We start from the raw sequence: 115,343 nt of genomic DNA, 5'->3' as shown, positions 1-115,343 counted from the left end.
TGACAAAACACCTCTCAATCCATTCCTCAGAAAATTAACGCAGTGACTGTAAACTTCTCAAATAGAAGATCTTGTCATAAACTTTGCTCTTAAGCACTTTCTAACTTGAGCTATTAAGGCTCATAAATGACCTTAAAGTGGTAAAACAAGGGATACAACTTCATTTACTTTGCTCTAAACATATTTATAAAATAACACTCATCATGAAAACACTTACTTATCTTATCATTAGCAGCTTGATCATAGTAACAGCTATATCGTGCGGCACCAAACCTAATAAAGAAACGAAAACTAACACCAAGACTGCTGCAGGTCCTGAGCGTCCATCAGATGCGGACTTAATGGCCTTTAAAGTCTATCACCACATGCACTATATGGTGACGACTGCCGAACAAGCAGGTGGAACAAACAAATTGCTTCATACAAAACAGTTACCGACCGAGGGCACTGATCCGGTGGTAACTCCGGCTTTGGATCATATCTATTCGAAGGTTGTTGTCGACTTAAGCGAAGGTCCTGTTACTGTTGAATATCCTGAAATTGAAGAAGGACGTTATTATTCCATACATATTACAGACCAGGAGCATTATACCATCTTCGATGAAATTCACCCGAAAGGAAAATACACCATCGTAAGAAAAGGACAAAACATGGATGTACCCATAGGTGCCACCGTCATTGAAAGCCCTGGTGATTACCCGCACCTATTCATCCGTGTTCAGGTACAAACAGCAGAAGACCTTACAAATGCCCATGCTATTCAGGAAAAAATAAAGCTTAGCAGTGCCGGCAGCAAAACACTTGTCATTGACAATTACATCAAGCACACCATTGAAACCCATGATGTATATCCACAAAACAAAGAAACCCTGGCCTCCAAGGTGAATTTCACAAATGAGGATTATTTACGAGTAAGCCAATACATTGGTGTTGTTGCACCAAAATTTGGTAAAACAGGGAACATAGGCATGTTTGGCGCCATCGACAGCGATGAACCCAATAGCAACAATGCCGAATACCGGGCAGCTGCCATCGTAGGACATTTAGGTTTTCCCTTACACCATGCTTTTTACCGTCCGTTTTTTGCCAATTGTAATGGAGAAGTACTTAATGGAGATAAAACAGAGGCATATACGATCCCATACAAACCTGAAGGGTGTGGGTTATTCTGGTCGATTACCCGATATAGTGCTTTGACAAGAAACACCTTGCCAGGAAAAAATGACCTGTTTAACGCTTATAATACCAAGCCTGATGAAAATGGAAATATCACCATCACATTTAGTGTGGAAGATCCTAACGATGGCACCTATTGGATGCCTGTTAACGCCGGCGAACCTTATTACTTTGTGGCCAGATATTATAAACCTGATGTCAATAACTTGCCTAAAGAACCCTGCAAGCAATAAACACTTCGATAAAAAATCTGTTTGTATAGTTAACTGAAGTTATTTCAATAGAAATGGAATTTTTAGAAACAAATAATTAATTAATCACCAATATGAGAAAATTAACATTATTACTTGCTGCCCTATTGATTGGCAGCGCAGTGCATGCACAAAGCTTTTCAGAAGAAGTAGATTTATTCCAGGCTGCCTTTGGCATGGAGAAAAAAGCCATTGTTGAATATTTCGTTAATCCGGCCGATGCCAACAAGGAAGCTTTTTGGGAGGTGTATGATGAGTACGAAGCCAAACGTAAAGAACTAGGCAAGCAACGCCTGGATGTATTAATGAAGTACGCTAATACCTGGGAGACCATGAGTGATGACCAGGCGGATGCCTTTATGAAAGACCTCTTTAAGTTAAAAGCATCAACGGATAAGTTGATTAAATCGTACTACAAAAAGATGAGAAAAGCTACAACGCCAAGCGTGGGTGCCCAGTTTTTTCAGGTTGAATCTTACATCTTAACAGTGGTGCGTTTCCACCTGCAAGAAAGTATTCCTTTTATTGCGCAGGATAAGTAAGAATTATAAAAACCGCTAATGATAAGCTCACCCATGGTGGGCTTTTTTGTTTAAGGGCTAACTAAGGGCTGAAGTCATTCATCACAAATATTATCGATTTAGTTAAATAAAACTAACTGTTCGTCAATAATAGCTTTTACAAATCAACTATTGTCGTAATTTCGATTCCGAATTAATCAAACCTCCTGACAGTAACCACACAACAGTGTCAGGTGGTAATTAAAAACCTTTTAATCTATAGATTATGGCAATCGAATTTGCTTTATTTAAAAATCATCTGACACAAACAGAAGATGATTGTTTCGCCATTGTGCAAAACCGCCAGGTTATTTACCGTGAAGGACTTATTAACCGCATGACAGGCCGTGGGCTAGCATTGCTTGATACAGAAGTTGACCGGGTACTGAAAGAAGAGGCTTATGCCATTAAAGACTTGTTACTGCAAGGCATGACAGTTGAAACTCCACTGGTAACTATTACACCGGTAGTGAAAGGGGCCTTTGAAAACGAAGATGATGTATTCGACCCGGAGCGTCACAGTATTGAGTTTAATGTAAAGTTAGGTGACAACTTAAAGATTGATACGTCGTTGATTGATGTCACAAAAGTGAAACCAAGTCAAAAGTCACCATTGATATTAAACGTGGAAGATCGCTTTAGTGACACAGCCAATATGCAATTAACACCCAATGGTACTTTGGTTGTACAGGGCATTGATTTAAAAGTAATCACAGAAAATGACGATGAAGGCCTTTACTTTAAAATCAATAGCAATGAGGTAAAAGCAGATAAATATTTTAACAATACCGATTCAAAGTTGGAAGTAAAAGTACCGCTCAGTCTGGAAGCTGGTAGCACTTGTCAACTGGAAGTACGCAAACGCTATAAAGGCAATAAGAAACTGTATATTTTTAAATACAATGTTGATTTTACGGTAGCAGGAAGTTAGGTTTGACTCATATTTAGTTGTAATAAGAGCCAGTGATTTTTTAAGTCATCGGCTCTTTTTTTTGTGTTCAATGCCAGCCCAAGCCTTGGGCTCGACAAGGTCAGAGCATTGGACCTTATAGGTTCAAGCCTTTGGGCTAGCCTAGTCAGAGCATTGGAACCTGTAGGTTCAGAGTCTTGGGCTCGCTTGGTCAGAAGGTTGAAACTAAGTTATTCTAGTTTTGCTGATAAAAAAACCCGCCAGCTTTTAACTGACGGGTCATATTCATTTATAAAATACTACGGATTACTATTTCTTCGCCACCTTAAAGCGAATGGTTTTATTTCCGCTATTGTTCAGCTTGTCTATCGCTTCAACATTAACTTCATAAACCTGCTCTTTTTTAAATAGTTCGCTATCGGCTGGCGACCCCGCACTGATGTAGTTCTTTTTAGCTGAGCCATTTACGCTGTAAAGAATTTTGTCGGTACCACAATGACGATCAGTAGCGCCAATATACATCTTCACAAATGGTGGATATACCTTTACCTCTTCCCCATCAATCATTTCGGAACCTATGGCTTTAATACTAAAGTTAACATACACTTCGGGCCCCACATTATCCACATACACATCGGAGCTCAAGGCTTGCTCCTGGTTATTCACATTATCCGTTGAGTAAAATTGGATGGTGTGCAGACCATGCTCATTCAGCTTTAGCTCATTTCCCTCTTTAAATGCTAAGTCATCCACCTTATAAAAAGTACCTTTAACACCTGCATCAGCGTCTTCGGCAAATAATTTAATGCTGGTGTTTTTGTTGATGAATAAGGTATCGCGGGTAAAAAACTGATCGCCCTCGTAGCTGATGCCCGTCATTGGATTTTCATTATCCATGTAAACGGCAATCTTTTTCTTTTCCGATTTATTATTCACAAAATCGTGCGATTGGTAGTATAATACCTGGTAACCCTTTGTATTCTCAAATGAAAAAGGATCGTTGTAGGTTTGATCAAGCTCTAACTTATTTTTACCGAAAGTGATTTTATCCAAAACCATGTCGCCATCTTTGGCATCTAACTGACATAAGCTACGCTCAGATACGTAGGTGTATTTACCAACATACTGATCGTGCAATATTTGTGAATAGACTTCGGGTGCCACATTGTCCAACACAAAAGAAAAAACACTGGCACCACCATCCATTGCACTGTTATCTTCCGAACGGTTTTGTACAAAATCGCTTGCCCAAAACTTAAACTCATAACTTCCACCCTCTATGTTTGAAAGGCTAATGGGTTTAGTGTACAAACGAGGAGCCTCATTATTAATTTGGTATTCAATGCTTTTAACACCACTTAAAGCATCGGCCGCCAGCAACTCAATTGACGAACGGGCTGATACACGCTTGCCCGATACATCGCCCAACAATCGCCAACTTACCGATGGAGCGGTTTGATCCACCGTATAATGCTTTTCACTGATAGCTTCAACATTACCCACGTTATCAACGGCATAAAAAGTAAGCGTATAATCGCCCTCTTGATGGTTACCAACAGCATTGTTATAAACCATATAATCTTCGCCGTTAATGCTATAAAATAACTTGTCAACGCCCGATGTTTTATCCTTCGACTTCAACTCAACAAGCACTTGCCCATTGTAATAGGTTCTACCCTCTTTTTGGTAGGGTGTTGATTCTTTAAAAATAGCTTGAGAACTTGGTGCTAAACCATCGGCAAATACATCGAAAACAACATCTTGCACAGGTAATACTAACTGCTTGGTATTGGGGTCAACTTTCGATGGAGTACGAATGGTATTTTTTCCTTCGGTATCAAAATAAAAGGCTTTCGCACCACCCTCATCTAAAGCTTCGCTTGACCCATTGCCTGCTTTATCGTTGGATAGAAACAAATACATGGGTTGGTTTTTATTGGCATACAACTGCCCCTCGCTATTGCGGTACATTTTTGCTTTGTGCTCTGGTTGGTTTTGACTTGTAGCAGCACACACCATGGTCAGTAGCGTGATTGCCAACACATTCAATCTTTTCATAAATTCGGATAATTTTGTGTGTAGATCCCCCAATTAAATATAACACTAACAATACGGCGCTAAAGAAGTAAGGTTGCTTTTAAAGTGCAGTAATTTCGTGTCAATATTTTAATATCTATTCATCCATTAATTAAATTATCCTTTTCGTATAAAGAGTATAATTATTCCTGCTTTCTCCAATTAAATGATATGATTAAGGTTGGTCTGGGAATGAAATAGAAACACATGTTCCTTTTCCTGGCTCTGAATTCATGTGTATCTGACCTTTATGCACATCAACAAAGCCTTTAATAATCTTTAAACCAATTCCTGTACCTTGTTCTCCCTCCGTTCCCATTTCCGATTGCATGTAAGCATCAGTAAAAAGCTGACTGGCTTTTTCGGGTTTAATCCCAATGCCTGTATCACACACGCTAATTAGGGTATTATCTTGTTGCTGAGTTAAGTCCATTACTATTTCTCCACCTTCGGGTGTATACTTAATGGCGTTATTCACCAAATTACGAATCACGGCATCTATCATAAACCGATCGGCCCACACAGTGCTTTGATCTAGGCCTTTATAAGAAAATAGTAAACGCTTTTGCTCAAGTTGTATTTTGTAAAGCTTATTTGTACTATCGAATAATTCACTCACTAAAACCAACTCGGGGTTAAAACGAATTTTACCTGATGAGCTTTTACCCCAAATAACCAAATTGGTGAGCAAGCCGTGAGCTGAAAGGGCATTGTCAAAAACCTGCTTTGTAAACATTACTCGTTGACTTTCGCTGCAATCAATTTGACTTAACAGATTAACAATTTGCACACTACCCCCAATGGCATTGTTTAAGTCATGCCCTAATATCGAAATGAAAGTATCTTTATCCTTGTTAGCCTTACGCAAGCTCTTTTGATTTTTCAATAAGGACTCATGCGCCAGTTTTTTATTAGTAATATCCGTAATCACTGAAATAATACCATCTGATTCATCAACGCTATTGTAATATGTCGACATGAGCATGACATAAACTAAGCCTCCATCCTTCTTCACCAAAGTGATTTCCAACCTGGCATAACCCTGTATCTCAATCTGCTGAAGACCGCTTTCTCTAAGAAGTAGGAGACTATTTGATTGATCCAAAATCCCTGACACCCCAATTGTCATAATTTCTTTGTCATCATAGCCCAATAGCTCAGCAAAATATTTATTCACAAACATAAAATCACCTTGCTTGGCCAAGCAAATCCCAACCTGAGCAACTGTAAATATTTGCTTTAATCGTTTCTCATTACTTTTTACAGAATCTTCGGCTTTCTTCCGTTTTGATATATCATTAATGCTAACCAGAATTTGCTTCCCATGCCTGTTTTCAATAAACACTGTGGATATTAAAACGTAAACATGTACATTTTCTTGCTGCGCTTTCACCCGCATAAAACCCTCTACCTGATTTTGTCCTTCTCCTGTTTGTTGAGTCTTTAAAATAGTATTACGTAAGATACATTGCGAGCAATATTTTGCATGTCCACACGGTACAAGCTTGTCCTGATTAACGCAAGAAATAAGCTGTCCTATTTGCAAGGATTCACCCACCTGAATATCTATTTTATAATCAAATACTTGTGAATGATTTACCTTAAGTACCTTCAACTGATTATCGACTAGAAACTGCGTTATAGGGGTATTTTCAAAGATAACGTCTAACTCCCTCTTTGAATCAGCTAATTGCCAATTAACCTTCTCTCGCTGCAAAGCAGTTGAAATAATATTTGCCACTGTACGAATTAAGTTCAAGGTATAACTCGTCCAGTGATGATCATCTCCACTATAGTTAACCCCTATATACCCCAAATGCTCATCATTGGCAACAAGCGAACTGGCATAAATAGCCTTTACTCCCTGCGGTTCAAACAGGGAAGAAATATCATTGGGTAGTTCACTAATATCCGAAGAAACAATTTCGTCATGCTGTTGTATTAAAGTCTTCCACGATGGAATTATATCAAAATCAACATGCTGCAGATAATCTTTGTATGGCTCTGCATCGGGTGCACACCATTCGTAAGTATTATTAAAAAACTGTCCAGAGGAGATGCTTTCGTATATATAAACACGACTAACATCTAAATAATTACCAAGTAACTCAAGCGCATTTTTTATATTCGCTTCAAAACCTTTGTTCGAGAGAAGGCTTTTTGAAATAGAACTAATTAGTGTTTGTTCTAATTCATAGCGCTTATCATCCGTGACATCGGCAAGGATAATAACAATTTTGCTATACGAAATCAGATAGCTCTTTAAACGAAACCACCTTTTAAATTTAGCATTATAGCGCTCGGCATTTAAGGGTTTGGTATCAACCAATAATTGATTCAACTCATCAATTGTTAAAATACCATTAAGGTAATCTAATTCAGTTAAACCCGTTCCAACAGCATCTTCATACTCCAGATTAGCATCGTTTAAAAAGGCCGGGTTAGCATCTGTAACAAGCGCATTCATCAGCTTACCGCTATGATCATATAAAGGCTCCAATACACAAGCACAACTGTTCATTTGCTTAAACAAAGCATTATGCTCTTCTACTTTCTTATACCTGTTTATAATAGATTTGATACGTAACGCAAATATCTCGCGATTTAGAGGTTTATTGATAAAGTCCTCAGCTCCTAACTGTAACCCAAGAGCAATATCATGATCGTTATTAATTGATGTTAGAAAAATAACAGGTATAGATTTAGTATGGATATTACGTTTGAGCTTATTACAAACTTCAAATCCACTGCCTTTATCCAACACTACATCAAGAACAATCAGACTAATTTTATAATCGTACAAATATCGATTAAACTCCTTTTCGGTGCTTGCCAAAAGAGGTATATAGCCAGCCTCTATTATAATGGTTTTTATAAGCTGTAACTCCGCCTTAGCGTCGTCATAAACTAATATTGTTGGTTTATCAATTGTCATAGTAAACTTAACTTTTAAGCATATAGTGCTAGGATATGTATAAGTACTATGCCGGAAACGCGCGCAAAGGTAAACTCTAGAAGTCTAAATAATAGTTAAAAAATTAGTAAAAACCCTACTTTTTGTCGCTTTTGCCCCACTATAGGGCTGTTTCAACCCATAAGCACAAAAAAGAAAACCCATCAAGCTTCAATACGTGATGGGTGAAATTATTTTGTTACAAAAGTTTTGTTTACTCAGTGTGCCTTACAACAAGCCTCGCAATGCTTTTTCGATACCTTCTTTATCAAAACCGCATACACCATACAATTCGGTCTGCGTTCCATGCTCAATGTATTCATCGGGTATGCCCAAACGTTTTACTTTTGCTGTGTACTCATTATCGGCCATAAACTCAATTACCGCACTTCCCATACCACCAATTATGGTTCCATCTTCTATGGTAATTACTTTGCTATGCTTTTTAAATACGTCGTGCAATAAATTATTATCCAAAGGCTTTACAAAGCGTAAGTCGTAATGAGCGATGGACGCACCATCTTTTTCAAGCTTATTAATTACCTGTCCTGCTTTTATACCGATTGGCCCAATTGTGATTACTGCCAGATCATTACCTTCTTTTAAACATCGTCCTGTTCCAACTTCAATTTCCTGCATTGGTCGCTGCCAATCAATTAAAGAACCATTGCCTCGTGGATAACGAATAGTAAAGGGGCCTTTATTGGGTAATTGAGCAGTATACATCAGGTTACGCATTTCCTCTTCGTCCATTGGCGACGAAACTACCATGTTGGGAATACCACGCATATAGGATAAGTCGTAGGCTCCATGGTGTGTTGCTCCATCGGCTCCTACTAAACCACCTCTATCTAAACAAAAGACAACGTTCAAATTTTGCAAAGCCACATCGTGTATAACCTGATCATAGGCCCTTTGCATAAACGATGAGTAAATATTACAGAAAGGCACATACCCCTCAATGGCCATACCGGCAGAAAAGGTAACGGCGTGTTGCTCAGCAATACCCACATCAAAAGCACGATCAGGCATCTTTTCCATCATTATATTTAGGCTACAACCCGATGGCATAGCTGGCGTAACACCAACAATTTTTTCATTTTGTTCGGCTAGCTCAACAATGGTGTTTCCAAAGACATCCTGAAACTTGGGAGGCTTAGGAACACTCGATTTATTGACTAGGCTTTGCCCAGTTATCTTGTCAAATTTATCCCCCACAGCATGCCATGCCGTCTGATTTTCTTCGGCCAGTTTAAAACCCTTGCCTTTTTTGGTAATAACATGCAGAACCTTGGGTCCTGGTATATCTTTCAAATCACTTAACACCTTTCTTAAGTGATCCACATCATGTCCGTCAACAGGTCCGAAATAACGAATATTTAGTCCCTCAAAAATGTTGGTTTGCTTCGTTAACAAGTTCTTGAGAGAATTATTCAGCTTGGTGATCATCTCTTTGGAGCGAGGACCAGTCAGCTTCATCTTCTCCAATAGATTGAAAGCTTCGGAACGTATTTTATTATAGGTTTGCGAGGTAGCAATATCAACCAAATACTCGCTAAACCCTCCTACAGCAGGGTCAATCGCCATATTGTTATCATTCAAGATAACCAACATATTTGCTTTGAGAGTTGACATGTTATTGAGACCTTCGAAAGCCATACCCGCCGTCATTGATCCATCTCCGATAACCGCCACAACATGCTTATCAGGATCATTATCCATGGCAGCAGCTTGTGCCATACCTAAACCAGCCGAAATAGAGGTAGAAGAATGACCAACACCAAAGGCATCGTACTCACTTTCAAAAATATTAGGAAATCCACTTATCCCTTTAAATTTACGGTTGGTATGAAACACATCACGACGACCAGTGAGTATTTTATGGCCATAAGCCTGATGTCCCACATCCCAAATTATTTTATCATCGGGGGTGTTAAAAACATATTGCAGAGCCACCGACAACTCAACAACACCTAAACTTGCTCCAAAATGCCCCGGATTGCAAGACAGTGCATCAATAATAAAATCCCTTAATTCGTCACATACTTGTGGTAGGTTTTCTTCGCCTACCTGCTTTAGGTCGTGCGGCGAATTAATCGTATCCAACAAGCGGCTTGAGCCTTCTTTCATGTGTCTATAATTTGTTTTAATTTACCACATGGAACTCGCCATTTTTGTCAAACTCCTGTGTGTTCAGAGCATTCTCATGGCTCGTTTCATACTCTTAACTCTGTGAGCTGATTAAACTTGTGTGTTCCAATGTGATTTTAACCTCGCAAAGATAATAAGAATGGTATTATGTGCGTGCTGTTCGGCTAATTTACATTGGATGTGAATAAGAATTTTAGCAAAAAGCAAGCTCATGCCTATTGGAGATCACAAGCACTATTTTCGAAGATTCAGTTTTTTTTTGTCATCTTTGATGATGTAAACAACCATATTAAACATGAAACGACCATGTAAATTTGATTCTCCAAATTTTCATACAGGAGGATGATAAAATTTACTTGAGAGTTCCATATGACAAATGAAAGCAAATTATAACCATATGAAATATTTCTTGAATATAATTTTGATTTTACTACTCGCATCAGCGTGTGTGCCATTAAAGCAATTTGATGAAATAAAAGATGAAAATGAATTATTAAGCGACGAAGCAGAGGAAGCTACCCAAGAAAATGACGCTTTAAAAGTTCAGAATAGAGAGTTAGAATCAGATCTTAACCGTTACAAGAATAAAGTTGAGCTACTCGCTCGTGATACAGCACGATTGGGTCGACAAAACAGACGTTTACAAAGACGCTACGATGACTTAAACGCCAACTATGCAGATGTATTAGGCGGTCTTAAAGCGACTTCTACTAAAGATGTTGACAATAAAAAGCTATTATCGTTCTTACAACAACTGCAAGAAGACCTGCAAAAACGAGAAGATGATTTAATGAATGCAGAACAAGCTCTTATTGACAAAAAAAGAAACCTGAGAGAAGCACAGCAGGAGTTAGAAACGGCACAGAATGAGTTAAGTGAAAAAAATCAGCGCTTGGCTGAGTTAGAAGCATTGCTCAACAAAAAGGATGATGCCATGCATGCCCTAAAAAGCTCCATCAGCAATGCCTTAACGGGCTTCTCAAGTGATGAGCTGCAAGTGTATATGAAAAATGGCAAAGTGTACGTTTCTTTGGAAGAAAAACTACTGTTCCCATCGGGCCGCTACGATGTTAACGAAGAGGGACAAAGAGCCTTAAAAAAGATTGGCCGTGTACTTGAAAACAACAACGACATTAACATTGTGGTTGAAGGACATACCGATAACATACCTTACCGCGGAAAAGCTGAGCTTCAAGACAACTGGGACTTAAGTGTTAAACGTGCCACATCGGTGGTAAGAATACTTATTAGCAACAGCAAGTTACCTCCATCACGTATTACAGCAGCCGGAAGAGGTGAACACATTCCTTTGGTTAATGGCAAGGATACTGCATCGCTTCAACGCAACAGGCGAACCGAAATAATTCTAACACCGCGTTGGTCTGAAGTATTGGATTTATTGGATATGAACGACCAGTAATATCAATCGACCATGTAAATTCAATCAATAAAATGGCACACAGGGCAATGATCGCAGGGAAATTGCTTTTAAAACTAATTACACCACCCCGCCTGTCGGCACCCCTCCTAAAATTCAGGAGGGGACGATTTTTCACCCCTCTCATCCTTGCCAAGGAGGAGTACCACGAAGTGGGGAGGTGGTTAAAATGCTTAAAAGCGAATTCCCTGGCAATGATCGAATTTATTTGGGAGTTCCACATGACCACTAAAAAATAATTTAAATGATGCAAATCAGAAGCACTTTATTACATGCTTGGGCTATTCTAAAAACAATGAGCCTGCGACGCATATGTAATGCAGTGCGCTTAGTTAGTTCATACCTACTTAGCTATTATGGTGCTCAGTTTAAGTTAAGCGGACAACCAATGGCCTTTGCCATTGAACCAACCAGCATGTGCAACCTGAAGTGCCCCGAATGTCCTACGGGAGCCAATCTTTTAAAACGCCCGCGTGGCTTTATGGATATCCAACACTATGGAAAACTATTAAAACAGCTATCGCCTGAACTAATGTATTTAAACCTTTATGTTCAGGGAGAACCATTAATGCACCCACAGTTTGCCAACATGGTGGTGCAAGCATCAAAACTGAAACTATTTACCTCAACTTCTACCAACGGCCATTACATGACACCAACCTTGGCCCAACAATTAGTAGAGGGTGGCTTAACACGACTTATATTCTCTGTGGATGGCACTAGTCAGGAAAGTTATGGACTGTATCGGGTTGGCGGTAGCTTTCATAAAGTTAAGCAAGCCATGATTGATATTGCCAGAGCTAAACAACGCGCACGCTCAGCTTACCCTATTGTGGTCATGCAATTTATTGTATTCCAGCATAACGAACATGAACTACCTTATGTACAAAAACTGGCCAACTCTTTAAAGGTTGACAAGCTGGAAATTAAAACGGCGCAATTAAATGCTTTTGGCAAAATGCGACCTCCATTAAATGTCAAATACAGCCGTTATTCCGATGAATTGGGTAAGGTATTAAAATCAACACCAAATAACCGTTGTTGGCGACAGTGGCATTCAGCAACCGCCACCTGGGATGGCCGCTTTTCGCCTTGCTGTTACGACAAAGATGCACTTCATAGTTTTGGCAATACCAATGAACAAACAGTGCCTCAAATTTGGCATGGTAGCAAAAGCATCAATTTCAAAAAACAAATCTTTAAAAACAGTGCTGAGCATGAAATGTGCAGAAATTGCACTGATGGTCAAAAACTGTTTAATTAAAAGCTTCTCAACACAACTAAACCGGGCCCTTTACTAGTTTTTTACCATTAATTATTTAACGTTAGTAAAACTGCTGCTAAAATTTCGAAAAAATAAATAGATTAAGTGTTATAAATATTTAACTTTAGCAAGTATTCGATAAAAACCATTGATATTTCACACATATTAATGCCTTAAACGAACGATGGGAAGAGTTACCAGTGCAAGGCTATATAGAAAACTAGATATATTTATACGAAGGAGGTTAGGACCAACCTCTTTACGTTCGGGTGATGGGCTGCTTTATTGGCGAGAGCGAATTTTTCATTACTTCTCTATTGGCGCCTTATTTATAGGTTTAATTGTTTATTTATACTTAGGCTTAACTTTTATAAAAGAAGAGCAATATACCTATGCCATTTTTGCATCATTCATTTTCTTATCAGCATTATTTGCAACAATGGTGCGCACACTTCCCCTTAAATTTAGGGTTTCATGGCTCTTATTTCTGATTTACCTCATTGGCGTTTATTCATTACTGGAAAAGACCAACTCACCATTAGCTTATACATTTTTTATTTCTTACGCATTATTATCAGGCATACTAGTGGGACAAAAAAGAGCCTGGTTATCCGTTCTGGTAATTACTTTGACAATTACGGGCATTGGTTTAATCTTGTACAACCCAATATTTGTTGTTCCCTTTGAAGCAAGTGTAACTCTAAATGAATTTATCAAATCGTCATTAATATTTTTAGTAATAGCGCTCATTACACTATTGCCCTTAGTGAGCTTACTTAACGGACTTATTTTCAACCTTGAGAAAGAAACACGTTTTAGACGATTATTACGTCGCGAGCACGAAGACTTGGCTTTAGCTAAAAGTAAGGCTGAGGAAAGTGATCATTTAAAAACTGCTTTCTTATCCAACATGTCGCATGAAATTCGTACTCCTATGAATGCGATCCTTGGTTTTTCTAACCTACTTTCTCATCCGGATATTAGTGGAATTGAAAAGGAAGAATTTATTAATCTAATCCGTATTAATGGTAAAAACCTGCTTACTTTAGTTGAAGATATCATTGATATTTCCAAGATAGATAGTGGCCAGTTGCAGGTCAAGAATGCTCCGTGTAGGTTACACGATACAATGATGAAAGTTTACGAGTCGTTTATTGATGACATCAAACGGCGAGGCTTATTTAACCTAAAGCTTTATTTAAAAGAAGGTGTTAGCGATCAAAACATACGCATACTAACAGATGAACATCGCTTGCAACAAATACTGGTTAACCTGGTTGGAAATGCCGTTAAGTTTACCGAAAGAGGTTTTGTTGAATTTGGTTACACTCAAGAGAACGACCAATTCTTGCGCTTCTATGTAAAGGATACTGGCATTGGGCTTCCAAAAGGCAAAGAAAACGAAATTTTTGAACGCTTCTCAAAATTCAACAGTGACAAGGAGCGTTTATATGGCGGCACCGGAATTGGATTATCCATTGCCAAGCACCTAGTATCCATAATGGGTGGAGAGATATGGGTTGAATCGGAACCATTGGTTGGCACTACTTTCTATTTTACACTACCTTATCATCGCTTGACAGTACCTGCAAATACAGTTATTGAAACTCAAGAAACCGTTCGTGAATTTAATTGGGAGGGCAAAACATTCTTGGTAGCCGAAGATGAAGAAGATAACTTTAGGTACATAGAGGTTGCTCTGGCTCTTTCTAATGCAAGCTTAATTTGGGCACGCGACGGACAAGAAGCCGTAGATGTATTTAAACGAGTAAAAGACATTGACCTCATTTTAATGGATATAAAAATGCCATTAATGGATGGCTACAGTGCCACCCGCGAAATAAAAAACATCAGCCAAAACATACCCGTAATCGCCCAAACGGCCTATGCCATGTCTGAGGAAAAAGAAAAATCTCGCGAAGCGGGGTGCGATGACTACATTGCCAAACCAATTGGTTACGACGACTTGCTGACGACCATCAATCGCTTTGTTCCCAGCAACAGCTAAGCAATCTCCAAACAAAATATTTAGCCCCATTTCATCAAGTCTGACAACTATTCATACGTGTAAGCACAGGTATAACTGTCATACAATACAACAGTGAGAATGTTATCAGGGCCCTTTACATTCGCTGTAACTTGACAAACCAATAAACCACAAGTTATGAAAGCGAAATACATATTAATACTGATAGCCATACTATCAACTAGTTGCTCAAAATCTGTTTTGAGTGATGTAGAAATAACAGACGCACACCTTTTGAAGGTAAAAGTCAAGATCGAACAAAATATTAACGACGAAAGAGAGGTTCAGGTTTTTATTCGTGACAAAAACAATAAACCCATTGATCTTTTAAGTGGGCGTGTAATTATAAATGAACACATAGTAGCCTTTGACAGGGCTGAGGTAAATGCCGCAGGAGCACGTGGTTATATTTATAGGCCTTACGGTAATGAGCAGATTTTTAAAATAAGCATCTACTGGAATTCATACGAGTCGCATTCATTTATTTTAAGCCCACAAAACGGATGGCCTGGTTTTAGGTACTCAAACTGTTCATGCAGTTATCACAACCATGAACCCGATTATCTCTATGATAGCTATTCCTTAAAACCTGCACCCTTTCACAACGGAGAAATTGATATCGTTTATAACATCATGAATTGGTAGCGGTGTTATAACGATTTCCATAATAGCGAGAGAAGGTCCCAACGGGGGCCTTTTTTATTGCAGTTGATACAAGTCAGACAATATCGGCTAAATATCATTCACCTTTGCAAAAAAGAGAATGATGAATAGTAGGTACCAGCTTCCAACTCCATTGAGCGGACGAATTGATAGTACAAGTGATCAGGAAGCATTTCGCTGGCATCAAATCATTAAGCCAATAAATTTAAATGAACCGATTCAATTTGAGAAAACAGCAATAAACATATGCTTTCTTGGCTTTTGCAGTGATGAAGGTGTGAAACGCAATATGGGACGCGTGGGGGCTGCCAAAGGACCAGCCAGCATTCGCAAGGAAATGGCTAACTGGCCAGCTAACTGCCTCCCACATGTGCAGTTATTTGATGCAGGTGATATCACATGTGATGATGGTAATCTGGAAGAAGCACAAGAACAATTAGCTGTTGCAGTTAATAAAATTCATCAGGCTGGTTTATTTACTATTTTACTGGGCGGTGGCCACGAGATAGCTCTGGGCCATTTTAATGGCATAAGGGAATCGCTTGATGAAGCACCTGCCATCATCAATTTTGATGCGCATTTAGATTTGCGTCCTGTTATCGACAAGGGGTCTTCTGGCACCATGTTCAATCAAATTCATCGGATATGTGAAGATAAAAAAGAAGATTTCAATTATTTATGTATTGGGGCACAAACATACGCCAATACACAAAGCTTGTTCAATAAAGCCAATGAAATTGGTGCTCAATATATCTTAGCCAAAGACATTAGCACATCATCATACAATAAAATAGAAGAGCAAATAAGCAACTACATTAAGGATAAGAACCAGATTTACCTAACCATATGCTCTGATGTTTTATCAGCGGCACATGCTCCAGGGGTTTCAGCGGTTCAACCATTTGGCTTAGATCCTGATATGGTGCTTCAACTAATAAAAAGTATTATTCACTCAGGGAAACTTTGCAGCCTTGACATTGCGGAGGTATCTCCACGATTTGATGCAGATAACAGAACAGCCAAACTGGTGGCTGTATATATTTATGCTGTTATTAATTCCATGATTGAACAGAAACTTAACCAATCGTACTAATTTCAAGTAATTTATCCGGATTGAGAATTTCAATCTCGTTACAATGCACAGCAATTAGCCCCTCGTCTTTAAACTTTGTTAGAATGCGGGTTGTACTTTCAATTGACATACTAGCCAGTTCTGATAAATCCTTACGGGTTAATTGAAGCGGAAATTTATCCGTCTTATAAATACGATTAGATAAACAAAGTAATACATCGGCCAAACGACCGTAGGTTTGTTTTTTAGTCAGACAAAAGAAACGACCATTAATAATAACAGAGTTTTCGGCCAACATACTAATCACCTGACCAGCAAACTTAGTATTACTCTCAATTAATTTTCTAAAAGCACCTATTTCAATCAGTCTAACTGTTGAATCCATGTAAGTTTGTGCACTGTATGGGAAGGTATTATTTCCATCAAAAAGAGCAGTTAAACCTATGATATTAACCGCAGGCAATATCTTTAAAATCAGCGAATCATTCCCGTTTTCAAGATAAATTTTTGCCAAGCCCTCTTTCATTACCATAATATGTGAAGCAAAAGCCCCTTGCTTACAAATGATTTCCCCGCGCTTGTATTCTACTTCCACACTGTTCTCCTCAACATAAACCATCTCCTCATCTGTTAAGTCATCAAAACAACAAAGAGGGTTCTCACCTACTGAACATCCGTTATAAACAATTGATTTTGGCATAGCACCTACTTTAAAGAGTTACACAAATATAGCTATTGAATTTATAAAAACCACTCATCCCAAGCATGACATTACTCATTTTAAACATCTATTAATCAAGGTTAAACCAAGCTGTCTCGATCCAATACACTAATTTACTTGTAATGTTACATCAATAATACCGAACAGTTACAGCTCTACACCCGTAATGCGTCAATAAATTCCTTGATCTCTGTCAAAGCTTATTCTTTTTAGTTACAGATATTAGTGCGTTTTGTTGCAAGGTAAAATATATAGAGAAAAAATTCTTCAAAGCTATTTTTGCTACATATCCTTTTGGTTAAAAACATCCTAATTAAACAACAGGGGAAAACGGGATGACCTAAGGGTTAATGGAAAATCTAAAATCAGCAAATGAAAAATCAGTTCTCAAAATCGGTAATGGCTCTATTGGTAAGTTTACTGCTCCCGCTTGCCGTTTTGCTAATAACCCTAAAGGTGGCTGCTTATAAAGGCACACCCGAGGTGGTTAATGTTAAATTAAAATCGGAATACATCTCATCGGTAGATCACTCACAATTTGAAATTCTTCAGCAAGAATTTGAACATCCGCGTGATGTAACGGCAGCCTGTTTATCATGTCATACAGGACGAGATGAAGAGGTAATGGCAACAGCCCATTGGAAATGGGAGCGCGAAGAGGAAATACCTGGTCGTGGTGTTGTATCTGTTGGTAAGAAAAACCTACTTAACAACTTTTGTACAGGAGCCAATGGTAACAATGGTTCGTGCATGCGTTGCCATATTGGACTAGGATGGAAAGATAAAAGCTTCGACTTTGCAGACAATCTGAACATTGATTGTTTAGTTTGTCATGATCAGACTGACACATACTTTAAACAAAAAGGACAAGGGGGAATGCCAGCAACACCTGAAACAGCTAACGCTGCTTACCAGGTACCAGATTACCAATACGTATCGCAAAACGTTGGCTTACCTAAAAAGAACAACTGCGGTATTTGTCACTTCTATGGTGGCGGTGGTAACAACGTGAAACATGGCGACTTGGAAGAAGCCCTTTTATCATGTTCTAAGGATGTTGATGTACATATGGCTGCCGACGGTCCGGATATGGCATGTATAGATTGTCACACAACCGAACGCCATAATATACAAGGTAAACTTTACTCGGTATCATCGGCTAACCATAATCGCATTGATTGCGACCAGTGCCACACAACAACTCCTCACAACGATGCCATATTAGATAATCACTTTGAAAAGGTAGCTTGTCAAACCTGCCACATTCCCGAATACGCTAAGGCGAATGCCACCAAGCTTTATTGGGATTGGTCATCGGCAGGATTAACAGATGATCATGGCAATGGTTATTCAGAAGATGACGCAGATGGCAACCACAACTACTTATCGATCAAAGGTAATTTTGTCTGGGACGACCATGTAAAACCAGAGTATTACTGGTTTAATGGTACAGCCGACCACTATTTAGCAGAAGATACAGTTACCACTATTCCGGTTAAGATCAACACGCTTTTTGGCGAGTATCGCGATTCAACTGCAAAAATATGGCCTGTTAAAGTCCACAGAGGAAAACAAATTTACGACACAGGCAACAAAACATTGATCAGCCTGAAACTATGGGCAGCTCAAAAGGGAGAAGGTGCATTCTGGAAAGATTTTGACTGGGAAGAAGCTGCTCGATTGGGTATGGAGTATAACGATCGTCCATACACTGGCAATTACGATTTTGTTGAGTCGGAAGTGTATTGGCCAATTAACCACATGGTATCTCCAAAAGAACAAACCTTAACATGTGTTGAGTGCCACCAACGCGATGGCCGTTTAGCAGGTTTAAATGACTTTTACTTGCCTGGTCGTGATTATAACAAGTCGGTTGACTACGCAGGTTTTGGTCTCATCTTTTTAACACTCATTGGTATTGTAGCTCACTTCTTAGGACGTATTGTAGCTTTCTTTAAAAACAGATAATTATGAATAAAGTAAAAATATACAGTCGATTTGAACGCTTTTGGCATTGGTCGCAAATGGTTCTCATCTTGCTTTTAATGATAACTGGTTTTGAAATCCATAGCACATTTGAAGCATTCGGATTTGAAACAGCAGTACGACTGCACTCGGTAGCTGGCTGGGGCTTCCTTATCCTTACCATATTTGCCATCTTTTGGATGCTGGTAACGGGTCAAAGTAAGCAGTTTGTGCCCGTTCGTAACAATGTGAAACAACAAGCCATGTATTACCTCGTGGGTATTTTTAAAAAAGCTCCACATCCGGTAAAGAAAACAGTAGATAGTAAACTTAATCCTTTACAGCGCATCATCTACTTTGGTTTGATCATTTTGGTATTTCCAGTTCAGTTAATCACTGGTTTTGCCTACCTATTTTTCCATTATCCAGATAATCCATTTACGCTGGAAGGGCTTGAAGCTGTTGCTGTACTCCACACATTGGGGGCATTTCTATTGGTTGCCTTTGTAATGGCACACTTGTACTTAATAACAACCGGACACACTGTTACATCCAATTTACAAGCCATGATAACCGGTTACGAAGAATTAGAAACTGAACACGAAACTGAAATATCTAAAAACTAATAACCATGAAGAAACTAATAATATATACCGCATGCCTATTTGGGCTTTTAAGTTGTCAAACTCAGCCAAGTAATTTAACCGTTGATTTAATGGTTGAAAATGCATCAAAAATCATTACAACTGTTTCCCCTACCGATCTAATGAAGATTATGGAATCGGAGGAAATATTTAATGTCATAGATGTACGTCAGAATACCGAGCATTACTACGGATTTATCCCAGGTGCTGTAAATATTCCACGTGGAAGCATTGAATTTAACATTGCTACAGAAAACTTTTGGGAAACAGAAGGATTGTACATGCCAACAAAAGAAGAAACTTTAATTCTGTATTGTAAAAAAGGAAAACGCTCGGCTTTAGCCGCTCAAACCCTTATGCAAATGGGCTTTAAAAAAGTGCTGGTACTAGACGGTGGTTGGAAAAACTGGGAACTTTCATTCCCTGACTTTTGCGACAAAAACCTGGAGATGTTAGCTGGCGGTCCTGCCAAACACGATGATGGTGGAGGTTGCTAAAATATAAACTCAAATTTAAATCCAATTAATAATTATTAAATCTATTTTATTATGAAAAATCTATTTCGTTATTCATTTTTAATGCTTGCCATAAGTGCAATGCTTTTCACTGGTTGTAAGGATGATGGTGATGATGGAACACCTGCTATTAATCCAGCAGAGGTTTTAATGGATCATTTGGTGGACATTGACATGGATCTTAACCATGTAATTAAAAACTCTGCCGGCCAAAAGTTTGTTATGGGTCCTCCTAGTGATGGTGTAATTACTGGAAAGCACATAATTGATATCAGAAGTGCAGAGAAGTTTGGTGCAAGCCACATTCAGGGGGCTGTTAACGTTGATTTTAAAAACATTTTAACAGAAGCTGCTAACGCAACAGATCCAATATTAGTAGTTTGTTACACTGGTCAAACAGCTTGTTACGCCACTTCTTTATTACGTTTATATGGTTATCACGATGCTCAGGCTCTTAAATGGGGTATGAGTAGTTGGAGTGGAACAACTGATAGTTGGACTCCGCAAATTGACGACTTAGCTGATGGACATAATAACTGGTCGTATGGTTCAGAACCAGAACGTAAAGTTTATGATCTACCTACATTTACATCGACAGCCACAACTGGTGCAGATATACTAAAAGAACGTGTTGAGTATGTTATCTCACAAGGTTTTAAAACCGCAGGTGCTGGGGATGTATTAGCAACTCCAACTAATTATTTCATCAATAACTACTTTAACACTACTGATTATGGTGCTTTTGGACATATTGATGGGGCTAAAAGATTATTACCTCTATTAATTGATCCAATAGAACCAGCTGATGCTTCAATGACTAATTTAGATCCAAGTAAAGACATTGTAACATACTGCTACACTGGTCAAACTTCTGCTGTGATTTCAGCCTATCTTAATGTAATCGGTTATGATGCGTACAGTTTAACTTTTGGAATGAATAAATTATTCAATTCAAATAGCAACTGGACTACAAACCAATGGGGTGGCGATTCTAATTCGAAAGATTTTTCATTCTGTACGGACTCTCATTAAGCCATTAAAAAAACTTATTAAAGTTATCTACCTCATGGTAGATAGCTTTAATTTCTAATCTAACACAACTGATATGATCAATAAAGTCCTATTATTATTAATCTCTATGACCATGGCAGTCTCAACAACATCATTTGCACAAGGATGTGAAGGTGGAGCAGCTGACGATGAGGCCCTAAGAGTTTTTGGATTCTTACAAACTGAATATAGCAGCACATATGGGGAAGAAACGTCGAGTACATTCGGTTTTCGTCGTGCCCGACTAGGTGCTACAGGAAATATACCTTACGACTTCTCTTATTACGTAGTAATGGAAATGAGTCCGATGCTTAGCAGCAATGGAAGTGCCTACCTACTTGATGCATTTATTACTTATGGACGCTACGAATGGGCTAAAGTATCGATGGGTTCGTTCAAAAACCCTTTTAGTATGGATTTAGGCGGAACTGCTTGTAGTGGCTTACATACAATTTTTCGCTCTAGAGCAGCCGATCAATTAGTAGTACCACAACGCGACATGGGTATCATGTTATTGGGAGGCGATCGTAGCACTTTTATGCAATATCGTTTGGCATACATGAATGGTGCCGGACTTAAAAAAGACAATAACAATTCAAAAGATGTGATCGGCCGTGTTGTATTTCATCCATTAGATTTCTTATATGTTGGTGGTAGTTATCGTTATGGATACCCTACCAATGATGATGACGAACGTACATCATACGCCCTAGAGGCAGAAGTAAATCTTGGAAGTTTCAGAGCAATGGGAGAATACATTGTTGATCAAGGTGAATATGACCGCTCACTTGGTGGTGGCTGCGGTGGCGAACTAATTGCATTAGGCGATGAGCGCAGTGGTGCATACATGCAAGCAATGTACATGACCAAATGGAATATTGAGCCTGTTTTTAAGTATGAATTCTTTGACGCTGGCCTAAATGATTATAAAGAGGATATTATGACATTTGGTGTTAACTACTTCTTTAACGATTGGACACGCCTGCAAGTGAACTACTTGTACAGAGCAGAAGCTCCAACTGAAGTGAAGAATGATGGATTATACGTTCAAATGCAAGTAAGATTTTAATCGATAAAACAAACAATATGAAGAGATTAAGTATAATAGCAGCCCTTGTTATTTATACATTGGGAGCAGCTGCACAGGGCGATTTCATTTCGGTTAAAGAGCTGGCTGGTAAAATTAACAACAAAGAAGTGCTTATTATTGACGCCCGTAAATCAACAGAATATAAAAAGGTACACATTCGCAATTCAATTAATTTTCCAGTTGAGGAATTATCAAGTAAAACACCTATTGAAGGCATGCTTAAAAACGATGCTGAGCTATGCAAAGTAATGGGTGCACATGGTGTTGATTTTAACAAAGAGATTGTATTGTATTGTAATAAAGGTAGCAATGCTGGTCGTATGTACTGGATTATGAAAATGATGGGTGCATCTAATGTTCGTTTATTAGATGGTAATCTGGACGCATGGAAAGCAGCACGTAAACCAGTGACTCGCACACCTAAAATGCCTAAGAAAACAACTGTTACAGCCAAGTTAAATCGTTCATCGTATTTAACCATGAATGATGTAAAGACAAAAAAAAGCAATGGCAATGTGGTGTTGGTTGATGCACGTGCCGATAACTACTTTAACGGAACAGATCCGAAAAGTAAAGGTCACATTGAAGGAGCCATTAGTATCAATTCTGATTTAATGCGCGATGACAAAGGTTTAATCAAAACCGCCGACGATTTAAATAAATTATTCGCTTCAAAAGGAGTTACTAAAGACAAAGAAGTTATCTTGTACTGTCAAACAAGTACACGTGCTGGTTTACTTTATACGATAATGACAACAAAACTAGGATACACCAATGTAAAAGTATACGATGGTGCTTATAACGAATGGGTAACAGCCAATAAGGTTGTTTCTTAAAAACATCCCTTAATCAGTTAATTTTGATTTTGAACAGTCTGCTTCTTACCCTTTAGCAGCCTGTTCTTTTTTTGCAGTAAAGGATCGTAAATCGATAAGTAATATGCCAATCAAGTTACGATCCTTATCTTTTATCTGATAAACACCAATACGGCAATTAACACCCAAAATATCCACTGAAACATCTTAAAAAGCCCACCTTTAACCGATGATGTAAGTGCAATAACAATTTGAACAAGTGCAAAAAATCCGTAGTTAATACCTATAAAATTAAGCACCATTGTTGGATCGTGCATACAGTTTTCAAAATTAATACCCACCATCACAAGTATCAACGACGAAAAAATTTGATACACCGACACATAATGAAAAACTGAAAGAATCACATTCTTAGGTACAGGATCTAAATCACAAGCCAAAAAGGGTTTTAAATAAAGCTTTGTTCCGGCAGTAAAATGTCCAAGTGTTGCTAAACCAGCCACAATACCAGCTAATAATACCATTGTATTCATACATTTATGTTTTTAGGTTATTAATGTAATTCTTTACGATTATACGTGCTTCATACTCATCCTTAGCCAAAACAATAACCTTTGCTCCCTCCGATTGTATGGGATCATACATCGAATGATTCAAAATCGTATTCTTCATGAAATTGGGTATTTGAGCCGTTTCAATAAGAGAACGCACCATTTCTGCTTCCCATAATGTTCCGGAGTATACTTCAACAGTGGTTTCCTTATCTCGATTATTCATGAAAGCAACTTACAAATAGAAAGCGATTAAAGCAATAAAAAGTGCACCGTGAATAGTACCCAATGTAGATTGGCACAAATAAACGCCGATGTCATCGCTCAGAGCGATGACATCGGTGCTTGCAAGTTCAGATGCAACTTTGCCTATTCCTTCAGCTTAGTCTTAAAGAATCGTTCAGGATTATCTTTTGCAATGGTCATAAAATCTTTTTCACCCAAAAAAGCACGCAAGTCAATACTAAAACGTCGTTCAGTAGCTTCGGTCTCTACCATATAATAATCCGACCCAAACAATACCTTAGGTCGTATGACCTTATCTTGCAAAAGCACTTTTAGCAAAGGAAAAAACTCTTGTTCATTCAGCGTAAAAGAGATGTCGGAATATAAATTTGGGTACTTCTCCAGCATCTCCTTAATAACCAAAAACCAATTATCAGATTTTCCCGGATTATCAAGAAACTGTTTCCAATAATGCGATGAACCAAAGTGTCCCAAACACAATTTTAAATCCGGAAAATCGGCCATCACATACTCCCAATTCAAAGGATTGGTAAATTGAGAGCACATTACCTTACGACTCATTCCTTTGGTATCAATTTGATCTTTTGATTTTTGAAGAAGAGCGCGTAGTTCTTTCTTTTTACCCTTGAAGTGAACAGGGTTAAACGGACTGCAATGGGTAATCACAGGTAATGAATGCTTTTGACAGTATTCATATACAGGATACATTCGTTCGTCGTAAGGAAAGTAACCCAAAGGCGGATACACTTTCACACCTCTATAGCCCCACTCTTCAACACATAGTTTCAATAGTTCCAGATACCCCTCTCGACGCGGATCAATATGAACAAATGGAATTACTTCGGGACATTTTTGTTTGAGTTCACCCAATTCCTGCAGCTGATCTTTATAGCTACGCGGCACTTTCCCCGCTCCCATATAGGCCATATCCATAGCCAGAACACCAAATCGACTATCACGTGGATAAAACCGCTTACACTCTTTAAAGATGGCCTCTTGTGAACCTAGGCGACCAATTTCAACAAACTTAACGTAGCGATCAAAAGCATCGTTATCAGAAAACGGATTGATGTTATTCAAGATTTTTGAAATAATACGTGCTCCACGTTTAGTCGATAAAATACGTACCAACCCCAAAGGTAAAAAAGCTCGAGGTATATCAGTATCCTTAAACGTATGGATGTGACTGTTGTAAATCATAGTATGGTATTAGGTTAAAAACGGCAACAATTATAGTAAAAAAGTACGGAGGAATACTTATTTATTTTGGCTCCTAAACTACTACGTTTATTTTCTTCTAGGAGTAATCGGAACTAGCCTTAAATCATTTTGCCTCGAACCTGTACGGTAATGTTCCCAGTCAAGTATTTACAATCTTCAAACAAGGTATACGTTTGAATTATTTACATGAACTTGCCACATAGAGTATCATTGACAAAAATTCTTACTTTAAATCGTATCTTTGCCGAAAATAGTAAGAGATGAAGTTTGCAGAATTTGGCTTAAACAGTAAAATTTTAAAAAGCATTGAAGCCCTAGGATTTAAGCGTCCAACGGATATTCAGTTTAAAGCAATACCAGCAATTCTTGAAAGAGAAGATGTATTGGCCATTGCTCAAACAGGTACTGGTAAGTCAGCTGCTTTTGTTATTCCCATCCTTCAGCTCTTATTAAAAAAACAAAAGAACCCCGATAACGGTGTTCGGTGCATTGTAATGGTTCCAACACACGAATTAGCAAAACAGATTGCCGATGTATTTAAGCAAATTGGTAAAAACACCTCTTTAAAGTTCGCGGCTATCTATGGTGGTGTTGATCAAGATGATCAAATTGAACGATTACAAAAAGGCATCGACGTTTTGATAGCCACACCAGGCCGCCTGTTCGACTTCATTAACCAAGGAGTTGTAAAAGTGTACAATGCCGAAATGTTGGTACTGGATGAGGCCGATCATATGCTTGACTTAGGCTTTTATAAAGACATTGAGGACTTAATCAAATATTTGCCAAAGCAACGTCAGACATTGTTCTTTTCGGCAACCATTGATGCTAAAATTAAGAAATTAGCCTACTCTCTTGTTCGAAAACCTATTCGCATACAGATATCACCCAAAAACCCAGTTGCCAAAAATATCGATCACTCGGTAGCTTTTATCAACATGGATGATAAGCGTTTCTTTCTGGAGCGAATAGTAAATGCCAATCCCGATAAAAAAATATTGGTTTTTGTACGTACAAAAGTACGATGTGAGCGAGTGCTTAAAGCCATGGAACGAGTTAACATTACTGCTGTATCTATTCATAGTGATAAAACACAGAATCAGCGCGATGAAGTAATGAAAGCATTTAAAACGGGCGAAGTTAAACTACTTATCGCTACCGATGTGAGTGCACGTGGTGTCGATATCCCGAATGTTGACTATGTGGTGAATTATGATTTACCCGAAAAGCACCCAGAAAACTATGTGCACCGTGTTGGACGAACAGGCCGTGGTAAGCAAAAAGGATTTGCTATTGCTTTTTGCAGTGAAGAGGAAAAAGAACTACTTACCAACATTGAAGAGTACACTGGTTATCCTATTAATGTTACCGACATTGATCATGAAGAGTATGCCGATACACTTGACTTCTCAGCTGAAACTCACGCCGATTGGAAAACCCTAATGAGAGAAGCAGCAGCCGAAGAAGATGAGTATTTGGCAAAGAAGAAAAAAAAGAAGAAGAAATAGAGTTCTAAAGCGAATTATAATATTCAACCAGCTTCTTTACACTCTCACTTTTTTTAAATTTCACCTTGTTTTTCTTAATAAAAGAAGCTAGTTCTTCTTGGTACTTGGGTGCTAATTCTAAAAAATCATTCTTACTTTTAATATAATGCAATACCCCATCATCAAACTCAACAAACAACTTTGGCGGGTTCGATTTAAATTCAGGTTTTTTCGCTTCAATATATCCTTTTGACTCTTGAGCTTCTATCAGAAATATATTGTATTGCATATATAAACTGGCGGTCTGTCCATTTAATAAGGTTTCGAAATAGCCTGTTTTTTTCTTGCCAGACGACTCATAAACTTTTAAACAAAAAAGATGCTCCTCTAGAGAAATATTGGCAAATATCTTCTCTTGGGGCAATTGATAATACTGTTCACCTTTAGCAATTTCCATTACATCTTTGTAAACATTATATCGCATCGTTAAACCCTCTATTTTCTGATTATCCTCAAGAGCAATTGATGCCGTATTGGTATCAAATAGATAGGGCGAGCCCGAGTAATCACTATTTTGATAGCCTGCAACCATTTGTTTGTTTTCGACATCTTGCATCAGTTGCCTAAATGCGGGATGAAGTAAATCCTGAGACATCACCAAAACCGGTGCTAAAAGAAGTACTAGTACTAAAATGTAGTTTTTCATGAGGATGGTATTTGATTATAAATATAGAAAACTAATCACATACCACAAGATAAAAACTACTTCACCTCCTCAAAGTCAACATATTCTCCTTCGTTATCATCGACTACCTGAGATGTTTTTTTAGCTTTCTCTTTTTTAATGGTAACATTGCCCTCCTGCTGTTGGGCTTGTTGACGATATTGGTTGGCAGCATTCTGTTGCTGCTGTTGCATACGTTCAACACCTTTTTTCATTAGAATAGGTAATAGCAGGCGCCCAATAAACTTAAACAAATAATAGGATACCACTAAGAAAGCTATAGTATTTACAAGTCCAACAAGCATATCAAAAAAATTTAGTCAAATATACCCAAATAGCTTATCAATTATCGTGCAAAAGATAAAACTGTTTCACTCACCTGTCAAGCCGTCGTGTTTATTAATTGTGAATAGCCAAAATGACACGTTTATAGAGGACAATCGATGAACTGTTTTTGACAAAATAGGATTTCCTTTTAAACCTAGATTTACTCATAATTAAAGAGGCCAGTCTGGCAATCCGAAAAAAACGAATAACCTTAATCGTACAATAGTTAAAAAGCACGAAGAAAAAATCCCTCGTGCTTTTTAACTATTTCTTTAAGACTGAAAGACACTAACTCTCTGTTTTGAGTGCCTCTTCAACAGCTTCTTTAAATACTTCATCAACCTGATGCAACATCGGATAAAAACCCTCATTATCAATCAAGTTGCGGGCAATGTAAGCCTTTAATTCTATTTCAATTAGTTCTTTAGATAAGTTGTAATCCTTTTGATTAAAAGATACCCCTTTATCTTTGGCAAAGTTTAAAAATCCTGCCAAAATATTTTCCTTATCAAGATACGCACCAATGGATTCAGCGCTAGTAAACTGTTCCATAGATGCTCTGTTATTGTCGGTATATTGTAAAGCATAGCGATAAATAATACCATTAACCCGAAGCTTATAGAAATAGTCGGTCATCATACTTGTATCGCGTGCCACAAACACATCAGGCATAATACCACCTCCACCATAAACAGTACGACCATTTTTGGTAGTGTACTTTAAGCTATCGTTAAATTCAATACTATCCTGGTTAAAAAACTCGCCTTGTGCATAGCGGTTGTAGATATCTTCGTAATAATCACTCGATCCATTTTCGTATGATTTTTGGATGCATCTGCCACTTGGCGTGTGATAACGAGCGATCGTAAGGCGCAATGCTGAACCATCGGACAAAGGAATTTGCTGCTGAACCAGTCCTTTACCAAATGAACGGCGACCGATAACAACGCCACGATCGTTGTCCTGAATAGCTCCAGCAAATATTTCACTGGCCGATGCTGAAAATTCATCGATCAGCACAATTACTTTGGTATCCTGACAGGTACCAGCCCCATTAGCATGTACATTTTGTCTTTTGTGCGCTTTGCCCTCGGTATATACAATCAAATCTTTAGCAGGTAAAAATTCGTTACATAAACGGATAGCAACATCGAGTAAGCCTCCTGAGTTACCACGGAAATCGATGATTAGTTCTTGACAATTGTTAGCTTTCAACTTTGCCAAAGCTGTTAAAAACTCCTGATAGGTATTTTGAGCAAACTTATCAACCTTAATGTAACCGGTTGTTTCGTTGACCATATAGCTTACTTCAACACTATAAATAGGAATGTTGCCACGGGTAATATTAAAATCTATCAGGTCTTTATTAGGGCGACGTAACACACCCACTTTAACGTCGGTGCCCATTTCGCCGCGCAATTGCTTCATTACATCGGTAGTGGCAATGCTTTTGCCTGCAATAATAGAATCGTTTACTGCAACAATTCTATCGCCAGGTAAAATGCCTACTTTCTCAGACGGACCACCCTGAATAACCTGAATGACCATTACGGTATCATTTTGCATGCTAAACTGAACGCCGATACCTCCAAAATTACCTTGCAGCTCCTCGTTAACTTTGTTTAAATCCTTAGCAGGAATATAAACCGAATGAGGATCTAAGTCTTTCAATATTTCGGGAATAATGCGCTCTTCTATACTTTGACGATTGACGGTATCAACATATTCATCCTCTATCAAGGTCATAATACCATCGAGCTTATTACTTGCCTGCGGGTAAATCATTAAAGGATTATTGCCTCCACCGCTTGGTCCAGCCATAAAATTACGACCTATAAAAACCCCAAGAGCCACCAATAGGGCGAAAATAAAGGGCATAAAGATTTGCTTGCGCGTATTTGATTGCATATATGCTATATTTCTTAAGTGAGTTATTATTCTAAACCTGAGTCTCCCCCAATATTAAACCATCTTTAACGGTAATCAGTTCATTTTCGATGTGAACAACTTCAATATGTGCTCTTGTTAACAGGTCAAGCCCATCGGTATTGTGGTACTTCTCGGCAAACACAACACGCTTAATACCTGCTTGAATAATTAATTTAGAACATTCGATACAAGGAGAAGCTGTGACATACAAAGTTGATTCATCGGAACTATTATTGGATCGAGCCACTTTAGTTATGGCATTAGCTTCGGCGTGCAACACATACGATTTTGTTTTATTATCACAATCTTCGCACTCATTTTCGAAACCCGATGGTGTACCATTATACCCGTCGCTTATAATCATTTTGTTTTTAACAATGATGGCTCCAACCTGTCGCCTGTTGCAATAGGAGTTTTGCGCCCATATACGAGCCATTGCTAAATACCGTTGATCCAGTAAAAACTGCTTTGTTATTTGCTTTTCTGCGTCTGTCTGCATGTTTTTCAATTGATTATTACAAAAGTAACAAAATATGCTACCGACAAAAGCAGGTGGAAAAGAATAGCGAGGAGAATGATGCTTTAGAATAGCAGGTATAATCCTATCTATAGGGCTATCCGCCCAAACCGGACTTACTTTTTGTTCTTGATCACAAAAACTAAGGAAAAAAGATCAAGGCTACTTTTTAAATAACTTTCTTATTTATCTCAAACTTAAGTGCGGCCGGGGGATCTTCGAACAAGTTCTCAGCTTCCCGGTCTCTCTAAAGCTTTTGATAAAACGTAAGTTATTTACAGAAGAGGCCACAAATGCATGACGCTTAAAAGAACACAACCTTAGAAGAACTACATACAACAACTAAATTTTATTCAATTCCATTTGTATTAAGAAAATCATTTAGGACGCTATTGATTAATAAACACTAGATAATTACAATAGTTGGTTGTCAATTGCAAAAGCAACCAGCTCTGCCGTATTGCACAAGTGAGATTTTGCCAACATTTTTCTACGGTGTGTATCAACCGTGTGCCGACTAATAAATAATTTCTCTCCAATTTCTTCACTGTTTCTACCACTTGCTAATAAGGAAAGTATTTGACATTCTCTTGTCGTAAAGTAATTGGCAAGATTATACAACTCTTCATCCGGGAATTTAAATTTATCTAAGGTGTAGTTAGTCCTTAAATCAAAATTAATCTTTCCTGAGTTATTGATGTAACTGATATCGGTATATAAACACAATACTTTACACAATGGCGATCCTTCGTGCCGACAAATAAGGCTGTTTTGGTTGAGTAGTTTAATGTAACCATTGCCCTTTCTCACACGAAAACCCAAACTAGCAACTAGCTCTCCCGCTGGAATATTCTCATGCTCGCCATATAGGAATTCAATTAATTTTTTAGATGCCAAAACCACAATAGGAAGGTCATCGGGATGAATCAAGGAATAAAGTGTTTTCACTTTCATTCGCTCAGGACGAATTCCCAGCACTTTATAAATACTTGAAGAAACATAGTCGATTACAAAGTCTGGTAGTCTGATGATGGTAAAAAATTGTGTCTGCAAACAAATCGGAAAATTCTTATAACTATCTTCACGTTGTAGTGAATCGGAGGAAGACGCTGCTTGATGATCACAAGCAATCTTCTGAATGTAATTCACCAGATCCCGATAAACAGACTCAGTCATATCCAAAAAAAAATGCTAAGGGCAAGTTACGCCCTTAGCTAATGATTCGTCAATACAATTAAGCTTATTTAATAGCTCTAATAAACGCCATTTCTACCTCTGTTGTTTCTTCAGGATTTAAGAGCCTCATATACTCATCCAATTTCATTTTTGAGGCTGTCATGTCGCCAAGTTGCTCGTAGGCTTTTGCTTGCCAAAGAACAATTGGCAGTTCTTCAGGTGCATACTTACTTGCTTCCTTTAGTTCATTTAAGCTGCGCTCAAAAAACTTGGTGCGTTTGCGTTGTTCTTGTCGTGTAAATGACAGGTAATTGCTTTCAACATCCATTCCTTTAGAGTAGGATTTTAAGGCTGCTTTATACATCATCAAGGCATTGTCTTTATGACTAGGATTACCAGCCATATCAAAGTTAATGTAAACTTTTTTTACACTAGCGATAGGCCTGCCATCTTGCATGGCTGGTTGCCACATACCCATTGTCTTTTCAAGACAGCATAAAACAGCTTCATCTAAATTCTCACAAACGGAATTGGTAATTTTCATATCCTCAACACTTCCTTTTTCGGTAATGGTAAATTGCACAACAACAATCCCTTCCTCACCAATAAAGCAGCTTCGTTCGGGGTATTCCAGGTTCTCTTCAGCGAAACAGCAAAAAACACTTTTGTTGGCCTCTGCCTTTTCTTCAACATTTAATGTTGCAGGTACATAATTTTGGTTTTGAGCGATTAAACCCAAAGCCATGAAACACAACAACAAAATCATCCATAATTTTTTCATGACAGTTGGTTTTGAATTTATTATCTAACAAAATTAACCCTAAACAAAGCCCCTGTCGATACTCATATCTGAGTATACTACATGAAAAAAGGGCACTTTATCAGCGCCCTCAAATACTATTTCATCTAATCAAAAACTAATACCAAGATTCAAATATCAGGATCCAAGACTGATTTACAGAAAATATACAAAGTTTCTGTAATCATAGCCCTACGTATTTTAAGCTTAATCATGATTGATCTTGATTCGTTTAATTAGCAAACTATTTATTCTTCTTCCATGCCAAAAATGAAGCTAAACCTATCAATAATAAAATAATGATAGAACTAATAGTTGCCAACATTTGCCCCGTAATAAATGAGCGAGGTTCAAAACGAAACTCAATGGCATGCTCTCCCGCCATAATCATTAAACCTCGTAACAAATAGTTGACTCTTAGGATATTTACTTCTTCACCATCAACATAGGCTTTCCAACCCTTTTCGTAGTAGACATCGCTAAAAACTGCCAACTGAGGCTGCGTGCTTTTCGACTCAAAAATCAAATAATCAGGCAAATACTGTGTTAAAGCAATTTGTCCATTTATTGAATCACAGCTGTAGCCCTTTACATCATCGACAAAGTGTTGATCAATAACAGCGGTTGTTTTTAAATTGACTTTACCCAATGCGGCAATTTCTTCATCAGCATTGGCCACTTGATGCACACCTTTTACAAACCATGCATTGCCCATGTAGCTTGGGTTAAAAATAGGTTTTGCCTGAGGGTTAAAAATAATGTACTTGGTATTCATCATATTAAGAACCGGCATTTGCTCCATGGCCTCTTCCAACTCGCCCGGACTCTTTGCTGTTTGCAGTACCTTCATTAACTCTTGCCAGTCGTTCATAAGGTAATGGTCGGCCAGGTCTTGATAACGCCTTATTTTTGCACCATGGAAACCTCCAACCGACTTATGCCAATAGGGTGTGAATCCATCTTTAAACGGATCGCGATAAATTGGAAATACGCGATAGTAATCATCTCTATCCTTAAGTATTTCAGCATCGGCTGTTGATTGTGCCAGTTCCTGACGCGCTTTGGATTGACTAACAAAGTCACCATCGTTTAAGTAGCGTTTGGATACGCCCCACACATCAACCAATATTAAAATAGCCAAGCCCCACATTAAATAACGCTTGTTCAGTTTATTTTGAATGAAAAACCAAATGGATGCTGAGCCCAATAATATAAACACAAACGATCGCCATGCATCAGCAGTAAATAGCACTTGACGGGCAGCGATTAAATTAGCTTCCAACAATTGATACATTTGAGCATTTTCTCCTCCTTGCATAATTTGAGCACCAATTTGCTGTGCCTCCATTGGCGATAAAAAGCTGTAGAAAGCTGTTGGAAATAAAGCCAATACCATACTCAATCCACCAGTTAATGCGAAAGCTATTACAAACCATTTGCTGTCCTTTTTAACTGTTTCAGGATTTGAAAGAATGGTTTTTAAGCCAAGGAAACCTAATACCGGCATGGCCATAGATGCCAATACCAATGCCATTTCTACGGTGCGGAATTTATTATACAGTGGAAAATTATAAAACATGAAGTAATTAAACCATTGTAAGTTTTTACCCCAGGCCAGCATAATGGAGAAAATGGTAATACCAATTAACCACCATCGTTCTTTCCCTTTATAATAAAAGGCACCAATAAAAAATAAGAAACAAATTAAAGCACCGGCATAAACAGGTCCGCTTGTGAAGATACGTCCTCCCCAATATTGGCTCGATTGACCAACATATTCTTTTAAGCGCGAATCAACTTGTTTCATCGCCTCTTCGGAATTAGCCAAACCTTCTGAAGCACCACCCACCACATTAGGTATCATCAGTGTTAGTGTTTCATGTATACCGTAGCTCCAACCAAAAGCATAATCCACATCCAAACCCGAGTGTTCTTTTTCGCCTTGTTTTGGTGTTAGCTCTGAGGCTCCTCGTATGGAGTATTTTCCATACTCGTAGGTTGTCCATAGATTAGTAATATTTGGCAATACAGCTAACATTGCAGCAATAACCAATATGCCTGTTGTTTGAGCAAAAGGTTTAATGGCCTTTTCTTTTAAAGCATACACCAAGCGCGACAAAACAATAAATGCAACCATAAATGCCAGATAATAGGTTATCTGAACATGGTTGTAGGCAATTTCCATACCCAGCGCAACTGCCGTTATTACCCCACCAATAAATCGATTGCGATTATAAGCATACAACACACCGGCTATAACAGGTGCCATAAGGGCTATGGCGTATGTTTTGGTAATGTGTCCGGCAATAATTATTATAAGGTTGTAGGATCCAAAGGCAAAGGCAATAGCGCCTATCACACATAACCAATGATCAATTTTCATACTTAACAACAGCAGGTAAAAGCCCAAGAGGTATAAAAACACGATGGCCACTGTTTCGTATGGTAAGTTAATACGTGAATAGCGGTTTAGGTAACTAAATATATTCTTCGATGAGTCACCTTTTATAAGGTAGGCTGGCATACCGCCAAACATGGAGTTGGTCCATAGTGCCTTTTCACCAGTTTTTTGCTCATGATCCACCAGCTCTTGCGACATGGCTTTGGCATGCGTATTATCGAGCTGTGGTAATTTTTTTCCCTCTAAAACTGGGGCGAAATAAGCGAAACTTAAAACTACAAATAGCAGTAAAGCTGCTACATAAGGCAAATAGCCCTTAATCTTGTCGAACATGGTATTGCAATTATATTTGAACCGTGAAAATACGCAATGTTATTGGAATAGAAAAAGTGACTATTAGTGAGTTTCTTATCCTTACACGTGATTCGATTGGTATATTTTTACCCCCATCCCCACCTAACGGTGGTACTTCCCCCTGAAAAGCAGAAGAGAATTGGCAAGATGTAACTCAATCCCATCCTTTATAAGGAGGGATGCCAAAGGCGGGGTGGTTATGGACTTGAACCTGCAACATTTGTAAAGAGAGTAAATTAAGATATAAGGCATTGTACGGGGCCTATAAGAAAAACAATTGCTATAAAGTTTTAAAGTACATTTGCACAAAACAACAGCAATGCTCGAAATTATCTATCAAGATCAATACATGGTGGCCATTAACAAACCTCATGGACTTCTCGTTCATCGCAGTCCCATTGCGGCCGATGCCGAAGAGTTTGCCATGCAATTGTTGCGAGACCAGATTGGACAAAAGGTATTTCCTATTCACCGTTTGGATAGAAAAACATCTGGCATCTTAGTTTTTGCATTGAGCAGCAGTGTGGCGGCCCAGATACAAAGCATCTTTGAAGATTCTGAGACTCAAAAAATATACATTGCCATTGTACGTGGTTTCTTTCCTGATGAAATAGAAGTAGATTACCCACTCACCAACGACCGCGGCAAAACACAGGAAGCACTCACCCATTTCAAAACATTAAAGCGTAGCGAGCTGCCCATTCCTTTCGGTAAGTTTGAAACATCGCGTTACTCACTCATTGAAGCTCAACCCAAAACAGGTCGGATGCACCAGATTCGCAAACACCTTAATCACCTCCGTCATCCCATCATTGGCGATCGACCACATGGATGCAACAAACAAAACAAACTGTTTAAAGAGCGTTGGAACATGACAACCATGATGCTACACGCTAAACAACTCAAAATGATTCATCCCATCTCTAAAGAAGCTCTTTTACTGGAGGCAGATACCTATCAACCATTCAAGTATATGATTGAGGAGTTGGGGTTTCAATAGTTTTATAGATAGCGAGCTATTTCTAAGGCTAGCGAAGAAATTCATTCGTGTAGCGAATAATTTCCATGGCCTAGCGAACGATTTCTATTTGGGAAATTGCTCGCTATAGGTGGTAAATGATCTACTTGATGATGGAAATTACTCGCTAGGTGTTGAAATTATTCGCTGGGAACCGTAAAAAGCTCGCTATACGTCGGAAAAACCTCGCCAGGCAGTTGAAATCTCTCGCTACACGAATGAATTTCTCGCTATGCTCAGGAAATAAGCTATCCCTACAGAAAATCTTGTGTAATAATTTCCCCCATCCCCACCTATCGGTGGTACTTCCCCCTAAAAAGGGGAAGAAGGTTTAGCAAGGTGGTAAATCATCCCATCCTTTATAAGGAGTGTACAAAGCGTGGTGGTTATTATTGGTTATATTAAACCACCTCCCCACTTCGTGGTACTCACCCTTAAAAAAGGAGGAGAGTGATTGACATAGCATAAGAAGTATATTATGAGCCATTACAAAAGCTTGTGTTATTACTTAAGACAGGATTCGGGTATAATGCGTAAGGCGTTAAAAACTGTTCCAGGCTGATCGCCCTTCCCCTCCTTTATAAGGAGGGGTGCCAAAGGCGGGGTGGTTATTAACTTTATCAGAATACTGACACCTCTTGTAACACACACTTTGAACGGGATTTAATAATCTTTTTTACTTTTTGCAAAAGCAACAACATCCATCAAGATGGTATCCAAATGTTCAAACACCATTCTATTTTCATATCGTAGAATTGTAATCCCATTCTGTTTTAATACACCTTCTCTTATGCTATCATATTTTTCAGACATCGCATGATATTCCCCATCCAATTCGATTCCAAGTTTTAGCTGAGGACAGTAAAAATCTAATATGTAATTATCAATAGAATGCTGTCTTCTAAACTTAAAGTTAGCGACCTGCTTTCCTTTTAAATGCCGCCAAAGTTCTATTTCTGCAGAGGTAGAGTTATTTCGCAGGTGTCTTCTGAAAGTTTTTAACTCAGGTTTGTTGGTTTTCATCGATAAAATTTAGTCTTACCTCTAATATATTAATAATTGTTTTACCCCCATCCCCACCTATCGGTGGTACTTCCCCCTAAAAAAGGGAAGAAGGTTTAGCAAGGTTGTAAATCATCCCATCCTTTATAAGGAGGGGTGCCGTAGGCGGGGTGGTTTGAGCTTTTTTATATTAAACCTCCTTCCAGCTTCGTGGTACTCCTCATTAAAAAAGGAGGAGAGTAATTCACTTGATGTAAGGAGAAGTTATAAGGCATTACAAAAGCTTGTTTATACAAGTACAGTATGAAATTAAAATGGTTTAATAAGTCAGCAAGACCCGGCTTAGCATTCGTCATTCAACATATTAAGTCAATGTTTGTTAGTTGAGTAGACTAAATAAACCAGTATGCTTACAAAAGTTAGATATACCCTCAAGGAAATGATACTATGGACACGTGGCGAAACACTGCTATTTGTGTTATATGCTTTACTCATCACTTTTTTATACAAAGTTCTAGGCTTCATATTTATTGATATGCCGTGGACACCCGTTGCCTTAATTGGTACCGCAGTGGCATTTATAGTTGGTTTTCAAAATAATGCTGCTTATGGTCGTATTTGGGAGGCACGAAAAATATGGGGTGGTATCGTTAATAATTCGCGTAGCTGGGGCATGATGATTCAATCGATGCTGAGCAATGAATATACCGATAAAGCGATGGATGATAAGGAGCTTAAAAAACACAAACAACAGTTAGTTTATCGCCACATAGCTTGGATGACAGCTTTGCGCCACGCCATGCGCCAAAGTAAAAAATGGGAGGTATTTGAAAAACACAGAACCAACCGTGAGTGGTCGCGCATTGCCTATATACCCGAACGTGTAACATCGTTAAGTGATGACTTGCTTGAATACCTGACTCCCGAGGAACATGCTTATGTATTAAGCAAAGACAACAAACAAGCGGCTGTTCTTTACCTGCAATCGGCCCACCTTAAAGATTTAAAAGAGCGAAAGATTATATGGGAGTTTTCATTTCTGGAGCTTCAGTCAATGCTAAAGGAACAGTTTGAGCTACAAGGAAAATCAGAGCGCATAAAAAATTTCCCCTACCCCCGACAATATGCAACCCTATCGCACCAGTTTGTATGGATGTTCTTAATTCTCTTACCCATGAGTTTAGTATCTGAATTTGCCAATATTGCTGATAAAGTAAAAATGGTATTTCCTCTTATTGCTGAGCATTTTATTTGGCTGGCCGTGCCATTTTGCGGTGTAGTTTCGTGGATATTCCATACCATGATGCGCATTGGTACGGTTGGAGAGAATCCTTTTGAGGGCTCAGCCAATGATGTACCTATTTCAACCATTGCCCGTGGCATTGAACGGGACCTACGTCAGTTAATGGATGAGGAAGAGGAACAGATACCATCACAGTTCCCTGAGAAGTTTCATGTGCAGATGTAATACCCCCAATCCTCACCTAGCGCTGGTAGCTCATTCCTCTACTTGATAAGAAGTGTGCAAGACGGGGTGGTTATCAACTTGGTAATAATAAACCACCTCCCCACTTCGTGGTACTCCTCCTTAAAAAAGGAGGAGAATGATTGACATAGCGTAAGAAGAATGTTATGAGCCATTACAAAAGCTTGTGTTATTACTTAAGACAGAATTCGGGAATAATGCGTAAGGCCTTAAAAACTGTTCCAGACTGATCGCCCTTCCCCTCCTTTGTAAGGAGGGGTGCCAAAGGCGGGGTGGTTACCATCCAAAAAACAAAAAGCCCGATTGAATGAACAACCGGACTTTGTATCTAGTAGAGTAACTCTCTATAAATTCTTGAATGCTTCGCGCATGCTTACTTTTTTGCCAATGATACCTTGCAAATCAGCTATTTTAACACGCTCCTGCTCCATGGTATCACGATGACGGATAGTAACCGTATCGTCTTCTAATGACTGGTGGTCAACCGTTACACAGAAAGGTGTACCAATTGCATCCTGACGACGGTAACGCTTACCAATACTGTCTTTCTCGTCGTACTGACAGTTGAAGTCAAACTTCAAATCATCAATAATAGCACGGGCTTTTTCTGGCAGACCATCTTTTTTAACCAATGGCATAACAGCTAACTTAATTGGCGCTAATACTGGTGGCAGATTCAATACAACACGAGTTTCTTTTTTACCACCTTTACCTTCAACCTCCTCTTCGTTATAAGCACCAGCCATAATACTTAAGAACATGCGATCAACACCAATTGATGTTTCTACCACATAAGGCACATAGCTCTTATTCAACTCTGGGTCGAAGTATTGAATTTTCTTACCTGAGAACTCCTGGTGCTGCGACAAGTCAAAGTCGGTACGAGAATGAATACCCTCCACCTCTTTAAATCCAAATGGCATCTTAAACTCAATATCGGTAGCTGCATTGGCGTAGTGAGCCAACTTCTCATGGTCGTGGAAACGGTATTTCTCCTCACCCATGCCCAATGATTTGTGCCATCTAACACGTGCATCCTTCCAATATTCAAACCACTTCATCTCTTCTCCAGGGCGAACAAAGAATTGCATTTCCATCTGTTCGAACTCACGCATGCGGAAGATGAACTGACGGGCCACAATCTCGTTACGGAATGCTTTACCAATTTGGGCAATACCAAAAGGCAATTTCATACGACCTGTTTTTTGCACGTTTAGGTAATTCACAAAAATACCTTGTGCCGTTTCAGGACGTAAATATATTTTTTGAGCACCATCAGCTGTTGAACCCATCTCGGTTGAGAACATCAGGTTGAACTGACGTACATCGGTCCACTCTTTAGTACCAGATATAGGACAAGCAATTTCATAATCAATAATAATCTGGCGCAAATCCTCCAGGTCATTATCGTTTAAAGCTTTGGCAAAGCGTGTGTGCACCTCATCAATTTTCTTTTGATTGGCCAATACACGTGGATTCGTTTCCAAAAACTGAGCTTTATCAAAGCTTTCACCAAAACGTTTCTCAGCTTTCTTTACTTCTTTGTTAATCTTCTCTTCGAACTTTTGAATCAAGTCCTCAATTAACACATCGGCACGGTAACGTTTCTTACTGTCTTTATTATCAATCAAAGGATCGTTAAAAGCATCTACGTGTCCCGAAGCTTTCCAAATGGTTGGGTGCATAAAAATTGATGAGTCGATACCAACTACATTCTCGTGCAACAACACCATGGCATCCCACCAGTATTTTTTAATGTTGTTCTTCAGTTCAACACCATTTTGCGCATAATCGTAAACAGCACCTAAGCCATCGTATATTTCGCTTGATTGAAAAACAAAACCATACTCCTTACAGTGAGCTACCAGCTTTTTAAAAACGTCCTCTTGTGCCATATCTATTTTTTATGATTTTTATCAGTTTTTGTTCCGATTAAACGGAAATGCAAAAATAGTTGAATTTTAAAAAGTAGCGAAGCTTTTTAGTAAAGGATGCATCTTTATTTACATGAGACTGACAAAGATCGCACTTTAAACCAACATAAAAAGCCACCCCGTAATGAGGTGGCTTTCAAATTTAAGATGTAGATTCCTGTATAGACAGGATATAATTCTCGTTAGAATTTAAAGTTTAAACCACCAAGTACCATGCCTGGAATTTCATCCATGTAAGCAAATTCGCGCTCGTTCATGTTTAAGATATTGCGACCATTGACGAATAGCGTCAAGTTTCTACTGGCTTTGTACGATACCTTTGCATTTAATAAGAACTTACCTGCAATTTCTTCGGTGCTATACTGACTTTCAAACGATTGATCGCCGTAGAAATAGGCCTGTGGGAATATCTCTATCTTTTTACAAGGACGATAGCTCAAAGAGAATCCTCCAAAATATGATGGTGTTGACTTGTGCTCGTAATCACTTTTCTCACCCTCGGGCATATCGCTAATGGTTGTTGCCACAGCGTATGTTTGAACAGTAGGATCAATTTCTCCTGTTGCAACACCAGTACCATAATCCACTAGGGCTTGCTGAATTTTAGCTGGTAAATCAGGATCGTTTTGAGCAAGATAAGCCTGGTAACCAACTACCTCATTACGATTAACGGGTAAGTAATTATCCAGTTTTGTTTGTTGCAAAGTAAAATGCCCTGTACCAACCAATTTCTCAGAGATAACCCAGTCGATTGAAGCCGATAAGCCCATTTGTTTCGACACTAGATCTAGGTTTTGATATTTGATATTAACAATACCATTAATGTCTGGCTGTTCGATTTGACCGATAACCGCCAACGGGTTAAACACGGCCAATGAAGTTGTTTCTGGCATTAATGCACCAAAACCCTCTGACACATTGTAAAAAGCCTCGATATCAACTAATAAATTTTTAGCAGGACGTGTACGATAACCAATCTCAATCATATCCATGGTTTTTAAATCATGGTTAGGGTCACCATCGAATTGCATAATACGAGGAAACTCCATGTTCACCACATTCCAAGTGTAATTAGAATAGGTATTGACTAAGAATGATGATTGATTAGCTCTTGAATATACTGCTCTGAACAGGTTATTATCGTTGATTTTATAAGAACCAACAAACTGCCACGATGCATATATATCATCAGGATAGTTATATTGCTCGGCACGCAAAGCTGCTACTAAGCGCAATTTATCGCTTGGGCGATAATCCACGCGAGCACTACCAGCTAAAATATTAATGGTACGCTTTTCATTTAAATAACCATTACCAATTTCTGCAATATGCTCCGTATCGTCGTACGACATAGATTGATAGCTAACACCCGGGCGAATGCTAACTTTACCAAGGTTCCAGTCATACTCGGCCTGAATGTTATACTGCTCATTATCTAATTCAAAGCCCTCGTTACCGGCCATGTAATCAATTGTTCCGCCATTGTAATTGGCCTGAAAACTTAAACCTTTGTAGGTAGCACGTAAATCAGCATATGAGGTAGAAGCTATTTTTGTAGTGTACGGTGTTGGCACATCACCCATGCTCGACGTTAATGCTTGTGAGTTTTGATGGCCAGCCATTAAATTGAATGTCACCTCTTCATTTGGCATAAAATCAACATAGCCATTTACTCCCATGCGTTCTTTCGATTTTTCAGGATCTGGAAATGACTTGTAGATATCGTAGGTTTCACCGTTAACCTGATATGGAGGCCATAGAGGCAAATCGCCATTTTGCATTCGGTTAATTTCACTTAGCGAAAAATAACCTGGGTCAACAGGGACTCCATCTAAAGAATACTCTGCACCACCTCTATCGTATATTAATACTTCATCGGTATTACGATCTCTACTTTCAAAGTTACCAGTTATACCGAAACTCCATTTGTCATTTATTTTATCTCGGAATGCAATATCACCCACTAGTGTATTTAAACTACCAGCTTGCACATTACCTGATAAAAGGGCTGAATCATCGCTGATGGTTTGTGTGATAATGTTAATCACTCCCGACAAAGCATTTGGTCCGTAAAGGGCACTGGCCGGACCACGAACTACTTCAATACGGTCAATATCTTCAAATCCTACTGGAAGTGTTTCCCACAATGTTCCACCGTGAGAGTAATTAAATACCGGGCGACCATTAATCATTACCAAAGTATTCATGTTCTCGGAATACAACAACATGTTTTTTCCTGGTAAGTTATCGTTACCACGTATATGCACATCGAAATTACCGTTTGATTTTTCGCGAACAATAAGACCTGGAACCATGCGCAAAGCCTCTTCAATAGATGTAGCTCCCGAGGAAATAATTTGATCGTGCGACAATACGGTAGTTGACAAAGGTGAGTCAAACAAACTTTCTTCAGACTTAGATGCCGAAGTCACATCTTTGTTCAGTAACAACTCATACAACTCTTCAAGCGATGACACTCCCACAATGTCAATGGCTGCCATCAAATCTTCTAGTGCTAATCCACTCAACTCTTCAGTTGACATGGATAATATTTTCTCTTTCGTAAGAGAAGAGCTTTCACTTTCCTGAGCCAATAAAGCATTGCTCAAAACCAATGAAAACATCAAAATTATAAGGTATTTAAATCTAATCATTTCTTAAACTTTAGTGTTGGTTATTGAACTTTAATACCCAAACTGATTATTTTTTGAGTGACTTTTAAGTTATGTGCCTCTATGGTTTGTGGGCTAATTTGATACCTCAACTTGCCACCTACCGTTAAAAATGAAATGGCAGCTCCTTGCTTACACAAACCATCCTTATCAGCTACTAACAAAACCGGATTGTTTTGATGAGCATAACTTAAACTTTTCATTAATGAGCTTTTTGAAGAACCCAAAAACACAATGTGCGAGTCACCAACATCTTTCACACTGCGGGCTGATACAACTTTAATGCTTTTGTTTCCTGCCTTTTTAACCTTAGCAATCTTCTCAAGTTCAGTACTAATTTCATCATCACCCAAAATGGTAATAACCAAATCGCTTCCATTGCTTCCACTTGGCCATTCAATGTTCTTGGTAAAGTTGTACAGGAAAAGTGCTTTAAAAGTGGCGGTTTGCCCTTTCATTTCTTGTAACGCGGCGCCCAAGCACAAGACGCATAATAACAGAATCGTTTTTTTCATATGTTTTGATCATTTTTCAATTATGTTGCTTATTTGGATTATTTACAACTTTGAAAAAACAATCGACCAGGTAATACCACGCAGAAAAACGACATAACAATCTCATTAGCAACTATGCTACAGCTACCAGTTAATGGCCACCAACAAGTGGTGTTTGTTACACGTTAATCCCAATGAGTAGTCCGTCCAAAGCCAATTATCTCCCCAAACAATTTACTTTTTCATCTTCGCAGGCGAAAGTACTTTTATCATTGCTAAAGCCAAAAAAAATATGACAAAAGGACTCAATAATATGACGAATGAATTAGGCAATGGAGTACTTTATCTATGGCAGGTCGCCACTATATTCACAACTTTTGTATCTTGCTAAAACAACAAGTACAATATCCCGTTCTACAGCTGCATTTTACAAACTAAGTATTCAGAAAAAAAGAAATTTGTATGTCAAATAAAAATATATCCTTAGTTCTTGGAAGCGGTGGTGCAAGAGGTTTGGCTCATATTGGTGTTATTCAATGGCTTCAGGAAAACAATTACACCATCACATCTATTTCTGGCTGCTCAATAGGATCTGTTATTGGAGGTATTTATGCCTCGGGCCAGTTAAAAAAGTTTGAAGAATGGGTTAAAACACTATCGGTAGTTGATGTTGCTTCATTTATGGACATATCGTGGGGCAATAGTGGACTTATTAAAGGTGACAAATTAATGAAAACCTTGCGCGATATGCTAGGGAATATTCAGATTGAAGATCTCCCAATTAGCTTTACAGCAGTGGCTGCGGATGTTAAAAACGAAAGAGAAGTATGGATAAGCAACGGTGATTTGTATGATGCTATTCGCGCTTCTATTTCCTTACCCTTGTTTCTAACCCCTTTTGTAAAAGATGGCTTGGAATTAATTGATGGCGGTGTATTAAACCCAATACCAATTGCCCCTGTTTTTAGCGACAACTCGGACCTAATTATTGCCGTTAATTTGGGTGCAAAACCAAAAGTATCAAAAACAGTTGATAGCGTAACAGAAACACCATCATCATTCATTCAGGATACAATTAACAACATACGCGGCAAGGAAACGGGCAAGCCAAAGGGACAATCGGGCATGTACAAAATTGCTGATCAAGCCTTTGATGCCATGCAAAACACCATAGCCCGTCAAAAACTAGCAGCCTACCCGCCTGATTATTTAATTGAAATACCTCGTGATGCTTGTGGCACGCTTGATTTTCACAAAGCAGATGAAATGATTAAAATGGGCTACAATGCTACTAAAGAACTTCTATCATCTACCTAAAACAAAAAATTACTCCAACAACTAACTTTTTACCTCAAGCTGGCTATAACCAGAAGCATCTTTAAGCAATTCAATTTGCGTTGTTACCCGCTCTTTTAAAGCTGGCACATGACTAATTATACCAATGGTACGATTGGTTTCACTTTGCAGTTTCTCCAAAGCCGAAAGAGCCACATCCAGGGTGTTTTGATCCAAGGTGCCAAAGCCCTCATCAATAAACAAGCTACCGATAACAGTATTTTGGCCTGCTAAGTCGGATAAGCCAAGTGCCAACGACAAACTCACCAAGAAACTTTCTCCGCCCGATAAAGTTTTAACAGAGCGCTCGGCATTACCATGGTAGGTATCCACAATAAATAATTCATCCAGGTTATCGCTTTTAACATGCTTGACCAAATATCGATCACTTAACTGCTTTAGATGCTTGTTGGCCAAAAACAATACTTGCTGCAGAGTTAGCTCCTGTGCAAAGCGCGAGAACTTGTTTCCTGTTGCATCGCCAATTAATTGGCTAAGCTGATTCCAGCGATTGTATTCCTTTTGTTGCTTGTCTATCGCATTTAGTTTTGCTTGTTGCTTTTTTCTGTTCACTTCATCGTTAAGCAATTTTTCGTTAATTGCTCCACGCTTCAGTAATAACTCTTTGTACTGCGACTCCTTAGCATCAATTTCACTAATGACAGCCTCAGCCGAAATCGGATCAACAGCCAAGTCCTCTACTAACTTTTTTAATCGGATATTGCCATCAGAAAGCGTCTGCTTTAATTCCGTTTCTGCTTTAACCAAGCTTTGCTGAGTTTGCTTAATACGCTCCACCTCATCATCTTCCAATAACAATTGGAGAGCCGTATCAAAATCACGTACATCAATAGCCTCTAATTGAAGCTCCAAGTCCTGCTTTAATCGATTGTATTTTTCTTGTTCATCAAGCAGCACTTGGGTCAACTCCTCCAATCGATCGCTTATTCCCTTGACTTGAGTATCGTTTTTACCGATGGCAATCTCTATTTGGTTCTGCTTCTTTTTAATACCATTAATTAAATCGACAAGCTCTTTCTCTGCCTCTTCGGGCAGTTTATCCTCAAACAAATCGAATCGCTTTTGAGTCTGCTCCGAAAGCTTACTTTTGCTCTTATCCAATTGAGCATTTAAAGTGGCAAATTCCACCAGCATTTGTTTTAGCTGCTTTCCTTTTTCATCCCAAACCAAGGTTTGCTTCTCCCTAGTGCTCTTGTGTTCTCTTAGCTGTTCTTTTTTAGTCTCGTACAGTTGTGCCTGCTTTTCCAAAGCAAGCAATTGATCCTTTAACTCGGTCTCACTCACCAGTTGCAAATAGGGTTCAACTTGCTTCTCCAACTCCGCCTTATTATCGATTAGAATGCTTAAATCATCCAACAAGCGTTTGAACTCTTTGTTTCTGATGCTTGCCTTTTCAATGTAATCGATCAATTTGTATTGCTGCTCCAGTTTTTCAAGCTCTTCGTTTATCCGTTTGTTCTCCGCTTCTAATTGAGCTTTTGGCAACAACTTTACCTGATCATGATGTTGGAGTAAGTGCTTAATTGCTTCAGTACATACCTCGAGTTTGGACTTGATGCGTTTGGCTTCGCCTTGTAATCCAATATTTTTAGCCTTTAATGCAGATACTTCTTCTACTAACTTTTTCTCTTTTGCCTGCAAGTTGAATTGTTGCTTGCTTTGTTCAGCAAGCAGTTGCTCAGTTTGATTCGCCTTATTTTCGTAATGCTTTACAAACGGATGCTCTAATGAACCACACAAGGGACAAGCATCATTTTCTTTGAGTTGTTGACGAGCGACATCATATTTAGCTTCCAATACTTCACGCTCGCGTCGCAACTGTAACTCTGCTAAATATTTGGTATTAATCTCCAAAGCCTGTTCGCATTTCTTCAGTTCGGCAAGGCTCTGCTCTTGTTGCTCTTTTGTTAGTTTACCTGCTTTTAGCAAGCTGGCTGATTCTTCATCAAGTTGTTCTTGATCGGCAACCAAGGTCGCTAGCTTTTCATACACTTGATTAAGTTTCTGCTGCTCGATAATGGCCGATCGCAACAATTCTTTATCAACTATTTTGGAACTTAAGCGACTTTGTTTATCCGCAATAAAAGCATCACTTGTTTCAATTACTTCCGACAATATTTGTTGTTGATTAATCAGCTTATCATCCAACATTAAGCGCTCTTTGCTTGGCGAATCTTCCATTTTGGGCAAAGCATCCTGAAAAGCCTTTTGATCACGTTCAAAACCATCGTAACGCTGTTGCAACAAGGGCAACTGTTCTTTTAACACATCAGCTACAGCGTGCTCTTTAAGGTAGTTTTCGAGTAAAGAAATTTGCGAATCTTGCGCAGTCAGTTCCTTTTCAATGTTTTGATGACTTATATGGACAACATCAATTTGTTGACCTTGTAGCTGAGCATTCTTTTCCAGGTTAGCCAATTCATTGCGAGCTACTTTAATATCGGCATCGAGCTCCCTTACCTGTTTAATCAGGGGTTGAAGCTGAGCCTCCTTTTCTTTTTGCAAACGCAAGTCCTGAGCTAGTTGTTCAAATTCAGTATTTAACTGTTTTCTTTCAAGTTGCAAGCTCTCTAATTGCTGCTTTTTTACTTTCTGCTCATCCAATAATTTAAGGCGTTCGCTTTGTACATTTTTTAGCAAAACCAACTCGGCTTTTAAAGGCAATATACGCTGATGGTTCTCCAAACGACTAAGCGTTGGCGCAAAGGTTAGAACATCACGTTCCAGCTTAGCTAACTCCTCCTCTTTCTTCCGAATTTGTTTCTCTAATTCTTCTTTTTCATCATTGGCTTTCTTCTTCAGCCTTAATTTTTCCAGTGCCGCAAGTAAGTCCGAGTTGCTTTCATCAACTACTTTAATTTCATCCTTTAATTCAGCTTTTCGCTCTTCAGACAAAACATCAATACCATCCAGCTGTTGCTTTAGCTTATCTAATACTACCCACTCATCTTTCGATTTATAAAACGCTTTCTGGCCAATGCGTCGATAAATTTCAGTACCAGTCAGTTTTTCTAAAAGTTCACCTCGCTCATTGGCGTTTGATTTTAAAAATCGAGCAAAATCGCCTTGTGACAATAAAATTGAACGTAGAAATTGATCAAAATTCAAACCGATCAAACGTGCATTCTCTGCAGGAATCTCATTGCGCTTAAGGTCAAGAGCGACAAACTCTCCTTCGTCATTTTTCCTGGAAAGCAACAAAGCATAGTCGCGCAAATTGCCTGTTCGTGCACGCGAAATACTCCATTTAGATCGATACACCTCTGATTGGATTTGAAAATCCAATTCGGCGTATGCTTCATTGGTATTGCGCGTTAGTACACTGCCTAACTTTACGATATCATTTTTAGAAACAGCTCCGCTTCTGGGCGTTTGATTGTAAAGTGCTAAAGTAATGGCATCCAGAATAGTTGACTTACCAGCTCCTGTTGGTCCGGTAATGGCAAACAAACCCGTTTCGGCTAAAGCGCCTTCACAAAAATCTATTTGGTGCTTCCCTTTTAAAGAATTCAGGTTTTGAATACGAAGATGAAGTAACTGCATGCCTTATTCGTTTTCGATTTGATGATAAAAACCATCTAATAACTCGGTAAATGTTTGCTTTAGTTCGTCTTGACCATTTACCTGCCCTGCATCCAATAAGCGATCAAAAACATCGGTAATAGTTAAGTCCGATAGCGAAATGTGCTCCTCATAAACAGTTGACTGATCGCCATTGATAAAACGTAGGCTTGGCTTTACTATCTGTAAGTTATTATTTTCATTATTAATGTTTTCAATCAACTGTTCGTATTGCATTGATAAAGTGGTATCCATTTGCTTTTCTTCAATTGACACCTCTGCCCAATCGCACAAAACAGATTGACTTTTATAGCTTGCCAATTGCTCGGCCACCTGTTGAAACTCGCCTTTAAAACTTATCAAGCGTCGAAAACAAGGTATTTCAACGCTTTCAATGGATTGAATTCCATTAATATCTAAATCCAATAAAATCATTTTCTTTTGATCGCTTCGCTCAGAAAAACTTAAAGCGATGGGAGAACCTGAATAACGAATAGTGCCAGTTTCATTCATTCTCTGCGGGCGATGAATATGCCCCAGCGCCACATAATCAAAAATTGCAGGAAAGTCGGTAACACGAAAACCAGCCAAGTTACCAATGTGAATATCTCGCTCACTCTCCGATACCTTAGCCCCATACACATTCAAGTGCCCCATTGCAATACGCGGACATTCATATTCACTCATTGCATCAGCAACCGTTTGGTAATGTTTGACAATACCCTCATTAATGGCATTCATGCCCTCTTCATAAGACTCGCCAGCATTAATCAGTCGTATATCTTTGTCGCGCAGAAAAGGGACAGCTCCAATCACGCACTCTAGCTCTTCCCCCCTTTTTATTTCAATAACTTCATCCTCAATGGAAGTTTTGGCTCCACCAATTACATGAATATTTAGGGCTGATAATACATCGGCAGGTGCTTCAAGCGTACTTATATAATCGTGATTGCCACCAGTAATAATAACGTGGCTGCATTTGGTTTGAACCAAGTGCGTTAGAAACGAATAATAACGCTTAAGAGCACTATTTGATGGAAAGCCCACATCAAAAATATCTCCTGCAACCAACAAAACATCAACCTCGTGTTCATTGATATAATCGATTAACCAATTAAAGAATAATTCATGTTCCTCATCGCGATCGTTGCCATGAAGCTTTTGTCCTATGTGCCAATCAGAAGTATGTAATATGCGCATTATTACATGTGTATTTTTGAGTTAATGTCTTTGTTAAGTTTGCTTGATGATTCAAATGGCTTACTCAGCGAACAATTCATCAAGGATATTAATGGATGATTCAATGCATTTTGAACACACCTTATCTTTCAGTTGCTTTTCTTTAAAGGTTTGTTGTCCTGCTTCAGTGCGTATATCGCACCCTAACAAATGAACACATTGATCGGTTTGATGACGTTGGCAAAATTTTTCGCGAAAAGCTCGAACCATTTCTGGAGTTTTCTCTTTTCTTTCGTCTACATCGCTAATTGCCTTTGCATTACGCAGACCAATAAGCATATAAGCACCTGTTACCGTACCACAGGCCTTTTGCATTTTGCCCATTCCACCTCCAAAACCCAAAGCCATATCCAAAGCTTGCTGCTCGTCAAATTTAAGCTCGTTTACATAAGCCTTAATTATCGATTGTGCACAATTTTGCCCATTGTAAAAGGCATCAATGGCTAATGATATTTTCTTATTCATCTGCTTAAATTTATTGTCGTTTGTCAGATGGAACTCGCCAATTCTGTAATCCTCGTATGTGAGAAGCTATTCTCATGGCTCGTTGCATATCTTTAGATTATTTTCCTTTATCGCCTTGTAAAATTAATAAATGATTTGTGTTTTACGGCGTACAGGCAAATATAATATTCACTAGAATCGATACTGAAGCTGCAACTTCCAATCACTTATTACAGATCCTTTTATCAACTGATTTCCAGAACCAATTTCTTCCAGGTTTGAATAATTGGTATGGGCAAGTCGTGCCCAAATGCGCAAACGACTGCTTGGCTTCACATTGAAATTAAACAATACGCGCGTTCCTTTATTCATATAGGCGGGCACAGTAAAAGCATATAACACATCGGGTTCGTAGCTATATATCCTACTATTATAATCATCTATATCAAACAAAACATATCGAACAGACAAAGCCAGCCAATGAGTGGGTTTGACGCGTACATCCTGAAACACCATCCAGGCATAACTTCTCATCTTCTCCTCCTTGTAAATAGCATGTTCCATTTGTGTTTGAAAACGCCATTTGTCATCGGGTTGATAGGCATAAAACAGTCGAAAATTATCTTTCTGATAATTATTAATCTGGTAGTTATTAGTTAGCTCACTTCCATTCCGCTCTTTAATTGTTGATTTATAGCGGATGTAAGAATTACTCTGCTGATTAATTTCATAATTAAGCTGAGCAAAAATTTCAAATCCATCGGAGGGTCGATAAACATTATATCGGAGCCATTCATACGAAAAAATATCAATAAACGCTTTTGCTAACCATCGCCTGCCAGGTTTAAAACTAATAGATGCAAAAACGCCCGACTCGCCTCCTCGGGTAGACGACTCGGAAAATGGATTGGATAAAATAGACGTATAAGCTTTACTGTATTTCCGATAGGCCAGCGAGATATTTACATCGTTATTTGATTGATAAGTTAAGCCCTGATAAACACCAAATTCTTCTGCATTTTGCATGGCCACTTCGCCAAATATTGTTAGGCGGTTAAGAAATATGGTGTGCGACAACCAATAAGTTTCTTGTGTAGATCCTGCAAGTTTGTATTTATCTTTTAGATGCTCTTTTTCGTTAATGTGCGTGTTCAGGTGCCAATTAACGTACCCCGCATCCATATGAAAATAATGATGTTGATAAGCTGACTGCAGGCCGTAAACAGCTTCTGATACAGTATGCTTATTTTGTAACTCAGTAGCAGTACGATGATAGCCCGTTTCTTGCAAGGAGGATATTCCTAATGAACTCATCGTATCGTTTACCATAGATGCATCACGCTTTTTGTATGAATAAAAAGGCGTGGCCGACCATTTGTTATGTTGCAATTTTAATGCGCTACCTCTTAAAAACGACGATTCGTTAACCGATGTATAAACATTGCTGCCTTTAGCCCTGCGTCGCAACTGAACAGTCTCAGTTGACTTGGAAAAAGCCATGTCAGTCCAAACGCCCAAGCCTTGACCAAATGATAAGCGATAGTCGCCAATTATCCAGTTATCGATTAACTTTATTGGTTGATTAATTCGAACAAAGGCAGAGTTAAAATCAGCTGCAGGAAAGGTTTTTGGAAAGGCCTGCTCTCCCTGATCTTTCTCCAAGGTAAAGCCAAGTTCAGCTTTATCGCCAAAGTACACGCGCCCACGTGTCAACCACTTTTCCTTACTTCCCAAATAGTTAGGCGCTGTTGAATCATTATCAGATAAGTAACCCTCTGGTGTTTGAAAAGTACTTTGCACACGAGCAAGTACATTCCCATAAACTCGCATCTTTCTTTTTTCCTCTGGTTGCCGAACACAAACAAAGGGCAACATGTATTGGATTGTAGCACTATCTAATTTTTCAACGGCCTGCAACTCATAAACCGAGTACAAATCTCCATTTTCGTATCGATAAAACAGAATGTTCTCAATTTGAAAATCAGTTAAGAAGAATAAGCGTTCCAAGTCATTTTTACTAGCTGTATTAAGGTTAATCGGGTTTTGATTCAAATCAATCAGATCATTTATTAATTCGTCATAATCCATTGAACGAATTTGTTCGTCGGCCATTGTTTCAAGCATATCTGTTATACGCTTGTTCAGGTCATCTAATTCTTGTGTCATTCCGCATAGTGCGAAAAGCAAACACATTATCACGAGAATATAATGCTTCATCCTAATGCTTTTTACTAGTAAAGGCATAGTTTATACCACCACCCGATGAAACCCCCAATTGTTGATGATGAGAAAACCCCACGTCAATGGACAAGGCTCCTACAACAAAACCTCCACCAAATGTTAACTCAATTGGCTTACCCAAAATTCCTCCTCGCGCATACAACTTATCTTTAAAATTGAACTGAAGGCCACTTTTATAAACCATCTCTCGATCAATTGCCTTTTCCAGTTCCAACATTATCATAAAATGTTTATCTGGAGAAAATTTAATAGCCGTATTAAACAAGCTTGGTAAAGCCACTTCCATGTCGGCATAATTAATATGGCTTTGCTCAGAATTTTGAATATAAATACCAATGGATAAATGATTTTCTGTTTGCCAAAGTATGCCCAAAGAAGAATAAAAAGCATCCGCACGATCTGCAGCCAATATTTGGTGCGTTAAGAAATTAAACTGAAAACCAGCCGACACGCTTTCTCCAAACAAACGACTATAACCAGCTGCGTAACGCGTCATACTGCTTTTGGAGTAGCCACTTTGATAAACCATTGCGGAAAAGACACCTAACTTTGATGGCACAACAGCACCGACAGTTCTTATGCTTAACTCCTGCATATTAAAACGTAAACCATACGATATACCTATGGAAACCTCACTATGATCGGCTAGGTTAGCGACATTGTTTATGCTAGCCCAGGGCGATTCGTCAAATACCAAAGAGTTAGCCAATGAAGAGCTGGCAGGTCCAGAATAATTTAAAACTTGTGCCCAAGATTGCGGAAAAAAGCATAGCAAGGCCACAATTGAGATAAAGGTTAGTTTAGTCATGTTGCATTTGTCTTATCAATAAAATTATTAACCATAATTGATAATGTCAACCATAAATTTGTTTTGATTGACAATACAAACAATATCCGGTAAGTTTGCTTTCAGTTAAAGCAACTTAGCTCAATAATTAATTACTAATCTTTAATCTTTCTGTTATGAAATTACTTGCAACAATTCTATTGACCTCAACGATAATCATTATTAGTAGCTGCCAACACCAAAACACGTTTGATGAAGATTTCGAAAGAGCTAAAATCATTGAAATGCTAATGATGCAGGATGAGTTTTTACTCACAGAAGACATTAACATTTACAGAGCCCACTACCCTTGCTTTGCTGATTCAACTGTGTACATCAACAAAGGAACGGTTCATTGGGATCTAACGGAGGTAGAAAAAACAGATAGCGAAATTAACCACCTCTATGCATTTGATCAAATTGACTATCATGAAATATATAATAAGACCGAGCCAACAATCAAATTCTCGCCCGATGGCAAAATGGCATATGTAGTTGGACATCAATCATACAAATTCGATATCAAAGATTCTCTTGGGCACCCAAGAACAAAAAAAATGACCAATGCTTACCTGGAAGTATTAGTTAAAAACGACGGTTGTTGGACTGGCGTAGCTATTGCCCAAACATTTGACAAGAATTAAAGCAACAAACACTTACATTTTAAACGTAGTCATTAATAATTCATACGGCATTGATTTGATACTATTAGCCAAGCCAATATTTCATCGAAAAAAGTATTGAGAGCTTCTAGCTCATTTTTAAGTTATAATTAGCAAATTTGCAGCCTACTTGAATATCAAAGCTGAATGGCAAACTATTAATGACTACAAAAACACAAACAAGTTATAGAGGGAAACTGATCCAAAAAGCATCGTGGATTGGGATTGTTGGCAACGCATTTTTGGCAACTCTCAAAATTGTGGTCGGCATTGTAGCAGGCTCAGCAGCTGTTATTGCCGATGGCATTGATTCGGCAACTGACATATTAAGTTCACTTATCACCTATTTCGCCAGTCGTTTATCTGAGCAACCACCAGATAAAGCACACCCCTGGGGCCATAACCGCATTGAAGCAATAGCAACTAAAATAATCGCTATCATCATTTTATTTGCTGGTTTGCAACTGGTCATTAGTACCATTGGTATATTGTTTAGTAATGAAGTTCGTGAAATGCCAGGCAAGGCAGCGATTGCGGTTACATTATTGTCCATTGTAGGCAAGGCAGCCATCGCCTTTTACAAGTTTAGAGTGGCTAAAAAGGCCAACAGTCTTATGGTCAAGGCCGATGCCATCAACATGAAGAACGACATTTTTTTATCACTAGCCGTGTTACTTGGTTTGGGCATTACTTATCTAACGAAACTACCGATTATTGATGTTTGTGTTGGTATTGCATTAGGCTTATATATTATTAAGAGCGGTACTGAGCTTGCGATAGAAACCAACACCGAATTGATGGACAGTTTCTCAGATCAAGACCGATTGTATAAAAAATTATTTGCCATTGTTGACGATACGCCTGGTGTATCAAATCCGCACCGAGCACGTATTCGTAAATTAAATCATCTCTTCGATATTAGTCTTGATGTAGAGGTAGATGGTAACATTAGCGTTAACGAAGGACACGATTTAGCCATGCAACTCGAAATAAACATCAAAAAAGAATTTAAAGATGTTTTTGATGTGATGGTGCACATTGAGCCTCATGCTAACAAGGAAAAAGAGCAATTTGGTTTATGTTCCGATGACTTTTAATCCATACAATGACCAGATAAAACATCTAACATGGACTGCTTAGGTCCAATCAAGGCCGTTTGAAATCCTAATTGCTCTGCGGCATCCAAATTAAGGTGCGAATCGTCCAGAAACAACGTTCGCTCGGCCTGCAAAGGTGCATTGTCAATCACATGTTTAAAAATGGATGCATTGGGCTTGCTCAAACCTATTTCATAAGAATAAAAGGCCTTATTAAATATTGTTTCAACATTTTCAATACCTGACACCATAGACACATAGGCCTGATGATGGATAGCATTGGTGTTGCTTAGCAGGTATACTGGTTTTTGTTTGGATAGCTTCTCGATCAAACGAATACGCTCTATAGGCAAATGCACCAACATGGTATTCCAGGCATCGATAATGGTTTGATCCGATACTTTTGATGGCAATAACTCCTGAATCGCATCAACAAATTGCTGACTAGAAATAACTCCCAACTCGTATTGCTTAAACAGTCCCTGATGATGCCCGTGCGTAATTTGCTCATGAAGGTTATTTAATCCAAGCTTTTCGAATGCTGCTATCGCAGCTTGCGGATCGATATCAACTATCACACCTCCCAAATCAAATAAATAGGCATCTATCTGCGTATAATCATTGCTCATCATCGGCTTCCATTTTTTAACAAATGTAATGCGAGTCGTTAAATAAACTAATAAGGCACGAACTAATAATTGACAAAACATCAAATTCAATGAAAACCATTATCTTTGCAAAACTTTTCTCTTTTGTAAAAGAAAAACAATAACGGTTGACAGGTAAATCTGTCATTTTAGTAATGTTCTAAAAATAGATTATAGAATGAGTACGTTGGAACTGAGCGAACAGGAAATTATCAGACGAAAAAGTTTAGAAGAGCTAAACAAACTGGGTATTAACGCCTACCCGGCAGCACAATATAAAACCACTCATCTGTCAACTGAGATAAAACAGGAATTTGATCCTGAAAAAGATAACATGAAAGAGGTTGTGATCGCTGGCCGTATTATGAGCCGACGCATCATGGGTAAAGCTTCTTTTGCTGAGTTACAAGATGCTGAAGGTCGTATTCAAATTTATTTGAACCGCGATGACATGTGCCCTGGCGAAGACAAAACACTTTACAACACTGTATTCAAAAAATTATTGGATATGGGTGATATTATTGGTGTAAAAGGGTTTGTGTTTCAAACGCAAATGGGCGAAACAACACTTCACGTGCAGGAGTTAACTGTATTAAGTAAGTCATTAAAGCCGCTTCCAATTGTTAAAGAGAAAGATGGCAAAACATACGATGCATTTACCGATCCAGAAATGCGTTACCGTCAGCGCTACGTTGACTTAATTGTGAATCCACAGGTAAAAGAAGTATTTGAAAAGCGTCGCACTATTATCAGAACCATGCGTGAGATGTTTGATAATGCTGGATACTTAGAAGTTGAGACACCAATTCTACAGCCAATACCAGGAGGTGCATCTGCACGTCCGTTTATTACGCACCACAACGCATTAGACATTCCATTGTACATGCGTATTGCCAATGAGCTTTACCTAAAACGACTAATTGTTGGTGGTTTTGATGGTGTGTATGAGTTTGCTAAAGATTTCCGTAACGAAGGAATGGATCGTACGCACAATCCAGAATTTACCGTAATGGAGATTTATGTAGCCTATAAAGACTACAAGTGGATGATGGAATTTACAGAAACAATGCTTGAAAAAGTGGCTTTAGCACTTCACGGCAAAACAACTGTAACCATTGGCGATAAAGAAATTGATTTTAAAGCACCATACCGTCGCTTAACAATGATTGATGCCATTAAAGAGCATACAGGAATTGACATTAACGGTATGAATGAAGAACAACTGTTTAAAGTGTGTGATGAATTACACATTGAAGTTGATGAAACCTTTGGTAAAGGAAAATTGATTGATGAAATTTTTGGTGAGAAATGTGAAGGTCACATGATTCAGCCAACATTCATTACCGATTATCCAGTTGAGATGTCACCATTGTGCAAAAAGCACCGCGACAATCCTGAGTTAACCGAGCGTTTTGAATTAATGGTAAACGGAAAAGAGCTTTGTAATGCCTATACCGAGTTAAATGATCCGATTGACCAATTGGAACGCTTCCAGGAGCAGATGAAGTTATCTGAAAAAGGTGATGACGAGGCCATGTTTATTGATATGGATTTTGTTCGTGCTCTTGAATATGGTATGCCACCAACATCGGGTATGGGTATTGGTATCGACCGCTTAACCATGTTTATGACTGGTCAGGATTCTATTCAAGATGTATTGTTCTTCCCTCAGATGCGCCCTGAAAAGAAAGTACAGCCAGATAGTGATGAGAAATTTGCTGAATTAGGCATTGCTCCTGAGTGGATTGAAGTGATTCGTGCCATTGGTTTTAGCAAGGTAGATGCACTTAAAGAAACAAAACACACCAAGATCTTTCAAGACATTTGTGGCTACAACAAAAAGAATAAATTAGGCTTGAAAAATCCATCACAGGATGAAGTAAAAGCTTGGTTAGCTTAAGAAATTGTTAATCCTATAAGACAAAAAAGGCAATTATTCCTTTTTTGTCTTATTTTTATCTCGCTAAATTCAGAATCAAAACACACAACATATGGATGAATCATCTAAAGTAGGCATTATCGGTAGTGGAAGCTGGGCAACTGCTATTGCTAAAATGCTATTTAATAATGTAACATCCATCAATTGGTACTTCCGCGACAAATCACATATTGATGATTTTAAACGTTATCGCCACAACCCCAATTACCTTACTAGTGTAGAATTCAATCCTGATAAAATCTTTTTTTCAGATGACATCAATGAGGTTGTTCGCGAGTCGGATATTCTAATACTGGCCATACCATCGGCTTTTATCAAATCAGCATTAGAGCATCTTACTGAGCCTTTGCACGATAAGTTTATTGTATCGGCCATTAAAGGATTGGTGCCTGATGAAAACCTAATTATCGGACAGTACTTCACACAAAAATACGATGTACCAACCGAGTCCATAGGCGTTATTAGTGGCCCATGTCATGCCGAGGAAGTTGCACTTGAGCGCCTTTCGTACCTGACCATTGCCTGCCAGGATATTAAGCGCGCCCGTTTGTTTGCCAGCTTTTTAAAAACTCCGTACATCATGACCACTATATCGGATGATATATACGGAACTGAGTATGCGGCGGTACTCAAAAACATTATGGCAGTAGCCTCGGGTATTTGCCACGGTTTGGGTTATGGTGATAATTTTCAAGCGGTATTAATCTCCAATGGTATTCAAGAGATGAAACGCTTTGTTGATACAGTTCATCCAATTACGCGCGATATTAAGAGCTCGGCCTATTTAGGTGACTTGTTGGTAACTGCCTACTCGCAGTTTAGTCGTAACCGTATGTTTGGTACCATGATTGGGAAAGGCTACTCGGTAAAATACGCACAAATGGAAATGCTGATGATTGCAGAGGGTTATTATGCGGTAAAAAGCATCCATGAGATAAACGACAAATACAAAGTAAACATGCCAATTACTGAGGCTGTTTACAACATCATATACGATAAAATATCTCCTGCCATGGAGATTCGTCTTTTAACTGAGCACCTGAGGTAAAAAAACTTCCCACTGATTACGCAGATAAACGCAGAAGAAAAATACATATTGAATGTAAAAAAATCAGCGACGATCAACGAAATCAGCAGGAGAAAAGACAAAGAACTAAAATAGTTACCTGAAGCCAACCAAACATAGCTATATCTAATGACTGAAAATGACATTTCATATAATATTAGAGGAGCAATTTTTAATGTCTATAATGCGCTTGGACCTGGCTTATTAGAATCGGTATATTCGGCTGCTTTATTTTACGAATTAAGTGAAATGGGCTTTAAAGTTGAAAAAGAAGTGCCTGTCCCTGTTTACTATAAAGAAGTAAAGCTAGATATTGGATTCAGGCTTGATTTACTGGTTGAAGATAAGGTGATAATTGAACTTAAATCTGTTGAGAACTTAGCTGAAGTGCATCATAAACAAGTCATATCGGATTTGAAGATTACTAAACTCAAGCTTGCTATATTGGTTAACTTTAATGTTGCTGAAATAAGTAGTGGGATTTTCAGAAAAGTAAATGGTTTATAAATAGTTGTTCCGCAGATAACGCAGATAGACGCAGAAAAAAAATAAACACAATAAAACATCAGCGAAAATCAGCGGAATCAGCGGGAGATAAAAAACACGACATATAAATAATTGCCCGCAGATAACACAGAGAAATGCAGAAAAGTAAACAGAATTAAATATCAGCGAAAATCTGCGCAATCTGCGGGAGACAAATAGGAACTGAAAAACATATCAATACAAACAAACAAATACTACTACCATGTTACCAGGTATTAATCCAACTACCACCAAAGCGTGGAAAGAGCTAGAGGCCTATTATGCCCAGTTTCAAGACACGCACATGAAAGACTTGTTTGCCAAAGATGGCGAGCGTTTCAACAAATTCTCATTGCGTTTTGAAGATATTCTTTTGGACTATTCAAAAAACCGCATTGATGCTAAAGTAATGTCATTGTTAATGCAATTGGCCGATGAGTGTGGCTTAAAGTCGGCCATCGAAAGCCAATTTGCTGGCGAAGCTATTAACGTAACAGAAGGACGCGCTGTATTACACACAGCTTTGCGTAACCGTAGCAACACACCTGTTATGGTTGATGGTAAAGATGTAATGCCAGATGTTAATGCTGTGTTGGACCAGATGAAAACATTCTCTGAGAAAGTAATCTCAGGCGAATGGAAAGGATACTCTGGCAAAGCAATTACCGATATTGTAAACATTGGTATTGGTGGTTCTGACTTAGGTCCCTTAATGGTGACTGAAGCCTTAAAGCCATACAAGAAAAATGTAGATCTTCATTTTGTATCTAATGTTGACGGTACTCATATTGCCGAAACACTTAAAGCTGTTAACCCTGAAACAACATTATTCATCATAGCTTCAAAAACCTTTACTACACAGGAAACAATGACCAACGCCAACTCGGCTAAGTCGTGGTTTTTAGAAGCTGCTAAAGACGAAGCTGCTGTAGCCAAGCATTTTGTTGCTCTGTCAACCAATGCCGAATCAGTTGCTGCATTTGGTATCGACACCGCTAACATGTTTGCATTCTGGAACTGGGTTGGTGGTCGTTATTCGTTATGGTCGGCCATTGGATTGAGCATTGCTTGTGGCATTGGCTTTGATAACTTCCGCGAGCTATTGGAAGGAGCTCATGCCATGGACATCCATTTTAAAACATGTCCGATGGAAAGTAACCTACCAGTTATTTTAGCAATGATTGGTGTATGGTACAACAACTTCTATGGTGCCGAAACAGAGGCTATCTTACCTTATGACCAGTACATGCACCGTTTCTCAGCTTATTTCCAGCAGGGTAATATGGAGAGCAATGGTAAGTATGTGGATCGTAATGGCGAAAAGGTAAATTACCAGACTGGCCCTATCCTTTGGGGTGAGCCAGGAACCAATGGTCAGCATGCTTTTTACCAATTAATACACCAGGGTACTAAATTAATTCCTTGTGATTTTATGGCTACTGCGAAGAGTCATAATCCATTGAGTGATCATCACCCAAAATTGTTGGCTAACTTTTTTGCACAAACAGAAGCCATGATGGTTGGTAAAACAGCCGAACAGGTAACTGCTGAGTTTAAAGCGGCTGGTAAATCGGATGCTGAGATTGCTGAGTTGTTGCCGTACAAAGTATTCTTGGGCAACATCCCAACCAACTCAATTTTAATGAAAGAGTTGAATCCGCGTACTTTAGGTTCTTTAATTGCCATGTATGAGCACAAAATATTTGTACAGGGCATTATCTGGAACGTGTACAGCTTTGACCAGTGGGGCGTTGAATTGGGTAAGCAGTTAGCCAATGCTATTTTACCAGAGCTAATCAGCAATGATAAAGTGGTATCGCACGATGCTTCTACCAATGGTTTGGTAAATGCGTATAAAGAAATGAAAAAATAGATTTAAGTGCGTGAGGTTTAAGATCTCACAACTTGTAAAAATTAAGGCCTTGAGATCGCTCTCAAGGCCTTTGTTATATACTCAAGTTAATTCTTGGTTTTATTAAGAAGTTATGAGCTTGTTTAGCAAAACATGCTTTAATCATTTGATTAAGCCACTTCTTTACTTCCTGGAGCCATGACTAAATAGTCAAAGCTAAAGTAAAGCCAGAAACATGTCATGACTATTTAGTTAAAGCTTCATTCACTCTCGGAAAACGCTATGACTAAATAGTCACGAGCAGAATCAGTGCGTCGACAAGCCTTGACTATTTGATCATAGCTTGTTTTAGTATCGAAAAGTGCTTTAACTATTTAGTCACAGCACTATCCAAACTTGATCGATCCCTTATTCTCCTCATTCTCGCCATAGGCGTACATCTCGCGCAATACATCGGCATATTTGCGGTAAATAATACGGCGACGCAGTTTTAAGGTCGGAGATAATTCTCCACTGGCCGATGTCCAGGCCTCATGCACTAATCGAAAACGCTTAACCTCCTCGTGCTTACCAATGAGCTTATTAAAACGCATCACTTCTTTACGGAAAATAGCCAATACCTTTTCGTTATTGATTAGTTCCTGGTTATCGCGGAAGTGAATTTTATGATCGTGCGCCCACAGGTGCAAGTGATTGAAATTAGGCGATAAAATAGCACCAGCAAACTTCTCACTCTCCCCAACAATTATGGCCTGCTCAATAAAATCCGATTCTTTCAATAAGTTTTCGATGGATTGGGGGGCGATGTATTTACCACTCGACAGCTTAAACATCTCCTTTTTACGATCGGTAATTTTTAAAAAACGTCCTTTTACCAATGTTCCGATATCGCCGGTATGAAACCAGCCATCCTTATTAATTACTTCAGCAGTTGTTTTCTCATCCTTGTAATAGCCCATCATAATATTAGGACCTTTGGCCAGTATCTCGCCATCCTCTTCAATACGTATATCCACACTATCGAAAACGGTTCCTACGGTTCCAATCATTAGGTTGTCGGGCTCAGCAATATGATTCGACGCAATAACGGGAGCTGTTTCGGTTAATCCATAACCTTCCATCAATGGAATACCAGCCGCAAAAAACAAGCGACTCAAACGTGGCTGAAGGGCTGCTCCACCACTCACAACCAAACGAAGATTTCCTCCAAAAGCCTTTTGCCATTTTGAGAAGATAAGCTTACGAGCTATTTTTAATTTAGCAGCGTACAAAGGGTAGTTCTTACCATTGGTTCGATAACGTTCGCCCAACTTCATAGCCCAGAAAAACAAAGTTTTTTTAATGCCAGATAGATCATTTCCCTTGGATACTAATTTATCGTAAATACGCTCTATCACACGTGGTACCGTAACAAACGCTGTTGCTTTTATCTCCACCAGATTTTGTGCAATGGTTCCCAGATTCTCAGCATAATAAATACTGCAGCCATTGGCCTGAAACAAATAGTTAATCATGCGCTCGTAAACATGGCAGAGCGGTAAAAAACTAAGTATGTTATCTTCGGCACTTAAAGGGTAGCGCGGAATAGCATCTTTCATGTTGCTCATAAAGTTCTTATGACTCAACATTACACCTTTGGGGTTACCCGTTGTTCCAGAGGTATAAATAATCGACACTAACTCATCTTCGCTAATGCCATCGCGGATTGTTTTAAACTCATCTTTCCAACGAATACGCTCCTGCTCGCCCAAAGAGGTTATCTCACTCCAGTTGGAGGCATCCTTTATGTCATTAAAGGTATAAATCTCTTTGATGCTCTCAATATCTTTGGCTACTTCAGACAAACGATTATACAAGATGATGTCACTTACGATCAACATTTTGGCATCGCTATGCTCTAATATGTATTTGTACTCCTCATCCGAAATAGTAGGGTAAACAGGTACGTGCACCACGCCAATCATCGACATGCCCATATCAACAAAATTCCATTCGGGCCGATTATTCGAAACCGTTACAATTTTGTCTCCCTTGGTAAAACCTTTGGCAAGTAATCCATAGCTAAACAAGCGGGCCTGCTCACTATATTCATTTACACTAAACTTAACCCATTCTTTGTTGCGCTTGGCGCACAGGATATCATCCTTATTGATGTTTTGCTTGAGATTAGCAAGCAAATCAAACGTCCTTTTAACCTCCATAAACTGATTTATTGGATTTTCCACTCAGAAGCCAAATATACACTTTTTTAAAAATTTCATGTTTAAAACATATAACTCCCTAGTATTGTGTAACTATTTAAGGATGACTTTGCAAATGTCATATCTCATAGTTCAATCGCAAATAAAAAGATAATGTCTTATTTTGTGAGAAACATCTTAATGAAACGAAGCTTTAGAATAGCTTCTCACCCAGGCAAAGGGATGATATTGGTAAGTTCCATCCCGAATAATCGGGACAAGTAGTCTCAAATGAAGGCAAATTGTATGAAAGTAGAAGCGATAATTACCCAGCAGATTTTTAACTGCTCAAGCGCTAGAATTTGGGAAGCAATTACCAAGGTAGATGAAATGCGCCAATGGTTCTTTAACAACATACCAGATTTTAAAGCTGAGCCTGGCTTTGAAACACAATTTATGGTTGATGCAGGCGAACGTCAGTTTATGCATTTATGGCGCATTATTGAGGTAGAAAAGCTAAAGCTAATTAAATATCACTGGAGCTACGAAGACTATACAGGTGTAGGATTTGTAACGTTTAAAATTGAAGAAAAAGAGACCTATACAACACTGATCGTTATTAGTGAAGGGATGGGTAGTTTTGAACCAAAAGTGCCCGAGTTTAGCCGTGAAAGTTGCCAAGGCGGATGGAATTATTTTATCAAAGAACAATTAAAAAGCTATCTTGCCACCAGCTAATACCGTTTACTAATCAAAATGCGACTTTAGTGCATCCCATTTCTAAAGCCACGTTGATTATGTATCGGCATTATACCAGCGCTCATGGATTTATAGTGGTATAACAACATCATAAATGAAACAAACAGGAAAGATAGGCATACATGCGTTTGTATTTATTTTACTTACCATACTCACGCAAATAGGTGGAGTAGTGTACCTCATGTCCTTTGTTTTTTCCAAACGTATTAAACTCACTTTTCCCTTAAAAGGACTGGCTGCTTTTGTAATTATCTATTGCCTTGGAACTTTTGTTACAACACCATTAGTTGCTAAACTATTTAACCGACAACGCATTGAACATAGGCACAATTTAAAACCTGCCAATTACTTAACGGTACTGATGAATCGTAATTATGTGAGTAGCGAACTCAATAGCTACCTGCTGGATGTATCAAAAAAACTTGCTGAAAGTAACGATCAGGTAATTATGCGTTATCTGGATGCAGGATTCCCTTTATTACCTGGTTTTCCATTACTGCCACACTTGAGCCATAACGACGGTAAAAAAGTGGACTTTAGCTTGGTGTATGAAAATGCCAAAGGCGAAATTGTCAATTCCTCCAAATCAGTGAGCGGATACGGTGTGTTTGAAGGTCCTAAAAAGGGAGAACTAAACCAACACAAAGCGTGTCAAACAGCTGGTTTCTCCTACTACGATCTACCTAAATATTTAACATTGGGCAGCATTAACGGCGAGTTACACTTTTCAGAAAAAGGCACCAAAGACCTCATGGATGCACTCACACAGCACCCTGCAGTTGACAAAGTATTTTTGGAGCCGCACTTGAAAGAACGCTTACGCCTGAAAAATAAAAAAATCCGTTTCCAAGGCTGTCATTCGGTACGGCACGACGACCATATTCATTTGCAGGTGAAGTAGATGAATTAATTATTTTGTAACTGCAGCTTATTAGCAATGACTCTTGCTTCAGATACAACTGATGCCGGATAAGCATTCGCTTCGAGAATACGGATTGCATTCGTTTGTTTTAAGGCTCCCTCTTTTAATCGATAATCAAAATCAACATCCCTATTATTTACTTGCTCACAAAAATGGAATAGATCATATTGATGCGATAACAGTTCGGTCAATTCAATATCGTGAGTAGCTGCCAGTACAAAATTTGTTTTATGAGCCAAATCAGATAATACAGATTTAGCAATGGCAATACGTTCAATGGTATTGGTTCCTTTAAATACTTCATCAAGCAATAGCAGACACGGCTTTTGCTTACTCATATCTAACAGGTGCTTGATTGTCAGAACCTCTTCAAAGTAATAGCTTTTATCATTTAGCAAATCATCACTCATGCGTATGGCCGAAAAAATACTCAAAATTGGCAAAGTAAATTTCGATGCGAAACAAGTGTTAAGAGCAAAAGCTGCTATCGCGTTCAAGCCAACCATGCGAATAAAAGATGTCTTACCTGACATATTTGATCCTGTAAGTAACATAGACTTGTTGCTAAGGCTAAATGAATTTGTAACACACTTTTCAATCAAAGGATGATAAACTTCGAATCCCTCAAATTGGTTTTCATCGTTTATCTTAGGAAGGCAATAAAATGGTAAGTTTTCTCGTAAGCGAATAGTTGAGACCATAACGTCAAGCTCTCCTACATATTGAAACACTCGTTTAATTGCACTCCTCTTATTACTAATCGATCCAATAGTTTTGTAAAATAATAAAGGCTCTAACAAACCTATAATTTTTATCAATTCGAACACTCCCCACAAAAGCATTGTAAAATCACTCTGAAACTTCGATTCAATTTTAAAAAATGCAAATTGCCACTTAAGTGTCTGCAATAATTTGATATCATCACCAATACCAGGTAGCTGAGGCAGATCTTCTTTGTCCAATAATTTGGCACATCGTATTAATTCTAACAATTGAGATATGCCGTTTATATAGACATACACGTTCTTCTTATTCCAATAATGGATTAATAAATTGACTACTACCAACAGTATTAAAGGCACCAAAAATATGAATTGAAAAAAAGAAAGAACACTCAAGGCTAAACTCGTAAATGATAAAATTGGCATTAACCAAAGCCACTTAGGCTTTGCCAATGGTTCATCTTGAAACAGGGAATTTATATAGTAGGCATCATGACTATTCAGACGGTTCAGGTTCTTTTTTACCCGATTTAGTGCCTCATGGTTTTCTTGTAGAAAATGAATTAACTGTTCCGACGAATCAACACCTAACAAGCCATTACCCAAGTTTCTTAAGCGGGCGTACAGGCATTGCTGCCCAGGCTTTGACTGGGTATAATCAACAGAATTAAAGAAATCATGAAAATCCAAATCGATACAAGTACGATCATTAACTGTTCGATCAGTATTTTCTTTACTCTTTTTGAAATAATCCGCTATGGATTTAAAGTCGTTATTTGGTAAAATCATATGAAGTAAAAATAGTCACTATTGAGTCAATAGTGACTATTTCCAAATTTAGTCTAAAATAAATGCACCGGCGATAGCACCAATCAAAACTCCGGCAGGGTTTCCAGTCATTGCTCCTAGACATGCACCGGCAATTGCACCTCTCCAACCACCTCCATCAGTTTTCTTCATGTCTTTTTTGCTTAACTCCTGAACGCCTAAATCATTTAAATTTTTCATTTTCACAAAATTTAAGTTTATAAAATAATTAATTTTGTGCTGGCTGTGGCCAGCGCCCCGTTGGAAGAAAAGTTGCAAGCTTGTCCATCGGGGTATTTTGTAACGTTACATGTGCAAAACTAAAGTCCCCCACTCTCATAAAAAAGTAGTGAGCTATTATTTAAGTTAAAACCTGCGTTTATTTTTCTACTCTCCTCTTCCGATACTAATTCAATGGAGTAATTGACTTTAATTTCAAAGGTTTTCTCGTAATAATAAGAGTCTCTTTTACGACAAAACTTAATGGGAGCTCCCATCTCCTTAATCTCGTTAATACAACGGTAGAGGTGACTTTCGCTAATGCCAATCTTTTTTGAAAACTCCTTGGGCTTGCCTGTTGATTTTGTTTTAATCAGCTCATTAATCTGCTTGAGTCGTTCAAGTGTATGCAATAGAATCATAAGTTTCTGGTTTTATAATGTTTTCACTTGGCCTCTAATTCTTCTTTCAATTGAGGCATTTGCTTTTGCCACATATTAAAATATTTGCCTTGTTGTTCAAACAAATGATAGTGGGTACCTTCTTCTATTAGCTTACCTTCTTCAAGCACCACAATCTTATCTGCATTCATCACAGTACTTAAACGGTGGGCAATCACAACAATGGTTTTACCTTGCTGTTTTAAACTATCAAGTGTACGCTGTACGTAACTTTCCGACTCCGAATCAAGGGACGAAGTTGCCTCATCGAGAACAAGCACCTCTGGGTCACGATATAAAGCACGAGCTATGGCTAATCGTTGCTTTTGACCACCACTAACACTCGCCCCATTTTCGCCCAAATAGGTATTAAAGCCATTGGGTAGGTTTTCGATGAATTTGAGTATCCCTAGTTGATTACAAACCGCTAATATCTTTTCCATATCAGGATTAAATTCTCCAACAGCAATATTTTCTACCACATTACCAGCAAACAAGTCTAACTTTTGAGGCACACTGGCCACCAGCTGTCGTAAACTTTCGTTGTTAAAATAATTGATGTTGTGCTTCCCAATATATATACTCCCTTTATTCAGAGGGTATAGCTTCTGAATGAGAGCAGCCAGCGTGGTTTTCCCCGATCCACTCTCGCCAATAATAGCCGTCAGCCGACCTTTAGGGATTATCAAATTAAACTCCTCAAAAACGTCTACGCGAGTACCATAGCTAAAAGAAATATTTTCAAATCTTAGATCTCCAATTAAGTCTTTACGCAGTTCTATTTTGTTTTCATCTGACTCACGCTCCAAATCCATTATCTCAAACAAACGGTCAGCCGCAATTAGTGCGTTCTGCACCGTTTTATTCATACCAATTAGGCTAGCTGCTGGAGAAGTAAAGTAGCCAATAATAGCATAAAACGACAATAGCTCACCTGGGGTTATTGTTTGGTCTATAACAAAATAGGAACCTACCCACAGTAGTACTATGGTAAACACCCTACTTAAAAACTCAGATGAATTACCGGCAAAAATGGAGTTAATGCCTGATTTATACACAGTCTTAAGCAGTGTAATAAAACGTGTTTCGGTCTTTACGTTCGTAAAATCCTCTAATCCAAATTGTTTGATGGTGCGCACCGAGTTAAGTGACTCAACCAACTGACTTTCTAGTTCAGCAGCGTGTTCCATCACCTTACGCTCTTGCTTTTTATTGAGTCGATTCGTAATCCAGTAAATGAGCACATACAACGGAACAATAATTGCCATAATCAGGGCTAGTTTCCAACTATATATAAACATCAGTCCAAAGGAGAAAAACACAATGAAAATATTAACGACAAGGTTAACCGCTGTATCGTTAATAAATGCCCTAATTTTAACAGCATCATTAATACGTGAAATAATCTCCCCCACACGCATGGTATCAAAAAAACGCTGTGGCAATCGTAATAAATGCTTGTAATAACCAAGTATTAATCGAGCGTCAATCATTTGACCGGTGCGCAACATCAATATTGTTTTAGCTACACCAATAAATAACTGAAATACGATGATAACCAACATTCCTACACTCAATAGGTTTAACAGGTTGGTATTACCATCAACCAACACATAATCAGTTATCTTTTGAATATAGATGGATGTAGACAATCCCAGTACCGTGTACAAAATTGCCCCTAACAAGGCTTGCACAAGGATACTTTTGTGTGGTTTAATTAAAAATACAAAGCGGCTAAAATTAGATACCTTTTCATTTCTGGCTATAAAGTCGTCATTGGGCGCCAACAAAACCAAAACCCCAGTCCATTGCTTCTCAAATTCAACTATTGAAACTTTATGCATTTGCCCATCGCCAGGGTCCATGTATTCAACCTGCTCTTTAGCAACCTTATAAATAACAACATAATGCTGTAGTACTTCCTTCACCACCACATGAGCAATTGCTGGTAAAGGAATTTTTGGCAAAGCATCAACTCCTCCTTTAACACCTTTAGCAGTAAAACCCATTTTCTCTGCAGCTTTAATAAGGCCTAATACATTGGTACCTTTCTTATCGGTACCTGCTAATTGCCGTATTCGTGATACTGGTAATTTTAATTTATAGTGAGAGGCAATGGAAGCTAGGCAAGCAGCCCCGCAATCAGTAATATCGTGTTGCTTAATCTTTATCATTAGAAACTAATTTAGGGTTCATCCAATCATCTACTTTATCAAAAAGCAGTTGATACAATGTGCGGTTAGTAAGTACAAAACGACTAGTTAAGGTCATTCCCTTTTTTAAATAGCCCCTATGGCCTGATTTAAGACTTAAATAATTAACGGGTAAGCTACATCGCACTTTAAAAACCGGTTGATTATTTACAATTATAACATCGTCGGTAATTGTTGTAACTACTCCCTGAATCAGGCCCCATTGATTGTAGTTAAACGCATCTAGTTGAATTCTTACTGTTTGTCCTTCCGTTAAATACCCAATATCTTTTGGGTTAATATAACATTCAGCAATAAGCTGTTCATCAGGTGAAATATATGCCAATACTTGCCCAATTGTAATATAACTTCCCTCAGAAATTCCAATTACTTCTGAAAGTGTTCCTGATATTGGAGCAGTAACGATATAATTCTCACATTCCAGTTGTGTTTTTGAAATACTGGATTTTAACTTCCTGTTCTCTTGTTCTAGTCTGGTTTTTTCTGCTTGCCAACTATTGTATACTTGTCGTTTTGTAAGATCTAGTTGCGACAAAAGAAGTTCGTATTTGTTTTTCTTTTGTAAATACTCCAACTCCGGCATTACCTTATCGCTAAACAAACTTTCAGCAATATCATATTCTCTCTTTAAAATACGTTTATTAACCTCTAACTCTTGCATTTGAGCTTGAAACGTTGTTGCTTCGTGCTGATATTTTTTAGTATTTAGCTTATATATACCACTCAGAAGCTTAACAATATCTTCAATAAATGCATTGTTTTCTACCAATTGCTTCTTTTCCAATCTTATTTGCTCAAGTAGATGGTCGTTACATAACACAACAAGCGTATCAGCTACCTTTACCTTATCGCCCTCGCGCAAATTATTGAGTACCACTTGACCCGATAGTGAGCCTTGTATTTTATTATTCTCATAAGGAGTGCGAATGATGCCTCTACTTTGCGTAGTGATTTCAAGAGAGATTAATGGCAAACTAATGAGTAAGGCAACTATTAATAGTAAGCTCAAGACATAAATCCGAGTGAATTTTCGATTATGCTCATAAAAGTGCTTTTCTGTTGACTGCGCAATAATCTCAGGCGGAAAGATCTTCTTCATAAATTAAGGTTATGTTGATTGCTGGTGCGAAACTACTACTAACCTTGTCCAAAAAAATGGAATGAATATGAAAACCCGCCTCTAATCTTTCGTAATTCATCCTTCTTAATCACTTGGATTGGCGCCTCCACATTAACCTCTATATCATCCCTTAAATAGAAATATTTCAAATGTTTATCGTACTTAATAACAATTCCTATATCATGTAATTCATTAAGTAAGTTGTATAACTTACCTCTTGATACGCCTATCCTTTTATGAAAAGTACTTGTACAACCCGTTTGCTTCTTTCTAATTAAGTCAAACATTCTTCTTATAATTTCAAATTCATCAAATAGTTTCATAATAATTCAACTTTAAACCTTTGTAGGTTTATTGCAGTATTCGCTTATCGTAACACTCCATTTTAAGAAAAATCAGCACTCCGTTGACTAACGTGTACTATTCAGTGACGAATGCCCATATTTATTACACTAAAAATCAACCCATAAGTTAACATAGTTAATATTTGTATTTGCTGCTATTGCTTTAAACTAAAATAGTATCATCAATCTTAGCCCTACAATCTTTCACACTAGCTGTTTTCAAATCTTTTCTAATCTCCTGTTTCCCTTTTTCTAGCTTACGCTATACTGCTCAGTCACTAATTTTATTACTTTTGCGCCCGCTCTCTGGCTACACCAATAGCAATTAATTTAACCACACAATCAAGATTAAATTAGGATGAGAGAGATTATTGGAAAGACAGCGAGTAAACTTGTTTTAGTTGCTGTGATATGGGCAACTTTTGTTGACGGAACAAAAGCGCAATACACCTTAAAGGATGCCGATGTTGAAATGACCACGGATGGTTTGATACAAAGTTGTTCGTATGATTTTGCGATTAAAGACATTATCATACCCGCCACTTTAGATGGTCAAGCGGTAAAAGGCATTAAAGACGCAAGATCATACAGTAGTAGTGATTTCTATTACAAAGGTATAACAAGCATTACCTTTCCCGAAGGCATGACCCACATAGGTGATTATGCTTTTTGCAACAACAGCATTACAACTGTTAATTTGCCAAGTACCTTGCAGCACATTGGTATGGCTGCTTTTAATAGCAATGTAATAACAAGGGCTAATGGACAAGCTGTTGATGGTTTATTTTATGCACGCAAGGATGATGCTAGCATCGATTACACTCGCATAGTTTCCTATGGAGGCGCTACAAAAAGTTTGATTGTAACTTCAACGGTTGAAACCATTGGTGAAGATGCTTTAGTACTTAGTCGCTTAACAAGTATCGATTTCACAAATGCCACTGCATTAAAAACCATTGAACGATCTGCACTCTACAGCTTATCTGTACCAACAATCGACCTAAGCAATTGCTCCCAACTCACATCAATTGGTCAATATGGATTTATGTCTTGTGGCATCGAAAATTTAGATTTAAGTGGTTGCACTTCCTTATCAGATATTGGCGGTCATGCATTCTATAACAATAGAATTGAAAAATTAGATTTGAGTAATTGCACCGCATTATTAACGGTTGGTTTCGAAAGTTTTCGCAACAACTCCATTACTGATTTAGCTTTACCTCCTAATGCAACTACTATCTATTCAGCCGCCTTTAACAATAATCAGATTACAATTATCGATGATGAACCCTCAGAGGGTTTTATATACAAACGTAATGTTGATACAACGGATGATTTAACACAGCTCATTTCATACGGTGGTGTTTCAAGAAGCGTTGTGGTGCCAGCACAAGTAGAGCGCATTAACAGCAGCTGTTTTAACCTGATAGGAATGTATGCCATTGATCTAAGCAACTGCACTAAACTAACATACATTGGGCACAGAGCTCTCGCATCCAATAATTTGAACACAATTGACTTGAGCACATGCACAGCATTGGAAAAAATTGAAAGTTATGCCTTTGCCTATAATCGACTTCCCGAAGCCAACTTAAGCCAGTGCACTAAATTAAGCTATATTGGGTCAAAGGCTTTTTACTCCAATACCCTTAGCTCCTTTAATTTGCCAACGCCAGCAATTGATGGATTTACCTTTAAGCATTGGTTAGATGATGAAAAAGTAACATATGCAGGCGGAACAACAGTAACAGATGTGCATGAGCGCTATCAGGCCATCCTAAGTGCTTATTACGATGTTTCATTTACTGTACTTGATGGCATTGCTCCAATTGAAGGAGCCATCGTTGAAATAGAAGGTCAAACAGCAGCAATTGCAAGTGCAGAAGGTAAAGTAAGCTTTACCAATATATATGCTGGTAATTATTCTTATACCATTACTGCCAACGGATATGAGAGTGCTGCTGGTTCCATTTCCGTGGATGATGTTGCTGTTTCAAAAACCGTTTCTTTATCTCTTGCAACTGCCCTAAACCAACTAGAAGAAATTAAGCTGAGCATCTATCCAAACCCAGTCATTAACACGCTCAACATCAAACAAAGCAATAGTAACATTACATTGTTAGATATTTACAATTATAGAGGCATTAAGATAAAAAGCAAAACAATTACCAATGCAGAAAATGACATACAAGTAGATGTCCAAAATTTGGCATCTGGCCTATACATTATAAAGTGCCTCACACAAAATGGGCACACTATAACAAAGCAATTTGTAAAAAGTAAAGCAACTTATTTCTAACAGGGAGCCAGGCGCAACATGCCTGGTTCTTTTTTATACCTTCAATTCAAATGAGATCCTTTCCTACTTTGCTACACTATTGTTAATGCAGATACTTAATTAGCAAAGGTATGCACACAACTAAATTGTTAAAAGCATGCAGTATTATGCTGTAGACGACACCATATTTCATACGGGCAAATGAGCAAACATAACCAAGTACGATTTGCGGCACTGTTAACACAGGAAATATGAGATACATCCACCAATAGACCTCTGTGAAATTAGAAATATGCAAAAAGCCAAATGCAATAACCAAGAAGTGCATCAAGCACTTAAAAGGTAATTGTTTAGCAATACATATGAAGGGAGCCACTAAATAGATAAGAATGCAAATAGGTATACTTTGCAAATAAAGTTCATAACCATAGGCAGAGCCAAGTGTATATTTAATTCCGTAAGTAAGAAAAAACGATAGAGCAATACTAATATTTAGCCTGGTGGGCACTAAAGGCCAACGAAAAATCAGCTCCTCAACAATGGGAGCTATAAAAACTGCTCCAAACATAAATTTCAAAGGATCTTCAATATTTTGAAAAGCATGGGTGGGTAAAGCATCCACAAATTTCAAAACAATAAATGGAATGGAAAGAGGTATGCACCATGCTATGTGCAATAGATAAAGCTTAAATAGCCCTTTTATAGTTACCGATTCCCTCGAATAGCTTCCTGTTTTTATAAATTCAATAAGCTCTTTCATCCTTAAAAATTCACAGCAAAGGTTCGCAAATTACAAAATAGCAGGATGCATTATCAAGCTTGTTCCGCATCAAGACCTCGGGCTAAGCGCATGGTTTTACGAAGTGGACCGAACACTAGCAAAAGTGATAAACCAGCTAAGAAAAGATCAATTTTCTCGCTTGATATAACGTAACGTAGCAACAGCAGCCAATACACCAGCAAAAACCACAATTGCTTTTGCAAACTATAGTCAATTTGTTTGACAATACGTTGCAAACTCCATTTCATATCCATCAATCGACCAAGCCTACGATGGCAATAAAAAGAAATAATTAAAGAAAGAACGAGTGCAGTATACAGTAGAATCGTATTCAAACTCGGATGCAACTGACTTAAGAACTGTGCCAGTGAGCTTTTAAAATACAAAGTAATAAGGCTTCCAACAACGAATAGTATGGAAACTACCCACGTGTTTTTATAGGCATTCTTCATTAATCAAGTAGGTTATTAGGTTTAGTACTAACAATTATCAAATATGCCCGCTTACATCTGATTTATCAATGTTACAACTACACCTGTTAAATAGCCGATGTAATAAACCCCAGCCAAACAGGCAGCAATAATAATTAAAATTCTATAAGCAAGTTTAATTTGATTATTCATCATGTAAACTTATCAAAACATTTTTAATTATAGATATTATCATCCGTAAAATCGTCTATCCTTGGCTACAAAATGTAATAGAGGTAATGAATAAGTAATAACTATTTGATCAAAAATATTATCACTATTTTGTAATCCTAAATCTACACACATGAGTATTACCAAAACACTTACACTTTTGCTATTGGGCACTTTGTACCTACAAGCGTGCCAGCTAAAACCACTTGATGCTGCCAAAGTACACGAGCAGGCCATTACCATCGACACCCATTGCGATACCCCCATGCGTTTTTTGCGTCAATCATTCGACATTGGTAAAACACACGAAGCACCAGGTAGCAGAGTTGACCTACCAAGAATGAAAGAAGGCGGATTAGACGCCATGTTCTTTGCCATTTTTACCAGTCAGCGACAGCGAACGGATGAGAACTACGCTCTGGCCTACCAAATGGCGCACCAGATGTTGGACTCTACCGAACGAGCTTTGACCTTAAACGATGATATTGCCTCTTTAGCTCTTCGTGCTGATGACGTATTAGCGATTGAAAAAGAAGGAAAGAGGGCTATTTATCTGGGTATGGAAAATGGCTTTCCCTTGAATAAAGATATTAAGCGGGTGGAGGAGTTTTACAACAGAGGCATTCGCTATGTAACATTGGCACACACAAAAAACAACGATATCTGCGACTCATCAACTGATAAAGAGGGTCCAGAACACAATGGCCTAAGTAACTATGGCGAAGAAGTGCTGAAAGAAATGAATAGACTGGGCATACTGGTGGATGTATCCCACATATCGGACAAAGCTTTTTACGATGTATTGGATAAAAGCACTGCACCAATCTTCGCCTCTCACTCATCGGTACGTTCACTGTGCAATCACCCTCGCAATATGGATGACGACATGATTAAAGCCCTGGCACGCAAAGGAGGCGTTATTCAAATATGCATATTGGGAGCATACATACAAGAAGAAGATACCACATCGCTAAACTATGTAAAAAAGGAAGAGTTGAGATTGAAATATAATAACTGGACCTATGCTTCGGACGAAGAGAGAAAAAAAGCCTGGGGCGAGTGGCGCGAGATAAACACTAAGTACCCGCCCGTATTACCAAGCATTGCTGATGCTGTTAACCACATTGATTACGTGGTAAATCTGGTAGGAATTGATTATGTAGGCATTGGTTCAGACTTTGATGGCGGTGGCGGTTTAAGCGACTGTGTTGATGTGGCCGATTTTCCGAAAATTACAGAAGAATTAATAAAGCGAGGATACACCCAAAAGGATATCAACAAAATATGGGGAGGTAACTTTTTACGTGTTTTTAAAGCAGTAGAAGAAGCTGCCGAAAAAACAATTTAACCAATATTAAGCACAGAGCTAAAGGAGAAAGTTAAAGGATTAGAATCAAAAATGTGTTTATCTGGAAACGAAGATTCTAGACAAGCTCATAGGCACTTTTCGAAACAATAAGCTTAAGGTTACAGACAACAAATACTCCGTCTGTGTGCTTTGCGTCCTCTGCGGTAAAAACTAATTTTAAGATTGAACCACAGAGCATAAGAAGAACACAGAGGAATTTCATTCAAAACATCAATAAAACTTGTTTAGAAATGAAACCAAGGTAAAGATTCAACAGCATTACTAAGACTTAGCTTAACTCCAAAAACACGCACCCCTCTGCGTGCTTTGCGCCCTCTGCGGTAAAAGCAAATTTTATGATTTAACCACAGAGTAAAAGAAGGGCACAGAGAAGTTTCATTCAAAACATCAATGAAACTTGTTTAGAACTAAAGCCAAGGTAAAGATTCAACAGCATTACTAGAACTCAATCATAATTCCAAAAACATATACTCCCTCTGGGTGCTTTGGGCCCTCTGCGGTAAAATGCATTTTTGCCCTAAAGCAGACATCCAAGGCGTGCCTATAAAAAAAGGCTGCTTCAGAATTTCTGAGCAGCCTTTATATCTAATGTAATACTTCTCTTTTTAATGCTGTGTTAATACCCACACCGTTTTAAAATCCTCCATTTTGCGGTATTGATTCAACTCCGAAATAGCGGCTGTTTTATCGGCATAACCATTAATGGCCACGCGGTAACGCTTATTCGGACTAGGCAAAACAAAAGCCTTATCCTCGCCCATCTCTTGCACAATATTTAAAAAACGTTGCGCCTGGTCTGCAGTTTTAAAACTTCCGGCAATGAGGTAATAACTATTTTTAATAACAGGCGTCGTTTCTTCTATTGCTTGCTGCACCTCATCAACGCTAACTTCTTTGGTCGCTTCTACTGCTCTATCAGCACTGCTTGGCATTACAAACGACATGGTATTGGCTTCTACCAATTTATTGTTTCGAAGTGGATTATCTAATGATTGCGAAATAACAAACAAACCAACCACCATAGCTACCGATGCAGCTATTTGCTTTAATCCAACTGGCTGCAACAATCGGCGTACAGTTTGATTCTCACTAACCGGCTTTGACATGGCCACAACAGGCGCAAACTGAAATGAGCTCAATCCAAAAGCCTCTGTTTGATAACTCTCAGAGTTATCGGCCACAAATTGCAAGTAACCCAAGGCATCTTTCTTTAGGCTTCCTACCTTTTCTATGTTGGCCATTTGTCCTTGATTCACCTCTTCGGTAATCATTGCCACAAACTCCTCCACCATAATTTTTGCTTTGCCATAACTAATACCGTTGGCTTGTCCTAGGGTACTTATCAGCAAACCATCGTTGTGCGACAAACTTCTGTTAAAACCAATCTCTTTAGTAGGTGGTAAAAACAGGTTTTTATCGGTATTGATAGTCGCACTTACCGGTGTTGATACAAAGGCTCCCAAATTAGGGATGATAACACACTCGTGTGTGTACAATAGATTTGATATGTGTTTGGCAACTGTTGTCATACTTGCAAAAATAAAAAAAAGCAGGCTGAGGATATTAACTTTCTTTCAACACCTGTTGGTAAGCTGTTAACAATAGGTGTATAAGATGTGTACTAATGTCTACTTTAACGTTATTAGCGATGCTAAGTTACTAAATAACAGTATAAATTACCAATTTAGCATTGTGCATAAGTTATTAGATGCTTTGTTAGTAACTCCCAATATAACAGCATTAAAAACGGTATTTCCTAGTAACTCAATAAAAGCAAGCACTTATCAAGCTCTTTTTTAAAACACTTTACTCACCATAAACTGCAAGCAAACATCTTAATAAAAGTACTTTTAACTTTTATTAAGGCCCTGAAATACAAATAAGCCCTATTAATAGAGTTGGTATTGCGAACGATTTATTACTTTTACAGCTCGTTTAACGACAAAGTAAAAGCTACACTAATGGCAAAGCAAATTTTAGTAACCGGCGGAACTGGTTACATCGGTTCACACACCGTAGTAGAATTACAGGAAAAAGGATTTGAAGTTGTAATTGTTGACAACTTATCAAATTCACAAATTGAGGTATTGGATAAAATTGAACAGATTACCGGCATACGTCCAGCCTTTGAAGAGTTTGATTTATCGGAAAGAGAACTAACTGATGCTTTCTTTCAAAAGTACCCGAACATCGATGCAATCATCCACTTTGCTGCCTTTAAGGCCGTAGGTGAATCGGTAGCTAAACCTTTGGAGTACTACCGCAACAACATGGGCTCATTAATGAACCTGCTGGAGTGCATGAATAAATATAACGTTCCTCACATGGTTTTCTCATCATCGTGCACCGTATACGGTCAGCCCGATGTGTTACCTGTGACTGAGCAAACACCACGCAAAGAAGCAGAATCGCCATACGGCAACACTAAAGCCATTTGCGAAGACATTATGCGCGATTACACCAAGTCTAACGAAAACGTAAACTGCATTGCTTTAAGGTACTTTAACCCAATTGGAGCACATCCAACAGCACTAATTGGCGAGCTACCAGTGGGTGTGCCAAACAACCTTGTACCATTTATTACACAAACAGCTGCCGGCTTACGCAATGAGCTAAGCATTTTTGGCGATGACTACGATACTGAAGACGGTACTGCCATTCGCGATTACATTAACGTGGTTGACCTGGCTAAAGCACACGTGGTAGCCATTGACCGTATGTTGGGCGGAAAAAGCAAAGCCAATTACGAATATTTTAACGTAGGAACCGGAGCCGGTTACTCGGTAATGCAATTGGTTAAAGCCTTTATTAAGGTAAACGAGGTAGATCTTAAGTACAAGATTGTACCGCGTCGCGAAGGTGATATCGAGAAAATTTGGGCCGATACCACTTATGGCAACAACGAGCTAGGTTGGAAAGCCGAAAAAACACTGGAAGAAACCCTAGCTTCGGCATGGGCCTGGGAAAAGAATGTAAGAGGAATTAAATAAGCCATATGCAATGGCAAAGGAAGTGGCAATACAACACTAGATTTTATCGCCACCTCTGAATAATTTCTTTATCAAAATATATTAAAGCTGTCAATTAAAATTGGCAGCTTTTTTTGTTTTTATCCCCCTATAAAAAGCCAGTCTGCTACTACTCAGGCAAAACAAATAGTGTTTTAAACAGATATTTACATGATTTGTATATGCCTATATTTTAAACCCTTACACCCCTCCGATTTTATCACCTATTACTTTTCAATTTATCACCTGAGATAAATTGATTTGTCTCAGGTGTATTTTCATTTTATAACAGGTGACAAATTAATTTGTAACAGGTCACTTTTTAGTTTGTGATGCCTTACAAACTAAAAACTAAGCCTTACACATCAATTAGAACAAACTCATAGAGAACATAACATTTGTCATATGCACTTTTGTATGCGGATCATATCTTTGATTTAACAATTAAAATAATGCAACCAAACCTTTAAAAGATATGAATTACAAAGTTCTACCGAAGAAAAATCCGGCTAAACCGGAGAGTCAGCCAAAGTATTATGGATCTATTGTACGACCAGAGAACATAAGTTTAGAAAAGCTAGCTAAACGCATTGCTGAGGTATCGCCCGTAAACGAGCTTGATACGGAAACAGTATTAGTGGCTTTTACACGCATTTTACCTGAGTTTTTAACCGAAGGGGCAACAGTTGAATTAGGCAATCTGGGTTACTTGCGCGTAAGCTTGAGTTCTGAGGGTGTTGAAATTGAAGAAGATTTTCAGAGTAAACACATTAAAGGAAATAAAGTACGCTTTCAGCCCAGCGTTAAAGTCAAAGACGCCATGAAGAATGTCAAATACACAAAAGTGAAATAAACATGTTTAATGTGCATTATTTTAGCAGGACAATCATTTGATTGTCCTGTTTTTGTTTAAATTCACGCAACTATTACTAAATATTAAAGTATAACAACACTAACTTATTTCAAACTATTAAAAATTTCACACACATGGAAGAATTAGGATTATTTGGCGGCATAGCTTATATGGCTATAATCGTTTTGGTTATTGCAGCATTATGGAAAGTATTTGAGAAAGCAGGCAAACCAGGTTGGGCGTGCATTGTTCCAATTTACAACATCATCGTTTTATTAGAAATTGTAGGCAAACCAGTATGGTGGCTATTCTTAATGCTAATTCCTGGTGTTGGGATAATTCTTGCAATATGGTCAACTAACTTATTATCAAAGAGCTTTGGCCAAGGCGTTGGCTATACCTTGGGTTTACTCTTGCTACCAGTTGTCTTCTACCCTATTTTAGGTTTTGGCGATGCAAAGTACGAAGGACCTGCAGGTGCACCGCAAGTGGCAGCTGTTTAAGTAAAACAACTTTACAATATTCGAAAAGCCTCACTTCACTTGTGAGGCTTTTTTTGTTACTTTGCCCTAAACAAACTCAGTACCTTGGCGTATATGCGTTTTATAAATAGCTGAAAGATGAAAAAGATATTGATTACTGGTGGAGCTGGATTTATAGGCTCACACGTTGTTCGTTTATTTGTTAATAATTATCCTAATTACCACATTTATAATTTGGATGCCTTAACCTACGCCGGCAACCTGGAGAATCTGAAAGACCTTGAATCAAAACCTAATTATTCATTTATCAAAGCAGATATAACCGATGCCGATAAAATGGATGCCTTATTTGCCGAACATACTTTTGATGGTGTGATTCATTTGGCAGCTGAGTCGCATGTTGATCGTTCCATTTCTGATCCATTGGCGTTTATCAAGACTAACATCTTGGGTACTGTTAACCTGCTTAATGCTGCCAAAACAGTGTGGAAAGATAGCATGGATGATAAACTGTTTTACCACATCTCAACCGATGAAGTGTATGGCTCATTAGGTGCCGAGGGCTTGTTTACCGAAACAACAGCTTACGACCCACGCAGTCCTTATTCATCATCCAAAGCCAGTTCCGATCATTTGGTACGTGCCTATCATCATACTTATGGGATGCCTGTGGTTATTTCCAACTGCTCCAATAACTATGGTCCTAACCAATTTCCTGAGAAGCTAATTCCCCTATCGATAAACAATATTAAGCACAATAAACCCATACCTATTTACGGTAAGGGCGATAACATACGCGATTGGTTATATGTACATGACCATGCCCGTGCCATTGACATGATTTACCACAAGGGAAGCAATGGTGAAACCTATAACATTGGTGGCATTAACGAGTGGACCAACATTGACCTGATCCATCAGTTGTGTAAAGTAATGGATAAAAAGCTTGGGCGCGAAGAGGGTGAATCGGCAAAACTCATCACTTTTGTTAAAGACCGAGCGGGGCACGACATGCGTTACGCCATCGACTCATCAAAATTGATGGATGAATTAGGATGGAAACCATCGCTCCAATTTGAAGAAGGCATTGAACTTACTGTTGATTGGTATTTAGCTAACAAAGAATGGCTCGACAACATCTTATCGGGCGATTACGAAAAATATTATAACAACCAGTATAACGAACGATAAAACAGAGGGGCACAAGTAATATGTGCCCTTTTTATTTATTACGCTCGTTGAATTTCAGCTAATTAACCACAGGGCATATCTAAAAAAAACAATTACAAATACACAACTATTTAGCTTCACTTGCGTATTATTCACTTTCTGTAAAGGTTGAATTGGGAAATCTTGTAACTTCAAGTAGACCTATCTTTTACATAAAATAGGGGAATTTGAAAGTGTTTAATTAATTCTGGATTTCACCAGATAAAAAGTATGTTGTATGCAACTAAGAAGCATTCAGTCCAAAATTCTATTGTCTTTTGGAATAGTCGTATTTACAGTAATCGCGGCTATTAGCCTAACGTTTTACTACACCATTAGCAACACCTTAACGGAAGACATTAGAAAGCAGCAACTACACACCTTTATAGAGGCAGCACAAAGCGATTTTACAATCACTTTTGAAAAAGCCATTGAAACATCAAAGGTTTTGGCATCGGACCCGAGCCTTTTAAAGTGGTTTAACGAAGGTGAAACAGATGATGAATTAAAGGGGCACGCCCTAAACAAGCTCGATGCCATTGTAAACGAATTTGGCTATTTTACCATTTTCGCCATAAATGGAATAACCAACAACTACTGGACACAAGGCCATCAACTATCTGATGTAGTTTCAAGTGATGACCCAGACGACACTTGGTTTTTTGAGTTGATGAAAGGCAAGCAAAAGGTTGTTAACATGATTGATTTCAACCGAGAATTGAACGAAACAGCTTTATTTATTGATGTTCTAATGGGGGATGTAAATAATCCTATTGGTATTGCTGGCGTAGGACTGAATCCAACTGAAATGATTCAGGAGCTAAATAAAAAACGTTTTAGCGAAAATAGCTATATGTGTATCATCGATGAATTTGGTAAGATTAACCTCGCACAAAACGCCAACGATGTCTCGAAACAGGTTTCTGAAGTAATAAGCGAACAGGCGGCCGAAACCATATTAAAATCAACAGATAAAGGCCTAATCAGTAAGCACACAATCAACAACGAAGCATTTGAGATAGCCTATATGAATATAGGTGATACGGGGCATAAAACAGTACTTCTAGTTCCAACTAATGAGTTGGTAATTATGCTCCACCCAATTCGTAACTTTTCATTTGTTATAGGCATTATATTTATGATTTTTGCCTTAGCAATGGCCTATTTTATATCGCGCTCATTGGCGAATCCTATATTAAGGCTCAACCAGGTTGTCCGCAACCTTTCCAAAGGCGACTTAAGCACTCATATTGAAACGTCATTAACAACACGTCAGGATGAAATTGGCCAGCTAGCCTATACGTTTGAACAGATGACAAGCAAAATTTCAGATGTCATCATTCAAGCCAAGCAAACAGCATCTCATATTTCAGAGGGAGGCACCAAACTTACTAAATCGGCCAATGAATTATCGAGTCGATCGATGCAACAAGCCACTTCAACCGAGGAGGTATCTGCATCCATGGAGGAAATGGGTGCCAACATCAGTCAGAATGCTGACAACTCCAATCAAACGGAGCAACTTATGTCGCAAGCTTATAAAGATACCAGCAACGGAGGCGAGATAGTAAAGCAAGCGGTTGATGGCATTAAACTGATTGCCGAAAAAGTGCAAATTATCGAAGAGATTGCCATGCAAACCAACATCCTATCACTTAATGCAGCTGTTGAAGCTGCTCGTGCAGGTGAAGAAGGTAGAGGCTTTGCAGTGGTTGCTGCCGAGGTACGCAAACTTGCAGAACGCAGTCGTGAATCGGCCAACGAAATTAGCGAAAAAGCAACTACAGGAGTCGACATTGCCATTAAAGCAGGTGAGATTTTCGAGAACTTAGTTCCTGATATACAAAAGGCTTATAATCTGGTTGCGGATATTTCAGCAGCTTCGCTAGAGCAGAACGAAGGCTCTAAACAAGTAAACAAGGCCATATTAGAACTGGACAATGTATCTCAGGGTAATGCTGCTGCTGCTGATAATATCTCAGCATTAACAGACTCGTTCTACAAAGAAATTACTAAGTTAAATGATGTAATTGGCTTTTTTAAAGTCAAGGAATAAGACTCATATAGAGCTCTTTACTTTTTGGAAAGAGCTCTATATTATACCGATTACGAATCAAAAACGATTGATGAAAAATTAATCTGTGATTCTGTTTCGGCATAAACCTCCCGTTATTCGGGACAAGCTATGATATAAGCAAAATGCTTTATCAATAATTTTGTTATTCATTTGGTATTAACCCGAGTTCGACATAAAATTTATTGCTCAGATCGCTTATAAATATTGAGTTTCAAGGACTATTTGTGAAGGCATAACTAGTCCCGATTTTTCGGGAGCGGGCTTCCGCTTAACGCGGAACAAGTAATGTCGAACGAATATGACGTAGAAAATCGATGTTTATAAGTGGATACATTAACCTTTTCATTAAATAATCAATCTACTGCTCTAAATTTAATCTCCATCCCGAGAGTTTCGGGATGCCTCAAGAATTTAGATTGTATATCAATCACTTAATAAAATCTGAGCTCTTAAATTTTAATCGAACTCGGGTTATTACTTCTCTAACAAAGGTTTATCATCCAATGGTAAGCCATTACGCCGCCAACTAATTAAGCCACCTTTTAATTCATAAACATTGGTATAACCCAGGCTATCTAATATTTCTACAGCAGGTCCCGAGCGCAATTCTTTTTCGCAGTACACAAAAATAGTATCACTTCTATCCACTTTTTTCACCACTCGCTTTAAGTCTTCTTTAGTGGCAGCTAATATTGATCTATCAAGTCGATACCGCTGATATTTGGCCATTGGGCGCACATCCAAAATAAGTGCTTCAGGGTGCTTTTGACTAAGGGAATAAAACAACTTTGCACTAACTCGCTGTGAACTCTGCGCTTGAGCCAACAGGCCAAACACCATAATTAAACCCGAAAGTAACAATAGCTTCTTCATTCGAACATGTTTTATTTAATACATCACGTACGCTGTAACCAACACAATGTTACTAAAAAACCCGAAGCGATTACTCACCTCGGGTCTTAAGGTATATTGTATTTACATTACATATCCACTTGCTCCAATCGGGGTTCTATATTCTTTTTAAAAGCCTCAATTAATTTCAGTCTGGTATCTTTCAAAGCATATTCGAAATTACCTGGTCGCATACCTCTTATACCGGTTAAGTTATCAGCAAATACTTCCGTTTGCGAGTTAACATCTTTAATAGCGATACTGAAGTCTGCAAACACAGTGAATACCGAGTAACCATCACCTTTTCGCTCGTCACCTGAGATGAAATTTGAATTTATTTTCACCACAAAATCAGCCTCCTCCATATTGGTAGTAAAAGTGAAAAAGTTTTCGTTAAGTTCAGTTTTTACCATGGCTGTAAAAGCCCCTTTGTCGTCCAAATTACCAAACACCTTTTCTTCACTAAGTAAATATGCTTTTGACTTAAGCACCTCAATAGCAATACCTACTGTTGGCATTTGCTTTTCAGGAAAAAATATCTGAAGCAATCGCAACACTTCTTCATCCGTTTCTGACTCGGCAACATGGCTAAAATCAAAACTGGCGGTTATCTCTTGCATTTTTCGCTTTGATATTAAACGTGTAATAGAAACAGAAGTATAACCCTGGTTATTGGTTTTGCTTTGAGATGACAAAACACCTTCGCCTTTCGTAAAGTTATAGGTTAGTGGAAATCCGCTCAATGGTCGTTTATCACCATTAACTCCAATAAAGGAGGCGTTAAGCCCAATTGGAATCTCCATTTTTTTTGAGAATTGAATTTGATATTTTGATTGTACTGGACTTAGCTCAATGCGCCTAAACACATCTTGTATGGTACTAAAAATCTCTGTACCCACATTATAAGTACCATCAACGGTTTTGTAAGTCAAGTCATCCTCTAAATGATCTTGCAGGCTTATTGCACCTTTAGCAAGGTAGTTTAAGGCCGAAAAGGCATCGTAATTGGCAATCGCTTTCTTGGCATCAGACAAGTACGAGCCAGCCATCATTTTGGCTTTATCCAACTTCATTTTTTGAGCGGTGGCATACTTCTGCTTCGATAGGCGCGTCATCACCCAATATTCTTTCCGATTCTCCCATGTAAGCACCTCATATCCCTCAAGCGTTTGCTCCACTGAAGCTTGGATTTTTGACTCGTAGGCTTCTTTGTATTCGCTATCAGTTTCGATCTTTTGCAATACCGAATTGGACGAAATATTAACCTTTATTTCGCTACTCATCTGCTTAAGGGCGGCTCCTCGAGCCATTTGACGGTACTCAACTGCACTACCATATTTTGGCACGCTTGCAATACCCATATAATAGGATGAGTCACTGGGGCGCTGCTTTACCCAAGCGGGTTTTTTCTTTGCCTCGGCCCCAAAAGATAAAAGTAAAAAGGCCGTTATGGCCAGCAGGGTAATGTTTGTTAGTTTCTTCATATTACAAAATGCTTCAGGTTATGTTGTTCAGTAATTGATCAATCGTTCGGAAAACCAAATCAGACTCATAACCTCGTGATTGAGCAAAGCGTGCTAAAGCCGCTTTTGTTTGCCATTGGTCTTTATTTTTGATTTGCCGCTTTTTACTATGCAATAATTCTGCCAATTTTTCTTTATAGGCACCTTCATCCAATTGCTCCAAGGCATCGTCTATTACGCTTGATGCTACACCCTTTCCGCGCAACTGAAAACTGATTTTAATACGTCCCCAACCATTGAACATGAATTTATCGCGCACGTAATACACAGCAAAACGCTTGTCGTCAATAAATTTCTCGTGCACCAGGTACTCAATACCTTTTTCCACCTCCTCTTCGCTCAATTCCCAAGCTACTAACTTTTTTCGAATATCTGCTGAACAGTATTCTTGGCGCGAACATAACGCAGCGGCCTTATTCACCGCTTTTCGATAATCCATACAGTTGCTATTACATCACTAATAAATAGTAGGCAGAACCATAAATTCTAAACTTATGGTAGCCCCTTACTTAATGTAAACGCCTTTTACATTCATAAATTCCTTCATCCCATAATGTGACAATTCACGACCATAGCCACTTTCTTTTACTCCACCAAAAGGCAGGCGCGGGTCTGATTTCACAAAGTCGTTAACAAAACAACATCCAGCCTCTAGTTCTTGCTCAGCAATTCGCTGTCCGCGTTCAACATTACGGGTAAACACCGCTGCTCCCAAACCAAAAACAGTATCATTAGCAATATGGATGGCCTCAGCCTCATTACGCGCTCTAATTAAAGATGCAACAGGACCAAAAAGTTCCTCATGGTAGGCAACCATTCCAGGTTTCACATCACCCAATACCGTAGCAGGATAAAAAGCACCATCACGCTTAGGAATATATCCGCCTGTTAACAGCTTAGCACCCTTGTTAATACTATTTTCAACTTGTCGATGTATGTCTTCCCTGAATTTATAACGCGCCATAGGCCCCATCTTCTTCCCTTCATCAAACGGATCTCCCAAAGTAATCTCCCGCATCCTATCGGTAAACTTCGTTGCAAATTCATCATAAACCTCATCGAGGATTATAAAACGCTTGGCCCCAATGCAGCTTTGCCCGGTATTAAGTATGCGACCTGCCACACAAGCATCAACTGCTGCATCAATATCAGCATCTTCTAGAATTAGATAAGGATCACTTCCGCCCAATTCAAGCACACATTTTTTTAGATGCTTGCCTGCCGTTGCAGCCACCGCCTTACCAGCTGGAGTACTACCCGTTAAAGTAACAGCTTTAACACGTTTATCACCAATAATTTTCTCCACCTTACTACTTCGTACTAACAGCGTTCGAAACACATCAGCAGGAAAGCCGGCTTCAACAAATACATTTTCAATGGCTAAAGCACAACCCGGCACATTAGAAGCATGCTTTAACAGACCAGTATTACCGGCCATTAAAGTTGGTGCTGCAAAACGAAACACTTGCCACAAAGGAAAATTCCAGGGCATTATAGCTAATACAGGCCCTATTGGCTGCATTGAAGCATAGGATAGCTGAGCCTCCGTTTCAATCATTTCATTTTTTAAGAAATCAGCTCCATTATCGGCATAATATTCACATACTTTGGCACATTTTTCAACTTCAGCACGGGCTTCAACAATATTCTTACCCATCTCCACCGTTATATTAAAGGCTAATCCCTCTTGTTTTTCTCGAAGAATTCCAGCGGCATTTCGCAACAACTTAGCTCTTCTTTCAACAGATTCTTTTCGCCATTGCATAAAGGCTTTATAATTGGATTCTAAAGCATTATCAATCTCATCGGAATGAAACTCCTCATACTCTCTTATAATTTCTCCGGTAGCCGGATTTATACTTTTTAAATACATTTTTCTGCTATTAAGTGATCATTTAAAAATACGCTGAAAAAAATGAACCAAAAAAGATTTTTGTCGGGAAATTAAGCGTTTTATGTCTTAACTTGTTCTGATGAGTATGCCCCACCATCATCGTCATCTAGTTGTATGGCTTGCCATACTCCTTTTTATTTGCCAATTGGGCATTGGGCAAACGAACCAATCCGAATCACCAACTTTTTACGGGTTATCCATCTACTACGGGCAGTTTCAAGTGCATACCAAATCATTGTATCCATACAATGGCACCCATCCTTATGGTGCAGAGCTGGAAATAAGCCAGTTGCTTTTAAAGGATAATATCCGTGAAAAGTTTGGCACTTTTATTAAATGGGGCATTGGCTTTAATTATGTGAATTTTGAACATGACGATTTAGGATTTGCCATTAGCTCCGTAGCTTACGTTGAGCCATTTATAAAAACACGAGGCAAGTGGAGGTACTCAATAAAGCTTGGTGGCGGCATCGCCTACATGAGTAATCCGTATGATGCAATTAGTAATCCACAAAATCTTACCTATAGTACCAACTTTGCCTTTCCACTATATGGCGGCATAAGTATTTATCATTTTATTAATAAGCAATTTGCGATTAAAGCCAGCGCCTCATTCCAACACATTTCAAACGGAGGTATTAAACAGCCTAACCTTGGCATAAATTACCCGGTTATAGCTATAGCCACCGAGTTCACCAACAACTCTTACATAATACCGCCAAGAAAAAGACTTTCGAAATTCAATAAGGAAAAACGAATTGAGGTCCTTTTAGGGTATTCGGCCAAAGAAGACACTACCAATACAAATAATCAACAAGTGCTTACAATTATTGCTAATAGAAGTTGGCAGGTATCCCGCATAAACTCAATAACTGGCAGTATATTGGTCGAATATCAGCAAAATGTAATTGATCCTAAATTATGGAGTATCGCTCCTTTAGTTGGTAACGAATTTATTTTTGGGCAATTACTTTTCGGGCAACAGATTGGCGCCTATGTTTTAAAAGGTAGCTCGGCCAGCAATACGGTGCTGCAAAACTATTATTTACGTTATAAAATAAACTCCCGTCTAATAGCAGGAGTTAATTTAAAGGCTCACGGTAAAGTGGCCGATTATCTTTCAGTGCAAGTGGGATTTATTTTCTAAACATCTCCCAATACTCGTGTCCAATTAACTTTTTTACCAATAAGAGAGAATCCAATGTATCCTTTCACATTCAACTTATTAGGATTTCCATCAAACCACATGTAGCACTTGTAAGTATTTCCACTTTTAGGATCGTAAATAGTACCATCACTCCACTCCGCTTCATCCTCGTCGTACTTGAAGTTTTTCAACATCTCAAGTCCCTTAATTTTTCTAGTCTTAAGTTCACTATCGGGATTATGCTTGTCTAATTTTTCTGTTCCATCTTCTTCGATTGGGTTTTTCAACCAAATAATTTGTCCAGTGAAACCACCATCTTCATTCTGAGTTATCTCTACTTTAGAGTCTCCATCTTGAGTTAACCAGGTACCAACTATTTTAGTTTGCTTCTGACCAAACGAAGCAATCGAGAGCAAAATAAAAGCAAAACTTAACAGGTATTTCTTCATCATCCAACTATTACAATAAACTACAATGGGCAACAATATAAGAAAAATAATAATTGTTCAGTTAGGGAACCGGATCGTGCCCATGCCCACCCCATGGATTGCAGCTTAAAATTCGCTTAATGGAAAGGTAGAGTCCTTTGAAAGGCCCATGCTTTTTTAACGCTTCAACGGTGTATTGCGAGCAAGATGGCGTGTAACGACACGAAGCACCTAAAAAAGGAGAAATAAACCACTGATACAGCTTCACAGGAAACAACAAAAGCGCCACTAAACCACTTTTAAGAATTAGGCCGAGCTGTTGCAGATATTTGAGTAGTAATTTACCCATCACTCAAAGCTTCTTTCCCTACCCTCTTCAAAGCCTTTTGCATGGCCTTTTCAATGGATGTGTAATCAAGTATTTCTGTAGGCAGGTAAATAAATGCAATGGCCAACTTTACATTTCGCTCCTTAAGTTCATCCGTTAACTGGTGCTTATTTAAACGATAGGCTTCGCGTATTAAACGCTTTAAACGATTACGCTTGTAGGCTCTTTTAAACCGCCTTTTCGATACACTCACTAATATTTGTGCATCAGCCTTCTCATTTTTATCGAGTTCCATATAGGTAACTCGAAACGGATATTTGACAAACGACTGCCCTTTATCGAATAAGCTTTGAATAGTATCTCTACTACACAAACGCTCTTGCTTTTTAAAGGTAAATCGTTGTTGCTCCATGTATCATGCAGATAAAAACAATCCTCTCTGCCATTGACAAAGAGGATTATCAAACCTATTACGGTTAAATTATTTTTGAGCTTTATTAAACTGCTTAATGTACTGCTCCAAAGCCATTGTCATTGAAGGTGCTTGAGGCATTGGCGCCTGTATATCTAGGCGTAAGCCAGCATCTTTAACAGCCTTTGCTGTGGCAGGTCCAAAAGAAGCTATTTTCGTATCGTTTTGAACAAAATTAGGAAAGTTCTGCATTAGCGATGCAATTCCTGATGGGCTAAAAAACACCAATACATCGTAATTAACATCCTTTAAATCGCTAAGGTCGCTACTAACTGTGCGATACAAAATTGCTTTTGTATATTTTACCTTTGCTTTATTTAATAAAGTTGGAATTTCCTGTTTATGAATGTCAGAAAGAGGCACCAAATATGTTTCGTCTTTATGCTTTTTAACGACATCAGCCAAATCTGAGAACTTTCCGGTTGAATGGAAAATTTTACGCTTTCTGTAAACAATGTATTTCTGTAAATAAAAAGCTGTAGCCTCGGAAATACAGAAGTACTTCATTGTATCAGGCACTGTCAAACGCATTTCTTCTGCAATACGGAAATAATGATCAATTGCCGTTCTGCTAGTAAAAATCACTGCTGTGTGATCAAGAATGTTCACCTTTTGCTGCCTAAACTCCTTCGCTGCAATTGCTTCGACTTGAATAAAAGGTCTGAAATCAATTTTCAGGTTACTTTTTTCAGCCAAATCAAAGTAAGGAGATTTGGGTGTTGAGGGTTTGGGTTGTGAAACCAGGATTCTTTTAATCTTCAATGTTCTTCAATTTAAATTCAACTAAACCTTTACCTCATTTACTATTCCCTAGTATATCATTACTTTAATAAGTATTGATAAGGGTAAAATTTCTAGGGCACAAAAGTACAAAAACATATAAAATATTGAAAGAGGGCTGTGCAAAATTATTTTAGCACCTCGAAGTAATTGTATTACATACATGATTAAAAACAACGCCAGCCCAGCCTTTACAACAAATATAGCCGTTAGAGAATCAACAAAAGGCACAACACAAACAACGGGTAAACAGGCTATTCCAAACACTTTACTAAGCATATTGGCATTAAAAAGGTATTCTTTAGTGGCGGATTGAACGTCAAAAACGTAGCCTACAAATTGATATAAAATATTTTTGGCAAAGAAATAAGCAATAACGCCTATATTAACCAACACGTAAAACATGAATGGATTAATTCGCTCTGGCGTTTTTCCTCCAATATGTGCAAATTCAAATACCAATAAAGATGTACTTAAGAAAAATAACACTGTGAGTGCCCAGCCAGGTTTCTGATTTTGAACATTGCCACTTGAGAACAATTTAGTGGCTGATTGCTGATATCGAATAGATGAGAACAAATCGCTCAAGTATTTACCAGCCGATAGTTTTATGAAGCCTGCAATAATAAGCATGAGCACTATTACTCCAGCCATCCAATCTTTTGCACCATCAAACGGAGAAATTTTACGAACCGATACAGGTGGAGGCGGTATACTAATTTCAAACTTTGGCTTTTCAATAATAGCTTCTACTTGCGACACACTATCGCTGAATTGACTTTCTTCAAGCACCTCCATGTCCTCGTGAGATCTTGAATAGACCGCGTTATTAATGAAGGCCTTTCCATTATCCTTTCTAAGGTTAAAATACACCGAGTCCTGAGCAGACCAATATCGGTATTCTATTTTAGGAGTTGGAATATACTTTCTTTGTTGCAAGTGCTTTGGCTCCTTAACAACTATGGGCTGTATGGGCGTACGCAAACTTTTGCTCAGCGATAAACTATCTTGTTGTACCACCTGCTTTTCAACACTTTGAACCTGTTGATATGTTGCAATTATTTCCCCCATTAAAAGCTGTTTGCACAAAATTAATTAAAAATACGAACGAATAACACTTCAACACACTACTTAACAGCTGCAAACTCAATCGCTTTATCACTCCATAGCGGCGATGTTGAAATTGCCTCACAAACATCAAGGGCTGAATCTACAACTTGCCATAGTTGACGATGCTCTGCATTCATAAAGTTTTCACTTATCATTTGCTCCAATAAATCAATAATTGGATCAAAGTAAGCATTGGTATTCACAATAATTATTGGATGCTGTATTTGTCCTAATTTTTTCAAAGATAATACTTCAAATAACTCTTCTAAGGTACCAATACCGCCTGCCAGAACAACAACGGCATCACATGAACTTACCATTTGTTTTTTGCGATCAGCCATATCTGCTACATGCACCATGTCTTTTACGCCCTTGTGCTCCCACTCAACCTCAACCATGAATTCTGGTATAATTCCTTTGACACGCCCACCTAATTCAAGCGCTCTATCTGCCAAATAACCCATCAGGCCAACGCTACCGCCACCATAAACAATTCCATAATCAGCTTTCACTAATTCCTCGGCCAATTGGCTGGCTTCATTTAAATACGCCTGATCAACTTTTGGACTGGAGGCACAAAAGACAGTAACATTATTCATTCGATATATTTTTAAAATTCATCAACTCTTTCTAGGCCGAATCGCCTACACACCACAAAGCTGCTCCCAACAAAACAACATCTTTTAAAATACTTTGTCCTAATTTCGACAACTCGGGAAAACCATAAGGAGAAAGCCACACGTACGAAGAAGTAAGTAAAGTTGATACACTAATAAACAAAATAACAGTAGCAACTAAGCCACCCCAGAAAGATACCTTGCGAGCAACAGGCTTTAAAGCAATTAAAACACCTAAAGCCATTTGTAAGTAGGCTACAATTTGGGAAAATGCATAGGATGTAAAATATTTGAGTAGCCAATTAAACAATGATGAATTGGCCAAAACATCTTTCAGGTAATCAGCTTCGATATTTTTTAACTTCATTAGCCCAAGCCATATCAATACAATGGCCAAACCATAACGCAATAAAAACCTGCCTGCTATTTTAAAAGTTTTTCCTATCATCAAACACTCTTTAAAAAATGGAAATTCCTGTTTTGGTAGTAAATAACTCCAATGCTTTAGCTCCTGCCAACGAGTTACCATATTTATCTAAGCCAGGACTCCAAACACAAATAGACAATAAGCCAGGAATAATAGCCGCAATACCTCCGCCTACGCCACTTTTACCAGGCATACCTACTCTAAACGCAAAATCGCCAGCAGCATCGTAAGTACCACAAGTTAGTAGTAATGAGTTCATCCGTTTTGCCTGACTAGCCGTTAAATACTCCTGATTATTATAAGGATGACGACCATGGTTAGCTAAAAAAAGAAATGACTGCGCCACATCTCGACAATTCATTGATAATGAACAGTGACCAAAATAATAGTTTAACACCGCCTCAACATCAGATTCAATATTTCCATAGCTCTTCATAAAATGAGCTAAAGCTGCGTTTCGATGACCAAAATGCTTTTCAGATAAAAACATATCTTCATTTATAGCTATGTTTTTATTGCCCGATATCTCCCTAACAAAATCAATGGTGTCGTTTAATGGTTGATTAGCGTTACTAACCACACAGTCGGCAACTACAATTGCCCCAGCATTAATAAACGGATTGCGCGGTTTGCCATTTTCATGCTCCAACTGAATAAGCGAATTAAATGGATTGCCCGATGGTTCTTTTCCCACTCGCTTCCAAAGCTCATCTTTCAAAAAGGAAAAAGCTTTTGTTAGACTATAAACCTTAGAAATACTTTGAACTGAAAAATTAACATCAGAATCACCAAAGCTAAACTCACGCCCATCGATAAAAACAACGGACATACCAAAGGCTTCCTTTTTAACATTCTCCAGTTCAGGAATATAGTCAGCAACTTTTCCAGCACTTTGGTATGGCTGTATTTCCTGCCCTATTTCATTAATAATCGACTGCCAATCAGCATCTATTGCCATAGAATCAACCATCTTCTCACTTGTCTTTCTTGAAGGGTATCTGATATTCAAGCGTGTAGGTAAAGCCCATGTTAGTCGGCCTATCACGACGCCCATACCCAGGTACTGAATACGGTTCTAATTCATTATCGGCACCCACATTTAAAATGGTTTTGAAGCGAACTGTCCAACCCATATAAAAATTCTTCAACACTTCTGAACGCAAACCAAATACAAATTCACCCCAGTGCGAGGCCACTGTTGATGGTGAAAAAGAACCATTAACATTACCCCAATACACTTCTTCTACTGTGTACCTGGGACAACTATGCTCCTGAATAGAAGCACCATATCTTACACCTAGCAATATGTTGTCGTTATTACCAACTTCTTCAACTCGAAAAATGTTATAATCGACACCAACTCTAGCAAAACTACCATCTGAAGTGTAATTCATTTGCTCGGTGTCCATATCCACATTTTCATAACCAATTTCACCAACAGCTTGCCATTTCCGATTAATGGTATATCGCACATTAGCCTCAACACCGAATCGCTCGTTGGAAAACAGATGATTAATAAAAGGTGCTAAGTCGAGACCAAAGGCCAAACCAGGCTCCCCTTTATTGGCCAACTTTTTTTCCTCCTTTGAAAGCTCCTCGTCGGTTTTTTGTGCCCACGAACCAGTACAAAGAAGTAGGATACTAAGACTCAATAAATATTTTAACATTCTCTAAATTTTCATTGTATTTAACTGATGGGTATTCGATAACAACCGAATCAATCATATTGAGCGTCGTAATAACCGTATCTAACATCAAGTTGTATGTAAAACCACAATCGCCAGACACGTAATTCAATTCCCGCTCATAAATAAACATCATAGTATCTTGCAAATCACTGGCCACTGTTAACTCACGAATGATCATTACTGTAGTATCTCGCTCAATGTCAGTTGGCAAATACATATCACTTACACTGGCGCTATCGGCAATCAATGGCATATTCTCATTGGTGGCCATTTCTAGTCCCCACAAATAAACGCCATTTAAGGTGGTATCTTTTGCTACACCCGAAGATGCAGAATATAAAGTAGCTTGTATGGCATTTTGCCCTGACAAACACAAGGAACTACTTTCACAAGCTACCAACACGATCATTAAAATGGCCAAGAATGATTGGCCTAAAATTTTCATCTTCATTAAAAAAGCTTTGATACAAAAATAACACCTACGAACAAGAAAGGAGAAGTAGAACGAAAAAAAAATAAAGTTTTTCCAGATTTGTTCGCAGTGCACGATAACGTACATAAGCTTGTGCGCTAATGAACGCTTATTGAATATAAGTTTTTACTTAACAAGCTGGACATCGGATTATTATACTTTTCGGCCTACAAATTGTTTAAAAGCTGACATTAACTTAAAACTAAGTAGTTTGAATATGAAGAACCGTTTATTCTTACTGGCTTTTTCGCTTTTTTTAGCCAGTGTTGGCACTATCAGTGCTCAATCAAATAAAATTAGCTTCGAAGAATATGATTTAGATAATGGCTTACACGTTATCCTTCATGAAGATCCTTCTACCCCCATTGTAACTGTGTCGGTTATGTACCATGTTGGTTCTAAAAACGAGAACCCTGAACGAACTGGATTTGCACACTTTTTTGAACACCTAATGTTTGAAGGCACCGAAAACATTGAAAGAGGAGAATACTCCAATTATGTTGAACGAGCTGGTGGTACCCTAAATGCCAACACATCAAACGACAGAACTTATTACTACGAAATATTTCCATCAAACCAGTTGGAACTGGGTTTATGGTTGGAATCAGAAAGAATGCTACATGCGAAAGTTGATTCAATAGGCATTCAAACACAAAAAAAGGTGGTAATTGAAGAGAAAAAGCAAACGGTTGACAGTCGCCCATATGGCACCTTGCTTCAAGAGACTATGAAACGTGCTTTTACCAAACACCCTTACCGCTGGACAGTTATTGGCGATCCTGATCACATCCGTGCTGCCAAAGATGAAGAGTTTCAGCAGTTTTACAAAGAATTTTACGTACCAAACAATGCTGCCTTAGTTATTGCTGGCGACATTAATGTAGAAGAAACAAAAACACTTATTAATAAGTATTTTGCTGAGATTCCTAAAGGAACAAAAGAAATTTATCGTCCTTCAATAGTTGAGCCTGCCTTGGCTGGAGAAGTACGCGACACAATTTTTGACAACATTCAATTGCCTTTAATTGTACAAGCATATCGCACTCCTGCGATGGGTACCGATGATTATTATGCCTTAGACATGTTATCAACCTTATTATCGGGCGGACAAAGTTCACGTTTATATAAGTCATTGGTTGACGAACAGCAAAAAGCCTTAGAAGCTGGTTCATTTTCTTTACCATTCCAAGATCCAAGTGTGGCCTTAGCTTACGCATTACCTAACATGGGAGTTGATTGCGCCGACCTAGAAGCAGCCATTGATGCAGAAGTGAAAAAAGTAAGAGATGAATTAATCTCAGAACGTGAGTACCAGAAGTTACGTAATCAGTTTGAAAACTCATTTGTTAAGTCCAATGTAAAACTAGCAAGCAGAGCTGAAAACTTAGCAACTAACTACACTTATTATGGGAATACCAATTTGATAAATACCGAATTGGATAAATACCTAGCTGTTTCACGCGAAGACATTCAGCGAGTGGCCAATAAGTATTTTGTTCAAGACAATCGTGTTGTACTATATTACTTACCAAAGTCGCAACAAAACTAATCAACAACAGAGTTAGATTACTGATTAATTAAAATATAAACCAATATCACTTGGTTCAAAAAACAAAATAGAATGAAGAAATCAGTTTTATTTTTACTGGCAATTTTAGTTGCTTTTAATATAAATGCCCAATTAGACAGAAGCACACCTCCGAAACCAGGTCCAGCTCCGAAAGTTAATATCGGTCAGGCACAATCATTCGAACTTAAAAACGGCTTAAAAGTTTTTGTTGTAGAGAATGATAAAGTACCTGTTGTATCGTACACCTTATCTTTAGATATAGATCCGATTGTTGAAGGTGAAAAAGCTGGCTATGCAAGTATGGCTGGAGATCTAATGAGTACAGGAACAACAACGCGTACTAAAGCCGAAATTGATGAAGCAATTGACTTTATTGGCGGCAGCTTAAACACACGATCAACAGGCATTAGTGCTTCATCATTAAAAAAGCACTCAGATGAGCTATTAAACCTAATGACCGACGTATTATACAATCCTTCTTTTCCTACCGAAGAACTTGAGAAAGCCCAGAAACAAATGTTAACTGGTCTTAAATCTCAAAAAGATGACCCTAAAGCCATTTCATCCAACATCAAAAGTGTTTTACGCTACGGCAAAGATCATCCTTATGGTGAAATTTTAACTGACGAATCAGTTGAAGCTATCACTGTTGATGATTTAAAATCGTATTATAACACCTATTTCCGACCAAATGTAGCTTACCTAATTATTGTAGGAGACATTTCGGTAAAAGAAGCTAAGAAGCAAGCGAAAAAACACTTTGCAAAGTGGGAAGCAAAAGATGTACCTACTTTCAAGTATGATACGCCTAAAAGCTTTAATGAGCCAAAAGTTGTTGTAGCCAATAAAGATGGATCAACACAATCAACCATTTCTTTATCTTACAATATCGACTTAAAACCTGCTCATCCTGATGCGATTAAAGCACGCGTGATGAATCAAGTACTTGGTGGTGGTTCATTTAGTGCTCGCCTATTTCAAAACCTACGTGAAGACAAAGGCTTTACTTATGGTGCCTACTCTTCTTTGAGTTCCGATGAATTGGTTGGTTCGTTTAATGCTGGAGCCAACGTACGTACTAATGTTACTGATAGCGCCTTTACAGAAATCATTTACGAAATGAATCGTATGAGTTCTGAATTGGTTCCTGAAGAGGATTTGCAAATGGTTAAAAACTCACTAACAGGAAGTTTCTCTCGCTCATTAGAAGATCCTTCGACAGTGGCACGTTTCGCATTGAATATCCAAAAATATAATTTACCAACAGATTACTACGAGACATATCTTGAGAAATTAAATGCTGTTACCCCTGCCGATGTACAGGCAATAGCTAAAAAATACATCACGCCTGACAATGCTTTAATATTAGCAGTTGGAGATGTACCAAATATGAAAGCCAGCTTAGCAAAATTTGCTAGCGATGGTAAGGTCAGTATTTACGATTTTTATGGCAATCCAGTAAAAGCATTGCCTCTTCCTGCTGATTTAACAGCTGAAAAAGTTATTGAAAAATACATTGATGCCATTGGAGGCTCAGAGGCTATTGCAGCTGTATCAGACTATGTTCTTGAAGGAAGCATGACTGTACAAGGAATGCCTTTAAACATGAAAATGTATAGTCGTCGCCCAAATCATCAATGTGTTGAAACCTATATGCAGGGCAACCTAGTATCAAAACAAGTATTTAATGGTGAAGTAGGTAAGGTAATTAGCCCAATGGGTGAGCAAAATATTGAAGGCGAAATGCTGGAAAATATGAAGGTTGAATCCATCCTATTTCCTGAAACACAATACGCTGAATTGGGCTACCAGCTTGAATTAATGGGGGCAGACAATGTAAATGGACAAGATGTGGTGAAAATGAAAGTAACCAGTCCGAATGGAAAAGAACAAACAGTTTATTTTAGCCAAGCAAGTGGTTTAAAAGTGAAAGAAGTAAGCACCAATGCTCAAGGAACCATGGCTAGCACCTTTACTGAGTATGCCGAGGTTAAAGGAATCAAATTCCCTAAGAATATGAACCAAACTGTTGGTCCACAATCATTCGATATTGTTTTTGAAACAATCATAGTAAACGAAGGAATAGACGCAAATATATTCGATATCTAATTCATTGGCGTGGTAAGATATCGTTGCAATCATAAGTTTTAGAAAAATCTGATTTTATATTTCGGACAAGTTAGATTGATAGTTTGAAGATTGCTAAATGCGAAGGAAGGGGGTTTTTACTCTCTTCCTTTTTTTTTGCCCTAACTCAAAATATTCCAATTTCACACTGAAAAATTCATTCTTCATTTTATCATCACCATTTATTGCAATAAAAATCACCAAATATTTGCTTTAAACACATTCCTTCTTTAAAAAATAGATTTTTTTAAAAAAAAATATCGAACACCACCACCTCCACACAACACAAACCCAACCCCCTCATTTAGTTACGATTAAAGCTTTTGTCATTTCCAGAAAACTAACAATTCCTACTTGTTTGTTATAAAAAAAACACTAACCCATACAGGGATATCATCGAGTTCTGCATCTATGTAATACAGGAAAGAGAAAATAGAGTCCAAAACTCACACACAGTAGCATAGCTTAAATTTTATAATTCAACAATTTATAATACAACTTCTATGAAACACTTAAACTCTATTAAACAGAGAATTACAGTCCTTGCGACCCTAATTCTGTTCGCTATGATGGTACATGGCGCCCCAATTAACAGAAAAATTACTTTAACTCAACCTGATGGTACAACTATAGAGGCCATAATTCAAGGGGATGAATTTTTCGCATTCACCAAATCAATAGATGGCTATACACTTGAAGTAGACGTTGATGGATGGTGGACGTACGCAGTAGTTGGCGAAGATGGTAACTTAACAGCGGGATCTGAACGTTACTCTGCCAATCAATTAAAATCCTCTTCCAATGAAAAAGGCATTATGCCCTCAAGCGCAGTGATGCAACAAATAACTAACAGGAGGACGTTATTTAATGAGCAAGTTCAGCAAAAAATGAAACAAGCTGAAAAATCATTAAAAGCAACTCATGGAACAAACATCTCAGGTGTTTGGAATGTGCCAGTGGTAAGAATCCAATTTACTGATTTGACTGGCACAAAAACAACAGCTGATTTTGAAGAGTTCTTTCATGATATGGACGATTCTGAAGAGGGGGACCCATATGGTGGTTCATTCAATCAATATTACTACGAGAATTCACAAGGAACCTTTACCATTAAAGCTCACATTTTTAATTGGGTTACAGCTAACAATAACCAAACTTACTACGCAAATTCACATACTGATAGTCAAAGTCGTGTTAGACAAATGACACGTGAAGCAATTAATGAATTGGAAGCTAACAACAACATTGATTGGAGTATTTTTGACAACCAGAACTCAGGAAATGTTGATATGGTGATGGTTATACACGCTGGCGAAGGTGCGGCTTGGAGAGGCAATGATGACTACATTTGGGCGCACATGTGGTGGGACCTAAACATTAGTCACGATGGCGTTGATTTTGACGTTTACAACGTACAGCCTGAACTACAGGATGGCGAAATGGCGTCGATTGGCTTGTATGCTCATGAATTTGGTCATGCTTTGGGTCTTCCTGATTTATACGACTATAATTATGTATCGCAAGGAATTGGTGATTGGGGCATTATGGCAGGTGGCTCATGGTTAGGTAGCGGCTATTGCCCTTCTCACTTTTGTGCATGGAGTAAAACAAAATTAGGCTGGGCAAGTCCAATTGAAATAAAAGATAATAATAGCCTTATTACTGTAAAGAAGTATCACGAATACGGCGATCCAATCAATAATAATGTATATCGTTTCTCAAGTGATAATCCTGATGAATACTTTCTAATCTCAAATCGTCGCCAAGATTCATATGATTGGTATTTACCAGGTGAAGGTTTAATTATTGAACACATTAACGAACAAGGTGACAATTCGGACAGAAATGACCCACTTGTACAAATTGTTGAAGCAGATGGCGAATGGAACCTCTACGACAATGGTTATGCCGATGGTGGCGATGTTTTCCCTGGAAGCAGCAATGTAACAATGTTTAGCGATGCCACCAACCCAAGTGCTAATTTACGCAACGGCAACACATCAGGCTTATTTATGCGTAACATCTCTCAGGTTGAAAATTCAATGGACATAACTTTCGACAATGGCTTTAACCCAACCGATCCTCCTGTAATTATGAGGATTTCAGGATCAGGAATAACAGGTCAGCCTATTACTATTACAAGCGAATGCAAAGGAGATAACGTTACCTACAGCTGGAAGTTTTTTGGAGCAGAAAGCAGCAGCAGTAACGAAGAGAATCCAAGTGTTGTTTATAATAACCCAGGAGTATATTCGGCCGAGTTAACCATAACTAACCAATATGGTAGTGAAACTAAGTTAATAGACGCCTGCATTATGGTAGATTACTCCAATGGGGAGTGTGCAGGAGCCGCAAAAGATGGTACAGGCGGTGACAACATCAATTGGGTGATGATTGGCGATGCACAGTTTAACTCTGAGTGGTCTGAGTATACTTCATTTAAGAGTCAACCAGTAGACTTAACCATAGATGAAGATTTTTATCTGGTTTTTGATATTGCTAATTTTTACGACGGCGATGTACCCTTTGCATGGATTGATTGGAATCGTGACGGTGTATTTGATACTAATGAAGAAATTAATATGCCTGACTACGTACAGGGCGATTACATTACATCTGAAACCACTGTTACTCCACCATCAGGTGCCGAAGGCTACTATGTGCTACGTATTCGCAACCAATGGCATGCCGAAGGCGTTACACCAACTGCAACTCCTTGTGGAAGTGATGTATATGGCGAAATAGAAGACTTCACCATTAACTTAATAGCTATCAACAACATCAATAGTGGTTTATGTGAAGGGATCAGTGCCGATGGTCTTGGTGGTGATTATATTTCAAATGTTATTATCAACGGTATTTCATACCCATCGGGCAAAAGCTTATATAGCTCATTTTTATATAAAGATGTAAAAGCTGCAAAAAATCAATTATCAGTTACTGTCGAGATTGCCAATAATTATGGTGATGAAATATTTGGCTGGTTAGACATCAACCAAAATGATCAATTTGAAGCTAACGAAGTACTAAGTTTCAACGCCCTCACATCAACAAAAGCAGCGGCAACTTTAGATATTTCCAGCTTAGCTCTTGGTAAATATTCTTTACGTGTACGTAATCAATGGTATGATGAGAACAATGACGTAGAATCATCTACACCGACACCTTGCGGTAATACTGTTTGGGGTGAGGTTGAAGATTATTTAGTTGAAATAGTTGCAGCACCAGTTACTACGGATATTCACGATCATGAATCAGAATTATTTATCGATGCTTACCCTAATCCTGTTCAAGACCAATTATCAATAGCCTGTTCGCTAGATCAAGCTGATGAAGTTAACTTTGTTATTTGCGATTTAACAGGTCGTGTGGTGTTGAGCGAGAGCAAGAACATCGGTATTAACGGTGGAGTAACAACATTAAATGTAGCACATTTGCCTAAAGGTATATACATCGTAAAGGCATCAACCGAAACAGAAAGCTCAATTAAGCGCATTGTAAAACAATAATGGCGTAAAGCACTCTGACTATTTAAATATTTTCTGTAAAGGGGAGAACCTTATTTGTTCTCCCCTTTTATTATGCACTCATTTTGTACATCTTTAGGTTTCAAAAAAAATTAAACCATGAGATTCACACTATTAATTGCATTTACACTTTGCTTTACTTGGCTAAAAGCCCAAGATGAAGCGGAAATAATAAAACATTTTCATAGCATAACAGCCAGCGAAGTTTTTGGTTATGCCAATACCTTGTCTCAACCCGAATTTGATGGCCGATTAGCGGGAAGTCCGGGTTACACAAAGGCTGCCCAATGGGTTGGCCAACACCTTGAAGAATGGGGCATCAGTCCTGCATACGGAGATTCATACTTCAAATCCTACCCTCAAGATTATACGCTTGTTAAATCTGCTGGTTCTTTTTCAGTAGTTATGCTCGATAAAAAAGGAAATTCAATTGAAAAAAGTTATTCATTTCCAGAGCATTACTACCCTGGCTCCAACTCAGCTAACGGAACTGTCTCTGGCGAATTAGTATATATAGGATTTGGCATCACTGCTCCCCAACACAACTATGACGACTACAAAGGAATAGATGTTAAAGGTAAAATTGTGATGATTGAACCTGGTCATCCAAAACCAGAAGGAGCTATAGAATGGAATGATTGGGCCAATGTAGCAGGGTCATCGATTAAAATAAAGAATGCTTTAAACCATGGCGCAGTAGGCGTTTTATATATTTCTAAAATAGCAAGCCCAGGCATTAAATACCAAGAAGATATGATCTACTGCCACATTGATAAAAAAGTGGTAAACGAATTCTTTTTCGCCCGTAATTTGGATTATACCAAAGTACTGGAGAAACTAAAAAGCAAACACAAAGCGCAAAGTTTAGCCTTAGGCCATACAATTACTTTATCTGCCGAAACAGATTACCATGCTGATGGTCAATATGCCAATGTGATTGGAATAATACCAGGTACTGACCCTCAATTAAAAGACGAAGTGATTATGGTAGGTGCACATCTGGACGGACAAGGAAATCTAGGTCAACTTTTTCCTGGCGCTTTGGATAATGCATCGGGCGTTGCCGATATAATGGCAGCAGCCAGAGCTTTATCGAACCTACCTGCACCCAAACGCACCATTGCTTTCTTTTTTATTGGTGCTGAAGAAAAAGGCTTATTAGGAGCCTTGGAATATGCTAAAGATCCACTTTATACTAGAGATAAAACCGTTTGTTATATCAACCTGGATATGGTGGGTAATGGAACAGGACTCTATTTTGGAGGTGGCGAATCATTCCCTGATATCTACAAACACTTTAAACAATCTAATCAGCAATACATACACCGCACTCTAAAAACAAACTATCTAAACCGAGCCTATAAAGGTCGCCCAAGAACAGATGGTATGGCTCTTTCGCAAGAAGGGTTCAGAGCTTTAAGCGTTCACTGTACCGATAGGGTAAAAAAACTGTATTATCACCACCCGGCAGACACACCTGAAACTTTGGTGCCAGAGATAATGGAGGATGTTAGTAAATGGCTTTATTTGAGCCTGTACTCACTTGCTAATGACGAAAGTGTTGATTTGAACGAGGTAATGAAACCAGAATAAAATTTTAGCCCAGCTATGTGTTGGGCTAATCTGTTTTTCTTTTTCTCCAAATACTAACCATTGTATTTCTATCAACAATTTCAAATTCAGATAAAAACGAAGGGTAGTGATTTATCACTTCTGTTTGAAAAAATAAATCAAGCGTTACTATAAAATCATAATCCTTAGACAACTCTATTGGTAATTGTTCCTCTAGTTTCCATACAGCTCTATGAACTGGCCTTTTCCACGAAACCATTGGTGTATTCCATCCTGCACTATTGATCAATAAAACTTTGCTCTCTTCAGAAATTATTTCATCTAAAAATCCTGAACTTTTATCAAAATAGTCAATTGTCAAATCAGCACCTTTCATTTCTACCTTATCACTGTACTTTCTTACCTGATTTTCAAGGGCGATTGCAAACGAACCAACAACAAACATTGCGCTAAATAACATCACACTACGGTAACTATACGCTTTCAAATCAATCGTATAAACAAGATACAAAAGTCCAATAGTGAGCGGAGGCATCCAAGTATCCAAAGCATAGTAATCATGAGCAGACAAGCTCCATGACATTAATAATGAGAACATAGATGTACCTAATAAAGAAAATAAAAGCCATGATATTACTATGGTAGTTTGTTTTTGTAGTTGCTTTTCTTTCTTTAAAAATACAAACACAATAAGTGCAAATAAATGAAAAAATGGCAGGAAGCCTCGTAGATATGATTTTCCAATTTGAAATAAATGTAGCAATAAATCATTTATTGAATCTGCTGGCAAAGGACTCCCCAGGAAAACAGATCCATACCTACTTGAGAGTATCTTATTATAAACAAAATATGATAGTACAATAGCAACACCAAGTACAACAAAAAGTAGTTGCTTTTTATGCATACCGCGCTTAAGAACATCAATAAATACCGCACAAAACACGGCTATCAATGTGATAATTTGGGTAAACCTCATTAATGCTGCCAATGTTAAAAAAAAGATGCCCCAAGCAAAAAACTTGGATTTTTTTTCGACTATATATTTAAACAACAATACAATACCAACTATCTGTGTGTTTAAAGCTGCTGCAGAGACATGAAATCCATTTTGATAGTAACTATAAATAGGTTGAAACATAATGAATGCCACAACTAAATAAGCTAGCCATTTGTCCTTAATTCTACTTAATTCTTTAAACAAATAAAATAACGCAAAGAAACTCCATAATAATGACACAGCCCTAAAAACCCATGGTTTAGTGGTTCCTAGTACTTGCATTAAGATGGCGACTATGTAATGTAAAATTGGAAAATCAACGGCAGTTATGCCCTTAGGATCTTGTAGAGTCTGATCTGAGGGGAATTGTACACTTAAGGTATACGTTTGAGGATGAAAAAAGTCAAATCCATTATCAATAAACCCTAAAGACAATGCATAATGATCACTTTGCGCCCAAGCATGAATTCTAGCTGGTTTCTTATCAAAACTAAGAGCATGGATAAAGCAAATGGAAAAAACAAAGAATATAAAAAAAACAAAATTGGAATTCGCTTTCTTATCGACAGAGAGTATAAACTCTTTTTTCATGCAATAGATTTTATATTGACAGGATGCTTTATATAATACATAACGTAAATAATCAGGTATATTTTTCTAATCCATTATTTTTTCCGCTCTATTCCCAAACGCATGTTACTAACTGGAGCATAATAAAAAACTACAGGATCGCCCGATTTTAAGCTATCAAACAGCTTTTTAGATACTCCATAACGCACATCTTCAACGATAATCGCAAAATCATCAAAAGCTCTGTATTTTAAACCTCTGTATCCTACTCCATTTTCATCATTAAAATCATCTTTGCTTTGCTTACGCTGAACATATTTAACCACGCCTCGCTTTGAATTAGCCTTTAAATCTTCGATGTATTTTCGCGATTTGAAATAAGCAATTAATACCACCACAGGCAATTGCAATAAAAATGCGAATAGCGGCTGCTGTGGCCTTAATGGTATTTGCTGTACCAACACCACCAAAACAGTAATCAAAGGGATTAATCCTGATGAAATAATTGGTAAAATAATAGCGGGTCGGCATTGATATTTTAATGCTTTTCGATCTTTTTCGTTTAGTTTATACATTTGATTTTATTGGTTAGTTAGCTGCTATGTTAATAAAAAACTCTTGAACCATAATGGTATCGTTTATTCCTATCGAATAATCGGCACTATAAATATATTCATAATCAAATACATTATTTACTCTTTCAGAAGTTATAGAATTATCCCAAATTGGATTATCACTCAATTTATGCAAGCGATTAACCATTGGCAATCGCAGGTTTCCTTGATGACGCTGAACAAACAAACACTCTTTATACAGAAAAATGGAATTGAATCCCGTAGAGCTTGCAACGGCCACTTCGTCAACATACAAAGGTTTGTATTTATATAGTGGGGATAAATAAAAAGTTCTTAACGTATCTGGATGCTCCCAATAAATTAAATTATTCATTGTATATGCACGACCATTTTCCTGACCAGCAGGGCTCGAAATATTTATATCATGGTCACTAAGATATGTAACGTTAATATCTCCCTCTACAGCAAAAGTATCAGCACTTATAAAAGCATTGCAATGACGATTCATAAAGTCATCAATTAAGCTCTTATCCTTAACTTCTCCATTGGCGGTAAAAAGGCGTATATGACCTTCTGTAACACTATCAGAAGAATAAGTTTTAGGGTACGTTTCGTGTTCTTTAGAGCAAGAAAACAGGAAGATAGTCATTAAAGACATTCCGTAAAGTATTTTTTTCATAGATCTGGATCAAAGACTATGAAGATAAATAAATTACTGTACATCGTAAAAAAAGTAAAGCCCGAATGACTTTTCAAACGGGCTTTTACTGAGAGATAAACCTTAAAATATTACAATGAGTGTTATCCGAAATCGAATAACAACGAAGTAATCATTATTATTCCACTGTAACTGACTTAGCCAGATTACGTGGTTGATCAACATTACAGCCTCGCATGACTGCAATGTGGTACGATATAAACTGCAGTGGCACACAAGTTAACAATGGCGCGATGGCTTCATGACAATCAGGCACTTCAATCACATGATCGGCCATGTTTTTTATCACATCATCGCCTTTTGTTACGATGGCAATTACTTTACCATTACGAGCTTTCACTTCTTGTATATTGCTTACAATCTTTTCGTATGACTTGTCCTTTGTCGCTAAAACAAAAACAGGCATATTCTCATCGATTAAAGCAATTGGTCCGTGCTTCATTTCAGCTGCAGGATATCCTTCTGCGTGAATATATGAAATTTCCTTCAGTTTAAGAGCGCCTTCCAAAGCAACAGGGAAAAGATACCCTCGTCCTAAATAAAGAGCATTATTGGCATCTTTATACATTTCCGCTATTTGCTTTATTTGTTCTTCAGATTCCAATATCGTCCTGATTTTATCAGGCACCTGGGTTAATTCTCCAATTAACTCTTTATAATCCACATCTTGCAAATGGCCTTTTGTTTTACCTAACAAAAACGCCATCATAGTAAGAACTGTTACCTGTGAGGTAAAAGCTTTGGTTGATGCCACCCCTATTTCTACACCAGCATGGGTATAAACTCCGGCATGCGTTTCGCGCGGTATTGATGAGCCAGCCACATTACAAATACCAATAATAGTAGCTCCTTGTTCTTTGGCCATTTTAATGGCTGCCAAGGTATCTGCCGTTTCGCCACTTTGCGAAATTGCAATTATTACATCATCAGAATTAATAACTGGATTACGGTAACGGAATTCACTGGCATATTCCACCTCAACGGGCGTGCGAGCAAACTCTTCAAAAAGATACTCCCCAACAATTCCAGCATGCCATGAGGTACCACAAGCAGCGATAATTATGCGTCGAGCCTGCGATAATTTTGGCAACACATCGGTAATACCTCCTAAAAATATTTTTGAGTGATCCATTGACACTCGACCACGGAATGTATCTTCGATTGAGATAGGTTGCTCATATATTTCTTTTAGCATATAATGCTCATAAGCACCCTTATCAATTTCATCAATGGTTAAATTAACCTTTTGAATTTTTGGCTTTAGCGCATCATTTTCAATGCTTTTTAACGTCAAGTTATTCTTTTTAATAACGGCTACCTCCTCGTCATTCATGTAAATAACTTGGTCGGTATACTCAATAATTGGTGTAGCGTCTGATGCTAAAAAGTATTCTTTCTCACCAACGCCGATTACCAACGGACTGCCTTTTCGGGCTGCTATCAATTGATCTTTTTCGTCGGTACAAGTTATAACCAAACCGTAGGCTCCAACGACTTTTGTAAGAGCCAATCGAACTGCCATTTCAGCATCCACTTTTTGATCGATATAGATATTCTCAATCAGGTTAGCCAATACTTCGGTATCTGTTTCGCTTTGAAATTCATACCCTCGATTAATCAACTCTGTTTTGAGGTGGGCATAATTCTCAATAATACCATTGTGCACCACAATAAATTTACCATTTTGCGACACGTGTGGGTGAGCATTATTATCGCTAGGCTCACCATGCGTTGCCCAACGTGTATGTCCCATACCGATTGAACCTGAAATGGATTTACCCTTTGTATGATCCTCAAGGTCTTTTACTTTACCTTTGCACTTATATACGTTTATCTCACTATTAATAAGGGCTATACCGGCCGAGTCGTATCCCCTGTATTCCAACCTTTGCAAACCCTTAACAATAATTGGGTAAGCTGTCCTTCCTCCAACGTATGCAACAATTCCACACATATGCTTTAAAATAAAATATTAGATAAACAGTTATCTATTTCTAGTTAATTCTTGATTTCTTATTCGCTATAACAACTAAGTGCTGAAAACGAAAAAAGAGGAATTAGCCAGGCTATTCCTCTTCAAACAAATGTGTTTTATAGTAATAAAGGCCTACGCCTCTAATTTATTTCCATAAACTCTCAGGAGCTAAATTGTCTTTCTCAATATCTTTGAAATAGTTGTACGTTCCAACCTTCAATTCGTAGGTTGCAGCTTCGTCACAAACAATTAAGCCCTTGGCATGCATTTGCAATGCACTGATGGTCCACATATGATTGACTCCTTCTTCTACAGCATGTTGTAAAGCTCTCGCCTTATTATGACCATTCACAATTATCACAACTTCTTTTGAATCAAGTACAGTTCCAACACCAACTGTTAAAGCTGTTTTTGGCACTTTATTAGGGTCATTATCAAAAAAGCGTGAATTCGCTAAAATGGTATCGTAAGTTAACGTTTTAACTCGCGTTCTGGAGCTTAGTGATGAGGCAGGCTCGTTAAAAGCCAAATGCCCATCAGGACCAATACCACCCATAAAAAGGTCAATACCGCCCATCTCCTTAATTTTATCTTCATAACGTTGGCATTCAGCCTCCGCATCTTCAGCCTGACCATCCAATAAATTGGTATTTTCAGGCTTTATATCAATATGACTGAAAAAGTTATTCCACATAAATGTGTAGTAGCTCTGTGGGTGCTCGCGAGGAATCTCACGATACTCATCCATATTGAAAGTCACTACATTTTGGAACGATACTTTTCCTTCCTTATTCAATTTAATCAACTCCTGGTATGTCCCCAGAGGAGACGAGCCCGTTGGCAATCCAAGAACAAAAGGTCTATCGGCCTGATGTTTATTAATTCGTTGAGCAATGTAACTTGCTGTCCATGCCGACGCTTCTTGATAGTCCGGCTCAATAATTAATCGCATAGTAATCTATTTAAGGTTTATTCTCTCTACTTTAAGAGGATAAGCCTTTCTTTCAGTTCTTCAGCCAGTCTGCTTTTAACCCTGATGTGATTACTAATATCTTGTACCGATGGATGTTTTTCAAACTCCCCACGCACCTGTTCAAAATCCTGGATACGTGTTTCTTCAGTTCCATCAATGCCAAAGCCCGTTTGAGTATTTAAGGTAAACTCTTTATGAGCATCGGCATACACCATATTATCTAAATCAATTACACTTTTCTTCCAATCATCTACAAACGAAAGGATTTGATCAATTTCAGCCGTTTGAAAATCCAAGTCGTATTCTTCTTTAAACACTTTCAAACACCAAGTCCATGCGTAATCAAAATAGTTATCATGCAATAATGCATATCGTCCATTGAGTTCTTCAAGGTTCGATACGCTACCATTTTGCAAATCATCAAGCAGGGTCTTTACCCGCTCTTTGGGAACAAGCATTCCAGCCATGTCTATCCACTCCCCAATTCCACATTCGGAAGTTTTCGAAAGGCTTTGTCTTAATTCACTTAACGATTCAAAGATAACATCTTCCAGCTTTTTTATCAGTGCATTACCCAAAAACTTTATAATTCCAGTGTTATACAACTGAATACCACGCACTAAGGCTCCACTCTCAATTTTCACACTGTTGTACATGTAATAATCTGAAGTTGCACCCGAGGACTTTCTTAATGCTTTCAAAACCTTTTTACCATTTATCATTTTTTGAATAGTAAATGGGCTTAATAGGTTAAAATTGATATAATCGAGTAATTTAGTATCTGTTCTTTTATCTCGTTTGGGCCATTTACGCGCATCGCGAATGGTTCCTACGCTACGCAGATTAACACCTGGAGCCAATATACTTTCATCCTTGTTCTCAATCAAGTATGAAAAGGGTAGTTGTGAAGTATCTGGGTTACGATAGTGTCTGCCCATAACCAAAGAAAAAGCACCAATATGGGCTGGCCATAGCAGATATGAATCACTGGTCGTTTTGGAACCTCGCTCTACAACTCCCTGGTGTATAGGACCCAACTTATACATGTGATTACTTTGGTTGGAACCACTTCCCGCATTCATAAATGAAAAGTAGCCCGCAATAAGTAAGGTAGACTTATGATGTGTTACTGTATAAGGCCCTGCAAATACCGAGCAGGCCTCACCATGGAAGCCTTGACTATTGGCAAAAAATACAGAGTTTTCGGCTGAATAATGCTTGCCTAGCTCGCATCCCTGACCTACAAAACACTTTGAAAGAAGAGCACTATCACTTACCTTACTGCCCGATGCTGCTATAAATTCTTCTGCAATCACACCAGGACCAAAATAACTAGGAGCCTCAGCGGAACTATTAATTGTACCGTTAGTTAAGCGGTAAATGCCTTCTACTTTGGCAAATTTACCAATATTGATATCGATAATGGTACGACAATTAATTAACTGAGCACCTTCTTGAATTGTACCCATTGAACTACAAATTTTTGCCTTGTAGTCATTAATCATCTTTTGCAGTTGCTGAATCACGGCTGGCTCATGTCGGTACATAGCCATAATGTAGGCTGTATGTGCCGATAAATCATTGTAAATGTATATCTCACGACCTCCAGCCTCATTTAATGCTGACACAGGCACACCATTTCCAAAGCAACTTTGTTTTTCGGTAATTATAGAGTCAACATTTTCGATAACCACATTGGAGTGAATGTGATAGTTGGCTATGTGATTTTTAACTTGATTGATGTATGCATCAGACTCAATGATGCAATTATGAAGCGTAGCATTGGATATGCCTGCTTTTTTTTCAACCCCACCAGGGAACGTAAATGAACGATTAAATTGCCCAATTTTTATACTCCCAGAAAACGTTACATTCCGTAGGCTTTCAATGCGGAAACCATCAATAACGCTTACCAAGCTCCAATCTGAACAATAGCAATTTCTTGCCTCTAAAAGGCCTATTTCTTCTGTAGATAAAGATCTGTATTTGTTCATTCTCTCAGTTATACCGTCAACTAATCGACGAATGTAAGAAACAATTAAGTACTAATAGTTTGATAGAACTAAATGAAAGTCAATTGTAATAAAATAGCAAGAAATAAAATTAATTACCAAGGATTAGAAAGGTACATCATTCAGAATAATAAAACCATAGAGATTAGCACAACGAAAAAAAGGGTTGCCTAGTGGCAACCCTTTTCAATAATATTTAGTTGAAAAATGATTAATTAATCACTTTCAATTCTTTACCAATTTTAATGAAAGCAGCGATCGCTTTATCTAAGTGATGTTGCTCGTGAGCAGCTGATATCTGAATTCGGATACGTGCCTGTCCTTTTCCAACCACTGGGTAGAAAAAGCCAATTACATAAATACCCTCATCTAACAATTTAGCCGCGAACTCTTGTGATAATTTTGCATCAAAAAGCATTAATGCCACAATTGCCGACTCAGTTGGCTTGATATCAAATCCAGCCTCAACAATCTTACCTTTAAAGTACTCTGCATTAGAAATTACTTTATCTCGTAACTCTGTCGACTCACTTAGCATGTCAAAAATTTCAATAGCCGCACCAATAATAGATGGAGCTAATGAGTTGGAGAACAAATACGGGCGTGAGCGCTGACGAAGAATATCAATAATTTCTTTTTTACCAGTTGTATATCCACCCAATGCGCCACCAAGAGCTTTACCTAAAGTTCCTGTGATGATGTCTACACGATCCATGCAATTGTGGTACTCATGTGTTCCACGACCAGTTTTACCAATAAAACCAGAAGAGTGACTATCATCTACCATAACCAAGGCATCGTACTTATCAGCCAGGTCACAAATTTCATTCAACTTTGCAATGTCACCGTCCATTGAGAAAACACCGTCGGTAACAATAATACGATAACGCTGCTCTTGTGAAGCTTTCAATTGCGCTTCCAAGTCAGCCATATCAGCATGCTTATAACGATAACGAGCTGCTTTACACAAGCGCACTCCATCAATAATAGATGCATGGTTTAATTCATCAGAAATAATGGCATCTTCAGCAGTAAATAAAGGTTCGAAAACACCGCCATTCGCATCAAAACAAGCAGCATAAAGAATTGTATCTTCCATGCCAAAGAAAGATGCTATCTTATCTTCCAATTGCTTGTGAATATCTTGTGTTCCACAAATAAAACGTACTGATGACATACCGTACCCATGTGTATCTAACGCTTTTTGAGCAGCTTTAACAACACGTGGATGAGATGACAGGCCAAGGTAGTTGTTGGCACAAAAGTTCAAAACTGGTTCTCCACCTTGAACATTGATCTCAGCTCCCTGAGGAGTGGTAATGATGCGCTCTTGCTTATAAAGACCTGATTCTTTAATGGCCTCTATTTCTTTAGCAAGAAAATCCTGAAATTTACCGTACATAACTATATATTTTACAGTGTGATTAATCCATTTGAAAGTTCAAAATTACGAGCCATATTCTTAAAGAACAATGATTAAAAGCACGTTTTTACCTTTCGAATTAATTTAATATGCCTTTTATTTTCTTCTGAATCTCCTCCCAAGTGCTTTCGCTCATCTTAGGTCCAACAACTTCAATAACATGCCCCGAAAGAATGGAACCAATCTGCCCACATTTATCAAGAGACAAATTCTGAATGAGCCCGAACAAAAATCCAGCTGCATATAAATCTCCCGCTCCAGTAGTATCGATACTGTTAGCTGGTATGATCCCCACTTTCACTACTTCATTGGCACGCTTGATCATTGAACCATCTTTACCTAACTTCAAAATAGCGACTTCAGTACCTTGTGCTAATTGCTGTAGCGCCTCTTCTCCCTCTTTGCCTGTATACGCTTTTGCTTCCTCTTCGTTGGCAAAAACAATATCCACATACTGATGGATAAGATTAGTTAAAAACTCCAGGTTGTCCTCAACAACGTTAAAGCTCGCCAAGTCAATACTTGTAATCAAACCATTAGCCTTGGCCATTTTATAAGCCTTTTCAATCAAAGCCTTGTTCTGTACTAAATACCCTTCAACATGAAAGTATTTATATCCCTGAAATAAATCATCAACCAAATCGTCTTGTGATAACTCTACCGCAGCACCCAAAAAAGTAGCAAAAGTACGTTCTGAGTCTGGACTGATTAACGCATTCGCATGCCCACTCTGGGTATCGGACTCCAAAAGATGTGGCGTGATGTTGTGCTCAGTCATGTCATTTTTAAAAACCTGCCCCAATTCATCGCGGCCTATTTTACCAATGAAGCCAGTTTTAATACCCAAGCTGGCTAATCCATGAATGGTATTGGCAGCAGACCCTCCACTTGCCAAATCCTTTTTTATATGTGAGGTTGCTTCTTTCACTTTTTGAGCGGCTGCCTCGTCGACTAATTGCATACTTCCTTTGGGCAAACCCAAATCTTGCAACATTTGATCATTCTCTAACATGGCTAACACATCAACCAAGGCATTTCCTAAACCTAATACACTGCTCATACTTAATAGTTTAATATTGTATGGTAAAATAATTCTAAAATTTTTTGTCAAAGATATTGGATATTTTGAAGATTCCGTATACTTTTGCAACGCATTTGACGAAAATGCCTCCCCAAAAAGGAGATAAAATGTATTGAAAATTTCTTCCCCAGTAGCTCAGTTGGTTAGAGCGGCGGACTGTTAATCCGTAGGTCGTAGGTTCAAGTCCTACCTGGGGAGCTTTAAAAAGGCTCTAACGAAAGTCTTATTATTTTGAAAATATTTTCCCCAGTAGCTCAGTTGGTTAGAGCGGCGGACTGTTAATCCGTAGGTCGTAGGTTCAAGTCCTACCTGGGGAGCTGAAAAGCCACTTCATTTCTGAGGTGGCTTTTTTAGTATATTAGGACTATGGAATTTTTCATATATATTCTTTACTCCCCATCTTCCAACAAATATTATATTGGATACTCAAAAGATCCAAATAAGCGCTTGAAAGAACACAACTCTTATCAAGACAAATCAAAATTCACAGCTAAGCACCAACCTTGGGATTTAAAAGCATACTTTAGTGTTTCGGATAATGCTGGCAATGCGATGCGTGTTGAAAGGTTTATCAAGAAGCAGAAAAGCCGTCGTTTTATACGCGACATAATAATAAACCAACAAAATTCTGATTATTTACATAGCATCATTAAAAAGGCATTGAGTTAGAGCGGTCCCGAACATCGGGATTAATCCGTAGGTCGTTGGTTCTCCCGAAGACTCGGGAACCTGGGGAGCTGAAAAGCCACTTCATTTTGAGGTGGCTTTTTTAGTATATTAGGACTATGGAATTTTTCATATATATTCTTTACTCCCCATCTTCCAACAAATATTATATTGGATACTCAAAAGATCCAAATAAGCGCTTGAAAGAACACAACTCTTATCA

At 38.3% G+C, this 115,343-nt stretch carries 96 protein-coding genes and 2 tRNA genes; 42 read left to right on the top strand and 56 right to left on the bottom strand.

Going from position 1 to position 115,343, the window contains the following annotated elements; genetic code table 11:
- The first annotated feature begins 203 nt into the window (after positions 1-203).
- The 3 genes from FNN09_RS00785 to FNN09_RS00775 all read left to right on the top strand — a co-directional run bounded on the left by FNN09_RS00785 (position 204) and on the right by FNN09_RS00775 (position 2,918).
- Positions 204-1,409, top strand: coding sequence for a DUF1254 domain-containing protein (locus FNN09_RS00785; RefSeq protein ID WP_143299563.1), 1,206 nt, complete (start codon positions 204-206; stop codon positions 1,407-1,409).
- A 92-nt stretch (positions 1,410-1,501) separates the two neighbouring features.
- Positions 1,502-1,969, top strand: a complete 468-nt coding sequence (locus tag FNN09_RS00780; RefSeq protein WP_143299562.1) for a hypothetical protein — start codon at positions 1,502-1,504, stop codon at positions 1,967-1,969.
- Positions 1,970-2,213: 244 nt separating this feature from the next.
- Positions 2,214-2,918 (top strand): DNA-binding domain-containing protein, encoded by a 705-nt coding sequence (locus FNN09_RS00775; RefSeq protein ID WP_143299561.1) that lies wholly within the window; start codon positions 2,214-2,216, stop codon positions 2,916-2,918.
- A 288-nt stretch (positions 2,919-3,206) separates the two neighbouring features.
- Here the strand turns inward: FNN09_RS00775 and FNN09_RS00770 are convergent, their stop codons facing one another.
- From FNN09_RS00770 to dxs, 3 genes are all read right to left on the bottom strand, one after another.
- Positions 3,207-4,955 (bottom strand): hypothetical protein, encoded by a 1,749-nt coding sequence (locus FNN09_RS00770; protein WP_143299560.1) that lies wholly within the window; start codon positions 4,953-4,955, stop codon positions 3,207-3,209.
- A gap of 193 nt (positions 4,956-5,148) precedes the next feature.
- Positions 5,149-7,908: an ATP-binding protein gene (locus FNN09_RS00765; protein ID WP_143299559.1), complete on the bottom strand. Its 2,760-nt coding sequence runs from the start codon at positions 7,906-7,908 to the stop codon at positions 5,149-5,151.
- A gap of 246 nt (positions 7,909-8,154) precedes the next feature.
- Positions 8,155-10,056, bottom strand: coding sequence for a 1-deoxy-D-xylulose-5-phosphate synthase (dxs, locus tag FNN09_RS00760; RefSeq protein WP_143299558.1), 1,902 nt, complete (start codon positions 10,054-10,056; stop codon positions 8,155-8,157).
- A gap of 418 nt (positions 10,057-10,474) precedes the next feature.
- Here dxs and FNN09_RS00755 point away from each other — a divergent pair, with 418 nt between their 5' ends.
- The 5 genes from FNN09_RS00755 to hutG all read left to right on the top strand — a co-directional run bounded on the left by FNN09_RS00755 (position 10,475) and on the right by hutG (position 16,561).
- On the top strand, positions 10,475-11,497 hold the full coding sequence (locus FNN09_RS00755) for an OmpA family protein (RefSeq protein ID WP_143299557.1): 1,023 nt from the start codon (positions 10,475-10,477) through the stop codon (positions 11,495-11,497).
- Positions 11,498-11,759: 262 nt separating this feature from the next.
- On the top strand, positions 11,760-12,779 hold the full coding sequence (locus FNN09_RS00750) for a radical SAM/SPASM domain-containing protein (RefSeq protein WP_143299556.1): 1,020 nt from the start codon (positions 11,760-11,762) through the stop codon (positions 12,777-12,779).
- Positions 12,780-12,963: 184 nt separating this feature from the next.
- On the top strand, positions 12,964-14,787 hold the full coding sequence (locus FNN09_RS00745; RefSeq protein WP_143299555.1) for an ATP-binding protein: 1,824 nt from the start codon (positions 12,964-12,966) through the stop codon (positions 14,785-14,787).
- Between the two features lie 156 nt (positions 14,788-14,943).
- On the top strand, positions 14,944-15,450 hold the full coding sequence (locus FNN09_RS00740; RefSeq protein WP_143299554.1) for a hypothetical protein: 507 nt from the start codon (positions 14,944-14,946) through the stop codon (positions 15,448-15,450).
- Positions 15,451-15,571: 121 nt separating this feature from the next.
- On the top strand, positions 15,572-16,561 hold the full coding sequence (gene hutG / locus FNN09_RS00735) for a formimidoylglutamase (protein ID WP_221932391.1): 990 nt from the start codon (positions 15,572-15,574) through the stop codon (positions 16,559-16,561).
- On the opposite strand, the gene FNN09_RS00730 is transcribed toward hutG, so the two are convergent.
- Complete coding sequence (locus tag FNN09_RS00730) at positions 16,545-17,240, bottom strand: Crp/Fnr family transcriptional regulator (RefSeq protein ID WP_143299552.1); 696 nt, start codon at positions 17,238-17,240, stop codon at positions 16,545-16,547. The genes hutG and FNN09_RS00730 overlap by 17 nt on opposite strands.
- Positions 17,241-17,633: 393 nt before the next feature.
- Between FNN09_RS00730 and FNN09_RS00725 the strand changes: the two genes are divergently transcribed.
- The 6 genes from FNN09_RS00725 (at position 17,634) to FNN09_RS00700 (ending at position 23,361) form a co-directional block, all read left to right on the top strand.
- Entirely contained in the window at positions 17,634-19,229 is a 1,596-nt protein-coding gene (locus tag FNN09_RS00725) for a tetrathionate reductase family octaheme c-type cytochrome (RefSeq protein ID WP_143299551.1), read from the top strand.
- A gap of 2 nt (positions 19,230-19,231) precedes the next feature.
- A complete protein-coding gene (locus tag FNN09_RS00720) occupies positions 19,232-19,852 on the top strand; it encodes a cytochrome b/b6 domain-containing protein (protein WP_143299550.1) in 621 nt (206 codons plus the stop codon).
- Positions 19,853-19,857: 5 nt separating this feature from the next.
- The gene (locus FNN09_RS00715; RefSeq protein ID WP_143299549.1) at positions 19,858-20,367 is read left to right on the top strand and encodes a rhodanese-like domain-containing protein; all 510 of its coding nucleotides are present in this window, start codon (positions 19,858-19,860) and stop codon (positions 20,365-20,367) included.
- Positions 20,368-20,418: 51 nt separating this feature from the next.
- A complete protein-coding gene (locus FNN09_RS00710) occupies positions 20,419-21,417 on the top strand; it encodes a rhodanese-like domain-containing protein (RefSeq protein ID WP_143299548.1) in 999 nt (332 codons plus the stop codon).
- Positions 21,418-21,529: 112 nt separating this feature from the next.
- Complete coding sequence (locus FNN09_RS00705) at positions 21,530-22,504, top strand: porin (RefSeq protein ID WP_185968804.1); 975 nt, start codon at positions 21,530-21,532, stop codon at positions 22,502-22,504.
- Between the two features lie 17 nt (positions 22,505-22,521).
- The gene (locus tag FNN09_RS00700) at positions 22,522-23,361 is read left to right on the top strand and encodes a sulfurtransferase (RefSeq protein WP_143299546.1); all 840 of its coding nucleotides are present in this window, start codon (positions 22,522-22,524) and stop codon (positions 23,359-23,361) included.
- Positions 23,362-23,492: 131 nt separating this feature from the next.
- Here FNN09_RS00700 and FNN09_RS00695 read toward each other — a convergent pair whose 3' ends face one another.
- The 3 genes from FNN09_RS00695 to FNN09_RS00685 all read right to left on the bottom strand — a co-directional run bounded on the left by FNN09_RS00695 (position 23,493) and on the right by FNN09_RS00685 (position 25,337).
- Positions 23,493-23,873, bottom strand: a complete 381-nt coding sequence (locus tag FNN09_RS00695) for a hypothetical protein (protein WP_143299545.1) — start codon at positions 23,871-23,873, stop codon at positions 23,493-23,495.
- 4 nt (positions 23,874-23,877) lie between these two features.
- Positions 23,878-24,117 carry a putative signal transducing protein gene (locus tag FNN09_RS00690; protein ID WP_143299544.1) on the bottom strand — a complete coding sequence of 80 codons (240 nt, stop codon included), beginning with the start codon at positions 24,115-24,117 and terminating at the stop codon, positions 23,878-23,880.
- 143 nt (positions 24,118-24,260) lie between these two features.
- Entirely contained in the window at positions 24,261-25,337 is a 1,077-nt protein-coding gene (locus FNN09_RS00685; protein ID WP_143299543.1) for an amidohydrolase family protein, read from the bottom strand.
- A gap of 281 nt (positions 25,338-25,618) precedes the next feature.
- Between FNN09_RS00685 and FNN09_RS00680 the strand changes: the two genes are divergently transcribed.
- Positions 25,619-26,866, top strand: coding sequence for a DEAD/DEAH box helicase (locus tag FNN09_RS00680; protein WP_143299542.1), 1,248 nt, complete (start codon positions 25,619-25,621; stop codon positions 26,864-26,866).
- 4 nt (positions 26,867-26,870) lie between these two features.
- On the opposite strand, the gene FNN09_RS00675 is transcribed toward FNN09_RS00680, so the two are convergent.
- From FNN09_RS00675 to FNN09_RS00645, 7 genes are all read right to left on the bottom strand, one after another.
- Positions 26,871-27,551 carry a hypothetical protein gene (locus FNN09_RS00675; protein WP_143299541.1) on the bottom strand — a complete coding sequence of 227 codons (681 nt, stop codon included), beginning with the start codon at positions 27,549-27,551 and terminating at the stop codon, positions 26,871-26,873.
- Between the two features lie 56 nt (positions 27,552-27,607).
- A complete protein-coding gene (locus FNN09_RS00670) occupies positions 27,608-27,874 on the bottom strand; it encodes a DUF4834 family protein (RefSeq protein WP_143299540.1) in 267 nt (88 codons plus the stop codon).
- A 310-nt stretch (positions 27,875-28,184) separates the two neighbouring features.
- Positions 28,185-29,774: a S41 family peptidase gene (locus FNN09_RS00665; RefSeq protein WP_255433919.1), complete on the bottom strand. Its 1,590-nt coding sequence runs from the start codon at positions 29,772-29,774 to the stop codon at positions 28,185-28,187.
- A gap of 61 nt (positions 29,775-29,835) precedes the next feature.
- Positions 29,836-30,324, bottom strand: coding sequence for a dCMP deaminase family protein (locus tag FNN09_RS00660; protein ID WP_143299538.1), 489 nt, complete (start codon positions 30,322-30,324; stop codon positions 29,836-29,838).
- Positions 30,325-30,756: 432 nt separating this feature from the next.
- Positions 30,757-31,518: a LuxR C-terminal-related transcriptional regulator gene (locus FNN09_RS00655; RefSeq protein ID WP_143299537.1), complete on the bottom strand. Its 762-nt coding sequence runs from the start codon at positions 31,516-31,518 to the stop codon at positions 30,757-30,759.
- Between the two features lie 64 nt (positions 31,519-31,582).
- A complete protein-coding gene (locus tag FNN09_RS00650; protein ID WP_143299536.1) occupies positions 31,583-32,299 on the bottom strand; it encodes an energy transducer TonB in 717 nt (238 codons plus the stop codon).
- A gap of 262 nt (positions 32,300-32,561) precedes the next feature.
- Positions 32,562-35,051, bottom strand: a complete 2,490-nt coding sequence (locus FNN09_RS00645; RefSeq protein ID WP_143299535.1) for a YfhO family protein — start codon at positions 35,049-35,051, stop codon at positions 32,562-32,564.
- Between the two features lie 340 nt (positions 35,052-35,391).
- Here FNN09_RS00645 and FNN09_RS00640 point away from each other — a divergent pair, with 340 nt between their 5' ends.
- Entirely contained in the window at positions 35,392-36,072 is a 681-nt protein-coding gene (locus FNN09_RS00640; RefSeq protein WP_143299534.1) for a pseudouridine synthase, read from the top strand.
- 681 nt (positions 36,073-36,753) lie between these two features.
- Here the strand turns inward: FNN09_RS00640 and FNN09_RS00635 are convergent.
- Positions 36,754-37,113: an endonuclease domain-containing protein gene (locus FNN09_RS00635; RefSeq protein WP_143299533.1), complete on the bottom strand. Its 360-nt coding sequence runs from the start codon at positions 37,111-37,113 to the stop codon at positions 36,754-36,756.
- Between the two features lie 385 nt (positions 37,114-37,498).
- Here FNN09_RS00635 and FNN09_RS00630 point away from each other — a divergent pair, with 385 nt between their 5' ends.
- Positions 37,499-38,560 carry a bestrophin family protein gene (locus FNN09_RS00630; RefSeq protein WP_143299532.1) on the top strand — a complete coding sequence of 354 codons (1,062 nt, stop codon included), beginning with the start codon at positions 37,499-37,501 and terminating at the stop codon, positions 38,558-38,560.
- A 362-nt stretch (positions 38,561-38,922) separates the two neighbouring features.
- Here the strand turns inward: FNN09_RS00630 and FNN09_RS00625 are convergent, their stop codons facing one another.
- The 3 genes from FNN09_RS00625 to FNN09_RS00615 all read right to left on the bottom strand — a co-directional run bounded on the left by FNN09_RS00625 (position 38,923) and on the right by FNN09_RS00615 (position 43,699).
- Positions 38,923-40,473, bottom strand: a complete 1,551-nt coding sequence (locus FNN09_RS00625) for a glycine--tRNA ligase (protein WP_143299531.1) — start codon at positions 40,471-40,473, stop codon at positions 38,923-38,925.
- Between the two features lie 221 nt (positions 40,474-40,694).
- Positions 40,695-43,166 (bottom strand): TonB-dependent siderophore receptor, encoded by a 2,472-nt coding sequence (locus FNN09_RS00620; protein ID WP_143299530.1) that lies wholly within the window; start codon positions 43,164-43,166, stop codon positions 40,695-40,697.
- Between the two features lie 20 nt (positions 43,167-43,186).
- The gene (locus FNN09_RS00615) at positions 43,187-43,699 is read right to left on the bottom strand and encodes a YfiR family protein (RefSeq protein ID WP_143299529.1); all 513 of its coding nucleotides are present in this window, start codon (positions 43,697-43,699) and stop codon (positions 43,187-43,189) included.
- 441 nt (positions 43,700-44,140) lie between these two features.
- Here FNN09_RS00615 and FNN09_RS00610 point away from each other — a divergent pair, with 441 nt between their 5' ends.
- Positions 44,141-44,995: a patatin-like phospholipase family protein gene (locus tag FNN09_RS00610; RefSeq protein WP_143299528.1), complete on the top strand. Its 855-nt coding sequence runs from the start codon at positions 44,141-44,143 to the stop codon at positions 44,993-44,995.
- 21 nt (positions 44,996-45,016) lie between these two features.
- Here FNN09_RS00610 and FNN09_RS00605 read toward each other — a convergent pair whose 3' ends face one another.
- The 5 genes from FNN09_RS00605 to FNN09_RS00585 form a co-directional block, all read right to left on the bottom strand.
- The gene (locus FNN09_RS00605; RefSeq protein WP_143299527.1) at positions 45,017-48,577 is read right to left on the bottom strand and encodes an SbcC/MukB-like Walker B domain-containing protein; all 3,561 of its coding nucleotides are present in this window, start codon (positions 48,575-48,577) and stop codon (positions 45,017-45,019) included.
- A 3-nt stretch (positions 48,578-48,580) separates the two neighbouring features.
- Entirely contained in the window at positions 48,581-49,795 is a 1,215-nt protein-coding gene (locus tag FNN09_RS00600) for an exonuclease SbcCD subunit D C-terminal domain-containing protein (RefSeq protein ID WP_143299526.1), read from the bottom strand.
- A gap of 60 nt (positions 49,796-49,855) precedes the next feature.
- On the bottom strand, positions 49,856-50,299 hold the full coding sequence (locus FNN09_RS00595; RefSeq protein WP_143299525.1) for a C-GCAxxG-C-C family protein: 444 nt from the start codon (positions 50,297-50,299) through the stop codon (positions 49,856-49,858).
- 171 nt (positions 50,300-50,470) lie between these two features.
- Positions 50,471-52,495 carry a helix-hairpin-helix domain-containing protein gene (locus FNN09_RS00590; RefSeq protein WP_185968803.1) on the bottom strand — a complete coding sequence of 675 codons (2,025 nt, stop codon included), beginning with the start codon at positions 52,493-52,495 and terminating at the stop codon, positions 50,471-50,473.
- A gap of 1 nt (position 52,496) precedes the next feature.
- Positions 52,497-53,327, bottom strand: coding sequence for a hypothetical protein (locus tag FNN09_RS00585; protein ID WP_143299523.1), 831 nt, complete (start codon positions 53,325-53,327; stop codon positions 52,497-52,499).
- 155 nt (positions 53,328-53,482) lie between these two features.
- On the opposite strand from FNN09_RS00585, the gene FNN09_RS00580 reads away from it, so the two are divergent.
- Together FNN09_RS00580 and FNN09_RS00575 are read left to right on the top strand one after the other, a co-directional pair.
- On the top strand, positions 53,483-53,989 hold the full coding sequence (locus tag FNN09_RS00580; protein ID WP_143299522.1) for a hypothetical protein: 507 nt from the start codon (positions 53,483-53,485) through the stop codon (positions 53,987-53,989).
- A gap of 179 nt (positions 53,990-54,168) precedes the next feature.
- The gene (locus FNN09_RS00575) at positions 54,169-55,104 is read left to right on the top strand and encodes a cation diffusion facilitator family transporter (RefSeq protein ID WP_143299521.1); all 936 of its coding nucleotides are present in this window, start codon (positions 54,169-54,171) and stop codon (positions 55,102-55,104) included.
- Here FNN09_RS00575 and FNN09_RS00570 read toward each other — a convergent pair.
- Positions 55,101-55,736, bottom strand: a complete 636-nt coding sequence (locus FNN09_RS00570; protein WP_185968802.1) for an HAD family phosphatase — start codon at positions 55,734-55,736, stop codon at positions 55,101-55,103. The two genes, FNN09_RS00575 and FNN09_RS00570, sit on opposite strands and share 4 nt — an antisense overlap.
- Before the next feature lie 193 nt (positions 55,737-55,929).
- Here FNN09_RS00570 and lysS point away from each other — a divergent pair, with 193 nt between their 5' ends.
- The 4 genes from lysS to pgi all read left to right on the top strand — a co-directional run bounded on the left by lysS (position 55,930) and on the right by pgi (position 61,154).
- Positions 55,930-57,651, top strand: coding sequence for a lysine--tRNA ligase (gene lysS, locus FNN09_RS00565; RefSeq protein WP_143299519.1), 1,722 nt, complete (start codon positions 55,930-55,932; stop codon positions 57,649-57,651).
- Between the two features lie 91 nt (positions 57,652-57,742).
- Positions 57,743-58,738 (top strand): NAD(P)H-dependent glycerol-3-phosphate dehydrogenase, encoded by a 996-nt coding sequence (locus FNN09_RS00560; protein WP_143299518.1) that lies wholly within the window; start codon positions 57,743-57,745, stop codon positions 58,736-58,738.
- Between the two features lie 147 nt (positions 58,739-58,885).
- Positions 58,886-59,263, top strand: coding sequence for a GxxExxY protein (locus FNN09_RS00555; RefSeq protein ID WP_143299517.1), 378 nt, complete (start codon positions 58,886-58,888; stop codon positions 59,261-59,263).
- 241 nt (positions 59,264-59,504) lie between these two features.
- Entirely contained in the window at positions 59,505-61,154 is a 1,650-nt protein-coding gene (gene pgi, locus FNN09_RS00550) for a glucose-6-phosphate isomerase (RefSeq protein ID WP_143299516.1), read from the top strand.
- Between the two features lie 365 nt (positions 61,155-61,519).
- Here the strand turns inward: pgi and FNN09_RS00545 are convergent, their stop codons facing one another.
- A complete protein-coding gene (locus FNN09_RS00545) occupies positions 61,520-63,334 on the bottom strand; it encodes a long-chain fatty acid--CoA ligase (RefSeq protein ID WP_143299515.1) in 1,815 nt (604 codons plus the stop codon).
- A 285-nt stretch (positions 63,335-63,619) separates the two neighbouring features.
- On the opposite strand from FNN09_RS00545, the gene FNN09_RS00540 reads away from it, so the two are divergent.
- Complete coding sequence (locus FNN09_RS00540) at positions 63,620-64,051, top strand: SRPBCC domain-containing protein (RefSeq protein ID WP_143299514.1); 432 nt, start codon at positions 63,620-63,622, stop codon at positions 64,049-64,051.
- A gap of 115 nt (positions 64,052-64,166) precedes the next feature.
- On the top strand, positions 64,167-64,973 hold the full coding sequence (locus FNN09_RS00535) for a hypothetical protein (protein WP_143299513.1): 807 nt from the start codon (positions 64,167-64,169) through the stop codon (positions 64,971-64,973).
- A gap of 5 nt (positions 64,974-64,978) precedes the next feature.
- On the opposite strand, the gene FNN09_RS00530 is transcribed toward FNN09_RS00535, so the two are convergent.
- From FNN09_RS00530 to FNN09_RS00505, 6 genes are all read right to left on the bottom strand, one after another.
- Positions 64,979-66,505, bottom strand: a complete 1,527-nt coding sequence (locus FNN09_RS00530) for a DNA mismatch repair protein MutS (RefSeq protein WP_143299512.1) — start codon at positions 66,503-66,505, stop codon at positions 64,979-64,981.
- A 48-nt stretch (positions 66,506-66,553) separates the two neighbouring features.
- Positions 66,554-66,724 carry a Blp family class II bacteriocin gene (locus tag FNN09_RS00525; RefSeq protein ID WP_143299511.1) on the bottom strand — a complete coding sequence of 57 codons (171 nt, stop codon included), beginning with the start codon at positions 66,722-66,724 and terminating at the stop codon, positions 66,554-66,556.
- A 119-nt stretch (positions 66,725-66,843) separates the two neighbouring features.
- Complete coding sequence (locus FNN09_RS00520; RefSeq protein WP_143299510.1) at positions 66,844-67,164, bottom strand: HTH domain-containing protein; 321 nt, start codon at positions 67,162-67,164, stop codon at positions 66,844-66,846.
- A 23-nt stretch (positions 67,165-67,187) separates the two neighbouring features.
- Entirely contained in the window at positions 67,188-69,356 is a 2,169-nt protein-coding gene (locus tag FNN09_RS00515; RefSeq protein ID WP_143299509.1) for a peptidase domain-containing ABC transporter, read from the bottom strand.
- A complete protein-coding gene (locus FNN09_RS00510) occupies positions 69,343-70,494 on the bottom strand; it encodes an HlyD family secretion protein (RefSeq protein WP_143299508.1) in 1,152 nt (383 codons plus the stop codon). The genes FNN09_RS00515 and FNN09_RS00510 overlap by 14 nt, the downstream gene beginning before the upstream one ends.
- Before the next feature lie 38 nt (positions 70,495-70,532).
- On the bottom strand, positions 70,533-70,838 hold the full coding sequence (locus FNN09_RS00505; RefSeq protein WP_143299507.1) for a hypothetical protein: 306 nt from the start codon (positions 70,836-70,838) through the stop codon (positions 70,533-70,535).
- Positions 70,839-71,217: 379 nt separating this feature from the next.
- On the opposite strand from FNN09_RS00505, the gene FNN09_RS00500 reads away from it, so the two are divergent.
- Positions 71,218-73,158: a leucine-rich repeat protein gene (locus FNN09_RS00500; RefSeq protein ID WP_143299506.1), complete on the top strand. Its 1,941-nt coding sequence runs from the start codon at positions 71,218-71,220 to the stop codon at positions 73,156-73,158.
- An 82-nt stretch (positions 73,159-73,240) separates the two neighbouring features.
- Here the strand turns inward: FNN09_RS00500 and FNN09_RS00495 are convergent, their stop codons facing one another.
- Positions 73,241-73,897 carry a type II CAAX prenyl endopeptidase Rce1 family protein gene (locus FNN09_RS00495; RefSeq protein WP_143299505.1) on the bottom strand — a complete coding sequence of 219 codons (657 nt, stop codon included), beginning with the start codon at positions 73,895-73,897 and terminating at the stop codon, positions 73,241-73,243.
- A 53-nt stretch (positions 73,898-73,950) separates the two neighbouring features.
- Positions 73,951-74,370, bottom strand: a complete 420-nt coding sequence (locus tag FNN09_RS00490) for a hypothetical protein (protein WP_143299504.1) — start codon at positions 74,368-74,370, stop codon at positions 73,951-73,953.
- A gap of 322 nt (positions 74,371-74,692) precedes the next feature.
- On the opposite strand from FNN09_RS00490, the gene FNN09_RS00485 reads away from it, so the two are divergent.
- The gene (locus FNN09_RS00485) at positions 74,693-75,907 is read left to right on the top strand and encodes a dipeptidase (RefSeq protein ID WP_143299503.1); all 1,215 of its coding nucleotides are present in this window, start codon (positions 74,693-74,695) and stop codon (positions 75,905-75,907) included.
- 626 nt (positions 75,908-76,533) lie between these two features.
- On the opposite strand, the gene FNN09_RS00480 is transcribed toward FNN09_RS00485, so the two are convergent.
- Entirely contained in the window at positions 76,534-77,457 is a 924-nt protein-coding gene (locus tag FNN09_RS00480) for an SPOR domain-containing protein (protein ID WP_143299502.1), read from the bottom strand.
- A 432-nt stretch (positions 77,458-77,889) separates the two neighbouring features.
- On the opposite strand from FNN09_RS00480, the gene galE reads away from it, so the two are divergent.
- The 5 genes from galE (at position 77,890) to FNN09_RS00455 (ending at position 83,536) form a co-directional block, all read left to right on the top strand.
- Positions 77,890-78,918 carry a UDP-glucose 4-epimerase GalE gene (gene galE / locus FNN09_RS00475; protein ID WP_143299501.1) on the top strand — a complete coding sequence of 343 codons (1,029 nt, stop codon included), beginning with the start codon at positions 77,890-77,892 and terminating at the stop codon, positions 78,916-78,918.
- 493 nt (positions 78,919-79,411) lie between these two features.
- Positions 79,412-79,789, top strand: a complete 378-nt coding sequence (locus FNN09_RS00470; protein WP_143299500.1) for an HU family DNA-binding protein — start codon at positions 79,412-79,414, stop codon at positions 79,787-79,789.
- 134 nt (positions 79,790-79,923) lie between these two features.
- Positions 79,924-80,292: a DUF5684 domain-containing protein gene (locus FNN09_RS00465; RefSeq protein ID WP_143299499.1), complete on the top strand. Its 369-nt coding sequence runs from the start codon at positions 79,924-79,926 to the stop codon at positions 80,290-80,292.
- Positions 80,293-80,409: 117 nt separating this feature from the next.
- Positions 80,410-81,462, top strand: a complete 1,053-nt coding sequence (gene rfbB / locus FNN09_RS00460) for a dTDP-glucose 4,6-dehydratase (protein ID WP_143299498.1) — start codon at positions 80,410-80,412, stop codon at positions 81,460-81,462.
- A 256-nt stretch (positions 81,463-81,718) separates the two neighbouring features.
- Positions 81,719-83,536, top strand: coding sequence for a methyl-accepting chemotaxis protein (locus tag FNN09_RS00455; RefSeq protein WP_143299497.1), 1,818 nt, complete (start codon positions 81,719-81,721; stop codon positions 83,534-83,536).
- A gap of 495 nt (positions 83,537-84,031) precedes the next feature.
- Here FNN09_RS00455 and FNN09_RS00450 read toward each other — a convergent pair whose 3' ends face one another.
- The 4 genes from FNN09_RS00450 to FNN09_RS00435 form a co-directional block, all read right to left on the bottom strand.
- Positions 84,032-84,430: a rhodanese-like domain-containing protein gene (locus tag FNN09_RS00450; protein ID WP_143299496.1), complete on the bottom strand. Its 399-nt coding sequence runs from the start codon at positions 84,428-84,430 to the stop codon at positions 84,032-84,034.
- Between the two features lie 107 nt (positions 84,431-84,537).
- A complete protein-coding gene (locus FNN09_RS00445; RefSeq protein WP_143299495.1) occupies positions 84,538-85,932 on the bottom strand; it encodes an LPP20 family lipoprotein in 1,395 nt (464 codons plus the stop codon).
- 13 nt (positions 85,933-85,945) lie between these two features.
- Positions 85,946-86,410: a regulatory protein RecX gene (locus FNN09_RS00440; protein ID WP_143299494.1), complete on the bottom strand. Its 465-nt coding sequence runs from the start codon at positions 86,408-86,410 to the stop codon at positions 85,946-85,948.
- Positions 86,411-86,476: 66 nt separating this feature from the next.
- Positions 86,477-87,844 (bottom strand): NAD-dependent succinate-semialdehyde dehydrogenase, encoded by a 1,368-nt coding sequence (locus tag FNN09_RS00435; protein WP_143299493.1) that lies wholly within the window; start codon positions 87,842-87,844, stop codon positions 86,477-86,479.
- A gap of 100 nt (positions 87,845-87,944) precedes the next feature.
- Between FNN09_RS00435 and FNN09_RS00430 the strand changes: the two genes are divergently transcribed.
- On the top strand, positions 87,945-89,012 hold the full coding sequence (locus tag FNN09_RS00430) for an acyloxyacyl hydrolase (RefSeq protein ID WP_143299492.1): 1,068 nt from the start codon (positions 87,945-87,947) through the stop codon (positions 89,010-89,012).
- Here the strand turns inward: FNN09_RS00430 and FNN09_RS00425 are convergent.
- The 10 genes from FNN09_RS00425 to FNN09_RS00380 form a co-directional block, all read right to left on the bottom strand.
- Positions 89,009-89,461 carry a DUF2147 domain-containing protein gene (locus tag FNN09_RS00425; protein ID WP_143299491.1) on the bottom strand — a complete coding sequence of 151 codons (453 nt, stop codon included), beginning with the start codon at positions 89,459-89,461 and terminating at the stop codon, positions 89,009-89,011. The genes FNN09_RS00430 and FNN09_RS00425 overlap by 4 nt on opposite strands.
- 61 nt (positions 89,462-89,522) lie before the next feature.
- Positions 89,523-89,789 (bottom strand): membrane protein insertion efficiency factor YidD, encoded by a 267-nt coding sequence (gene yidD / locus FNN09_RS00420; RefSeq protein WP_143299490.1) that lies wholly within the window; start codon positions 89,787-89,789, stop codon positions 89,523-89,525.
- Positions 89,782-90,180 carry a ribonuclease P protein component gene (rnpA, locus tag FNN09_RS00415; protein WP_143299489.1) on the bottom strand — a complete coding sequence of 133 codons (399 nt, stop codon included), beginning with the start codon at positions 90,178-90,180 and terminating at the stop codon, positions 89,782-89,784. Before rnpA ends, yidD begins: the two co-directional genes overlap by 8 nt.
- A gap of 69 nt (positions 90,181-90,249) precedes the next feature.
- Entirely contained in the window at positions 90,250-91,002 is a 753-nt protein-coding gene (locus FNN09_RS00410) for a uroporphyrinogen-III synthase (RefSeq protein ID WP_143299488.1), read from the bottom strand.
- Positions 91,003-91,050: 48 nt separating this feature from the next.
- Positions 91,051-92,091, bottom strand: coding sequence for a DUF4271 domain-containing protein (locus FNN09_RS00405; protein ID WP_143299487.1), 1,041 nt, complete (start codon positions 92,089-92,091; stop codon positions 91,051-91,053).
- A gap of 56 nt (positions 92,092-92,147) precedes the next feature.
- Positions 92,148-92,729: a TIGR00730 family Rossman fold protein gene (locus FNN09_RS00400; RefSeq protein WP_143299486.1), complete on the bottom strand. Its 582-nt coding sequence runs from the start codon at positions 92,727-92,729 to the stop codon at positions 92,148-92,150.
- 31 nt (positions 92,730-92,760) lie between these two features.
- Entirely contained in the window at positions 92,761-93,195 is a 435-nt protein-coding gene (locus FNN09_RS00395) for a DUF417 family protein (protein WP_185968801.1), read from the bottom strand.
- Between the two features lie 10 nt (positions 93,196-93,205).
- On the bottom strand, positions 93,206-94,144 hold the full coding sequence (locus FNN09_RS00390; protein ID WP_255433913.1) for a glutaminase: 939 nt from the start codon (positions 94,142-94,144) through the stop codon (positions 93,206-93,208).
- A 4-nt stretch (positions 94,145-94,148) separates the two neighbouring features.
- Positions 94,149-94,841, bottom strand: a complete 693-nt coding sequence (locus tag FNN09_RS00385; RefSeq protein WP_143299483.1) for a DUF6048 family protein — start codon at positions 94,839-94,841, stop codon at positions 94,149-94,151.
- Positions 94,816-95,313 (bottom strand): DUF6452 family protein, encoded by a 498-nt coding sequence (locus FNN09_RS00380; protein ID WP_143299482.1) that lies wholly within the window; start codon positions 95,311-95,313, stop codon positions 94,816-94,818. Before FNN09_RS00380 ends, FNN09_RS00385 begins: the two co-directional genes overlap by 26 nt.
- A 238-nt stretch (positions 95,314-95,551) precedes the next feature.
- Between FNN09_RS00380 and FNN09_RS00375 the strand changes: the two genes are divergently transcribed.
- From FNN09_RS00375 to FNN09_RS00360, 4 genes are all read left to right on the top strand, one after another.
- Positions 95,552-96,883: a pitrilysin family protein gene (locus tag FNN09_RS00375; RefSeq protein WP_143299755.1), complete on the top strand. Its 1,332-nt coding sequence runs from the start codon at positions 95,552-95,554 to the stop codon at positions 96,881-96,883.
- Between the two features lie 72 nt (positions 96,884-96,955).
- The gene (locus FNN09_RS00370; protein WP_143299481.1) at positions 96,956-99,013 is read left to right on the top strand and encodes a pitrilysin family protein; all 2,058 of its coding nucleotides are present in this window, start codon (positions 96,956-96,958) and stop codon (positions 99,011-99,013) included.
- Positions 99,014-99,534: 521 nt separating this feature from the next.
- Positions 99,535-102,540, top strand: a complete 3,006-nt coding sequence (locus tag FNN09_RS00365; RefSeq protein ID WP_143299480.1) for a M6 family metalloprotease domain-containing protein — start codon at positions 99,535-99,537, stop codon at positions 102,538-102,540.
- Positions 102,541-102,657: 117 nt separating this feature from the next.
- Positions 102,658-104,151 (top strand): M28 family peptidase, encoded by a 1,494-nt coding sequence (locus FNN09_RS00360; protein ID WP_143299479.1) that lies wholly within the window; start codon positions 102,658-102,660, stop codon positions 104,149-104,151.
- A gap of 25 nt (positions 104,152-104,176) precedes the next feature.
- Here the strand turns inward: FNN09_RS00360 and FNN09_RS00355 are convergent, their stop codons facing one another.
- The 8 genes from FNN09_RS00355 to FNN09_RS00320 form a co-directional block, all read right to left on the bottom strand.
- A complete protein-coding gene (locus FNN09_RS00355) occupies positions 104,177-105,718 on the bottom strand; it encodes a glycosyltransferase family 39 protein (RefSeq protein ID WP_143299478.1) in 1,542 nt (513 codons plus the stop codon).
- A gap of 74 nt (positions 105,719-105,792) precedes the next feature.
- Positions 105,793-106,272, bottom strand: coding sequence for a hypothetical protein (locus FNN09_RS00350; RefSeq protein WP_143299477.1), 480 nt, complete (start codon positions 106,270-106,272; stop codon positions 105,793-105,795).
- Between the two features lie 13 nt (positions 106,273-106,285).
- Positions 106,286-106,951: a hypothetical protein gene (locus FNN09_RS00345; RefSeq protein ID WP_143299476.1), complete on the bottom strand. Its 666-nt coding sequence runs from the start codon at positions 106,949-106,951 to the stop codon at positions 106,286-106,288.
- 157 nt (positions 106,952-107,108) lie between these two features.
- A complete protein-coding gene (glmS, locus tag FNN09_RS00340) occupies positions 107,109-108,944 on the bottom strand; it encodes a glutamine--fructose-6-phosphate transaminase (isomerizing) (protein WP_143299475.1) in 1,836 nt (611 codons plus the stop codon).
- A 166-nt stretch (positions 108,945-109,110) separates the two neighbouring features.
- Entirely contained in the window at positions 109,111-109,917 is an 807-nt protein-coding gene (nagB, locus tag FNN09_RS00335; protein WP_143299474.1) for a glucosamine-6-phosphate deaminase, read from the bottom strand.
- A gap of 26 nt (positions 109,918-109,943) precedes the next feature.
- Positions 109,944-111,932 carry a DUF4954 family protein gene (locus FNN09_RS00330; protein ID WP_143299473.1) on the bottom strand — a complete coding sequence of 663 codons (1,989 nt, stop codon included), beginning with the start codon at positions 111,930-111,932 and terminating at the stop codon, positions 109,944-109,946.
- A 229-nt stretch (positions 111,933-112,161) separates the two neighbouring features.
- Positions 112,162-113,352 carry a glycine C-acetyltransferase gene (kbl, locus tag FNN09_RS00325; RefSeq protein ID WP_143299472.1) on the bottom strand — a complete coding sequence of 397 codons (1,191 nt, stop codon included), beginning with the start codon at positions 113,350-113,352 and terminating at the stop codon, positions 112,162-112,164.
- Positions 113,353-113,452: 100 nt separating this feature from the next.
- Positions 113,453-114,433 (bottom strand): adenosine kinase, encoded by a 981-nt coding sequence (locus FNN09_RS00320; RefSeq protein ID WP_143299471.1) that lies wholly within the window; start codon positions 114,431-114,433, stop codon positions 113,453-113,455.
- 145 nt (positions 114,434-114,578) lie between these two features.
- Here FNN09_RS00320 and FNN09_RS00315 point away from each other — a divergent pair.
- The 4 genes from FNN09_RS00315 to FNN09_RS21535 form a co-directional block, all read left to right on the top strand.
- Positions 114,579-114,652, top strand: a tRNA-Asn gene (locus tag FNN09_RS00315).
- Between the two features lie 45 nt (positions 114,653-114,697).
- Positions 114,698-114,771 (top strand) — tRNA-Asn (locus FNN09_RS00310).
- A 49-nt stretch (positions 114,772-114,820) separates the two neighbouring features.
- Positions 114,821-115,123, top strand: a complete 303-nt coding sequence (locus FNN09_RS00305; RefSeq protein ID WP_143299470.1) for a GIY-YIG nuclease family protein — start codon at positions 114,821-114,823, stop codon at positions 115,121-115,123.
- A gap of 116 nt (positions 115,124-115,239) precedes the next feature.
- A partial coding sequence (locus FNN09_RS21535; protein WP_185968814.1) for a GIY-YIG nuclease family protein occupies positions 115,240-115,343 on the top strand: 104 nt, incomplete at its 3' end.

The organism is Carboxylicivirga sp. M1479 (genome assembly GCF_007097485.1).
Classification (GTDB): domain Bacteria; phylum Bacteroidota; class Bacteroidia; order Bacteroidales; family Marinilabiliaceae; genus Carboxylicivirga.
Note: the sequence above shows the minus strand (reverse complement) of the source record. Positions and strands in the feature narration are given on the sequence as shown.

Coding starts and splice junctions, on each gene's coding strand:
- FNN09_RS00485 (WP_143299503.1), top strand. CDS start 74,693: ATGAGTATTACCAAAACACTTACACTTTTGCTATTGGGCACTTTGTAC.
- FNN09_RS00370 (WP_143299481.1), top strand. CDS start 96,956: ATGAAGAAATCAGTTTTATTTTTACTGGCAATTTTAGTTGCTTTTAAT.
- rnpA (WP_143299489.1), bottom strand. CDS start 90,180: ATGGAGCAACAACGATTTACCTTTAAAAAGCAAGAGCGTTTGTGTAGT.
- FNN09_RS00595 (WP_143299525.1), bottom strand. CDS start 50,299: ATGAATAAGAAAATATCATTAGCCATTGATGCCTTTTACAATGGGCAA.
- FNN09_RS00350 (WP_143299477.1), bottom strand. CDS start 106,272: ATGTATAAACTAAACGAAAAAGATCGAAAAGCATTAAAATATCAATGC.
- FNN09_RS00745 (WP_143299555.1), top strand. CDS start 12,964: ATGGGAAGAGTTACCAGTGCAAGGCTATATAGAAAACTAGATATATTT.
- FNN09_RS00605 (WP_143299527.1), bottom strand. CDS start 48,577: ATGCAGTTACTTCATCTTCGTATTCAAAACCTGAATTCTTTAAAAGGG.
- FNN09_RS00515 (WP_143299509.1), bottom strand. CDS start 69,356: ATGATAAAGATTAAGCAACACGATATTACTGATTGCGGGGCTGCTTGC.
- FNN09_RS00490 (WP_143299504.1), bottom strand. CDS start 74,370: ATGAAGAATGCCTATAAAAACACGTGGGTAGTTTCCATACTATTCGTT.
- kbl (WP_143299472.1), bottom strand. CDS start 113,352: ATGTACGGTAAATTTCAGGATTTTCTTGCTAAAGAAATAGAGGCCATT.
- FNN09_RS00770 (WP_143299560.1), bottom strand. CDS start 4,955: ATGAAAAGATTGAATGTGTTGGCAATCACGCTACTGACCATGGTGTGT.
- FNN09_RS00665 (WP_255433919.1), bottom strand. CDS start 29,774: ATGCCCTTTATTTTCGCCCTATTGGTGGCTCTTGGGGTTTTTATAGGT.
- FNN09_RS00580 (WP_143299522.1), top strand. CDS start 53,483: ATGAAATTACTTGCAACAATTCTATTGACCTCAACGATAATCATTATT.
- FNN09_RS00560 (WP_143299518.1), top strand. CDS start 57,743: ATGGATGAATCATCTAAAGTAGGCATTATCGGTAGTGGAAGCTGGGCA.
- FNN09_RS00610 (WP_143299528.1), top strand. CDS start 44,141: ATGTCAAATAAAAATATATCCTTAGTTCTTGGAAGCGGTGGTGCAAGA.
- FNN09_RS00555 (WP_143299517.1), top strand. CDS start 58,886: ATGACTGAAAATGACATTTCATATAATATTAGAGGAGCAATTTTTAAT.
- FNN09_RS00590 (WP_185968803.1), bottom strand. CDS start 52,495: ATGAAGCATTATATTCTCGTGATAATGTGTTTGCTTTTCGCACTATGC.
- FNN09_RS00425 (WP_143299491.1), bottom strand. CDS start 89,461: ATGAAGAAATACCTGTTAAGTTTTGCTTTTATTTTGCTCTCGATTGCT.
- FNN09_RS00625 (WP_143299531.1), bottom strand. CDS start 40,473: ATGGCACAAGAGGACGTTTTTAAAAAGCTGGTAGCTCACTGTAAGGAG.
- FNN09_RS00775 (WP_143299561.1), top strand. CDS start 2,214: ATGGCAATCGAATTTGCTTTATTTAAAAATCATCTGACACAAACAGAA.
- FNN09_RS00450 (WP_143299496.1), bottom strand. CDS start 84,430: ATGAAGAAGCTATTGTTACTTTCGGGTTTAATTATGGTGTTTGGCCTG.
- hutG (WP_221932391.1), top strand. CDS start 15,572: ATGAATAGTAGGTACCAGCTTCCAACTCCATTGAGCGGACGAATTGAT.
- FNN09_RS00705 (WP_185968804.1), top strand. CDS start 21,530: ATGGCAGTCTCAACAACATCATTTGCACAAGGATGTGAAGGTGGAGCA.
- FNN09_RS00345 (WP_143299476.1), bottom strand. CDS start 106,951: ATGAAAAAAATACTTTACGGAATGTCTTTAATGACTATCTTCCTGTTT.
- FNN09_RS00585 (WP_143299523.1), bottom strand. CDS start 53,327: ATGACTAAACTAACCTTTATCTCAATTGTGGCCTTGCTATGCTTTTTT.
- FNN09_RS00675 (WP_143299541.1), bottom strand. CDS start 27,551: ATGAAAAACTACATTTTAGTACTAGTACTTCTTTTAGCACCGGTTTTG.
- FNN09_RS00520 (WP_143299510.1), bottom strand. CDS start 67,164: ATGATTCTATTGCATACACTTGAACGACTCAAGCAGATTAATGAGCTG.
- FNN09_RS00600 (WP_143299526.1), bottom strand. CDS start 49,795: ATGCGCATATTACATACTTCTGATTGGCACATAGGACAAAAGCTTCAT.
- FNN09_RS00725 (WP_143299551.1), top strand. CDS start 17,634: ATGAAAAATCAGTTCTCAAAATCGGTAATGGCTCTATTGGTAAGTTTA.
- FNN09_RS00440 (WP_143299494.1), bottom strand. CDS start 86,410: ATGGATTATCGAAAAGCGGTGAATAAGGCCGCTGCGTTATGTTCGCGC.
- FNN09_RS00740 (WP_143299554.1), top strand. CDS start 14,944: ATGAAAGCGAAATACATATTAATACTGATAGCCATACTATCAACTAGT.
- FNN09_RS00380 (WP_143299482.1), bottom strand. CDS start 95,313: ATGAAGATGAAAATTTTAGGCCAATCATTCTTGGCCATTTTAATGATC.
- FNN09_RS00785 (WP_143299563.1), top strand. CDS start 204: ATGAAAACACTTACTTATCTTATCATTAGCAGCTTGATCATAGTAACA.
- dxs (WP_143299558.1), bottom strand. CDS start 10,056: ATGAAAGAAGGCTCAAGCCGCTTGTTGGATACGATTAATTCGCCGCAC.
- FNN09_RS00430 (WP_143299492.1), top strand. CDS start 87,945: ATGAGTATGCCCCACCATCATCGTCATCTAGTTGTATGGCTTGCCATA.
- rfbB (WP_143299498.1), top strand. CDS start 80,410: ATGAAAAAGATATTGATTACTGGTGGAGCTGGATTTATAGGCTCACAC.
- FNN09_RS00670 (WP_143299540.1), bottom strand. CDS start 27,874: ATGCTTGTTGGACTTGTAAATACTATAGCTTTCTTAGTGGTATCCTAT.
- FNN09_RS00655 (WP_143299537.1), bottom strand. CDS start 31,518: ATGACTGAGTCTGTTTATCGGGATCTGGTGAATTACATTCAGAAGATT.
- FNN09_RS00535 (WP_143299513.1), top strand. CDS start 64,167: ATGAAACAAACAGGAAAGATAGGCATACATGCGTTTGTATTTATTTTA.
- FNN09_RS00640 (WP_143299534.1), top strand. CDS start 35,392: ATGCTCGAAATTATCTATCAAGATCAATACATGGTGGCCATTAACAAA.
- FNN09_RS00780 (WP_143299562.1), top strand. CDS start 1,502: ATGAGAAAATTAACATTATTACTTGCTGCCCTATTGATTGGCAGCGCA.
- FNN09_RS00660 (WP_143299538.1), bottom strand. CDS start 30,324: ATGCAGACAGACGCAGAAAAGCAAATAACAAAGCAGTTTTTACTGGAT.
- FNN09_RS00435 (WP_143299493.1), bottom strand. CDS start 87,844: ATGTATTTAAAAAGTATAAATCCGGCTACCGGAGAAATTATAAGAGAG.
- FNN09_RS00730 (WP_143299552.1), bottom strand. CDS start 17,240: ATGCCAAAATCAATTGTTTATAACGGATGTTCAGTAGGTGAGAACCCT.
- FNN09_RS00570 (WP_185968802.1), bottom strand. CDS start 55,736: ATGATGAGCAATGATTATACGCAGATAGATGCCTATTTATTTGATTTG.
- FNN09_RS00765 (WP_143299559.1), bottom strand. CDS start 7,908: ATGACAATTGATAAACCAACAATATTAGTTTATGACGACGCTAAGGCG.
- nagB (WP_143299474.1), bottom strand. CDS start 109,917: ATGCGATTAATTATTGAGCCGGACTATCAAGAAGCGTCGGCATGGACA.
- FNN09_RS00365 (WP_143299480.1), top strand. CDS start 99,535: ATGAAACACTTAAACTCTATTAAACAGAGAATTACAGTCCTTGCGACC.
- FNN09_RS00695 (WP_143299545.1), bottom strand. CDS start 23,873: ATGAATACAATGGTATTATTAGCTGGTATTGTGGCTGGTTTAGCAACA.
- FNN09_RS00445 (WP_143299495.1), bottom strand. CDS start 85,932: ATGAAGAAACTAACAAACATTACCCTGCTGGCCATAACGGCCTTTTTA.
- FNN09_RS00715 (WP_143299549.1), top strand. CDS start 19,858: ATGAAGAAACTAATAATATATACCGCATGCCTATTTGGGCTTTTAAGT.
- FNN09_RS00465 (WP_143299499.1), top strand. CDS start 79,924: ATGGAAGAATTAGGATTATTTGGCGGCATAGCTTATATGGCTATAATC.
- FNN09_RS00320 (WP_143299471.1), bottom strand. CDS start 114,433: ATGAGCAGTGTATTAGGTTTAGGAAATGCCTTGGTTGATGTGTTAGCC.
- FNN09_RS00645 (WP_143299535.1), bottom strand. CDS start 35,051: ATGTTCGACAAGATTAAGGGCTATTTGCCTTATGTAGCAGCTTTACTG.
- FNN09_RS00385 (WP_143299483.1), bottom strand. CDS start 94,841: ATGTTAAAATATTTATTGAGTCTTAGTATCCTACTTCTTTGTACTGGT.
- FNN09_RS00495 (WP_143299505.1), bottom strand. CDS start 73,897: ATGAAAGAGCTTATTGAATTTATAAAAACAGGAAGCTATTCGAGGGAA.
- FNN09_RS00330 (WP_143299473.1), bottom strand. CDS start 111,932: ATGAACAAATACAGATCTTTATCTACAGAAGAAATAGGCCTTTTAGAG.
- FNN09_RS00685 (WP_143299543.1), bottom strand. CDS start 25,337: ATGATTTACAACAGTCACATCCATACGTTTAAGGATACTGATATACCT.
- FNN09_RS00480 (WP_143299502.1), bottom strand. CDS start 77,457: ATGACAACAGTTGCCAAACACATATCAAATCTATTGTACACACACGAG.
- FNN09_RS00710 (WP_143299548.1), top strand. CDS start 20,419: ATGAAAAATCTATTTCGTTATTCATTTTTAATGCTTGCCATAAGTGCA.
- FNN09_RS00700 (WP_143299546.1), top strand. CDS start 22,522: ATGAAGAGATTAAGTATAATAGCAGCCCTTGTTATTTATACATTGGGA.
- FNN09_RS00615 (WP_143299529.1), bottom strand. CDS start 43,699: ATGAAAAAAACGATTCTGTTATTATGCGTCTTGTGCTTGGGCGCCGCG.
- glmS (WP_143299475.1), bottom strand. CDS start 108,944: ATGTGTGGAATTGTTGCATACGTTGGAGGAAGGACAGCTTACCCAATT.
- FNN09_RS00455 (WP_143299497.1), top strand. CDS start 81,719: ATGCAACTAAGAAGCATTCAGTCCAAAATTCTATTGTCTTTTGGAATA.
- FNN09_RS00720 (WP_143299550.1), top strand. CDS start 19,232: ATGAATAAAGTAAAAATATACAGTCGATTTGAACGCTTTTGGCATTGG.
- FNN09_RS00530 (WP_143299512.1), bottom strand. CDS start 66,505: ATGATTTTACCAAATAACGACTTTAAATCCATAGCGGATTATTTCAAA.
- FNN09_RS00405 (WP_143299487.1), bottom strand. CDS start 92,091: ATGGGGGAAATAATTGCAACATATCAACAGGTTCAAAGTGTTGAAAAG.
- FNN09_RS00635 (WP_143299533.1), bottom strand. CDS start 37,113: ATGAAAACCAACAAACCTGAGTTAAAAACTTTCAGAAGACACCTGCGA.
- FNN09_RS00355 (WP_143299478.1), bottom strand. CDS start 105,718: ATGAAAAAAGAGTTTATACTCTCTGTCGATAAGAAAGCGAATTCCAAT.
- FNN09_RS00390 (WP_255433913.1), bottom strand. CDS start 94,144: ATGGTTGATTCTATGGCAATAGATGCTGATTGGCAGTCGATTATTAAT.
- FNN09_RS00400 (WP_143299486.1), bottom strand. CDS start 92,729: ATGAATAATGTTACTGTCTTTTGTGCCTCCAGTCCAAAAGTTGATCAG.
- FNN09_RS00690 (WP_143299544.1), bottom strand. CDS start 24,117: ATGAATAATCGAGATAAGGAAACCACTGTTGAAGTATACTCCGGAACA.
- FNN09_RS00540 (WP_143299514.1), top strand. CDS start 63,620: ATGAAAGTAGAAGCGATAATTACCCAGCAGATTTTTAACTGCTCAAGC.
- pgi (WP_143299516.1), top strand. CDS start 59,505: ATGTTACCAGGTATTAATCCAACTACCACCAAAGCGTGGAAAGAGCTA.
- FNN09_RS00525 (WP_143299511.1), bottom strand. CDS start 66,724: ATGAAAAATTTAAATGATTTAGGCGTTCAGGAGTTAAGCAAAAAAGAC.
- lysS (WP_143299519.1), top strand. CDS start 55,930: ATGAGTACGTTGGAACTGAGCGAACAGGAAATTATCAGACGAAAAAGT.
- FNN09_RS00755 (WP_143299557.1), top strand. CDS start 10,475: ATGAAATATTTCTTGAATATAATTTTGATTTTACTACTCGCATCAGCG.
- galE (WP_143299501.1), top strand. CDS start 77,890: ATGGCAAAGCAAATTTTAGTAACCGGCGGAACTGGTTACATCGGTTCA.
- FNN09_RS00545 (WP_143299515.1), bottom strand. CDS start 63,334: ATGGAGGTTAAAAGGACGTTTGATTTGCTTGCTAATCTCAAGCAAAAC.
- FNN09_RS00360 (WP_143299479.1), top strand. CDS start 102,658: ATGAGATTCACACTATTAATTGCATTTACACTTTGCTTTACTTGGCTA.
- FNN09_RS00630 (WP_143299532.1), top strand. CDS start 37,499: ATGCTTACAAAAGTTAGATATACCCTCAAGGAAATGATACTATGGACA.
- FNN09_RS00375 (WP_143299755.1), top strand. CDS start 95,552: ATGAAGAACCGTTTATTCTTACTGGCTTTTTCGCTTTTTTTAGCCAGT.
- FNN09_RS00500 (WP_143299506.1), top strand. CDS start 71,218: ATGAGAGAGATTATTGGAAAGACAGCGAGTAAACTTGTTTTAGTTGCT.
- FNN09_RS00470 (WP_143299500.1), top strand. CDS start 79,412: ATGAATTACAAAGTTCTACCGAAGAAAAATCCGGCTAAACCGGAGAGT.
- FNN09_RS00620 (WP_143299530.1), bottom strand. CDS start 43,166: ATGATTAGATTTAAATACCTTATAATTTTGATGTTTTCATTGGTTTTG.
- FNN09_RS00305 (WP_143299470.1), top strand. CDS start 114,821: ATGGAATTTTTCATATATATTCTTTACTCCCCATCTTCCAACAAATAT.
- FNN09_RS00395 (WP_185968801.1), bottom strand. CDS start 93,195: ATGATAGGAAAAACTTTTAAAATAGCAGGCAGGTTTTTATTGCGTTAT.
- FNN09_RS00650 (WP_143299536.1), bottom strand. CDS start 32,299: ATGAAAAAATTATGGATGATTTTGTTGTTGTGTTTCATGGCTTTGGGT.
- FNN09_RS00750 (WP_143299556.1), top strand. CDS start 11,760: ATGATGCAAATCAGAAGCACTTTATTACATGCTTGGGCTATTCTAAAA.
- FNN09_RS00505 (WP_143299507.1), bottom strand. CDS start 70,838: ATGAAACTATTTGATGAATTTGAAATTATAAGAAGAATGTTTGACTTA.
- FNN09_RS00510 (WP_143299508.1), bottom strand. CDS start 70,494: ATGAAGAAGATCTTTCCGCCTGAGATTATTGCGCAGTCAACAGAAAAG.
- FNN09_RS00575 (WP_143299521.1), top strand. CDS start 54,169: ATGACTACAAAAACACAAACAAGTTATAGAGGGAAACTGATCCAAAAA.
- yidD (WP_143299490.1), bottom strand. CDS start 89,789: ATGGGTAAATTACTACTCAAATATCTGCAACAGCTCGGCCTAATTCTT.
- FNN09_RS00680 (WP_143299542.1), top strand. CDS start 25,619: ATGAAGTTTGCAGAATTTGGCTTAAACAGTAAAATTTTAAAAAGCATT.